The organism is Achromobacter sp. MYb9, assembly GCF_002975275.1.
Classification (GTDB): domain Bacteria; phylum Pseudomonadota; class Gammaproteobacteria; order Burkholderiales; family Burkholderiaceae_B; genus Achromobacter.
The window spans coordinates 1-111,606 of record NZ_PCOQ01000009.1; the positions used below are offsets into that span (position 1 = coordinate 1).

The window sequence follows — 111,606 nt, forward strand, 5'->3', positions numbered from 1 at the left end:
GCCCGCCGGCGACATGCTGCACGACCCCAAAGTGCGCGCGGCTTATCTGGGCGAGGTCGAGTAGGGCATCGAGCTTGCGGATGTCCGAGTTCTTTAGCCGCCGAGGCCTCCCCGCGTCATTCCGATGCTCGCCCCGGTGGGGCTGCGCTTCGGAAGACTCCGGGATCCTCGGCTGACGGCGGCCTCATGCGTTGGTTTTGGACCCCGTTCATGGGCAGATGCCGTGAGCCGGTGGCCGGGCGGAGGGATCCGAAGCGCAGCCCCACCGGGGCGAGCATCGGAATCCCGCAGTTCGGACGCTGGCGACTCAAGAACCCTGCCTCACAACCCACCGTCAGCCATCCAGCTAAGAACGTTCTAAGCCGGTGCGCGTTCACGGTCCACGGCCATGACGACTCCAGCTTCGACCAGTGCGTCGATTTCCTGCTGGCCGTAGCCGAACTCCCCCAGGATCGCGATGGTGTCTTCACCCAGCCTGGGCGCCGCGCGGTGGTATTGCGCAGGCGTGGCCGACAGCTTCACGGGCATGCCGACGGTGCGCACTTTGCCCGCGACCGGGTGGTCCTGTTCCACCACCATGCCGCGCGCCAGCGTCTGCGGATGCGACAGCGCCTGCGCGATCGAATGCACCGGTCCGGCGGGCACGCCGGCCTGGTCGAAAACGTCCAGCCATTCCTGCGCGCTGCGCGTCTCCAGGATGGCCGACATCTCCGCCACCAGTTCGTCGCGGTTATTCATGCGATCGCGGTTGCGCGCGAAGCGCGGATCGTCCGCCCATTCCGGCTTGCCCAGCGCTTGCGTGATGCGTTGCCAGTTCTTCTCGTTCGCGCCACCGATGATGATCCAGTCGGTGCCGGTGGGAAACGCCTGGTATGGCGCGCTGAGCACATGCGCCGATCCGGTGGGGCCGGGCGACACGCCGCTGCCGAAGTAGATCGCGGCGTGCCAATATAGCTGCTGCAAGCTGGCCTCCAGCAGCGAGGTCTCTACGATCTGGCCCTCGCCGGTGCGCTGCTTGTGCTGATACGCGGCCAATACGCCAAACGCCGCCAGCAGGCCCGCATTGATGTCGGCCACGGAGTTTCCCGTGCGCAACGGCGGGCCGCCGGGTTCGCCGGTAATGGCCATCAAGCCCGAAAATCCCTGCGCCACCAGATCGAATCCGCCCTTGTCGGCGTAGGGGCCGGTGGTGCCGTAGCCCGATACGGCGCAATAAATCAGGCCCGGGTTTTCCTTGCGCAGGGTGTCGTAGCCCAGGCCCAGCTTTTCCATCGTGCCTTTGCGGAAGTTCTCGGTCACGACGTCGGCGTCCCGGATCATGCGCAGCAAGACCTTCTTGCCCTCGGGATGTTTCAGGTCCAGCGCGATGGCGCGCTTGTTGCGGTTGAGCATCAGGTAGGGCGCCGAGATGCCGTTGATCTGCGGGTCGCGATATTGGCGGGAATCGTCGCCGCCATCTATTTTCTCGACCTTGATGACGTCGGCGCCAAGATCGGCCAGCATCATGCCGCAGGTCGGGCCGGCCATGATTTGCGACAACTCGATCACGCGCATGCCGGCCAGCGCGCCGGCGGGCGCATCGGCATTGGCGGTCAGCGGGCGGCCGGGGCCGCGGATATCGTTATGCATGCATGTTCCTTGATGTCTGTTCAACGGCCGCTGAATTGCGGTTTAGCCTTGGCCAGGAAAGCGCGGTAGCCAGCGCGAAAGTCCTCGGTATCGAAGCAGTCGAAGGCTTCGTCGCGGTCGGCGTCGGTCAAGGCTTTGCCCTGGACGAGGTTGCGCACGAACTTCTTGTGCCAGCGCGCCACCAGAGGCGCCCCGTCGGCAATGCGGCGCGCGGCGGCCTGTGCCTGTTCGGCCACCTGATCGTCCGGCACGACACGGGTGACGACGCCCAGCCGCAAGGCTTCGGTGGCGTCGAATATCGTGCCTTCCAGCAGCACTTGCAGCGCGGTCGTCGGCCCGACCAGGCGCACCAGCGGCGCCAGTTCCGAGTACGACATCACCAGTCCCAGGTTCTTGATCGGGACGCCAAACCGCGAGCTTTCACCGCATATGCGCAGATCGGCCAAGCTGGCGATTTCCAACCCGCCGCCGACGCAGATGCCGTGGATTTGCGCGACAACGGGGTGGCGGCAGCCGCCGATGGCCTCGATCGTGCGGCGCATGACGGCGCCGTACTCCACCGCCTGCCGTTTGTTGCTGCGCGCCGTTTCGAATTCGCTGATGTCGTTGCCGGGCGAGAACGCCTTCTCGCCCGCGCCCCGCAGCACCACGCAGCGCACGCCGTCGTCGCGGTCCAGTTCCAGGAAGATGTCGCCAAGCAGACGCCAGCCGTCGATCGTGAATGCGTTGAGTTTTGCCGGGCGGTTCAGCACCACGGTCGCGATGTCGCCGTCGCGTTGCAGCAGAATGGGCGAGGAGTCGGGGGTAGAGGTAGCGCTCATGGTGTTCCTTTCGTCAGACGCGGGGGCGAACCCCGCAGGGATCATTGTTTCGTCAGGCCAAGGCTGCTGGTGAGCTTGCCGTACTTGGTCCATTCGTCCTGCACATAGGTCGCGAATGCCGCGGGCGTCTGCGGCCCGCCGCGCAGGTCCATCCCCTGGTCGGCCAGCTTGGCCACAATCTCGGGGTCTGCCAGGGTCTGCGCCAGCGCGCGGTCCAGCTTGTCCAGGATCGGGCGGGGCAACTTGGCGGGCGCCAGCACCGCGTACCACTGCACGATGTCCAGGCCCTTGATGCCGGATTCGGCAAGCGTCGGCACGTCGGGCAGCCGCTTGCTGCGTTCCGCGCTGGTCACCGCCAGCGGGCGCAGCTTGCCAGCCTGGATCTGGTTGATCGCGCCAGGCAGGGTGTCGAAGTTCATGTCCACGCTGCCGCCCAGCAGGTCGGTCATTGCCTGGCCGCTGCCCTTGTAGGGGACGTGCTCCATCGACACGCCGGCGATCTGCGAGAAACGCGCGGCGCTCAGATGTTGGGGGCTGCCCATCCCGGACGAGGCGTATAGCAGTTGCTTGGGCTTGGCGCGGGCGTCGTCAACCAGATTCTGGACGGTGGCGTAGCCGTGTTTGGCCGGATTCACGACCAGCACGTTGGGCACCGATCCGATGTAGCGCACCGCGGTGAAGTCGCGGATGGGATCGATGCTGGATTGCACGACATAGGGGGCGGCGACCGTGGATTGCATGTTGGCCAGCAGCAGCGTGTAGCCATCCGGGTCGGCCTTGGCGACGTAGTCGGCCGCGATCAATCCGGACGCGCCCGGTTTGTTTTCGACCACGATCTGCTGGCCCAGCAACGTGGACAGGCGCGCGGAAACGATGCGGGCCGACACGTCGGTGCCGCCGCCCGGTACAAAGCCGACGACCAGCCGGATGGGGCGTTCCGGCCACTTCGCCGGGTCTTGCGCCAGGGCAGGGGCAACGGCGGCCAGACTGGCTGTCAGCGTCAATGCGCGTGTCCAGCCGCGAACATGCTTGTTCATAGTGAGTCTCCTTGGTGGATGAGGCCTGCCCGGGTGTTGCTTGATTTATGATGGGGTCAGGTTGGTATGCCTTTGGTGTCTGGTATACCAGATACAAAAATAATCGATGTTGCGAGCGTGAACAACTCATGGCTAACCCTGAAACCCTGATTCCGGACGTGTCCGTCCCGGATTTGGCCATCCACCATCCCACCTTGCCGGCGGTCGTTGCCGAGCGGCTACGGCAAATGATCATCGACGGCACGCTCAAGCCGGGCACCTGGCTCAACGAGCGGGACCTGTGCGAACAACTGAAGATTTCGCGCACGCCATTGCGCGAGGCCTACCGGATGCTGGCCTCGGACGGACTGGTGGCGTTGCAGCCCAAGCGCGGGGCCATGGTGATCGAGCTGTCAGCCGACGACATCGAGAACATCTTCGATGTGCTGTCCGTGCTGGAGGGGTTGGCGGTGCGTAGCGCCGCCGAGCGCGCATCGGACGCGGAGCTTGCGCAGATCGCAGGCTTGCATGCGCAGATGCTTGAAAATTATGAGAAGCGGGATATCCGGGCGTATTTCGCGGCCAGCATGGGCACGCACATCGCCATCAATCGCGCCGCCCACAATCCGGCGCTGACCCAGTCCTATGACCGCCTGAACCTGCAGGTTCAGGCGTTGCGCTACAAGTCCAATTTCGATCTTGACGAATGGACGACCGCAGTGGCGGACCACGAGGCGTTTGTTCAGGCCCTGATGGCGCGCGACGGTAAACGCGCCGAAACGCTGATCCGCAAGCATGTGGGCGGCAAGAAGGCCTACAACCTTCGTGGCCGCCCGGGCGCCGCGGTCAAAGCCTGAACGGGGCGAGCCGGCTCAGGCCGGCTGCGCCGCCAGCTGCTTTCTGCCGATCCGCAGCGCGATCACGGCGGCGATCAGCCCCGTGAAGCCCGAGATCACGAAGGCCATCATGTAGCTGCCTTGCGCTTCGCGGATGGCCCCGGCCATCCAGGCGGCGCTTGCCGCGCCCAATTGGTGGCCCGCGACGATCCAGCCGAACACGATTGCGGCGTCACGCTCGCCGAAGGCTTCCGTCGTCAGCCGCAGCGTGGGCGGCACCGTGGCGATCCAGTCCAGACCGAAAAAGATCGCGAAGATCGACAGGCTGTAGAACGAGAAGTCGGAATAGGGCAGGTAGATCAGCGACAGGCCGCGCAGGGCGTAGTAGACGAACAGCAGTTTGCGCGGGTCGTAGCGGTCGGTCAGCCATCCCGATGCCGTCGTGCCCACCAAGTCGAAAATGCCCATGATCGCGAGCAGACCGGCGGCCTGCACTTCCAACATGCCGTGGTCGCCGCACAGCGCGATCAAGTGCGTGCCAACCAGGCCGTTGGTGGTGAAGCCGCAGATGAAGAATGTGGCGAACAGGAACCAGAAGGTGGGCGTCCTGGCAGCGCGGGCCAGGGCGCCGAAAGTGGCCGCCACCATGCCGGTGCGCGGCGCGACGGGAGCCGGCGCCGCATCCGGGTCGCTGCCGAACGGCACCAGGCCGACGCTGGAGGGGCGGTCGGGCACCAGCCACCAGGCCAGCGGCACCAGCGCCGCAGCGGCGGCCGCCACGGTCCAGACCACCCGGGTCCAATCGCCGGACGAGGCCAGCGTGGCCAGCACGGGCAAAAAGACCAGCGTGCCGCTGGCGGTGCTGGCCGTCAACAGGCCCATGACCAGGCCGCGGTGCTTGGTGAACCAGCGATTGACGATCGTCGCGCCCAATACCGACGCCACTGCACCGGAACTGATGCCCGAGAACACGCCCCAGGTCATCATCAGGTGCCACGGTTCGGTCATGTACGCGCTGACGGCGCTGGAGGCTGACATCAGGAGCAGGGCGCCAATCAGGATGCGGCGCAGGCCGAAGCGTTCCATCGCCGCGGCGGCGAAGGGACCGATCAGCCCATAAAGGAAGATGCCGACTGCGGCAGCGAACGAAATCGAGCTGCGGCTCCAGCCAAAGGCTTCTTCCAGCGGCACCAGCAGGACGCTGGGCGACGAGCGTAGGCCGGCCGACACCAGCAATGACAGGAAAATGACCGCGACCACGACAAACGCGTACTTCTGGCCGGCACGCCGGAACGGGATAGGGGGCTGGGCTATACTCATGTTACTGACCGGTACGTATTAAGGTTTGCGAATGGTACGTACCGGTCAGTAACATCGTCAAGCACTATTTGATGGAGACCCGAATGGCCAGCAAACCCCCCGCCCCGTCCGTGACGCCAGGCATCCCGGCACCCAAACCCCTGCTGGCGGCCGACCGCATCCGCAAGACCGCGCGCGAAATGTTCTATCGCGACGGAATCCGCGCGGTCGGGGTAGACGCCATCGTGACCCAGGCGGGCGTGACCAAGCCCAGCCTGTACCGCAGCTTTTCGTCCAAGGACGAGCTGGCGGCCACCTATCTGCGCGACTACGACGCCGAATTCTGGGCGCGTTTCGATGCCGCCTGCGCCGCCCATCCGGGTGACCCCCGGGCGCAATTGCTGGATTACCTGTCCGGGCTGGGCAAGCGCGCCGTGCAAAACGGTTATCGAGGCTGCGGCCTGACCAACGCGGCGGTCGAGTATCCCGAATCCGAGCACCCGGCCCGGGCAGTCGCCGTCGAACACAAGCTGATGTTGCGGCGCCGTTTGAACGAGATGGCGGCGGGCATGGGCGCGGCCGATCCCCAGGCGCTGGCCGATGGTTTGCTGCTGTTGATCGAGGGCGCGTTCGTTTCCAGCCAGCTATTCGGCGCGGGCGGGCCGGCGGGACGGGTTGCCGAAATGGCCGATAAGCTGATCCAGGCCCATGTGCCTGGCTGAACGGTTTATTGCACTGCACAACAACGGTGCTTAATGTGGTGCCGAATGCACCGTAATGGTGGTGTTTGTACCCATTGCGCAACGAACAAAATAATGGTTGAAATTTACGTTGCAACGCAGCAAACGCGGATCTAACATGAATTTGTGTTGTTCCACATCGCGCTTTCTCAAGGAGAGAATCATGAGCGATACCGCGTTGAAAAATGCCCGTATGTCGGATGCGCTGGAGCGGTCCTTGATCCGCGAGGCCGTCAAAGCGGAAACCCTGTCCAGCCCCTTCGCCCGTGGCAGCTGGCTGCGCTTGAAAGCGCGCCTGGCCTTGTGGGGTGGCGCCGTCGGCGAAGTGCTGCACGACATGGACGCCGGCCGGCAGCAGCATCCGGTCATCTCCGCCCGCCACTGAGCGCAAGCGGTCAGCCAAAAAAACGCCAGCAGATGCTGGCGTTTTTTTTCATGGCCTCGGGCTCTGTGGGACGGCAGGCGGCGAAGGCCTAGACCGCCATGTCGACCAGCAGGTACCCGTCCAACACCACGATGCCGACCGTGGCGCTGATGGCGGCCCACGCCCAGGCGCCGCGTAGCGCGTATTGGCCCATCACGCCCTTGCGGCAAGCAAGCACCACCAGCGGTCCCAACGCGAAAGGCAGCGCCAGGCTAAGGATGACCTGGCTTAGCACCAGCAGTTCGTCGGGATCCTTGCCGCCGGTGAAGACCAGCAGGCCAACCGCGGCGGCGCCCGCGACCAGGCGGGTCATCAGGGCGCGGCGGCGGTCGGACCAGTTGCTGCGCAGTTGGAAGCCCTTGGACAGGATGCGGCCAGCCAGCACGCCCGTAATGGTCGAGCTTTGGCCCGCGGCATAGAGCGCCACGGCGAAGACGATGGCGGCGCCGACGCCCAGCGTCTGGCCGATCACCGCGTGGGCGTCGTCCAGGCTGGAGACGATCAGCCCCGATCCCGACAGCGAAGCCGCCGCCACGATCATGATGGCCGAATTGATCAGCATGGCCACGCCGAGCGACACGATGGTGTCGTTGCGGGCCAGGCGCATCGCCATGTCGCGGGCGGTCGAGGGTAGCGCTTGCGCGCGTTGCGCCAGCGAGCCGGAATGCAGATAGAGGTTGTGCGGCATCAGGGTCGCGCCCAGGATGCCCAGGGCGATCAGGAAGCCCTGCGGATCGCGCAGGGCGCGGCCGGTCTGCGTCACGCCATGCCCGACTTCCGTCCACGCCGGATTGGCCTTGAACAGCAGGAACACGAACGATGCGGCCACGACCGCCAGCAGCATCGCGATGACGCGTTCATGGCGGTCGGCGTTGCCGCGGGTCAGCGCCAGCACGGCGAAGGTGCCGACACCGGTCACGGCCACGCCGGCGATCAGGGGCAGGCCGAACAACAGGCGCAACGCGATCGCGCCGCCGATCAGTTCGGCCAGCGCAGTGGCCAGGATGGCGGCCTCGCCGGCCAGCCAGGCGGCTTTGGACCAACCGTGCGGCAGGTGCCGGGCCGTCAGGGTGGCCAAGTCTTGTCCGGTGGCCAAGGCCAGGCGCGATACCAGAATCTGGAAGCCCAGCGCCAGGAAGGCCGAGGTGATGACAACCATCAACAGCCCGTAGCCGAAGCCGCTGCCGCCCGCGATGTCGGTGGCCCAGTTGCCCGGATCGATGTAGCCGACGGCCACCAGGATGCCCGATCCGACCATGCGCCGCAGATTCGCCGATAGCTGGGCGTCTTGCGCAAGGGCGGCTCTGCCGCCTGATATCGCGTAGATGAATCCGGTCATGCGACACTCCTGAGAATGGTTCTCATTTTCTAGAAGTGCGCGTCGGCCGTCAAATTGATTTTGGGCAAGACGGGGATAGGGGTGCCCAATGGCGCGCCGCCCGCGCGCGCCATTTCAGAAAGATCAGGACTTGAGCTTGGCGTCCATGGTGATCTTGGCCTTCAACACCTTCGATACCGGGCAGCCGGTTTCGGCCTTGCGCGCGGCTTCCTCGAAAGCTTGCGCGGTGGCGCCGGGGATGACGGCTTCCACGGTCAGGTGGACGGCGGTGATGGAGAACCCGTCGTCCACTTTGTCCAGCGTCACTTCAGCCTTCGTGTCCAGGCTGGTGGCGACCAGGCCGGATTCGGACAGGATGTTGGACAGAGCCATGGTGAAGCAGCCAGCATGGGCGGCGCCCAGCAATTCTTCGGGGTTGGTGCCAGGGGTGTCTCCGAAGCGCGTATTGAAGCCGTAGGGTTGGCTCTTGAGCGCGCCGCTTTGCGTGGAGATCGTGCCCTTGCCAGTCTTCAGATCGCCCGACCAGGCGGCGGATGCGGTTTTCTTCATGGTGACTCCTGTTGAGGGGGCGCGCCCATTGCGGGCGCGTCGGGTGCAGGGATGCGATCCGCCGTGGCGGGCGGCGCATGTTGCCGAAGGCGGCATCGTCGATGATACGGCGAGCGCGCAGGGCGGGGGCGGAATCGACCCGTGCGCAACGGCAAGCCGATGTAACGCAAGCCGATGTAACGGCGGGCCCGAGCGGGCGAGTCGCATCAGGCAAAATAGCGGCATCGCTTCCATTTCACCCGAGAGCCGTTGTCATGCCCCGCCATTTCCTACGCTACGCCTGCGCCGCCGCGCTGGTCTTTCCCGTTTTGTCCGCCCAAGCTGAAGTCGTGATTGGCGTGGACGTATCCACCACGGGCCCCGCTGCCGCCATCGGCATTCAGACCAACAACGCGATCCGCCTGTGGCCGAACACCTTGGGCGGCGAACCGGCGCGCTACGTGGTGCTGGACGATGGCACCGACGTCAGCCGCGCGGTGAAGAACCTGCGCAAACTGACCTCGGAAGACAAGGTCGACGCCATCGTCGGCCCCAACACCACGGCCGCCGCGCTGGCCGGGCTGGACGTGCTGGCCGAAACGAAGACGCCGATGATCGCGCTGGCCGCCTCCAGCGTCATCGTGGAACCCTTGTCCGACCCCAAGCGCGCCTGGGCGTTCAAGATGCCGCAGAACGACTCGCTGATGGCGGCCGTGCTGGTCGAAGACATGAAGAAGAAGGGGCTGAAGAACGTGGCTTTCATCGGCTTCGCGGATTCGTACGGCGACAGCTGGTGGAAGGAATTCACCGCCGCCGCCGGCAACGACCTGAACATCGTGGCGCAGGAGCGTTTTCAGCGCACGGATGCGTCGGTGGTGGGCCAGGCGTTGAAGGTCATCGCCGCCAAGCCGGACGCGGTGCTGATCGCGGGCGCGGGCACGCCGTCCGCCTTGCCGCAGAAGACGCTGCTGGAACGCGGCTACACCGGCGCCATCTACCAGACCCATGGCATCGGCACGCTGGAATTCCTGCAAGTCGGCGGCAAGGACGTCGAGGGCACCTTGTTCCCGACCGGCCCGGGAGTGGTGGCGCGTGAGCTGCCCGACAGCAACCCGGTCAAGAAAGTGGCCGTGGCGTTTGCCGACAAATACGAGGGCCAGTACGGCGCCAACACCCTGACGCAGTTCGCGGGGGACGCCTATGGCGCCTGGATGTTGCTGGATTCCGCGGTGGCCCGGGCGCTGAAGACGGGCGCCAAGCCCGGCACGCCGGAATTCCGCGTCGCCCTGCGCGATGCCCTGGAGAACACGCGCGATTTGGTCGTGCCCAACGGCGTGCTCAATATTTCGAAGGACAACCATCAGGGGTTCGACGAACGGGCGCGCGTGATGGGCGTCGTCAAGAACGGCCGGTTTTCCTACGCGCAGTGATACACCCGGCCGCAGACCCGGGGGCAGACCCGGGGGGCAGGCCCGTCGGGGGCGTTGGTATAAATATCTACGTCTTGTAGCATTTACTGACGTTCCATAGGGCATCGGTCCCTAAAAGCAGGCCTACGCCTGCTTTTTTACGCCCACATCATTCGTATCGAAATCATTTAATAGCGTATTATTTTTAGTGAAGCCATGCACCTAGAAATAGATTTGGGAGAAAAAATCCATGACCTTGTTTCGATCCAGACGCCTGTTGTTGGCCCTGAGCCTTAGCGTATTGGCCGCGTGTTCCGACTCGGGCGGCGATAAAGCCGCTCCGGCGGCGGGCGGCGCGGCGGCGGGCGCCGCGAACACGCTGGAAGCCGCCAAGGCCGCCGGCAAGATCCGCATCGGCTATGCCAACGAGGCGCCATTCGCGTACATGGATCGCAAGGACGCCAAGATCACGGGCGAATCCGTTGAGATTGCACGCGTGGTGCTCAAGCGCATGGGCATCAACGAAGTGGAAGGCGTGCTGACCGAATTCGGTTCGCTCATTCCCGGCCTGGCCGCCAAGCGTTTCGACATCATCGCCGCCGGCATGTATGTGACGCCGGAACGTTGCCAGCAAGTGGCGTTCTCCGATCCGACGTACGGGGTGGGGCAGGCATTCCTGGTGAAAAAGGGCAACCCCAAGAACCTGCACAGCTATGAAGACGTGGTGAAGAACCCCGACGCCAAGCTGGGCGTGGTGGTCGGGGCGATCGAAGGCGAGTACGCCCAGAAAGTGAAAATTCCAGCGGGCCAGGTCGTGGTGTTTCCGGACGCCGTCAGCGCGCTGTCCGGCGTGCAGGCCGGCCGGGCCGACGCCTATGCCGCCACCGGGCTGACCGTCAACGACCTGATGGGCAAGACGCAGGCCGGCAGCGACTTGGAGAAGGCCGAACCGTTCACGGACCCGGTGATCGACGGCAAGGACGTGCGCGGCTACGGCGCCTATGCGTTCCGCACCGACGACAAGGCGTTCGCCGATGCCTTCAATGCGGAACTGGCCAAGTACCTTGGCACCGACGAGCACAAAAAACTGGTGGCGCCGTTCGGCTTCACCGACCAGGAGCTACCCCAGGGCATGACGGCTGCGAAGCTCTGCGCCGGAAAGTAAGGGGGCGCGAATGTCACTTGTTTCAGAGCCCATCGCGGAGCTGCTGCCCCCGTTGCTTGAAGGGCTGACCGTCACGCTCCAGGTCATGGCGGGCGCCGTGGTACTTGCGGTGCCCCTTGCCTTGGTGGCGGGCATCGGGCGGCTGTCGCCGTTGCGGCCGGTGCGCTGGCTGGCGTCGACGTATGTCGAGGTCTTCCGGGGAACCTCGGCCCTGGTGCAGCTGTTCTGGTTCTATTTCGTGCTGCCGTTGTTCGGCGTCCAGTTGCCGGCCATGTTGGTGGGCATCGTGGTGCTGGCGTTGAACGCCGGCGCGTACGGGGCCGAAGTGGTGCGCGGCGCCATCCGCGCCGTGCCGCCCGGCCAGCGCGAAGCCGGGGTCGCGTTGAATCTGACGCGCGCGCAGATCCTGCGCCGCATCGTGGTGCCCCAGGCGGTGCCCGCCATGCTGCCACCCGCCGGCAACCTGCTGATCGAACTGATGAAGAACACGGCGCTGGTGTCGCTGATCACCATTGCCGACCTGACCTTCCGCGGCCAGTTGCTGCGCAGTGAAACGCTGCGCACGACCGAGATCTTCGGCTTGATGTTGCTGCTGTACTTCGCGGTGGCCTTGCTGATCACGGCGGGCGTTCGCCTGCTTGAGCGGAGGGTCCGCATCCGATGACACCGATATTCGACTGGTCTTTCGCGCTGGAGATCCTGCCCACGCTGGCCTCCGCGCTGGTCATCACCATTCAGGCGACGGTGCTGGGCATGCTGGTGGCGGTCACGCTGGGCCTGGTGCTGGCGATGCTGCGGCGCTCGCGGCTGCATATTGTGTCGCTGCCTGCGGCGTTCGTGATCGAGTTCGTGCGCAGCACGCCACTGCTGGTGCAGATGTACTTCCTTTTCTACGTGCTGCCGTTGACGGGGGTGCAGATGTCGCCGCTGATGACGGGCATCGTGGCCCTGGGCGTGCACTACGCGACGTACTGCGCCGAGGTCTACCGCGCCGGCATCGAGGCCGTTCCGCGCGGGCAATGGGAGGCGGCTACCGCCTTGAACATGTCGCGCTGGCGCACGGCGGTGGGCGTGGTGCTGCCGCAGGCGATCCCGCCCGTGGTGCCGGCGCTGGGCAACTACCTGGTGGCGATGTTCAAGGACACGCCGCTGCTGTCGGCCATTACCGTGGTGGAACTGTTGCAGCAAAGCAAGATGATCGGGTCGGCGACGTTCCGGTACACCGAACCCCTGACGCTGGTGGGCCTGCTGTTTCTGGCCCTGAGCCTGATGGCGGCGTGGGGCGTGCGCGGCCTGGAGGCCCGCCTGCAACGATATGGAGGAAAACGATGAGCGCCAGCTTGAACATCAAGAACCTGCACAAGCGCTACGGGGAGCTGGAGGTGCTGCGTGGCATCAACCTGGAGATTCCGGCGGGCCAGACGGTGGCGGTGATCGGCCCGTCGGGCTCGGGCAAGTCCACCTTGCTGCGCGTGCTGATGACGTTGGACCGGCCCACCAGCGGAGATATCGAGGTCGATGGGCAATCGATGTGGAAGGACGAGCAGGGCCGTCCCGTGGGACCCAACTCCGAACACCTGCGCCGCGTGCGCGGCAAGATCGGCATGGTGTTCCAGCACTTCAACCTGTTCCCGCACATGACGGCGCTGGGCAACGCCATGGAAGCGCCGGTGCATGTGATGGGCCTGCCGAAAGACCAGGCGCGGGAACGCGCCGTGGAGTACCTGGACATGGTCGGGCTGGGCGACAAGCTGGATGTCTACCCCGCCCAATTGTCCGGCGGGCAGAAGCAGCGCGTGGGCATCGCCCGTGCCCTGGCCATGTGCCCCGAGATCATGCTGTTCGACGAGGTGACATCCGCGCTTGACCCCGAGCTGGTGGGTGGCATCCTGCAGATCCTGCGGGACTTGTCGGCCCGCCGCAGCATGACCATGATCATCGTGACCCACCAGATGAAGTTCGCCGAGCGCAGTTCCGACCGCACGCTGTTCTTCGATGAAGGCAATATCGTCGAGGACGCCGAATCCTCCGTGCTGTTCAGCCAGCCGAAAGAGGCGCGCACGCGGCAGTTCCTGGAATGCGTGATCGAAGGCCAGTAGCCGCGCCGCTTAACCCTGACGGGGGCGTTGGGATTGGGATGGACGCTGGCGGCGGACGCTATGCTGTGGCGTCCAATGGCCCGGAGGCCCCAGCATGAGTCACCTGTTCAGTCCCACGGCGGTCGGCAACGTTCCGCTTGCCAACCGCATTGTTATCGCGCCCATGTGCGAGTATTCGGCCGAAGACGGCTGTGCCACCGACTGGCACATGATCCATCTGGGCCATCTTGCCTTGTCGGGCGCCGCGCTGTTGTTCACCGAAGCCACCGCCGTCGAACCCGACGGCCGCATCTCTCCGGGGGACTTGGGCCTCTGGTCCGACGAGACAGAGGCCGCGTTGGGCCGTGTGGTGGCCGCGATACGCCGCTATTCCCCCATCAAGCTGGGCATCCAGCTAGGCCATGCGGGCCGCAAGGCGTCCAGCGATGCGCCCTGGAACGGCGGCCAGCTGGTGCCGCCCGCCGATGGCGGCTGGCAGGGCTGGGCGCCGTCGGCCATCGCCCACAATGCGTCCGAACCACCGCCCCACGCGCTTGACGAGGCCGGCCTGGCGCGCGTGCGCGACGCCTTCGTGGACAGCGCGCGCCGCGCCATTCGCCTGGGCTTCGACGCCATCGAATTGCACGCCGCGCACGGTTATCTGCTGCATCAATTCCTGTCGCCCTTGTCGAACCAGCGTCAGGACGTTTACGGCGGTTCACTGGAAAACCGTATGCGGTTTCCGCTGGAAGTGTTCGACGCATTGCGTAAGGCCACGCCGTCGGGCGTGGCGCTTGGCGTGCGCGTGTCGGCCACCGACTGGGTCGAAGGCGGTTGGGACCTGGAACAGACGTTGGTCTTCGCGCAGGCGCTGAAAGCGCGCGGCTGCGAGTTCATCGATGTATCCAGCGGCGGCGTGTCGTCGCGGCAGAAGATCCCGGTGGGACCCAACTACCAGGTCCCGTTCGCGGAAGCGATCAAACGCAAGGTCGGCATGCCCACGATCACCGTCGGGCTGATCACCGAGGCGCAGCAGGCCGAAGACATCCTGGCGCAAGGGCAGGCCGATATGGTCGCGCTGGCCCGCGGCATGCTCTACGACCCCCGTTGGCCATGGCACGCCGCGGCGCAACTGGGTGGCCAGGTGGCTGCCCCACACCAATATTGGCGTTCGCAGCCGCGCGAGCTGAAGGAACTGTTCGGCGAGACCCGCTTCGGCCAACGTTGAATGAAAAACGCCGCGTCGACGCGGCGTTTTTCATTCAGTTCAACGTGCGGCCTACAGGCGCGAATACGCCTGTTCCAGCTCGCGGTTCAGCTCGTCGGCGAAATCCGCGCGGGTCGGGTCCAGCTGCGACAGCAGGCGCGCCAGCACGACGTTGTCTTCTTCGCCGTTCCAGATCTTGATGTAGGTGCCTTCCTTGTAGCCGTGCTGCTGGCGGAAGATGTTAAGCACGTTCTTCGACACGTATTGCGTGTAGGCGTCGTTCCAGGTCATTTCGCACGCCGTCATGCTCTGTTCCAGCACTTTGTAGCTGGCGCGGCCGCAGACGGCCAGGCCGCCGATGAGTTCCAGCAGTTCCGGCACGGGCAGGCCGTTCAGCGGATGGGTCTTGCCGTCCAGCACGACCGTGGGCGGCGTGGCCAGGTCGGCCATCAACGCCGCGGCGGCGTCATCCAGCTGGCCGCGGGCCTCGACGATCGTGTGGGACAGGTAGAAGTGCAGGATGTCGACCAGTTCCATCTGCACCTGGGGCAGGTCGATGGTCTGCTTCTTCCACCACTTCCAGCCGTAGTGCTCCAGGGCTTCGGCGGACTCGACGAACGCGGCGCGCAGGAAACGGGCTCCGCCGTTGACCCAGTCGGGATTGATCATGCTGTTCAAGTGGTCTTGCAGCTTCAGCATCGTGGCCGCTTGGGCCTGGTTCAATCCGACAACGTTATTCACTTTCACTCCGGGGTTCTATAAGGGCTATTCAATCGCGGCGGAAATGTTAGCACTTGGCCACGCCGTCGTCGGTGCGCGCGGTGTCAGTCGCCATCCTTGCGGTAGGACGATTTCAGCGGGGGCAATTTGCCCAGCAGCGCTTTACCCGGTTTGCGCGCGGCGCCTGCCGCCTTGACCAGCATGAACGCGAAGAATCCCAGGAAGATCGCGGGCACCAGCGCGTCCAGATCGAACTGCGGGCTGCGAAGCACGCGGAACCCGATGGTGACGGCGGCCCAGCCCGCCAGGATGCCGGCGACGGTCAGGATGGCGCCTATCTTGCGTTGCCGAGCCTGCCGGGCCATCGACACCGTGCCTTCATCATTCTGGACCGGCGCCGTGGAGCCAGGGGAGGCCGCGTCGCGCCGGGACTGCAAGGGCGGCGGCGCCGGCTTGCCCCAAGGCGCGGTGGACAGGGGCTCGGAAGTGGGCGCGGGCACAGGCACGGCTGCGGGCGAGGCCGCTTGCCGGGCGGCTTCGCGCTTATCGGGGACCCGGCCGGGGGTGATGCCGCCGGCGTTGGTCAGATTCTCGATATAGCGCGCGAAATCGCCGTTCTTCGGCTCCAGGTCTATCGCCATGACTCCCTCTTTCGGTTCAGTTGCCGCGCCGGACCCTGGCCGGTTGACGGCGCTTGCGGACCATGGCGAGCAGAAGTCCGCATCCTAGCAGTACGGAGAGGCCTGCGCCGATCATCATGGCGATCTGTTGGGCGTTTTCCGCGGTGCCCAGGCTGCGCGCGGTGATGTAGCCAGGCGCCAGCATCAGCGGCATCCACAGCAACGCGGACAGCACATTGGCCAGCTGGAAGCGGCTTTGCGCCATGCCCATCACGCCGGCGACCGTGGGGATGGTGGACCGGATCGGGCCCAGGAAGCGGCCGATCAGCACCGATGCGAAGCCGTAGCGGTAAAAGAACAGGCGCGCCCGCGCCACGCCGGTGCGCTGCTGCTTGAGCGGCCAGCGGCGCAAGACGCCGGGCCCGGCCCAGCGCCCTAGCCAATATGACAGTGCGTCGCCGACGATGGCCCCCGCGATGCCCCAGGCGATGACGCTCCAGGGCTCGAGCGTGCCGGCGCCGATCAGGCCGCCGGTCAGCAACATCAGCGCCGTCGCGGGGATGAACAGGCCCAGCAGGACCATGGATTCGCCCAGGGTCAGCAGGAAGGTGATCGGGCCCGCCCACACCTGGTTGGCCTCGATGAAGAGGCCGATCTTGTCAATGTATTGGTCCATGAAGGCGAAATCTGAAAAGTAGCTGAAAGCAATCGAGTATCTTAACGCCTGCTTCGGTGGCCAAATGTTATCTAGGGCTTTTTAGTGTTAACAGGCTCGAGGCTATCTGAAATGATGCGACGTATCGGGGAATTATGGATTCAGTGACACAAGCCGTGCTGGGCGCGGGCATACAAGGCGTCATGCTGGGGCGCTTCCAAGGGCGCCGGGCGCTGATCTACGGGGCGGCGCTGGCCACGGTGCCCGACCTGGACGTGCTGATGCACTATCCGGACCCGGTTTCGCTCATGACCTATCACCGGGGCTTTTCCCATTCGCTGTTCGTGCTGACCGGCCTGGCGCTGCTGCTGACGTGGCTGATGCGCAAATACTGGCCGCAGGCACCCTACAGCGGCCGAAGGCTGTTCCTGACCTTATGGCTGGTGCTGGTGACGCACCCGGTGCTGGACGCCTTCACGGTCTACGGCACACAGCTGTTCTGGCCGTTCACGCCCATCCCCGAAAGTTGGTCCGCCATCTTCATCATCGATCCGGTCTATACGGTGCCCTTGCTGGCGGCCGTGCTGTTCGCCATCGCGGTCGGCATGACGGACCGCGCGCGCCGCCTGCTGGCGGCTGCCTTGATCTTCAGCACCGCCTATCTGGGTTTCGGCCTGGCTGGCCGGATCATGGCCGAAGACCGGGTACGCGACGCGATGCGCCAGCAAGGCATCGCCGTCACGGAACTGCGGGCCGTGTCGATGCCGTTCAACACGCTGGTGTGGCGCGTCATCGCCAAGACGGCCGACGGGGATTACTACGAATCGGTCAGCAGCCTGTTCGACCGCGCTCCACCGGAGTGGCTGCGCCAGCCGCTGAACCTGGATCTTTCCCGCACGCTGGCCGACGTGCCCCTGCACCAGCGCCTGCGCTGGTTCACGGACGGGTGGCTGCGCTATGACGCGATCGGCGACGCGCTGGTGGTGTCCGATCTGCGCATGGGCATGGCGGGGCATTACACCTTCCGCTTCAAGATGGCCGAGCGCGCGGCGAACGGCGAGTGGAAGCCGGTGACGCCAGCCGTCTGGCCCAGCGAACGGGGCGGGTGGGCGGAATTGAAACTTGTGCTGGCACGCATCCTGCATTCGCAGCCGCCGCTGCCTTTGGCGGAATGGTCGGAGCTGACGACGAAGTAAGCGCGCCGCCGGTCTTCCCGCCATTCAAATGAACTAAGCCATTTGCAGCTGACTGTTCGGTGTTGACCGTCTTTGCTTGCGTGCATTATTCTGTTCCCAATTAAGGAACTTAAGTTCCGTTTTATGGAACAAGAATGAGCATTCTAGACGGAGTTCAACGCGTTCTGGCGCTATACGCCGAAGGCGCGGTGGAACTGAGCTTCACCGACGTCGCGGCGCGCCTGGCCATGCCCAAGAGCACGGCCTCGCGGCTGCTGAACCAGATGCAGCACTACGGCATGCTGGACCAGGACGCGGCCACGCGCCGCTATCGTCCGGGCGCCTTGCTGGCGCAGGCCGTGCGCGCCGGCATGGCCGCCACGCCGCTGGACGAAGCCTGCCGCGCGGTGCTTGCCCGCTTGTCGGACGACAGCGGACTGACGGCCTATCTCTCCACGCTTAACCAGCGCGAAACCGTGGTGTTGCAGCGGTTGAACGGGTCGCATCCGGTGCAAGTGCTGTCGCCGCCCGGATCCCGCCGCAACGCCTCGGGCACCGCCATGGGCCGGGCATTGCTGTCGCGCCTGACCGATGCCGAATTCCAGGCCTTGTATGGCACCGATCCGGCGCTGCCCCTGCCGATGGAAGGCCGTGACTGCCCGGCGACTGTCGGCGACCTGGCCCGCTTGGTCGCGCAGACGCGCGCGGACCATTGCGGCGTGGCCATCGATCAAGCCATGCCCGGCATCGGCGCGGTGGCGGCGGCGGTGCGCGACCCCGCAACGGGCGAATTGCGCGGACTCTGCCTGTCGTTCGTGTCGTTCCAGGCCGACGCCGCCCGGGTGGCGCGCTTGCGTGAATCGGTGCTGCAGCAGGTGGCCGCGCTGGGCCGCGAACTGAACGACCCTTATTGGCTGGCCTGACCCGACGTTTGCCCTTTCGCGCTGCGTCCGCGTGGCGCAATCCAGAACACCCCGGAATTCTTCAGAACCCTTAACGGAACCTTCCTCCATGAACCTCTTGCTACTCAGCAATTCCAGCAGCGATGCCGGTTATCTGGCCCACGCCATGCCGGACATCCGCGAACTGATCGCGTCCCTGCCGGCAGGCGCGCCGGCCGTCTTCGTGCCGTTCGCGGGCGTTACGCGCGACTGGGACGACTACACGGCGCTGGTGGTTTCGGCGCTGGCCGATACCGGCCTGGCCATCCAGGGCCTGCATCGCGCGGCAGATCCGGTGGCCGCGCTGGACAGTGCTGCGGTCATCATCGTGGGGGGCGGCAACACCTTCAATCTGCTGGGCCAGTTGCGCCGCCAAGGCCTGCTGGACGTCGTCGCGCGTCGCGTGCGGGCCGGTGCCGCCTATCTGGGCTGGAGCGCGGGCTCGAACCTGACTTGCCCCAGCATCTGCACCACCAACGACATGCCCATCACGGACCCGGGCGGCTTCGACGCGCTGGGTCTGCTGCCGTTCCAGATCAACCCGCACTACACCAACGCCCATCCGCCCGGGCACCGTGGCGAAACGCGCGCCCAGCGCCTGGCCGAATTCTGCACGCTCAATCCGACGATGCCGGTGCTGGGTTTGCCCGAAGGCGCCGCACTGCGCGTGCGCGGCGGCAAGGTCGCGCTGATCGGGCCGCATGATGCGCCGCTGTTCCTGGGCCAGGCCGAGCCGCGCGTATTCCGCCCGGGCCCCTTGGAGATCTCGGCATGAAGCAAGTGATCGACGCCATTGAACTGCTGTCATCCGCCCACATCACGGGCGACGCCGTGGCGCAAGCGCTGCGCGCAGCCGGTAAGTGCGAGGTGGACGTCACGCGCCTTGAGCGCGACGGCGCGGCGACGGATTTCCTGTCCATCGTGATCCCCGGCGCGGATGACGCCGCGCCGCAGCTGGGCATCGTGGGCCGCCTGGGCGGCATCGGCGCGCGCCCGGCGGTCACGGGGCTGGTGTCCGACAGCGACGGCGCGGTGGTCGCCATCGCCGCGGCCCTCAAGCTGATGGCGATGGCGCGCCAGGGCGACGTCATGCCCGGCACCGTGCGCATCCGCACCCATATCTGTCCGCGCGCCGGCACGCGCCCGCACCACCCGGTACCGATGATGCGTTCGCCGTTTCCCATGCGCGAAATGATGTCGCACGAGGTGGATCCGCGCATGGACGCGATCCTGTCGGTGGATACGACGCGCGGCAACCGGCTGGTCAACAAGCGCGGCGTGGCGCTGACGCCGGTCGCCAAGCAAGGCTATCTACTGCGCATCCCGGAAACGATGCTGGACGTGATGGGCTGGGTCAGTGGCGAACTGCCCGTGACCTTGCCGCTGACCACGCAAGACATCACGCCGTATGAGAACGGCCTGTGGCACGTCAACTCGCTGATGCAGCCCGCCATCGTGACGGATGCGCCGGTGGTGGGCGTGGCGCTGACCGCGCAGACCACCGTGCCCGGTTGCGCGACGGGCGTCACGAACGCCGTCGACGCCGACGTCGCGATGCGTTTCTGCATCGAGATCGCCAAGCTGTTTGGCCAGCGCACGATGACGTTCTTCGACGACGCGGAATGGGGCGCGCTGCAAGCCCGCTACGGTTCGATGGCGCATCTGCAGACCGTGGGCCGCGTAGACGGCGGTGCGGCATGAGCGCGCCGCAATCGCGCCGCGTGGCCTTCTTCACCATCGGCGAATCGCCGCGCAGCGATGTCGTGCCCGAGATGGCGCGGCTGCTGGGCGATACCGTGCGAATTGACGAGTTCGGCGCGCTGGATGGACTGGATGCCGCGGCGCTTGCCGCCATGGCCCCCCGGGATGGCGAGTACCGTTTCGCGACGCGCCTGCGCGACGGCGCTCAGATTCAACTGGATGCCGCGGCGGCCGAAGCGCGTTTGGCGCAGGTCATGCAAGAGGCAGACGGCGCGGGCTACGACGTGCTGGTGCCGCTGTGCACGGGCACGGCCATTGCGCCGATGCGCACGCTGGTTGTTGAACCGCAGCAGGTGGTCGACCATCTGGTCGCCGGTTTGTCGCAGCACTGCCGCAAGGTAGGGCTGGTGGTGCCGTTGGCCGAGCAGGTCGATTTCTTTCATATGGCCGTGCCGCTGTCCTGCGAGACGCAGGTGGTGCACGCCTCGCCTTACGAGGCTGACGCCGAACAAGCGGCGCGCAATTTCGCGCAAGCGGGCCAGGCTTTGGCGTCGTGCGACCTGATCGTCATGCATTGCATGGGCTATGCCGCCCGCATGCGCGAACGGGTCGCGCAAGCATCGGGCCGGCCGGTCCTGCTGTCCAATCGCCTGGTCGCCCAGGCGCTGTCGCAATTATTGGAATAACGGAGAGTGTCTTTTCATGTTTAGCCTTACTCTGCACCGCGCCGTTGGCGCGCTATTCGCCGTCACCGCTCTGGCGGCGGCCCCCACGACAATGGCCGCCGAGGCGTGGAAACCCACCAAGCCCGTGCGGCTGCTGGTGGGCTTCGCGCCCGGCGGCTCCGCGGACACGCTGGCGCGCCTGCTGGCCGAACCGCTGTCGCAGCGGTTGGGCCAGGCCGTTGTTGTTGAAAACCTGGCTGGCGCCGGCGGCAACATCATGGCGTATCGGCTGTCGCAGTCGCCCGCCGACGGCTACACCATCGGCATCGCCGCGGCCGGTTCCATGGCCATCACGCACGTCCTGAACCCCAAGGGCACGAACTACAAGCCCACGGACTTCACGCCCATCACGCTGGCGGCGGTGCAGCCCAACGTGGTCATCGTGAACAAGGACGTCCCGGCCAATAACCTGGCCGAACTCAAGGACTATTTCCAGAAGACGCCGACGGCCACGTACGGCACGGCAGGCGTGGGCATTTCCAACCATCTGATCGCCGAGACCATGCTGTACAAGATGGGCGTGAAGGTCCCGCACGCCGCCTATCGCGGCGCGGCGCCGGTCATCACCGACCTGCTGGGCGGCCATATCGCGATGACGATGGACAACATCTCCACGGCTGCGCCGTTGGCCTCGCAAGGCAAGGTAAAGGCGATTGCCGTCGCGTCGATCAAGCGCGCGCCCCAATTGCCCAACGTGCCCACGCTGGACGAACAAGGCCTGAAGGGGTTCGACATGCCGACGTGGCAAGGCGTATTCGCGCCGGCAGGCTTGCCCGCTGACGTTCTGGCGGCCTACTACGACGCGTTGCAAGACGTATTGAAGCAGCCTGGCCTGATCGAGAAAATGGCGGGCCTGGGTTCGGAGCCGGTAACGGGCATGACGCCCGAGAAGACCAGCGCGTTCCTGGAAAACGACCGCAAGCAGTGGGCCGATATCGTCAAGGCGGCGAATATCAGCCTGGAGCAGTAAGCAGGGAGGGTGGGGCGGTGCCGGGACACGCCGGCGGATAATTCCGGCATCCCCGCTGCCCCACGCGTACCCTATGCCGGATACCTTGCCGCGATTTCGGCGATCAACCGGCGTGCCGCATCCAGCTTGTCGCCTGCCGGCAACGGATGCGCGCCTTGCTCATCGAACAGCACCAGTTCGGTGGTGTCCGCGTCCATGACCTTGTGCGCAAGGTTGCCCACCAGCAGCGGAATGCCCTTGCGCGCGCGCTTGGCCTCGGCATGCTCGGCAAGCTTTTCGGTTTCAGCGGCAAAGCCGACGCACCACGGGCCGTTTTCCAGCTTGGCCACTTCGGCCAGGATGTCCGGATTGGGTTCGAATTCCATCAGCGGCGCGCCGCCGCCTTCGCTGGTTTTCTTCAGCTTTTGCGTGCTGACGTTCTTCACGCGCCAATCGGCCACGGCGGCCACGGCGATAAAGATGTCGGCATCGGCCGCGCTGGCCATCACGGCGTCGTGCATCTGGCGCGCGGTCATGACCGATAGCGCCGTCACGCCGCGCGGCACGGGCAGGAACGTGGCGCCCGTAATCAGCGTGACGCGAGCGCCGGCTTCGCGGGCGGCGCGGGCCAGCGCATAGCCGGTCTTGCCCGACGAGCGGTTGCTCAGCACGCGCACGGGGTCCACGGGTTCGGACGTGGGGCCTGCCGTCAGCAGCACATGGCGGCCGGCCAGCAGCTTGGGCTGGAAGAAGGCGATCAGGTCGGTCAGCAGCTCATGCGCTTCCAGCATGCGGCCATCGCCGGTTTCGCCGCAGGCCTGCTCGCCGGCCGACGGGCCCAGCACGCTGATGCCGTCGGCGCGCAACTGTTCCACATTGCGCTGCGTGGCCGGATTAGCCCACATCTCGCGGTTCATCGCGGGCGCCACCAGAAGGGGACAGGCGCGCGCCAGACACAGCGTCGACAACAGGTCGTCGGCCATGCCGTGCGCCAGCTTCGCCATGAAGTCGGCGCTGGCGGGCGCGATCAGCACGGCGTCCGCGCCGCGCGTCAGATCGATGTGCGCCATGTTGTTGGGCACGCGCGCATCCCAGGCGTCCACGAAGACCGGCCGGCCCGACAAGGCCTGCATGGTGACGGGGGTGATGAAGTGCGTGGCGGCTTCGGTCATTACCACATCGACCGTGGCGCCTTGTTCGGTCATGCGCCGCACCAGCTCGGCGATTTTGTAGCAGGCGATGCCCCCGGTCAGACCGAGGACGATGCGTTTGCGGGCGAGATCGAGCATGAGGGCGTGGCGGCGGGTTCAGCGCCGTGAAAACGAGGAATGGAGGGTGATTTTATTCTGCATTGCGGCATTGCGCCGTTCGCGATGTGTTCAGGGGGGATCAAATGGGACAAAACGCCGTGTGAAAGGGGCGGCCGGGGCGGTGCGCCCCGGCGGCAGTCTTCAGGCTTGCGGCTTCTTGCGGGCCCGCAGCAGTTCGTCCAGCACCAGCAGCACGGCGCCGCAGGTGATCCCCACGTCCGCCAGATTGAACGCGGGGAAGTAGGAGTCGTTCCAGTAGAACAGCAGAAAGTCCACCACGTGGCCGTACACCACGCGGTCGATCACGTTGCCGATGGCGCCGCCCAGGATCAACGTCAGCGCCAGGCTGAAGCGCGGCTGGCCATGGGTGCGGCGCAGGATGATCGTGATCACCACGGCCGCCACGATACCCAGGGCGGTGAACAGCCAGCGCTGCCAGCCTTCCTCGGACGCCAGGAAGCTGAACGCAGCCCCGCGGTTGAACAGCAGCGTGAAGTCAAAGACCGGCAAGACGTTGATCCGCTCGCCGTACTGGAACGAGGTGTTGAAGTACACCTTCGTCAACTGGTCCAGCACGATGATCAACAGCGCCAGGGCCAGCCAGCCGCCCACGCGCGCCGGAACGGCGCGGGCGGGTGACGTGCCCGTCACTCCCGAATCGGAGGGGCGGGCCATGCTCAAGCCTTATCCCGGGCTTCGCCCGAGCCGAACAGGTTCGACACGCAGCGGCCGCAGATCTCGGGGTGCTCGGCGTCCTGACCCACGTCCAGGCGCCAGTGCCAGCAGCGCTCGCACTTCTTGTGGGTCGACGGCGTGACCTCGATGCGGGTCTCGCCTTCGCTTGCGTGCACGGTGGCGCGCGAGACGATCAGCACGAAGCGCAGGTCGTCGCCCAGGCTGGCCAGCAATTGCTGGTCGTCGCCATTGGCGTACAGGTCCACTTCCGCTTGCAGCGACGAACCGATGTCGCCCGCCGTGCGCACTTCCTCCAGCTTGCGCTGGACGTCGGCGCGGATGGCGCGCAGGCGCGACCACTTGGCGGTCAGCACGTCGGCGTCGGCAAACGGCGGCAGCGCGTGATAGACCTCGGTGAAGATCGTCGTGCGGGCGGCATCCGCCTGGTGCTTCAGCGCCGAGCCAACCAGTTCCTTCCAGGCTTCTTCGGCCGTGAAGGACAGGATGGGCGCCATCAGCTTCAGCAGCGTCTGCGTGATATCAAGCAGGGCCGTCTGCGCCGAGCGGCGCGCCACGCTGCCGGGAGCCGACGTGTACAGGCGGTCTTTCAGAATATCCAGGTAGAACGCACCCAGGTCTTCCGAGCAGAACGTCTGCAAGCGCGAGACGGCCGGATGGAAGTCGTAGCGTTCGTAGTTGGCCTGGACTTCGGACTGCATCTGCGCGGTCATCGCCAGCGCATAGCGGTCGATCTCGAAGAGGTCGCCGTAAGGCACGGATTGCGACACTGCGTCGAAGTCGGCCACGTTGGCCAGCAGGAAGCGCAGCGTGTTGCGAATGCGGCGGTAGCCTTCCACCACGCGCTTCAGGATCTCGTCCGAGATGGACAGTTCACCCGAGTAATCGGTGGACGCCACCCACAGGCGCAGGATTTCCGCGCCCAGCGAGTCCGACACCTTTTGCGGGGCGATCACGTTGCCCACCGACTTGCTCATCTTGCGGCCCTGGCCGTCCACCACGAAGCCGTGCGTCAGCAGCGCCTTGTAGGGAGGCTGGCCGTACAGCATGCAGCCGGTCAAGAGCGACGAATGGAACCAGCCGCGATGCTGGTCCGATCCTTCCAGGTACAGGTCGGCGGGCCAACCCAGTTCGGCGCCGTGCGAGCCGGCGAACTCGCCGTCCTTGCCGCCCAACACCGTGGCGTGCGTGCTGCCCGAATCGAACCACACGTCCAGCGTGTCGCGGTTCTTTTCGTATTGATCGGCCTCATCGCCCAGCAGGTCGCGGGGTTCGATCGCTTGCCAGGCCTCGATGCCGCCTTGCTCGACACGCTGCGCCACCTGTTCAAGCAGTTCGGACGTGCGCGGGTGCAGTTCGCCGGTTTCCTTGTGCACGAAGAAGGCCATCGGCACGCCCCACTGGCGCTGCCGCGACAGGGTCCAGTCCGGGCGGTTGGCGATCATGGCGTGCAGGCGGGCGCGACCCCAGGCCGGGTAGAAGGCCGTGGCGTCGATGCCGGCCAGCGCCGATTCGCGCAGGGTCGGGCCGCCGTCTTTCGGGGCCACGTCCATGCCGGCGAACCATTGGCTGGTGGCGCGGTAGATGATCGGCGTCTTGTGGCGCCAGCAGTGCATGTAGCTGTGCTTGTGCTTTTCGACGTGCATCAGCGCGCCGGCTTCGGTCAGCGCCTCGACGATCTTGGGGTTGGCATCCCAGATGGACAGGCCGCCGAACAGCGCCAGGCTGTCCACGTACTTGCCGTCGCCCATGACGGGGCTGATGAAATCGGTGTCCTTCATGCCGTGCGCCTTGCACGACACAAAGTCTTCAATGCCGTAGGCGGGGGCCGAGTGCACGACGCCCGTGCCCGAGTCAGCCGTGACGTAGTCGCCCAGGTAGATGGGGGCGCGGCGGTCGTAGGCCGGGTTGAATTGCGCCAGCGGATGGCGGAATTCGATTTCGGACAGCGCCTCGCCGGGCGCGGTGGCGATGATCTCGCCTTCCAGGTTCCACGACTTCAGGCAGGCTTCAACGCGGTCTTTCGCCACCAGCAGCAGCGGGCCGAACTTGGGCGCGGGCGAAACGCGTACCAGCGCGTATTCGATTTCCGGGTGTACGTTCAGCGCCTGGTTGGACGGGATGGTCCAGGGCGTGGTCGTCCAGATGACGATGGCGCCGTCATCCACCGATGCCAGCTTGAAAGCCGCGGCCAGCTTGGCAGGTTCGGCGAACGGGAACGCGACGTCAACGGCGGGGTCGACGCGGTCGGCGTATTCGACTTCGGCTTCGGCCAGTGCCGAACCGCAGTCAAAACACCAGTTCACGGGCTTCAGGCCACGGAACACATAGCCCTTGTCCAGGATGCGGCCCAGCCCGCGGATCTCGTCGGCTTCATTGCTGAAGTTCATCGTCATGTACGGGCGATCCCATTCGCCCAGCACGCCCAGACGCTTGAAGTCCTTGCGCTGGCGGTCGATCTGCTCAAGCGCGTAAGCGCGAGCCTTCGACTGCACTTCCGCCACGGGCAGGTGCTTGCCGTACTTCTTTTCGATCTGGATTTCGATCGGCATGCCGTGGCAATCCCAGCCGGGCACGTAGTGCGCGTCGTAGCCGGCCATGTTGCGGCTCTTGACGATGATGTCCTTCAGGATCTTGTTGACCGCGTGGCCGATGTGGATGTCGCCGTTCGCATAGGGCGGGCCGTCGTGCAGCACGAAGCGGGGCCGGCCGCGGCTGGCCGCACGGATCGCCTGGTAGACGTGGTTTTCCTCCCACTGCGAAATCCAGGCGGGCTCGCGCTTGGCAAGGTCGCCCCGCATGGGGAAGGGGGTATCGGGCAGGTTGAGGGTCTTTTTATAGTCCATGAACGGCAAAATAGGCGCGCGCGTTTCGCGCGTCTTCGGCGATGGCGGCAGTCAGGGAAGGGAGGTCAGGAAATTTTTCTTCGTCCCGCAGCTTGTGCAGGAATTCGACGCGTACGAGTTTACCGTAAGCGTCGACGGTATCGTCCAGCAGGTGCGACTCAAGCAGCACGCGGCCGCGGTCTTCGACCGTCGGGCGCACGCCCAGGCTGGCCACGGCGGGCAGCGGGCGCTCGGCCAGGCCATAGACCTGCACCACATAAATGCCCGAGCGGGCGGCGCAGCGCTCGGCCACGCGCAGGTTCATCGTCGGAAAACCAAGGGTCCGGCCCAGCTTTTGGCCGTGGATCACGTGGCCGCTGATGTGGTACGGGTGCCCCAGCAGGTGGCGGGCGCGGTCAAGGTCGCCCACGGCCAGCGCCGTGCGGACCTCGGAACTGGATATCCGGTGGCCTTGCTGGTCGGTCACGTCCGCCAGCGTCTGCACCTCGAAACCGTGGCGCATGCCGGCTTCGCGCAGCAGATCGATGTCGCCGCTGCGCTTGTGGCCGAAGCGGAAGTCCTCGCCCACCAGCAGCCATTTGGCTTGCAGCCCCTGCACCAGCAGGTTCTCGATGAAAGCGTTGGCCGACATCTCGGCCAGCCGGGCGTTGAAGCGCTCCACCACGACCTGGGACACGCCGTAGCGTGCCAGCGCCGCCAGCTTGTCGCGCAGCCCGGATATCCGGGTCGGCGCCAGCTCGGGGCGTTGATTCAAGGTGGCGAAATACTCCCGCGGATGCGGCTCGAAGGTCATGACGGCAGGCGTCAGGCTGCGTTCACGGGCGACTTGGCAGACGCGCGCCAGCATGGCCTGGTGTCCGCGATGGACGCCGTCGAAGTTGCCGATCGTCAGCGCGCAAGGCGCGCGGCGGTCGGGCGGAGGCAGGGATCGGTAGATGCGCAGCGATGGTTTCACGAGCGAGAGTTTACAATTTTGGATTCGGGGTTTGTTCTAATCCCCCAACCATTTATTCGCGCACGGTATTTCCGGCGCGGGAAATGGCGGTGGACAAGCCTTTTTGCGTCAAGCAACGCCTGCCCCGGCGGGCGCCCTGGGGGCTATATTTTTGGATTCTTCTATCTTGCCGGAAACACAAATGTCTAAACGCCGCCTCGTCATCCTGATTTCGGGGCGGGGCAGCAACATGCAGGCGCTGGCCGAAGCGTGCCGCAACGAAGGCTGGCCGGCGGACATCGCCGCCGTCATCGCCAGCCGGCCAGACGCCGGCGGCCTGGAATGGGCGGCCGCCCAGGGCATTCCCACCGCGGCCCTGTACCATAAGGACTATGCCAGCCGCGAAGCCTTCGACGCCGCGCTGGCCTCGGAGATCGACCGCTACGCGCCCGACTACGTCATCCTGGCCGGCTTCATGCGCGTCCTGACGCCGGGCTTCGTCAACCACTATGCAGGCAGGCTGGTCAATATCCACCCCTCGTTGCTGCCGGCCTTTCCCGGCTTGCACACGCATGCCCAGGCCTTGGCCACGGGCGTTCGGGTGCATGGCTGCACGGTGCATTTCGTCACGCCGGTGCTGGACCACGGCCCCATCATCGCCCAGGGCTGCGTGCCGGTCCTGGCCGGCGATACGCCGGAACTGCTGGCTAATCGCGTCCTGGCAGTGGAACATCAGGCTTTTCCAGCCGCCGTGCGCTGGTTGGCCGAAGGCCGGGTTACGCTGACAAGCGACCACCGGGTGGACGTGCAGGGCGACCCCGCGCGTTTGTTCAACTGGTCGCCGGCCGCCTGAGCGGCCCCGGATCGCACCGAATCGCTTGCATTGAATCGCTCGCACTGAATCGCTTTTACCGGGCGGAACTCCTCCGCCCCACTGGAACACACCATGACTAAACCCCAATCTCCGCGTTCTCGTCCGGCAGGCACCCCGAGGGCCGCCTCCGAAGGGCGCGACGGTCGGTCCTTCTTCTCGCGTCCCAAGGGCGATGCCCGCGAAGCGCCCCAGCGTGACCGCAACGACCGCGCGCGCGACGAGCGTCCCGGCCGCGACGCCGGTCGTCCGGCGCCACGTCCGTCGTTCGACGCGCCGCGTGGCGAAAACCGCGGGGAAAACCGCGGCGAGCGCGGTTCCTTCGGCGGCGACCGCCGCGCGGACCAAGGCCGGCCGACGCCGCGTCCGTCCTACGACGCGCCTCGCGGCGAGAACCGCAGCGGCGGCCCGCGTGGCGACAGCCGTGGCGGCGAGCGCGCTTCCTATGGTTCGGAGCGCCGGGAATACCAAGGGCAGGGGCAAGGCCAAGGCCGGCCGGATTCGCGCCCCTCTTACGGCAATGGCCCGCGCGGCGACAGCCGTGGCGGCGAGCGCGCTTCCTATGGTTCGGAGCGCCGGGAATACCAAGGGCAGGGGCAAGGCCAAGGCCGGCCGGATTCGCGCCCCTCTTACGGCAATGGCCCGCGCGGCGACAGCCGTGGCGGCGAGCGCGCTTCCTATGGTTCGGAGCGCCGGGAATACCAAGGGCAGGGGCAAGGCCAAGGCCGGCCGGATTCGCGCCCCTCTTACGGCAATGGCCCGCGCGGCGACAGCCGTGGCGGCGAGCGCGCTTCCTATGGTTCGGAGCGCCGGGAATACCAAGGGCAGGGGCAAGGCCAGGGTCGTCCGGATTCGCGTCCGTCATACGGAAATGGCCCGCGTGGCGATAGCCGCGGCGGCGAACGCGCGTCCTACGGGTCGGAACGCCGGGAATACCAAGGGCAGGGGCAAGGCCAGGGTCGTCCGGATTCGCGTCCGTCATACGGAAATGGCCCGCGTGGCGATAGCCGCGGCGGCGAACGCGCGTCCTACGGGTCGGAACGCCGGGAATACCAAGGGCAGGGGCAAGGCCAGGGTCGTCCGGATTCGCGTCCGTCGTACGGCAATGGCCCGCGCGGCGATAGCCGTGGCGGCGAACGTTCTTCCTATGGTTCAGAGCGCCGGGAATTCCAGGGCCAAGGCCAGGGCCGTCCTTCCTATGACGGCCCGCGCGGCGATGCGTCGTCGAACGGCAATCGCGAAACGGCGTCGCAGAAGCCGCAATTCAACCGTCCGCGCCAGTCGTACGCGGCGATCCGCATCGATCAGGTGCAGCGCGTGCTGGGCGAAATCCTGCAATGGACCTATCCGGCCGACTCCGCGCTGTCGCACTGGCTGCGTCATCATCCGAACCTGGGTGCGCGTGACCGTTCCGAGGTTGCCGAGGCCGTCTACGACGTGCTGCGCCACCTGCGCCGGTATCGCCAATTCGGCGAAAGCGGCGTGGGGCCTGCCTCGCGTCGCCTGGCTATCCTGGGCCTGAACGCCACGCTTGGCGCTGAAGCGCTGGAAGAGGGCATGGACGCCGCTGAAGCCGAATGGCTCAAGCGCGTGTCGCAGATTGATCTGTCCACCTTGCCCCGCGCGGTGCGCGGCAGCATCCCGGACTGGCTGGACGAACGCCTGAGCCTGATGGACAGCCCGGAAACCCTGGTCGAAGCGCTGAACCGCCAGGCCAGCCTGGATTTGCGCGTCAATCCGCTGAAGGCCGAGCGCGATGCCATGCTGACGGAATTGCAGCAAAGCGCTGGCCGCTACGAACCGGTCGCCATGCCGTTTTCGCCTTGGGGCATCCGCATGGAAGGCCGCCCGGCCATCAACCGCTGGCCGCAGTTTGAAAATGGCAGCATCGAAGTGCAGGACGAAGGCAGCCAGTTGCTGGCGCTGCTGGTTGCACCGCGCCGTGGCGAAATGATCATCGACTTTTGCGCCGGCGCCGGCGGCAAGACATTGCTGCTGGGGGCGTTGATGCGTTCCACCGGCCGTTTGTACGCCTTCGACGTGTCCGCGGCGCGCCTGGCGCGCGCCAAGCCGCGCTTTGCGCGCAGCGGCCTGTCGAACGTGGTGCCCGTCGTCATCGACAGCGAGAACGACGCCCGCGTCAAGCGCCTGGCTGGCAAGGCGCAGCGCGTGCTGGTCGACGCCCCTTGCAGCGGCATCGGCACTTTGCGCCGCAATCCCGACCTGAAGTGGCGCCAGCACCCGGAGGCCCTGGCCGAATTGGGCCGGCTGCAGGAACGCATCCTGAACAGCGCCGCGCGTTGCGTGGCGCCCGGTGGCCGCCTGGTGTATGCCACGTGCAGCCTGCTGGCGGAAGAAAACGAGGTTCAGGCCGAGCGTTTCCTGGCCAGCCATCCCGATTTCGAACGCGTGGATGCCGCCGAGATCCTGGCGGCGCGTTGTGAAACCCTGAAGCTGGAAGGCCCCTACGTGCAGTTGCGCCCCGACGTGCATGGCACCGACGGCTTCTTTGCCGCGGTGTTCGAGCGCAAAAAGAAGGGCGCGGCTGACGCGACGGCGGAAACCGCAGAGGCGGCGGACGCCGGTGACGACATGGTGGATGCCGGCCTCGTCCCCGAGGCCGAACCGGCCAAGGAAGACAAGCCGGCCTGATTCCGGCTTGGCGCGCGCCGGCTCAGGGAGCCGGCGTGACGCCCACCGTCGCGCTGAACCGGCGCGTGCCCAGGGTCTTGTTCTGGTACTTCACTTCCCAGGCCAGGGTGTCCGACCCGGGGCGGTCCGCCTGGTAGACCACCTGCGAAACCGCCACCGGCCGATAGGCGCAACGACCGGAATCGCTGGACTGGCCTCGCGTCTGCATGACGCTGGCCTTGCCCAGGGTCGGGTTCTGGGTGATCTGCACGCGCGGAGCGCGCAGCGCCAGGCAATCCGACCCTCGAATCTCGTAGTACGACGCCAGCACGACGACGTCGCCCGACTTCATCGTCTGCGCGAACGTGGGCGCACACAACGCGATTCCCAGCGTCGACAGGGCTGAAAATAAAAAGGGTCGGATTGTTTTCGGCAACATCAGTGGGGCAAAAGAGACAATTTGGTCAGCGGGAAGGGCGGCAAGTGTGCGCCGCCAACGTGGCGCATTCAAGACGAAATCCCCTTGCTGGCAGGAACTTTCGTAGCGAAATGTAGCCAAAACCTGGTGCCATTGTGAATACCCCCCACCTTCATGGGGTAGCCGGCCCAGGCGCCGGATGTCCGCAAGGCTCGGCCTCGCGCTCTACCCGAAAAGGGCTGCGAGAGTGGGTTTTTTGTCCCGAAACCGGGGCTTAGTCCTTGATTTCGCTCAAAAACTATTTTGAAACTCCCTTGTCATAAGAAGACAAAGGTAAGCTAAACTTCAGGTACTTCTCAAGCGAGGCTCATAACAGCTTTATGGATTACATCCTCTCCTTCATTGCCGGCGGTCTGACCCAAGCCACTTGGTGGCAGGTCGTCGTATTCACCCTTGTCGTGACGCACATCACGATTGTTGCGGTCACGGTTTTTCTCCATCGCAGCCAAGCGCACCGCGGTCTGGATTTGCATCCGGCTGTCATGCACTTCTTCCGTTTCTGGCTCTGGATGACGACCGGCATGGTCACCAAGGAATGGGTCGCCATTCACCGCAAGCATCACGCCAAGTGCGAAAAGGAAGGCGATCCTCACTCGCCCATGCTGTTCGGCATCTGGAAGGTGCTGTTCCGCGGCGCGGAGCTGTATCGCGAAGAATCGAACAACAAGGAAACCATGGCCAAGTTCGGCCACGGCACGCCTGACGACTGGCTCGAGCGCAACGTCTACAGCAAGCACAGCCTGTGGGGCGTGCTGTCCATGCTGGCTATCGACGTCGCCTTGTTCGGCGCGATGGGCGTGACGGTGTGGGCGGTGCAGATGGCCTGGATCCCCTTCTGGGCGGCCGGCGTCGTCAACGGTATCGGCCACTACTGGGGCTACCGCAACTACAACAGCCCGGACACCAGCACCAACGTGTTCCCGTGGGGCATCGTGATCGGCGGCGAAGAGCTGCACAACAACCACCACGCTCACGGCACGTCTGCCAAGTTCTCGGCCAAGTGGTACGAATTCGACATCGGCTGGTGCTACATCAACATCCTGAAGTTCTTCGGCCTGGCCAAGATCAAGAAGGTTGCCCCCAAGCTGAAGCTGGACGACACCCGCACGGGCATCGACCTGCGCACGCTGCAAGGCGTGATCACGCACCGCTACGAAGTCATGGCCCGCTATGCGGACGTGATCAAGAGCGCCGCTCGCGAAGAACTGAGCAAGCTGAAGGCCTCGCGCCAGGAAGGCAATGCTGAATGCGGTTATACCAAGCTGCATCAGGTGCGCCGCGCCATCCACCGCAACGAGGACATCCTCCAGCCTGAACAGCTTGCCGCCGTGGACAAGGCCATCGCCCAGAACAAGTCGCTGTCGACCCTGGTGCAGATGCGCCGTGAACTTGGCCGCATCTGGGAAAGCTCCAGCGCTAGCAGCGAACAGCTCCTCCATGACTTGCAGGCCTGGTGCCAGCGCGCCCAGCAAAGCGGCATCGCCGGGCTCGAGCAATTTGCTCAACATCTGCGCCGCTACGCGGCATGATGCTAGAGAAGCTCAACCCTGAACAACGCGCCGCAGTAACGTTAGAACCGCAGCACGCCCTGGTCTTGGCCGGGGCGGGCAGCGGGAAGACCCGGGTACTTACTACCCGCATGGCCTGGCTGATTCAAACCGGCCAGGCTTCGCCTTTTGGGCTTCTGGCGGTCACGTTCACCAATAAGGCTGCCCGCGAAATGCTGGCGCGCATGTCGGCGATTCTGCCGATCGATACGCGCGGCCTCTGGATCGGGACCTTCCACGGCCTGTGCAATCGCATGCTGCGCGCGCATCACCGCGATGCCGGCCTGCCGCAAAGCTTCCAGATCCTGGACGTCACTGATCAGCTTGCCGCCATCAAACGCCTGATGAAGGCGAACGGCGTCGACGACGAAAAGTACCCGCCGCGTGATGTGCAACGCTTCATCAACGGCGCCAAGGAAGAGGGCCTGCGCCCGCAGGACGTCGAAGCCTATGACGCCCATCGCCGCCGCCTGATCGAGATCTACCAGCTTTACGAAGCCCAATGCCAGCGCGAAGGCGTGGTCGACTTCGCCGAGCTGCTGCTGCGCGCCTACGAACTGCTGTCGCGCAATGCGCCGGTGCGCGAGCACTATCAGCGCCGGTTCCGTCACATTCTGGTCGACGAGTTCCAGGACACCAATACGCTGCAGTACAAGTGGCTGCGCTTGTTGGCCGGCGGCGGAGCGGCTATTTTCGCCGTGGGCGACGACGACCAATCCATTTACGCTTTCCGGGGCGCGAACGTCGGCAATATGTCCGACTTCGAGCGCGACTATGCGCATGGCACCGTGATCCGGCTGGAACAGAACTACCGTTCGTTCGGCCACATCCTGGATTCCGCCAATGCGCTGATCGGCCATAACAGCGGCCGGCTCGGCAAGAATTTGTGGACGGACCAGGGCGAAGGCGAGCCGGTTCGCGTCATCGAGCAACCGTCGGACGGCATGGAAGCCCAATGGATCGTGGACGAAATCCGTTCGCTGATCCATGACGGCAGCCTGCGTCGCGAGATCGCCGTGCTCTATCGCAGCAACGCGCAATCGCGCGTGCTGGAACACGCCATTTTCTCGGCCGGTATTCCCTACAAGGTCTACGGCGGCCTGCGCTTTTTCGAGCGCCAGGAAATCAAGCACGCGCTGGCGTACCTGCGGTTGATGGCCAACCCCAACGACGACACATCGTGGATGCGCGTCGTCAACTTCCCGACGCGCGGCATCGGTGCGCGCACGCTGGAACAATTGGCCGACGCGGCCCGCGCGCACGACACCAGCCTGTATGCGGCGGTGGCGCTGGTGGGCGGCAAGGGGGGCTCCAACCTGGCCCAGTTCGCCCAATTGATCCATCGCCTGATCGAAGAAACGCGCGACCTGCCGCTGCCGGAAATGGTCGAGCACATGCTCGAAGCCAGTGGCTTGAACGCCCATTACAAAGCCGAGCGCGAGGGCGCCGAGCGCCTCGAGAACTTGAACGAGTTAATCACGGCCGCGGCCGTGTTTGCTTCCGAAGAGAACTACGACGGCATGCCTGCTGGCGTGGTGCCTGAACAGGCCACCTCGTCCACGTTGATGCCGGGAGTGGTCGACGCGCCCATCGTGGCCTCTGACGGCCTGACGCCGCTGGCGGGCTTCCTGTCGCATGCAGCGCTGGAAGCCGGCGACAACCAGGCCCAGCAAGGCCAGGACGCCGTCCAGCTGATGACGGTTCATGCCGCCAAGGGGCTGGAATTCGACGCCGTCTTCATTACCGGCCTGGAAGAGGGCCTGTTCCCGCACGAGAACAGCATCCTGGAACAGTCCGGGCTGGAAGAAGAGCGCCGCCTGATGTATGTGGCGATCACGCGTGCGCGGCAACGGCTGTACATCAGTCTTGCCCAAAGCCGAATGCTGCATGGCCAGACCCGCTATGCCATGCGGTCGCGATTCCTGGACGAGATCCCGGAAGAACACCTGAAATGGTTGTCGCCCAAGGCTGGCCTGGCGCCGGTCAGCAGCACGGGCGCCGGCTGGGGCGGGGGCAACCGCGGCGACGCCTTTGGACGCAAGGCCACCAACACCATTGCGCCGCGTCAACCGCGCGGCATCGCAAGCGGTGTGACGGTGGGCGACAAGCAGTATCGTGTGGGTCAGGGCGTGCATCACGCGCGGTTTGGCGATGGCACGATTATTGGCTTGAGCGGGGCAGGACAGGACGCCCAGGCAGAAATCCAGTTCCGCGACGTCGGTGCCAAGACCTTGGCGCTGGGTATCGCCAAACTCGATATTGTTCAAGGTTAAACATGGCCCACAACGATTCTCCGAAAGCCGAGTTGGCGTCCCTGCGCGCCGAGGTCGATGAAATCGACCAGCAGATCATGCTGCTGCTGGGCGTGCGCTTCCGTTGCACGGACATGATCGGCGAACTGAAGACCAACCACGGCATGGACCTGGTGGACCCCGATCGGGAATCCCAGCAGGTGGAACGCATTCGCCGGTTGGCTGAAGAGGCGGGCGTGCCGCCCGCGTTGGCTGAAACCATCCTGCGCGAAGTGATCGACACCGTGGTCGACCACCATACCCGCCTGCGCGAGCGTCCGTACTCGTAATGCCAGGCTGGCGGCGCCCAGGGGCGCCGCCTTCCCTTTCCCTACAAGACCTTCATGAACGCCAATAAGGCGCCGATGTCGTCCGCGCTGAGATTCAGCGGCCGGATGTGCCTGGACTTGGGTGGCGCATAAGGATCCGGCGGATCGGCGGGCGCAGCGTCCCGGCCCATGCCCGCGTTGTACATCCGCAGCAACCCCTTCAGATCGGCAAACAGGCCGTTGTGCATCCACGGCCCTCCCTGCGAGACGTTGCGCAGGCTGGGCGTGCGAAATTTGCCCAGGTCGGCCGGGTCGCGGGTGATTTCGAAGCGTCCCAGATCCTGATTGCGCCGGCCATAAAACGACAGGCCGATGTTGTGGAACTGGTGGTCCGTCAACATCGCGCCGCTATGGCAGTTCATGCAGCGTGCTTGCGTGCGGAACAGATGCATGCCCTGGAGTTCCCTATCGTTCAGGGCCCTCTGGTCTCCCCGGAGGAAGGCGTCGAAGCGCGAGGCTTGCGGACGAAGGGTGGCGACATAGGCCGCCAGGGCGCGCGCCAACCGGTCGCTGTCGACGACGCTTCGGTTGGACATGGATGCGGGGGCCGACTCCGACGCCGTGTCTTCCGCTGCGGGTCCGAACGCCTTCAAGAACTGCGTGGGATAGGGCGGCAAGCCCTGCAGGCGCGCGATGGCGCTCGCCAAGTCGTGATTCATCTCGCGGCTATCCTGTACCGGGCCCAGCACCTGCGCTTTCAGCGTGTCGGCGCGTCCGTCCCAGAACAGGCGGGGCGCGAAGGGTGATGCCAGCAAGGAGGGCGACCGCCGCCTGCCCATCAGCCGGTCCTCTCCCAGCGCCAACGGACGGCCGTCGCTGAACGCGCGCTGTGGCATGTGGCAGGACGCGCAAGACACTTGCCCCTTGCGGGACAAGTGCGCATCGAAGAACAGCATCTGCCCGAGCGCCACGATCTCGGGTTTCCGGACATCGCGCGCCAGTTCATCGCGTCCGGCATTCGCCGCCATCCAGGACTGCGGCGACGCGTCCACGGGCGGCACCGTGGTCCATTCCGTCCACGTGATACCCGGATCGATGGTCGGGGCCGGCCACCGAGCCGTGGGGCCGGCATAGCGCTCGCGCAGACAAACCATGTCCCAGGTATCGCCATCGCGGCATGCTGGGGCCGGGGCGCTATCGGCGGATGCCACGGAAATTGTGCCGGTGGCCAGCACGATAGCGGTGGCCGCCCCGGCCAGGCAGCGGCGCAGGAAGGCGCGGCGCATCAGAAGCGATAGCTGGCTTGCACCCAGATCTCGCGGCCCACCTGGTAGGTGCTTCGGTTGGTCGTCAGGTTCGGGTTGGTGGCGGTGATGGCCGGCGTCTTGTTCAACACGTTCAAGACGTCCAGGGTGAAGGCGACGTTGCGTGCGAAGGTGGGCTCCCAGATCAGGCGCGTGTCCCACGTCCAGTACGAGGCAAGGCGGGCGCTGCGGTAGCTTTGCAGCGATTCGGGGCGCGGACCGTAACCCACATAGACGGAGGTCATGCGCGAGCTGCGCCACTGGAGGCTGTTGTCCCACGTCAGTCCGGCTCTGGGCCAGATGCCCGTCAAGGAAAGCGAGGCCTTCCTGGGCTGATGGAACGACGTAGGCGGAAGATCGATGGCACGCATGCGCTCGCCGTCGTAAAGAATGTATTCATCCGGGTCGCGGGCCGCGCCCTCATAGCCTTCGACCAAGTCCGCGTTGACCTTGCGCTTTTGATAGCTCCAGTCGGCGCGCGCGGTCCAACGGGTCTCCATCAGATGCCAAGGTTCCAGCGTCCGCAACGTCAGGCTGAGGGTGTCCGTAGTGGATTGGCCATCGTTGAGATAGCGATAACCCTGGACGCTGTTCCCCGCCTTGCTGACCTGATCGCGCCCATTGCGATGCACGTATGCCGCCGTCCCTTCGACGCTGCCCATTCGCTGCCTGACCGACAGGGCCCATTCGTCGTCGTAAGGGGTGCGCAACCCTTCGTAGGACACGTAGTAGGGCTTGGATCCGTCCGCCACCGGATTGCCGTTGCGGTCCAATACCTGGCGCCTGAGGGTGTTGATGCGTTCTTCCAGGGCGATGTTCAGCACGTCCGAGCCGTAGTAACGCGCCCAACCGCCGCTGATCACGGTATTGCCGTTGCCGAACGCGTCCCAGTCCAGGCGGGTGCGCGGCGACAGGTTGGCGTTGCCCAGGAAGGTCTCACGGTCATAGCGCAGCGCGCCGGTAAAGGCCACCCGGCCCAGCTCCACGCGGTCCGACACGTAGAAGGACGCGGTGTTGTACTTCGTTGCGACGGTGCCGCGCAGGTTATGCACTTTGCTGCTTTGGCGTTCGGAGCCATCCGCGGCGTGTGTGGCGATGTACGAATAGGAATCGCTGAAGCGCTCGAAATTCACGCCCACGCGTTGTAGATCGACGCCGGCATACGGTGTGTGGGTGAAGGGCCCCGTGCGTATCGGGTCCAGGTCGACGCGGCTTTTCAGCGTCCAGGTATCCTGTTCCTTCTGCTCTTTTCCGTAGCCGCCCGTCACGTACTGCGGTATTGATGGAAATTTGTGCGTGACCAGCGATGTGGCGTCGGATGAGCGGTTGCTGAGCGCGTTGTCCCAGCCGGCCTGCAGGGAAGCCCGGCCGCCCTGGAACGCGTGGTCCAGATTCCAGCCCACGCCGCGCGCCGCATGGGTGTTGTCCCATTGCGTGTCGCGGAAGGTGTCGCTTGAGAGGGTTTCCCGGCGGTCGCTGTACTTCAGCGTCAGGTCCGAGATGGTGTCCGCCGTCGCCCGTACCGTGAACTTGCCCAGAAAGTTGTCGATGCGGTCGTTGTAGTTGTCTTCACCTTGCGTGGGCTGATCGCCGTCCACCCCCATGTTCCAGCGCCGGATGCTGGATTCGCGCCGCGACATGCTCAGCACTGCGCCCGTCTTGTCATTGATCGCGATGTCGCCGATGGCCGTGTAGAAGCGCTTCTTCCATTCCGGAGAGAATCCCGGCTTGCCCTGGCCCCATCCCGTTTCGTCGCCCTCGGCGATCTTTTGCTGCGTCATCTTCGACGTGTTCCAGCGATAGTCCAACTGCAAGTGATTTTCGCCTGATGGCCGGCGCAGGCGCGCGTCCACCACGCCTCCCGTGAAGCGTCCATATTCAACGGGCACAAAGCTGTCCATCACGCGCACTTCACCCAAAAGATTCGTGTCGACGAAATAGGACTGCGTGTTGCTGGGAATATTGGCGATCTGCAGATTCAGGTTCTTGCTGGCGGGGTCGACCCGGTTGGTCGCGTCCATGCCGTCGATCTGGAACAGGTTTTGATAAGGGCTGGAACCGTGGAAGGAAATGTCCTCGACATTCATCGAGCCGCGGTTCGTCGAGCCGTTGGCCGGCGTATTTGTGCGCACGGCGGGATGGGTCGCCACCAGTGACGTCAGGTCCTGGTTGCCGGTCGGCTTGGTTGCGATTTCCTCCTGGCTGTAGACCCGTTCGTCGTTGTGTTCGCCGTACACCTTCACCGCTTCCAGGCGCAACGCGGAGAATTGGTTCGTCTTGTCGACGAAGATGATGTAGCGGCCAGGACCGTCGCCGCGCAGCGCCAAGCCGGAGCCGCGCAGCAACTGGTCCAGCGCATCCAGTGGCGACAAGGTGCCCCGTAGCGCAGGCGCTGATTTGCCGGCGACGGCCGCTGGCACGAACGACACTTCCAGATTCGCCTGCTGGCCCAGGGCCAGCAAGGCAGGGCCCAATGGCTGGGCCGGAATGTCGAAGGCTACAGGCGTGGCGCGGGTCTGGGCCTGTGCCGGGTGAGCCAGTGTCAGCGCGGCGCAGAAGGCGACGGCGGCAACGGGAAGTCGGCGCGGGGGAAAGCGGGAAGACATGCGTAAGTCCTAAGCAGTAATGTCAGCCGTAGGACGTTGGCATCGCCCAAACCCCTCACCGATTTCTCGATGAATAATTTATATCGATTCTCATTTACCGATTGGTTGCGGGGCGTGTCCCTGTCCGCGCAACGGTCAGCGCAACAGTCAGCGCAAGATCAGCAGGCCAGGCAGTTCGGTCACCCGGACCGGCGTCTGCGCCAGCAGCAGGTCCAGCGCCCGCAGCGGGTCGGCGACCAGCGCGGTGCCCGATACGCGCTGAGCCTTGGCTGCCTGACCCAGCACCAGGATGTGTTTGGCGCTGTAACGCGCCAACGCGTCCGCCGCCGTTTGCAGCGGCACGTCATTGAAGCTGACCAGGCCGCGGGTCCAGGAGGGCTGCGCCGCGCCGGTCTCGGCATCGCGTTTGACGCCAGCGGCGGACACTTCCGCCGCTTCGCCTGCAGACAAGGTCAGCCCTTGTTCGTCCACGCACGGCAGGCAGCGCACGGCGACCTGGTGCGCTTGCACCGCGACCCGCGTGCCGCCGTTCGCGAGGTCGACCGTGAAGCGCGTGCCCAACGCGGTGGTGGAGGCATCGCGGGTGATGACTGAAAACGGCGCCATGCCGGGCTGCCGGGGCGTGGGTTCGAACTGCGCGCGTCCGCGCAGCAAGCGGACCTGGCGGCGGCCATCCGCATAGTCCAGCGCCAGCGCGCTGTGCGCATCCAGCACGACCGTGGAGCCGTCTGGCAGCGTAATGTGGCGCAGGCCTACATCGGCGGTGTAGTCGGCCTGCGCCCAGGGATCGGTGGACCCGAACCAACCGGCGAACGCGGCCGTCAGCATCGCCAGCATGGCGACGGCGCGCAACTTGCGAGGCGGCTGCTTGGCGAGCTTGCCGCGGTCGATCTCGCCCATGCGGCGCCATAGGCGCGACAGGCGGTCGTAGGCCGCGGCGTGCCGGGCGTCGGCGCGGTACCAGGCTTCGAACGCGGCATGCGATTCGTCGTCCAGTCGCTGCCCGCTTTGCCGGATCACCCAGCGCGAGGCTTCTTCCACGGGGTCGAGCGGGCGCGCGCGCGTGGCCATCAGTCGGCCAGCGCCAGATCGCAGGCCAGCAGGATGCGCATCATGTGTTTTTCAACCGCGCTGACGGAGATCGCGAAGCGCTCGGCGATGGCGCGGTAGGTCAGGCCTTCATGACGATGCAGCACGAAGACGTCCAGGCTGCGGCGCGGCTGAGCGAGCAGGGCGGATTCCAGGCGGCGCAGGGTTTGATGGGCGGACGCCACGTCGTAGGTGTCGGGGGCATGAGCGACAGGCTGCGCGGCAGCGTAATCCGCGGTGGCGGACAGCTCGCGAGTGCGACGGCGGTGCCAGTCCGTTGCGATGTTGGCGGCGACCCGGAACACATACGCCCGGTCATTGTCCGGACGGGTGCGGTCGTTGAATTCCGCCAGCTTGATCCACGTGTCCTGCGCGCAATCCTGCGCCACGTCGCGTGAGCCGGTGCGCATCGAAAGAAAGCCAAGCAGTTCGCGGTAGTGGCGAAGGAATACGTCCGAAAGCGTAGACATGTCGCTGGCGCCCGGCGCCAGATGGAGTCAATTTCGCGACGAAGTATAAATGATAATGGTTATTATTAATAGGTAGACCGAGGCGGGCAGCGGGGCAGGCCCGCCGCCCGGGCAACGCTCGTCCTAGGCTTCGCTTTGATCGATTTCTTCCAGCGATCCCTGGATCTCGAGCCATTGCTCTTCCAGCTCGTCGATGCGCTTGCCGTGTTCGCCGTGCTCGGCCATGACCTTCTGGCGTTCCACGCGGCGTGCATCCGAATACAGGTCCGGATCAGCGATTACGGCGTCCAGCGCGTGCAGCTTGGTCCGCAGCTTTTCCATCTCGGACTCGACCTTGGCCAGCCTGGATTCCAGGGGTTTGCGCAAGGCGGACAGGCGTTGCCGCTGTTCGGCGTCGGCACGGCGCTGCGCCTTGCGGTCCACGACGGGTTCGCTGCCTTCGGCGTTTTCACGCGCGGCTTCCGCGCGTTCCCCGGCGTTGCGGGCGGCCAGCCAGTCGCGGTAATCCTCAAGGTCGCCATCGAACTCGCGAACCGCGCCGTCCGCCACGATCCAGAAGCTGTCCACGGTGGTGCGCAGCAAGTGCCGATCGTGCGAGACCAGCAGCATGCTGCCTCCGAAGTCGGCCAGCGCGGCGGCCAGGGCTTCGCGGGTTTCCACGTCCAAGTGGTTGCTGGGCTCGTCCAGCAGCAGCAGGTTGGGCTTTTGCCAGACGATCAAAGACAGCGCCAGCCGCGCCTTTTCGCCGCCCGACATGGGCCCGACTTTGCTGGTGACGGTATCGCCCGAAAAACCGAAACCGCCCAGGTAGTTGCGCAGTTCCTGTTCGCGGGTTTCCGGCGCCAGGCGCGCCAGGTGCGCGATCGGCGTGCTGTCGACGTCCAGCATGTCCAACTGGTGCTGATGGAAATAGCCGATGGCCAGGCCGCGCGAGGCGCGCCGTTCACCGGCCTGGACCGGGATCTCTTCGGCCAGCGTCTTGATCAGCGTGCTCTTGCCCGCGCCGTTGGCGCCCAGCACGCCGACGCGGCTGCCCGCGCGCACCATCAAGGTGACATCGCGCAGGATGGGAACGGCATTGCCCGCCGCATCGGTGTAGCCGGCGGACAGGTGCTCCAGCGTCAGCAACGGGTCGGGCACCTGATCGGGCGAGGGGATGCGGATATCGATGCCGGCTTCAGCATGCAGGGGCGCCAGCACCTGCATGCGGGCCAGTGCCTTGACGCGGCTTTGCGCCTGTTTGGCTTTGGTTGCCTTGGCCTTGAAGCGGTCGATGAAGCCTTGCAGGCGGGCCGCTTCGCGGGTCTGCCGTTCGTAGGCGACGTTGGTCTGCCGCAGGCGCTCGGCGCGTTGCGTCAGAAAATCGCCATAGCCGCCGCGGTAGCGCACGAGTTTGGCGTGATCGAAATGCAGGATGGACTTGGCCACCGCATCCAGGAATTCGGTGTCGTGGGAGATCAGCATGACGGTGCCCGGATAGGCGCCCAGCCATTTCTCCAGCCACAACATCGCGTCCAGATCCAAGTGGTTGGTGGGTTCGTCCAGCAGCAGCAGTTCGGACGGCGCCATCAGCGCGCTTGCCAGCGCCAGGCGCATGCGCCAGCCTCCGGAAAAGCTCTCTACCGGCAACATCCATTCGTTGGGTTTGAAGCCCAGGCCGGCCAGCAGCTGTTCCGCGCGCGAGGCCGCGCTCCAGGCGCCGGCTTCCACCAACGCGGCTTCCACTTCCGCGATCTGCGTGCCTTGCTCGTCGGTCAGCGCGGCTCGGCGCGCCTGCAGTTCGCGCAGGTGTGTGTCGCCGTCGATGACGAATTCGCGGGCAGGGCGGTCGTCGGCGTCGAGCTCTTGCTTGACACTGGCGATGCGCCAGCCGGCGGGCAGGTTCACGGTGCCGGCGTCCAGGTCCAGGGCGCCGGTCAGCAGGGCGAACAGCGAGGACTTGCCTGCGCCGTTCTTGCCCACGATGCCCACGCGTTCACCCGGATGAACGACGAATTCAGCGCCGTCCAGCAGCACTTTCGTACCGCGGCGCAGGGTCAATCCAGTAGCGCGTATCACAGGGTCAGTTGGTCTCGGGTAAGCAGCAGGAGCTGGTCCGACGCCTCTTCCGTATCCAGCCACACGGGGGATAACTGCGGGAAGGCGGCTTCGAAGAAGTCGCGTTCGTGACCGATTTCAAGCACGATCACGCCGTCTTGCGTCAGGTACCGGGGAGCCGCGGCCAGGATGCGGCGCACCAGGTCCATGCCGTCTTCGCCGCCAGCCAGCGCCAGCTGCGGTTCATGCCGGTATTCCTGGGGCAGCACATCCATGGAGCCGCTGTTCACGTAAGGCGGATTGCAGATGATGACGTCGTATTGGCGGGCCGGCAGGCTGTCGAACAGATTGCTTTCGTGCAGGTCCAGCCGGTCTTGCAAGCCGTAGTCGTCCACGTTGCGGCGGGCAACTTCCAGCGCATCGGCCGACACGTCCACCGCGTCCACATGGGCGTAGGGGAAGGCCAGGGCGGACAAGATGGCCAGGCAACCGGATCCGGTGCACATGTCCAGCACGTTTTCCACCGCCGTCGCGTCCTGCACCCAGGGCGCCAAGCCCTGGTCCAGCAGTTCCGAGATGGGCGAGCGCGGCACGATGACACGCTGGTCCACGTAGAAGCGATGACCGCGCAGCCAGGCCTCGTTGGTGAGGTAAGCGGCGGGTACGCGCTCGGTCACGCGGCGCTCCAGCAGGTCCAGCACGCGGTCGCGCTCTTCGCGGACCACGCGCGCGTCCAGGAACGGCTCCAGCGTGTCCAGCGGCAAGTGCAGGGCGTGCAGCGTCAGGTAGACCGCCTCGTCCCAGGCGTTGTCGCTGCCATGCCCCAGCGCCACCTGGGCGCCGTTCAACCGCGACACCCCATAACGGATGAGGTCGCGCAGGGTCAGCAATTCTTGGCGGGCGGATTGATACATAGTTAGACCTTTTCCCTCTGGGTTACCCCAAGGGGAAAACGCCCCCTTTGGAGGGGGCAGTTTCGTTTCCCCACGCGCCGTCGCGATTCGACGAAGCGCGAGGCAGTTTCACTTATCCAGCAGGAGGTTTTCCAACGTGCGCCGATAGATGTTCTTAAGCGGATCCAGCGAGGCCACTTCGACACGCTCGTTGACCTTGTGGATCGTGGCGTTGCCCGGCCCGAACTCGATCACCTGCGGACAGATCTTGGCAATGAACCGGCCGTCGGACGTGCCGCCGGTGGTGGACAATTCCGCGGTGACGCCGGTTTCAGCGTGAATCGCCTGCACCAGCGCATCGGTCAGCGAACCACGCGGGGTCAGGAAAGGCTCGCCGCCCAATTCCCAGTCCAGGTCGTATTCCAGGCCGTGCTTGTCCAGCACCGCATGCACGCGGGCCTTGAGGCTTTCCGGCGTGCTGGCCGTCGAGAAACGGAAGTTGAACAGCGCCACGGCTTCGCCCGGCACCACGTTGGTTGCACCCGTGCCCGAGTTCAGGTTCGACACCTGGAACGTCGTGGGCGGGAAATACTCGTTGCCCTGGTCCCATTCGATGCCGACGATGTCAGCCAGCGCCGGCGCCAGTTGGTGCACCGGGTTGCGCGCCAGATGTGGGTAGGCTACGTGACCCTGGATGCCCTTGACCGTCAGCCTGCCCGACAACGAGCCACGGCGACCATTCTTGCAGGTGTCGCCCAGCACGTCGCCGGAGGTCGGCTCGCCGACGATGCAGTAATCCAGCTTTTCGCCGCGCGCTTTCAACGCGTCGCAGACGATGGCGGTGCCGTCGATGGACGGGCCTTCTTCGTCGGACGTGATCAGCAGTGCGATGGAACCGCCATGCTGCGGGTGGGCCGCCACGAATTCCTCGGCCGCCACCACGAAGGCGGCAATCGAGCTCTTCATGTCGGCCGCGCCGCGACCGTACAGCCAGCCATCGCGTTCGGTGGGCACGAACGGATCGCTGTCCCACTTTTCGCGCGGACCCGGAGGCACCACATCGGTGTGACCGGCGAACACGGTCAGCGGCGCGGCGCTTCCGCGCCGAGCCCACAGATTGGTGACGCCGCCCTGTGCGATGGTTTCGCACGTGAAGCCGATGCGCTCGAGCCGGGCGGCCAACGCCGCCTGGCAGTCTTCGTCCGCCGGCGTGACCGACGGGCGGGCGATCAGGTCCTTGACCAGATCCAGAACGGCTCCGGATGGTTGGCCCTCCTGCCGCGTTGCGGCTGCCTCCCCAGGGGAGGGTGCACGCCCTTCGGGCGGCCGTGCGGTCGTGCTGCTCATCACGCCCTCAGCAGATCATTGATGCTGGTCTTGGCACGCGTTTGCGCGTCGACACGCTTGACGATGACGGCGCAAGCCAGGCTGTGCGAACCATCGGCCGACGGCAGCGAGCCGGGCACCACGACCGAACCCGACGGCACGCGGCCGTAGGTGATCTTGCCGGTGGCACGGTCAAAAATCTTCGTGCTTTGCGACAGAAACACGCCCATGGCCAGCACCGAGTTTTCTTCCACGACCACGCCTTCGACGACTTCCGAACGGGCGCCGATGAAGCAGTTGTCTTCGATGATGGTGGGGTTGGCCTGCAGGGGTTCCAGCACGCCGCCGATGCCCACGCCGCCCGACAGATGAACGTTCTTGCCGATCTGCGCGCACGAACCGACGGTGGCCCAGGTGTCGACCATGGTGCCTTCGTCAACGTAGGCGCCGATGTTCACGTAGGAGGGCATCAGCACGACGTTGCGACCGATGAACGCGCCACGGCGGGCGACGGCGGGCGGCACCACGCGGTAGCCGCCTTGCTTGAAGGCGTTGTCGCCATATTCCGAGAACTTGAGCGGCACCTTGTCGTAGAACTGCAGCGGAGCCTGGCCCATGATGGCGTTTTCGCTCAGGCGGAACGACAGCAGCACGGCCTTCTTGATCCACTGGTGGACCACCCAGTCGTCATTGATTTTCTCGGCCACGCGCAAGCGGCCCAGATCCAGGCCGTCGATGGTGTGTTCCACCGCTTCGCGCACTTCGGCGCTGGCGTCGGCGGGCGTCAGGTTGGCCCGGTCTTCCCAGGCTTGTTCGATGGTGGTCTGCAGGTCGAGAGTCATAGCGGCTCAGCTTTTAAAGGTTGATCAAACAGAAGTATGTACAAAATGGGCGATGCGTTCGGCTGCCTGCACGCAGTCAGCCAAAGGCGCCACCAACGCAATACGGATGCGGCCGTGGCCGGGATTCACGCCATGCGCTTCCCGCGCCAGGAAACTGCCCGGCAGAACGGTAACACCGGTGCGGCCGTAAAGGTCACGCACAAAGGCCGTATCCGACCCCGGCGTGGCCGCCCACAGATAGAAAGACGCCTGCGGGCGCGACACGTCCAGTACGCTTTCAAGAATAGGCACGACCGCGTCGAATTTCTCGCGGTAGAGGCGCCGGTTGTCCTTCACGTGCGCTTCGTCGGACCAGGCCGCGACGCTCGCCGCGGACACCAGGGGGCTCATCGCACTGCCATGATACGTGCGATACAGCAGGAAGCGGCCAATCAGGGCGGCATCGCCGGCGACGAAGCCCGAGCGCAGGCCGGGTACGTTGGAGCGCTTGGACAGGCTTGAGAACGCCACCAGGTTACGGTAGTCGTCCCGGCCCAGGCGGCGTGCCGCCTGCAGACCGCCCAGGGGCGGGTTGCCTTCATCCAGATAAATCTCGGAATAGCACTCGTCCGACGCGATGACGAAGCCATGGCAGTCGGAGAGCTTGAACAGCGTTTCCCACTCGTCCAGCGACATGACGTTGCCCGCCGGATTCCCGGGGGAACACACGAACACCAGCCGCGTCTTCTTCCAGACATCCTCCGGCACTTGTTGCCAGTCGCTGGAAAAATTGCGCAAGGGATCGGCGTTGACGAAGTAGGGCGTGGCGCCCGCCAGCAGCGTGGCGCCTTCATAGATCTGATAGAACGGGTTGGGGCAGATGACCACCGACCCCGCCGACGGGTCGATCACCGTCTGCGTGAACGCGAACAGCGCTTCGCGCGAGCCCAGGGCCGGCAGCACCTGCGTGTCCGCGTCGGGGGCGGGAATGCTGTAGCGGCGCGCCAGCCAGCCAGAGATCGCCTGGCGCAGCGCCGGGTCGCCCTTGGTGGAGGGGTACACGGACAACCCGCCCATGTGGTCACGGATCGCTTGTTCGATACGTTCCGGCGCGGCGTGCTTGGGCTCGCCGATCGACAGATTGATGGGCGTCAGGCCGTCCGGCTGCGCGTTGGCGGAAGCCAACAACGCGCGCAGTTTTTCGAACGGGTAGGGGTGTAAAGCATCGAGGCGCGGATTCATGACGCAAGATTTTAACAAGCAAGCTACAATAGCGGGCTTGACCTTTAGCGAAGGTGGCGAAATTGGTAGACGCACCAGGTTTAGGTCCTGACGCCGTAACAGGTGTAGGGGTTCGAGTCCCCTCCTTCGCACCATATATTGCCTGACGTTGTTCGGCCGCTGTTTGGCCGTTGGTTGGTGTTGCGCCGACAATGTCATAAACCCCCGAGCGCTCGAATGCGCCGGGGGTTTTCTTTTGCCTCCAATTCAGGCATCCCCCATTCAGGCACCTCCCATGAAGCGCCACGTCCCTACGCCAAATCCACGCCAGGATCTACGCCAAAGGGGGACGAATCGGGTACTTTCCGCAAGCGCGGGGACCGATGGTGCGGCAACGTCAGCAAGGGCGGCGCCGGGGAAACCAGGCCTCAGGGCTTGGGAGACCCGGCAGGCTGGGGCGGGGGATAGGCTTGATTCAGGTACTGCACGATCAGCGGCACTTGTTCGGCCGGAATGGGCGCGCCGTAGGTGCCGACCATCTTTTTGACTTCGGCATCCCAGAAACCCAATGGCATCGGCGGCTGCGACGACAGGTAATCGACCGAGTGGCACATCAGGCATAGGGCCGCGCTTTGGGCACCGGCGCCGGTGCCGGGGTGCAGCGTTGCGGTTTCCGGGGGGAGCTGGATGTCCAGGGCGGCGGCGGATGCGCAGGCAGAAATAGCGGCCAGGGCGACGGCCAGCCTGACCAGGCGGCCGTGAGGATGACGACGGGCGGGGCGGGTCATGGGGGGCTCCTTACACAGCGTCGACGCGCACGGTTTCGACCACGTTGCGCATGTACCCGGATGGGTTCCACAGCGGGTCCAAGGGTTGGGTTTCGCCCGCCGTATTGGTGGCGCGGACCTTCAGGGCGTAGGCGCCGGCCTGCTCGGGCGTGAAGTCGGCGTGCCACTCGCGGAAGGAATAGCGGCCCAGGTCCTCGCCCAGAGAGGCGGCGCGCCAGGTCTTGCCGCCGTCGGCCGAAAATTGCACGTCGCGAATGCCGCGGCCGCCGTCGAAGGCAATGCCGCGCACCGGCACGCGTTGGGCTTTGGCCACGCGGGCGCCGTCGGTCAGGCTGGTGATGAAGCTGCGTACGTTGTAGCGGCCGATGGGGCGGGTTTTTTCTGGCGCTTTGCCCACCGGAGTGCAGGCGCAGTCGTTATCGGGAATGCGGTAGGCCTTCTGCATCCAGAAGCCGTCGAACTCGGTGTTCAGCACCTTGATGTCGGCCAGGTGCTTGACCCAGTAGGTGCCGTAATAACCGGGCACCACCAGCCGCACGGGATAGCCATTGAGCATGGGCAGGTCTTCGCCGTTCATGGCGTAGGCCAGCATGACTTCGCCGTCCAGGGCGTGGGCCGCGTCCAGCGCCTTGACGAATTCCGGGGTGGCAGGCAGCACGGGCCGGTCCAGGCCTTCGAAGGTGATTTGGCGGGCGCCGGCCTGGATGCCAGCCTTTTCCAGGACGCGCTTGAGCGGAATGCCCACCCAGCGGGCGTTGCCCATCGCGCCATTGCCCAGCTGGCCTCCACCCACACGCGGTTCAAAAAAACCCCGGCTGTTGCCGGAGCATTGGGTGACGGCCACCAGCTCGACGGGGGCACCGAACTGCTGCTTCAGGTCGGTCAGCGACAAGTTCAGTGGCGTGCCGACCAGCCCGCCGACGCGCAGCCGGTAGGTAGCGGGGTCGATGGCTGTGGGAATGTTGCCCAGGTGGTAGCGCACGAAGAACGCATCGTTGGGCGTGATGACGCTGTCGTTGAACACCTCGAACGGCGTTTCCAGCTGCGGCGGCCGTGAGGTCTGGCGGATCAGAGGGCGCTTCTGCGGGTAGGCGATCAAGTCGCGCTCGCCGTTTGCGAAAGGTAGTGTGACGGTGGCCGGGGCGGCCAAGCTGACCAGGGCATGGCCGGCCAGCGTGCCGGCCGCGCCCACGGTACAGGCTTGGCGCAGGAAGCGCCGGCGCCCATCCGGATCGAATGTGCTCATGCTTGTCTCCTCGTTGTTTTCCAGTGCCCGGCGACTCGCGGTGCCGTCGAATCAGGCTACGCCGGGCTAGCTGACGGCCACGTTAATTGTTGCGGCGCCACGCAACGGCCGTTCCAGAAATCGCGTTATCCGTACAGTCCGCGCACGTCTTCCGACGAGGCTGACGTTCAAGCAGCGGCTCCGCGTCCTTCGATCCCGGGTAATAGTCAAGCCTGGAAAGCACTGAACCAACGCAACACGACGCTCAAGTTTTCCGCTCCGGTTGCCGTTAATGCCGATACAGCTTCCATAGGCCAAGGGAAAACAGTGCCATGTTTGATTTAATCTCCATCGTCGTAACCATCGTTGCTCTGATCGCCTGGGCAATCCACCGTCAACAAAAGCGGCATAAAGCGTTGCTGGCGAAGTTTCGCGAACACAACCAGCGACTCGGCACGTCTTTCCCCGAAACCAATGTCGACAGCGAACTGATTCTTAGCGACAAGGCCAAGAAAGTTGTCATTGCGTTTGATCCCGAAACTCGGAAACTCTGCATGGTGTCGGGGGCGAAGGATCCGGGCGAGGTCCTCGACTTTTCATACATCAGGCAATGGCAGTTGAAATGGACCGAGGTTTCCGGCAATGGCGGACTGGCGTTCAGGAATGTCCATTTCGCCTTTTCCACCAACGATCTTAAAAGGCCGTTGATTCACATTCCCGTCATCGGTAAAGCGTATGGCGATACCTGGAATAGCCGCCTCGGCATTCTGATGGGCGCCTGACCCGAGATAATCGGCGCGCCGCAAGGGCGGCCAACACGGCTGCCCGGTTTGCCTCTTGCATACCTTGATACCGCTTTCTACAGGGCCATCAGCTGCCCGTCTGGCGCACCCGGAAAACCCATCGGGACAGGGTTTGTCCTGATGCCCAATCTGCTTGACACCCCCTCGCGCAGCCCATAAAGTCACCGCACAGATTTAGATAAAAGACCATCTGTAAGGTGGTCTTTTATCGCGTGCAGATTGCGTCGACCTCTTACAGAAATAATTCCAAGAGGAGACGACTGTGCAATCATCGACCGTGAAAATACGTGGCATCGACGATGTCATCGCTTTTATCGATTCCCGCCCCGGCATTGCCGGCCGCGCTGGCCTGATTTGGTGGCTGGCCCTAGGCGGATTGTTCCTGGATGCGTTTGCAAACTCGGCATTGAGCGCGGGCTTGGGGCCGATGACCCGAGATCTGGGCCTGAAGGCGGGCCAGGTCGCGTTGATGACCTCGTTCGCCTCCTGGGTGGCCATTGCGTTCAACCCGATCGGCGGGTGGATGGCAGACCGCTGGGGGCGCATCCGTCCCTTGATCATCGCCAAGTTCCTGGCGGTGATCGGCGCCGGGCTGGTGATGTTCGCGCCCAATTTCGAAGTCATCCTGGCGGGCCGCTTCTTTGTGGGCGCGGCGTATGGCATCGACTTCGCCATCGCCATGGCGGTGCTGGCCGAGTTCACTCCCGTCAAGTTCAAGAGCCGCCTGAATACCTGGCAGGGCATGTGGTACACGGCCGTGTGCACGAACCTGCTGCTGGCGATGCTGTTCTTTTCATGGGACGTGGGCGACTCGATCTGGCGCTATTCGGTCGGTGCGACCGCAGTTTTCGCCATGGTCATTTTGGTGCTGCAGCTTAGCTACATGGTCGAAAGCCCCATCTGGCTGGCGCGCAAGGAACGGGTCGCGCAGGCGGCGCAGGCGATGACGCGGATCTACGGACAGGCGTTTGCCGCCGCGCCGCTGGCGGAGCGGGTGCCGGTTACCAACCAGGCCAAGCGCGGACTGGCCAATGTGCTGCTGATCTTTCGCGGGGTGTACTTGCCGCGCACGATCCTGGCGGCCACGGTGCAGATCGGCCAGTCGATCCAGTACTTTGCCGTCGGCTGGTATCTGCCGTTGATCAGCGCGGCGCTGTTCGGCAAGGACTTCATCTACGCGACGATCGGCGCGCTGGTGTTCAACATCTTCGGCATCTTCGGCGGCTTCCTGTCACCCTACATCGGCCGCAAACTGGGCCTGCGGCGCGCATCGGCGTTCGGTTTCGCGATGGTGTTCGTGATCTTGCTCGTGCTGGGCACGTTCCATGGGCAAATGCCGCTGTGGCTGGCGGTCGCGTTGCCGTCGCTCTTCATCCTGTTCCACTCCGGTGGCCCGGGCGCCAACGGCAAGAGCCTGTCGTCGCTGTCGTTTCGCAGCGAGTTGCGGGCCGGCGCCAACGGCATCATCGGGGCGCTGGGGTCCACCGGCGCGGCGATCGGCTTGCTGGTGTTTCCGATTTTCCGCGAGAACTACGGCCTAGAAAGGACTTTCCTGATCCTGTCGGTCGTGCCCTTGATCGCCAGCATCATCTGCTTTGTGATCAAGTGGGACCCCACCCGAACCACCATCAATCCCGACACGGAAGCCGGCGCGCCGCAGTTCAAGGACGATGTCGCGCTGGCCTCCCTGGACCCTGCCATTGGGAAAGCTGCGCGATGACAAACAACGATGTGATTCTGGCCATCGACGAGGGCACGTCCGGCACGCGGGCGGCCACCGTGTCCGCCGACGGGCATGTGTCCTGCCTGGCGTATCTGACGCTGCACGTCGAGACGCCCCGGCCTGGCGTCGTCGAACAGGACGCCAACGAGATCCTGGAAAAGACCATCAGCGTCTGCCGCGCCACCATTGCGGAAGCGGAACGGGCAGGGCAGCGCATCGCCGCGCTGGCGTTGGCGACGCAGCGCGCCACGGCCGTCTTGTGGGACACGCAGACGGGCGCCGCGCTGGTGCCCGCCATGGTCTGGCAGGACACGCGTTTCGTGGACGAGCTGGACCAATTGGCGCCCGAGTGGGATGTGCGCCTGCGGGATCGCGTGGGCCGTCCTGTGGGCGTGCGGTCGCTCTATCTTTGGGCGGCGCGCCATCTGCGGGACACGCCGCAAGTGGCGCAGGCCTGGCGCGAGAAACGCCTGGCGTTCGGTACGGTGGACAGCTGGCTGCTGTGGCATTTCTCGCAGCGGCGGGAGGTCGTGACCACGCCGACCAACGCCACGTCGGCCGGGGCCTATGTGCTGGCGGATCACCGCTACTACCTGGAGTGGACGCAGGCGCTGGACTTTCCGTTCGAGCTCTTGCCCGCCTTGCGGCAGGATGCGGACGACTTCGGGCGGACGCGGCCAGACGTGCTGGGCATCGACGTGCCGATCCTGGCGTCGGCGGGCGACCAGCATGCGGGCGCTATCGGCCTGGGGTGCCTGGAACGCGGGCAGGCGATGTGCGTGCATGGCACGGGCAGCTTCGTGGACCTGATCATCGGACCCGAGCCGCCTGTGAATTCCGGCCTGTCCGAGGGGTCGTTGACGATGACCGCGCGACGCCAGCACGGGGTGTCGCATTTTGCCGTCGAGACGTTTGTGGCCACAACCGGCTCGGCCCTGAATTGGGTGTGCGAAAAGCTGAAGTGGTTCGCGGATGCGCGCGAGATCAGTGCGCTGGCCGCCACGGTGAGCTCCTCGCAAGGGGTGACGTTCGTGCCGGCGCTGACGGGGCTGCGCGTTCCGCAGATGGAGGCAGCCGCGCGCGCGTCGCTTACCGGCGTATCCATGGCGACGACGCAGGCCGACGTTGCCTACGCCATTCTGGAAGGCATCGCGCATTCCGTGGCCAGCTGCATCGAGGCGGATGAAGCCGTGTCGGGGGTGCGGGTGTCCGAATTGGTGGTGGGCGGCGGTTTGTCGTGCAGCGATCCCTTGCTGCAGATTCAGGCGGACCTGATCGGCATCCCCATCCGCCGCATGCAGGAATCGGACCGGGCCAGCCTGCGCGGCATTGCGTATCTGGCGGGCTCCTCCGGACTGTTGTGGCCCTCGCTGCGCGAGGCTTGCCAGACCATCGCGACCGACGCGGTATTCGAACCGACCATCGACGCGAATGAGCGTGCGCGGCGACGGGCCTTGTGGCACGCGCGGGTGGGATCTGAATTGGGTCACGTCAGACAGTTCAAGCAGGAAAAAGAGGAGGCGTTGCACAAATGATCGGTTGGCTATCCAGAAAGCCCAGGAAGGACCGGGCCGATATGACGAACACCGAGCCATTACGTCTGATGCGGCAAGAGCAATTGGACAGGTTGGGCAGTGAGCAGTACGACATGCTGATCGTGGGTGGCGGCATTACCGGCGTGTATGCGGCCTTGGACGCCAGTCTGCGCGGCTACCGCGTGGCAGTGATCGAGAAGGACGATTTCGCGTCGGGCACATCGTCCAAATCATCGAAGATGGTGCATGGCGGGTTGCGCTACATCGAACAGGGCAACCTGGGCCTGGTGCGCCATTCCCTGCACGAACGCCAGCGGCTGCGCCGAAACGCCCGGCATTTGGTGCAGCGTCTGCCGTTCCTGTTTCCGATCCTGGAGCGGGACGGGGTGTTCGACAAGCGCCTGGCCAAGGCCTTTGAAAGTTTGCTGTGGACCTACGACATGGCGGGCGGGTGGCGCGAAGGCATCCTGCATCAGAAATTGACCGCCGCGGAAGTGCTGTCGCATTGCCCGAGCTTCAAGGAAGAGGGGCTGTTAGGCGGGTTCCTGTACTTCGATGCGCGAGTGGACGACGCACGCCTGACCCTGGCCGTGGCGCGCACGGCTGCCTTTCACGGCGCGACGGTCATCAATCACGCGAAGGCGATCGAGGTGACGCGCAACGCGCAGGGCAAGGTGGACGGCGTGATCGTCCAGGCCGGTCAGCAAGAGATTCGCGCGCGCGCTGGCGTGGTCATCATGGCGACCGGTGTGTGGTTGCGCGATTGGAGCGGAGCGAAGCGGGGCGATGCCCCCGCGTTGCAGGTTCGCCCTGCCAAAGGCGTGCACGTGGCCGTGCCCTGGCTGAAGGTGCGCAACGATTGCACGGTCACCATTCCGGTGCCCGGCCGCAGCCGCCGCGCGACCATCACGCGCTGGGGCAACGTGTCCTATCTGGGCACCACGGACGAAGACTATGAAGGCGATCTGGACGATGTCTATTGCACGCGCCGCGAACTGGACTTCCTGCTGGAAGGCGCGCGTTCCGCATTGAAGACGGACCTGCAGCCCGACGACGTCGTGGGCAGCATCGCCGGCTGCCGCCCGCTGGTCGGCCCGCCCGGCGGCAAGACGCTGGAGATGAAGCGTAACCACGAAATTCGCGTGGGCGCGGATGGCCTGGTCACGATCGTGGGCGGCAAGCTGACCACGTCGCGGCACATGGCCGAGCAGACGATCGACGCCGCGCAGCAGGTCATTGGCCAGCGCAACCCTTGCCAGACGAAGAAGGCCTATTTGTTGGGGGCGGCGGGGTATGACCCGCAGGCCATCGTGGCCTCAGGTGGCATGTCGGCGCATCTGGGCGAACGTTATGGCACCGAGGCGCGCTTCGTCAGTGACTTGATGCAAGCGTCGCCAGCGCTGCAGGCGCCCATTGTGCAGGGCCTGCCCTATACCGAGGCCGAAGTCCTCTACGCCGTGCGCCATGAGCTGGCCGCGACGGTCGAGGACGTGCTGTCCCGCCGGATGCGCGCCCGCCTGATGGCGCGCGACGCATCGGCGCTGGCCGCGGCGCGGGTGGGGCAGATCCTGCAAGCCGAACTGGGTCTTGCGCCCGAACACATCACGCAGCAGGTCAATGACTACCTGGCTGCCGTCAAACACGAAAAATCCGTACTCATGGGAGACAAGGAATGATCAGCAAAGAAGCCATCAAGCGCGGTTACAACCGCGGTAATTACGTCGTGGGCGCGCACACGCCGCCCGCCTATGCGGCGGCACTCAGCGCGACCGGTTCCGAGCCCGGAATGCAGCGCGATCCGGTACGCGTGCCGCAGGCGCGGATCGACGCCTTGCGGCATGTGGCGGACGAAGTCCTGACCGATACCGCCCACGTCGTGGCCTGGACCCGCGACTGGTGGGCGGCATCGATGGTGTCGGAAACGGGCGGAAAACCCGCCACGCCGCAGGCAGTGATCGTCAAGGTGTCGACGGTAGAGCAGGTGCAGGCCGTGATGCGCATCGCCAACGCGGACGCCATTCCTGTCACCGTGTCCGCGGGCCGCAGCAACGTCACGGGCGCCGCCTTGCCCGTGCGCGGCGGCATCGTGCTGGACGTTTGCCAATTGAACAAACTGATCGGCGTGGACCGTGAAAGCCAGATCGTCGAGGTCGAGGCCGGCATGTTCGGCGATGTGTTCGAAGAAACGATCCAGAAAGAGCATGGCCTGACGATGGGCCATTGGCCGTCGTCGTTCGGCATCAGCACCGTCGGCGGCTGGGCGGCGTGCCGCGGCGCGGGCCAATTGTCCACGCGCTACGGCAAGATCGAAGACATGGTCTTCGGCATGGACGTCGTGCTGGCCGATGGCAGCCTGATCACCGTGGGCGGGTACTCGCGCGCGGCGGTGGGGTCCGACCTGCAACAGGTCTTCATCGGCTCGGAAGGCACGCTGGGCGTGATCGTGCGGCTGCGCCTGAAGCTGCATCGCCTGCCGGACTACGGCCGCGCCATCGCCTATGGCTTCAAGACGTTCGCCATCGGTCTCGACGCGTGCCGCGAAATCATGCAGCGAGGCGCCAATCCGGCGGCGCTGCGGCTGTACGACGAACTGGAAAGCGGCGTGCAGTTCAACCGCCCGGACTTGAATGTGCTGCTGGTGGCCGACGAAGGGGCGCGGCAGATCGTGGACGCGGTGATGGAGATCAGCGAGGGCGTGTGCGAGGAGCTAGGCGAAAAATTGGATGGCGAGGCGGTCTTCGAACGCTGGCTGGAAACCCGCTACCTGACCGGCAAGAGCGCCGAAGGGTTCAAGCGCAGCCCGGGGTTCGTCGCCGACACGCTGGAAATGGCAGGCCGCTGGAGCGACCTGCCTGCCATCTACGCAGAGGTGGTGGCGGCGGTCAACGCGGTGCCCGGCACGCTGGCCGGTTCCGCGCATCAATCGCACGCCTATGTCGACGGTGCCTGCCTGTACTTTTCATTGCGCGGCGAAGTCCAGGTGGAGCGGCGTGCCCAGTGGTATCGCGCGGCCTGGGATGCGGCCAACGCCGTGCTGATTAAATATAATGCCGCGCTCAGCCACCATCACGGGGTGGGTCTGTTGCGCGCGCCGTACATGCAGGAATCGTTGGGCGGCGCGTTCGAGGTGCTGCGCACGATCAAGCGCACACTGGATCCGCAGAACATCCTTAACCCCGGCAAGCTGGGGCTAAGCGATCAGCGCTTTTACGGTCAGGAAGATCGATAACCATGGATAGGTCATTCGGGGCATGTCTGGCGCGTCATCCCGTCATCGCGACGATGTACGGCCTTGAGCAGATCAATACCTTCGTGAGCAGCGTGGCCGAAATCGGCATCGTTGCCAACGTGGAACTGCGCAAGCTGGCGCCCGTGATCGCGGCTTTGAATCGGGCGGGCAAGTTCGCGATCGTCAACATAGACAGCTGCGAAGGCCTGTCGCAAGACAAGGGCGGCGTGGAATACCTGGCGGACATCGGCGTGGCCAGCCTGGTGTCCACGCGGGTAGCCACCATCCAGCGCGCCAACCGGGCGGGCATGGTCACGATGCAGAAGGTGTTCGTGACCGACCGTTCCACCTGGCCGCGCAGCGTCAAGGCCCTTGAGCAAAGCGACCCCAACCTGGTTCAACTGATGCCGGCGCCGATGCTGACGCACATGGCGGAGCAGGACCTGAAGGCGCTGCCGCCCATCGTGGCCTCGGGATTCGTCTGCAACCAGACGGATATCGGCATCGCGATGAAGCACGGCGCGGTGGGCGTATCGACCAGCGACCACGCCCTGTGGAGCCTGGACCCGCGTCAGCTCAAGGGCTGACTCAGTCCAGGCGGGCGCCGGATTTGCGCACCAGTTCTTGCCACACTGCGTACTCGCCCCGGTAGTTCGCCAGGAAGACCTCGGGCGTGTTGCCCAGCGCGATGAAGCCCATCGCGCTCAGGCGCTCTTGCATGTCGGGCGTGCGCGTCATGGTCTGCATCAGGCTGGCCAGGCGCGCCACGACGGGCTTGGGCGTCTGGATGGGCGCCGCTATCGCCACCCACCCGACCACCCGGTAGGCATCGTCCGTCAGGCCTTGCTCGGCCAGGGTCGGCGAGTCGGGCAGCACTTGCATGCGCTGTTCGCCGGTGACGCCGATCAGCGCCAGCCTGCCGTTGTCGACATAGGGTTTGGCACCCAGCGCACTGGCGAACGCCATCTGGATCCGCCCGCCGATCAGGTCTTGCAGCATTGGCGATTCGCCCTTGTAGGCGATGTGCGTCATATCGCCCCGTTGCGTTTCGCTCAGATAGGCGCCTCCCAGATGCGCGTAGGAGCCCACGCCCCAAGAGCCGTAAGCCAGCTTGCCCGGGTTGCGGCGCACGTAGTCGACCAGTTCCGGGCCATTGCGGGCGGGCACGCTGGGATGAACGACGAGGGTCACGGGCGCCATCGCAATTTGCGAGATCAGCACCAGGTCGCGGCCGGTATCGTAGGGCAGGCTCTTGTACAGGAACTGGTTCAACAACAGCGATGAACTTAGCGACACGGTCAGGGCATAGCCGTCCGGGGCCGCCTTGGCGACCGCGTCAGTGCCCATGATGCCGGACGCGCCGCCGCGGTTCTCGACCAGAACCGGTTGTCCGACCGCGGCGGATAGCCGTTCCGCCACCAGCCTGGCCACGATATCGGTGGCGCCGCCGGCGTTATAGGGCACCACGATTTTGATGGGTTTGGCCGGCCAGGCGTCTTGCGAGAAACAGACACCGGGCAGGCCAAGCGCGGCCAGGCTCCCGATGCTTTGTTTCAACCACTGGCGGCGCGGCAGGCAAGGGGCGTGCGCGGTCATGGGCTTGTCTCCGGAAGTTGCGCGTTTGTCCGCTCGGGAGAGGCCCGGACGCCATCGCGCTTATCCGGCGATTCTTGCCTTGCTACGTTTCTTTGACAATGCTGTCTGTGGTTGACATGGTGTCAAAAATAATTTGACGGCTGCGGTCGGCCCATTGTGGAATAACTGGATATATATCCAGTTATTTGATTCAATGCCGTGTCGGACTCCCACCCCGCGATGTCGCGGGGCCCGTTGACTCACTGAAAGGCAGATCAATGAAATTTGGATACACCATCGTCTATGTGCCGGACGTTGCGGCATCACTGGCGTTTTTCGAACGCGCCTTCGGATTTCCGCGCCGGTTTCTGCACGAATCCCAGACTTACGGCGAACTCGACACGGGCGACACCACGTTGTCGTTCGCCGCGCATGAATTGGGCGCGATGAACTTCAGCACCGGGCACGTCGAAGCCTCGTCCTCCGCCAAACCGTTGGGCATGGAAGTGGCGTTCGTGACGGACGACGTTGCCGCCGCGCACGCCCGTGCGGTGTCGCTGGGCGCCACTGAACTCAACGCGCCGACGGCAAAGCCCTGGGGCCAGGTGGTATCGTATCTGCGCTGCCCCGACGGCACGCTCGTGGAGCTGTGCACACCCATGCACGGCTAATTCGGGATTAGCGCGAAAAGCCCGGCTTTTCGGCATCGTCCGTCTGCACGATCCCCGGATCCAAACCGGGGCGTTACCGTCAGGAATGCCAGAGCGCGGACGCCGGTCCGGACAAGAACTGTCAAGATTTTCAGTTCTTTAAAGTCATGATCTTCGCTGTGCGATACCTTGGACTTTTCTATTCGGAGAGTTGACATGTATTCGCTTTCGAAGCGTTGCGGCGCGGAATTTTTCGGCACGTTCTGGCTCGTGTTGGGAGGGTGCGGCGCCGCCGTGCTGGCGGCCGGATTTCCGGAGTTGGGTATCGGTTTCGCGGGCGTGGCGCTGGCGTTCGGCCTGACCGTGTTGACGATGGCGTTCGCGGTGGGACACATTTCCGGCGGGCATTTCAACCCGGCGGTCACCGTCGGTCTGGTGGCGGGGGGACGTTTCCCCGCCAAGGAAATCCTGCCCTACGTGATCGCTCAGGTCTTGGGGGCGATCGTTGCGGCCGCGGTGCTGGCTTGCATAGCCAGCGGCAAGCTGGGCTTCGATCTCAAGGGCAGTCATTTTGCGGCTAACGGCTACGACGCCTATTCGCCCGGCAAGTACTCGCTGCTGTCCGCACTGGTAACCGAAGTGGTGATGACGGCCGGCTTTCTGTTCGTGATCCTTGGCGCCACGTCCAAGCGCGCGCCAGCCGGCTTTGCGGCCATTCCGATTGGCCTGGCGCTGACGTTGATCCACCTGATCAGCATTCCTGTCACCAACACGTCGGTGAATCCGGCGCGTTCGACCGGGCCGGCGTTGTTCGTGGGCGGATGGGCGATCGAGCAGCTGTGGCTGTTCTGGGTCGCGCCGATCGCCGGCGCCATCATCGGCGCCATCGCCTATCGCCTGGTCCGCGATCCGGCGGCGGAAAAGGGCTAGCCTGCGGTGCGCTAGGGCATCTCGTCCAGTTGCGCCAACTGCGCGTCAGCCGGAAAGCCGCGCGTGCGGTACCTGACCGGATAGCCGGCTTCCTGGGAAAGCAGGGGTTCCAGCAGATGCGCGGCCTGTTCCCACGACACCACCCGGACTTCGCCGATCTCGTCTTCGGCGTCCGGGCGCACGAGCGCCAGCCTGTCGACCTTGGGCAAGGACGTGTCCACGCCTCGGGTCCATGACGCCAGCGAGAACGACGTGGCGGGATCGTCGTCTTGCGTGAAGAGGTTGTAGTTGGCCACGAAGATATCCATGCCTTGTTCTTCATGGATATGGTCCAACGCTTCTTTCTGGGCGTCGTATTCCGACTTGTCCAGCAAGCGCGCCAGGTGCGCCAGACGATGCGCCAGGGCCGGGCTGGCGGGCCGATAGCGCACGGGGCCGCGGTCGTCATAGTGGTACATGTGCGCGCTGACGACTCGCCCCTGGTGCAATGCCTGCAGGCTGAATTCCACCATGGCGATCAGCCCGTCGTCATCGTTGTCTCCGGTAACAAGCAGCACGTCGCGGGTCGGCATCATGAACACGGGACGGCCACGCACCGGCACGCGTTCAAGCATGTCGGGAAGCAGGGCGCGGCTGATGTCGTAGCCGTCCGCCCAACCGCCGCGAAAGACGCCAGGCGTTAACTCGGAAAAGTGGTCGGGTGCGTCGCGCAGGTTGTCGATCGAGATTGCCAGCGCCTGCTCGAACGTCAACGCCCATGCGGCCTCGGGGCCATTGGTCAGCGTGGAGATGGCGTCGGGATGGTCCAGCGCCAGCAGCACGACGCAATCGTCGCCAAAGGGACGGAAGGCGGGATGGAATGCCGAATCGTTGCCTTCCGTGCGGACGTGGTGCAAACGCACGTCTTCCAGCGCGCTGCGGCCGCGGATCACGGGTCTGAGCATCGGCCGCGCGACCGAAGCCTGTTGCGGCGTGCCCTGCGTACTGCTGGACAGCGCCGATACGAAGCCCCGCAGCGCACGCGTCTGTTCGGCTCCCCGGGTGTTGCAATAGGCGTGGTAGGCATTGTGCAGATTGAAGTACGAGCCTTCGCCCAGCAGCAGCCGGAATTCATCCGCTTTGTAGGTCAGTGCGTCCGTGAAGCCTTCGTGCCGCGCCGCGGCGACGAACAGCTTGGCGAACTGGTCCGGCGAGGGCTTGCGCCGGAAGAGAAAGTCCAAAAAACCCATGAAACCCGCCTTTGATTCAAGTGCCGGACAGCGCGACGGCGGCCCGCGACGGGTCATTGTGGCCAGTGAACCCCACGGCGTCCAGCGATAACGCCCCAGCCAGGGAATCCTTCAGTTTGAAATGCTTGCGCTTCCCCGCCTATTGCGGGCCCGACCGTATAGCAAGGGCGGGGAATACGCGGAGGAAGGTGAAAAGCGGGCGGGGCAGGTTGTACATTACGCACTGTCACCTGCTTTATCACTACAGGATTCCTTCACCATGACCGCCCCAGAAGTCGTTATTTCCCCGTCGATCCCTTGCGCCAATGATCGCCCCTTTGTGCTGTTTGGCGGCATCAATGTGCTGGAATCGCTGGATCTGGCCCTGCGCGCCTGCGAGGAATACCAGCGCGTAACTCGCAAGCTGGGCATTCCGTACGTATTCAAGGCGTCGTTCGACAAAGCCAACCGCTCGTCCATCCACTCTTACCGTGGCCCGGGTCTGGAAGAGGGCATGAAGATCTTCGAGGCGGTCAAGAAAGAGTTTGGCGTGCCGGTCATCACCGACGTGCATGAGCCCTGGCAGGCCGCGCCGGTGGCCGAAGTGGCCGACATCCTGCAACTGCCCGCGTTTTTGGCGCGGCAGACGGACCTGGTGGTGGCCCTGGCGCAAACGCAGCGCGTGGTCAACATCAAGAAACCCCAGTTTCTTAGCCCGACCCAGATGCTGAATATCGTCGAGAAATTCACCGAGGCCGGCAACGACAAGTTGATCCTCTGCGACCGCGGCACCAGCTTCGGTTACGACAACCTGGTCGTGGACATGCTGGGTTTCGGCGTGATGAAAAAGGTGACGGGCAACCGCCCGCTGATTTTCGACGTGACGCACGCGTTGCAGCAGCGCTCGGCGTTGGACGCCGCGTCGGGAGGGCGCCGCGAGCAGGTGGCCGAACTGGCGCGCGCCGGCATGGCAGTGGGCCTGGCCGGCCTGTTCCTGGAAGCGCATCCCGACCCCAAGAATGCCAAGTGCGACGGCCCCAGCGCCTTGCCGCTGGACAAGCTGGAGCCGTTCCTGACCCAGCTCAAGCAGCTGGATGACCTGGTGAAATCCTTTGCCCCCATCGACATCGAGCCGTGACGTCGTCTGTCATCCCGACTACGTCAACTTGTTATACGATCCAGGCCACACTTTAGGGAGGCCTGGATGTCTTTGCATGTGATCGTCGCCGTTCGAAAAGAACCCGTCAGCGGGCATATCGCCTACGTGCGTTGGGGCCAGGCCGAGCGCGGCGTACCCGGCTGGGTCACGGAACCCGTGACCGCAGCGGCATCCGAAGTCATTGAAGTCATCAAGGACGGCGGGGATGTGGAAACCGCCTTCAGCGTGGAAGGCACCCGCGTGGCATTGCGCCCGGTGCGGGTGCTTGTCGACGACGGCGGACGTGAGCATCTCGCGTCCGTGCCCGTGCCCAGTTCCACGCTGCATACACTGTTCGATCTGCCCGAGTTCTAGGCGGCGGCGCGGCGGCCTTCGGCAAAGGCGCGCAGCGCATCGTCGGTCAGGCGGTAGCGCACCCATTCATCCATCGGCAACGCGCCGATCGACCGGTAGAAGTCGATGGCCGGCTTGTTCCAGTCCAGCACGCTCCATTCCAGCCGTCCGCAATCGTTGGCGACGGCTTCCTGCGCCAAATGGCGTAGCAGATCGCGCCCGGCGCCGATGCCGCGATGGTCGGGCGTGATGTACAAATCTTCCAGATAGATACCGTTCTTGCCCAGCCAGGTCGAATAGCTGTAGAAATAGACGGCGTAGCCGATGGCCTTGCCGTCCGCCAGGCACATCAACGCCTTGGCCGGAGCTTGGTGGGCGAATAAGGTGCGGGCGACGTCATCGGCGCTGGCGATCACTTCGTGCGCGGCGCGCTCGTAAACGGCCAGTTCGGTGATGAAAGCGTAGATTTGGGCCGCATCCGAGAGTGTGGCGGGACGGATGGTGATATTCACGTTGACTTCCTCCAAATGGGACGGCCATGCTACCCGCTAATGCGCGGGTTTGCAGGCACCCGCGGGTTGGGTCACCGGGAATCCCCCCACTTGCGCCGGGTGGAGCGCGGCGCGACCCTGGCGGAGGAATCCGCCCTCGCGTCCGGACGTGTACACAATGGGGATGTCCTCTATGGCTGAGTCTGGTTCTGCCGCTGGTGAAACGCTATCGCCCGTGCCGCCCAAGCGGCGGCGACTCTCCTGGATCTGGCTCGTGCCCATCGTCGCGGCGCTGGGCGGATTGCTGCTGGTGCTGCAGGTCTGGCTGAACGCGGGACCCACGGCCGTCATCCATTTCCAGACTGCCGAAGGGCTGGAGGCCGGCAAGACGCAGGTGCGCTACAAGGAACTTGCCGTCGGGCTCGTCGAACGCCTGGCCCTGAATCCGGAGCGTTCAGGCGTGGACGTGACGGTGCGCCTTGAAAAAGACGCCGGCAGCATGTTGCAGGAGGGCACGGTGTTCTGGGTCGTCAGGCCGCGCCTGACGCTAAGCGGGGTGTCCGGCTTGGGCACGCTGCTGTCGGGTTCCTATATCGGCCTGGACCCGGCGGGACACCATGGCAAGGACGCTCCGCGCGCGAAGAGCCAGTACGAATTCACCGGCTTGGAAGTACCGCCCGAGGTCGCTCAGGACCGCGCCGGCAAACGCTTCACGCTGCATGCCCGCGACCTTGGGTCGCTGGATATCGGGTCGCCCGTTTACTACCGCCGCATCGCCGTGGGCCAGGTGGTGGGGTACCGGTTGTCCAAGGGCGGCGAAGGCGTGGATGTGCAGGTTTTCGTCGACGCCCCTAACGATGCCTATGTCAACGCGGGCACGCGCTTCTGGAATGCCAGCGGCGTGGATTTCAGCGTCGATGCACGCGGCCTGCGGATGAGGTCGCAGTCGTTGCTGTCGGTGATCGTCGGCGGGGTGGCGTTCGATACGCAGGAACAACGCAGCCATCCGGCGGCAGCGGCTGATGCGACGTTTGTCATCTATCCCAACGAAGAGGCGGCGCGCGCCGAGCCCGATGGCGTGCCGCTGCGCATCCGGATGCGCTTCGACCAGTCGGTGCGCGGCCTGGTGGCGGGCGCGCCCATCGATGCCTATGGCGTGACGATCGGCAAGGTGGACGGGATCAGACTGGATTTCGACCGGACCATCCAGCAGTTCTATGCGGTGGTTTCGGCCACGCTCTATCCCGAACGCCTGGGTGGCGAGACGGTCCGCGAGATCAAGGAATACGCCGGCACCGATCTGCACCATCCCAGCGGCAAGCTGCTGGCGGCGCTGGTCAAGCGCGGCACGCGCGCGCAGCTGCGCATCGGCAACCTGCTGACCGGCCAGTTGTATGTGGCAATGGTCGAATTCCCGAACGCCAAGCCGGTGACGTTCAAGATGGAGGACGAGCCCTTCATCCCGACCGTGCCGAACAACCTGGATCAATTGCAGCAGCAGCTCAGCAACATCGTGACCAAACTCGACCGCGTGCCCTTCGACGCGATCGGGGCCGAGCTGAGCGGGGCGCTACGCGCGGCATCGCGTCTGGTCAAGCGGATGGACACGCAGTTAGCGCCCGAGGCACAGGCCTTGCTGCGGCAGGCCAACCGATCGCTGGCGGCGGTTGGCGGTCTGGTGGCGCCGGATTCCTCCTTGCCCCAGAACACAGACACCGCATTGCGTGAATTGGCCAGGGCCGCCCGATCGCTGCGTGAGCTGGCCGATTACCTGCAGGTGAATCCGGAAGCGTTGCTCAAGGGCCGGGCGCGCGATGCGCCGCCCAGCCGGTAGCCTGTGCGTGCGGTATTTTCTTCATTCGAAGTAGAACGCTTGCCGCAATGTCGGCCGTGGGCCCGCGGGCATGCTGGGACGGGCCCGGGTACGTTACTTGCTGCAAGCGCACGACGACCGGCCGCTGGATGATGGGCGCCGGCGGGGTATCGGAGTGGGGACAATTGCATGGACCATAACGAAATGATGGTGCGCATGATCTCGCAGCCCGTTGCGCCGGGCAAGATCGACGGTTGGGACGGCATACTCTCGGCCTATGCGGATTGCCTGTTGCAAGTGCAGGCCAAACTCTCGGATGCGGATGTCAGACGTTTCCTGGAAGTTGGCGCACTGGTCTTTCGCACCTGCTGTCAGGAAGAGGCGCGGCAGCGCTGGACGGCCGAGGAATTGGCCGCATTCCACCGCAAGCGCGGATTCGGCGTCTAGCGGGACGTCAATACAAACACTGGCTAAGGGTGAATTTGCGACCGAACGCTCGCACTTCGTCACCATCCACCGAAGCCCCCACGTCCCAGTGGTTGCCGCGCGTCACTAAAAACGACTGACCCAGCAGGGCATGGCGCAGCGCGAATTGCCAGAAGGCGGATTCGGTACCGACAGGCTCCAATTCGTGCGGCCCGATCATCAGGCGCGAGGGCCGTGGCGTGGCGCCGATCGACCATCTGAAGGCGATCGCGATGAAGGCGAAACGCGCCGAAAGCGAGGAAGGTTGAACGCAAAGCAGTCGGATCTTGGTGCTCATGGACGTCACCCTGTTCAGGTGTCGTCAGCGTAGCAAAGACCTGCTTGACGTTCCATACCGCGTTTGGCGGATTCCAGCCCGCATGTTCGAAGATTCGCCAGTACCGGGCGGGTTCAGGCTTTGCCTGCGGCGCCGTGCGTGACGCGGGCAAGCAGCAGCAACGCCAAGGCGGGCGCGAGGGCGAAGGCTGCGAATAGCCATCGCGCCGCGTGCTGTGCGCCCTCGATGCCCCCGGGGTCCGCCAAGCCCGCGCTATTGGTGACGACCCCTGCCAAGGCGGCGGTCACGGCCGACGCGTAGAGCTGCACGGTGGTGATCGATGACGATGTCAGCGTTTCTTCGCCTTTGGGCGCAGCGTTGAATATCCGGGTCAGCAGATGCGGCCACGCCAGCCCGATGCCGAAACCCACGCCCGCCAGCGCGACGATGTACGCCGCCAGGCCCCACGGCGACGACAACATGCCGGTCTGCGGCGTCATGATGGCCAGGGCGATCAGCGACGCCAGAATTACGGCGGGGCTTGCGCGCACCAGGCGATCGGCGGCCGTGCCCGTGCGCGTGGAACTGGGCATGGCGGCCAACGTCCAGCCTGCCGCCATCGCCGCCGTCATATAGCCCGCGGCCAGCGGCGACAACCGGTGGATCACTTGAAGGAAGTACGGCACGAAGATTTCGGTCGTGATGGCGGCCACCACCAGGCACATCAGGGCATACAACGCGCCCAGCGGCGCGCGCATTGAATAGGCGCCCGTGGGTAGCAGGCGCCGCTTGGCGCGCGAGTCTACCCGGGCGATCAGCATGGCAAGGGCCAGGCCCCCCGCGATCCCGGCCAGGTTCCAGCCCAGGTTCGTCGACAGGCTGGCCAACGTCACGGCCGCCACGGAAGCCACCAGCAGCGCGAGCGTGCCCAGCGGCAACGTCGAGCGCGGGGCAGGGGGCACCGAAGACCGGCCGCCAACCTTGAACGCCACGATCAACGCCAGCGCCGCGGCAACGGGCAGCAAGGCCCAGAACGCCAGCCGCCAGTGGCCGGCCTGGGCGAAGATGCCGCCGATCGCGGGTCCGCACAGCGTGGCCACGCCCCACATGCCCGACACTAGCGCCATGGCGCGCGACCAGAGTGGCGCGTCGAACACCAATCGGATCAGCGCATAGCTCAAGGCGAACAGGATGCCGCCGCCCAAGCCCTGGATGCTGCGGCCGGCCAGCAGCATCGGCATGGTCGGCGCCAGGGCGCAGGTCACCGCGCCGCCGGTGAAAATCGCCACGGCCAGCAGATAGGCGGCGCGCGGGCCGAAGGTTTCGATCAATTTGGCCGACAGGGCCGACCCGATGATGGACGTCACGACGAACAGGGTCGTGTTCCAGGCGTAGTACTCCAGGCCGCCGATGTCCCGGATGACGCTGGGCAGAATGGTGGTGACGATATAGACGTTGATGGCATGCAGCGCCACACCGCCGGCCAGCGCAATCGAGCGCAGCGCGTTGGCGCCATGCAGCAGGTCGGCCCAGGAAGCGCTCGAATCAGGGGTTGTGCTGATGGCCACCACGGGCTCCAAAGTTATTTAAACAAGTTATGGCTTTGATAATACGCACATCGCACGGTATCCACAACCGAACGTGGGCGACCCGTGAGGTCTTATTGGCGTAGCAGGCCGCGCAGCAACAACTCCAATGCCTGCAAGGCTTGCTCCAGGCGCGGCGTGTCATCGGGGGCGTCGGCGATCCAGAACGCGCTGTCGGTCAGGCTGCCGTTGACCAGCCGGGCAAGGGCGTGCGGGTCCGCGTCGTCGATGATCCGCCCCGCCATCAAGCGCTGCAGCAACGCGGCAAGTGACGTGATGCACTGCTGTTGCGCCGCCTCGGACGCCGGCCCCAACACTGCGCGCCCGTCCTGGAGCACGATGCGGCGGATTTCGGGCTCCGTCGCCATCTGCAGGTAAGAACGGCAGCGCCCTCGAAACGCGTCCCACGGGTCCGCCGCGTGCGCTGAAATGGCATTGAGTCGCTGGTCCACCTCACCATCGATTTGTTCAACGACCGCGGCCAACAAGCCCTTTTTGTGACCGAAATGGTGATACAAAGCCCCTCGCGTCAGCCCTGCGGAAGCGGTCAGATCGTCCATGGACGTGGCGGCGTACCCTGTGTGCTGAAAGGCGCGGCGGGCGGTCGCCAGCAGTTTGGCCCGGGTGGCTTCGATCATCTCGGCGCGCGAACGCGGCATGCGGTTCTCCAGTGACATACGGCGCGTATGTTAATTGACATACGCAATGTATGTGAATACGATCTCGCCGTCTAGCAGATTCAAAAGGTTATCGGTGTCCAATCCGTATCGTGAGTTGTTCAAGGCGCCCGGCGCCACGGGTTTCGTGTTGGCCGGCGCGATCGCGCGCCTGCCCTTGCCGATGATCGGCATCGGCATCATCACGATGCTGTCCGAGGTGCGCGGCGCGTACGCATTGGCGGGCGGGGTCGCCGCCACGTTTGCCTTGGCCACGGCGTTGCTTGCCCCGCGCATTTCGCGCTTGGTGGACCGGCATGGACAGGGGCGGGTGCTCCCGGTGGCGGCGGGCATTTGCGTGCTGGCGCTGATCGGCCTGGCGGCCTGCGTGCAGTGGGGCGCGCCGGATTGGGCGCTGTTCGTCTTCGCCGCGTTGGCAGGCGCCTTGCCCAGCATGCCCGCGATGATTCGCGCGCGCTGGACGGAAATCTACCGCGACCAACCCCAGTTGCGCACCGCTTATGCGTTGGAATCCGTCGCCGATGAACTTAGCTTCATCGTCGGGCCGCCCATTGCGGTGGGCCTCAGCGTGGCGCTGTTTCCGCAGGCGGCCCCGTTGACTGCGGCGTTGCTGTTGGCGGTGGGGGTGACGGCGTTCGTCCTGCAGCGAGCCACCGCGCCTGCCGTGGAAGTCAGGCAAGCCGGTCGCGAGGCCTCGGTCCTGCGCATGCCTCCCATGCGTTCGCTGGTCGCCATGATGTCGGCCATGGGCGTGATCGTCGGCACGATCGATGTGCTTAGTGTCGCCTTCGCCCGCGCGCAGGGCGTGCCAGCGGCCGCCAGCTTGATCCTGTCCGCCTATGCCTTGGGTTCTTGCGTGGCGGGGCTGGTGTTTGGTGTGCTGAAATTCCAGATGCCGCTTGCGCGGATGCTCTCCATCGCCGCGGCAGTCACGGCCTTCACGACCCTGCCGTTGCTGCTGGTGAACGACCTGCTCACGCTTTCGCTGGGCGTGCTGTTGGCCGGACTGTCCTTTGCTCCCACCATGATCATCGCCATGGCGCTGGTCGAAAGCAGTGTCCCGGGGCGGCGCTTGACCGAAGGGCTGACCTGGCTGGTGACGGGCTTGGGCGCGGGCGTGGCTGCCGGTGCCGCGATGGCGGGTTGGGTGGTCGATCACTACGGCGTGAGGGCGGGATTCTGGACGGCGGTCGTCGCGGGCGCGATTGTGCTGCTCGTCTCCTTGCAGGGCGCGCGGGCAGGCGTGCAAGAGCGCATCCCGTCCTGACAAGGGCGGCTCGATAGAATGGCGGTTCCGGCGCGCTGCGGGGCGCGCCGCCTACAGGAGCATTTCATGTCTAGAACCGTCGTCAATCCCGACACCGTTTTCAACACCGTCCAATACGGATTCAGCCAGGCCGTCATCGTGACGGGGCAGCGCAGGATGCTGCTGTCGGGCCAGGTTGGCGTCGATATCAACGAACGCACGGTGGGGCCGGGCCTGCAAGAGCAGACCGAGGCCGCGCTGGACAACATCCAGCGCGTCCTGGCCGCGGCGGGCGGCACGCTGGCGCAAGTGATCATGCTGCGCATCTACATCTGCGAGACGGCGCGCGAAGATCAGGAATTGATCGCGCAGGCCCTGCGCGACCGTTTTCCGGTAGACCCTCCGCCGTCCTCGTGGATCATCGTCAGCGGGCTGTCTCTGCCTGAATGGCTGGTCGAGATCGAAGCGGAAGCGATGCTGGACTAAGCAAGGCGATTCAGTTTTTGTCGCGCCAGGGCGTGGTGGCGAACGCTTCGCGCAGATGAGCCAAAAAGCCCGAGGTGCGGGCGGATAGGTCCTGGCGCGACTTCACCAGCGCCACCACATTGGCGTCGGGCAGGTTCCAGCTGGCCAGCACCGGCACCAGCGACCGGGCCTTCACGTATTCGGCCACATCCCATTCCGACCGCGCGACGATGCCGTGCCCGGCCAGCGCCCACGCCACCGCGGCCGCGCCCGTGTTGCTGGATAGCACGGGCGCGATGCGCACGCCGACCGCCGGTCCGCGGCCGCGCTTGAAACGCCACAAGGTCACGTCCTCGTCGTTTTCGCGCAAGGCAATGCAGTCATGGTCGCGCAGGTCTTCCGGCTTGGCGGGCGCGCCGCGCCGGGCCAGGTAGGCGGGCGACGCGCACAGAATGCGGCGGTTGGGCGCCAGCGGGTAGGCCACCAGCGTGGAATCGCGCAATTCGCCGATATGCACCATCACATCCCAGTTGTCGGTGGCCAGCCGCGGCGGTCCGTCGGACAGCGTCAGGCTGGCGGTGATGTCTTCGCTGCTTTTTCGGAAACCCGCCACCAGCGCGGCCACATAGCGCTGGCCGAAACCCAGCGGCGCGACCACGCGCAGATGGCCGGCCACGACGCCGCGCCGTCCGGCCAGCTCATCGGCCAGATCGCCCAGTTCTCCGCAGATCTGTCCGGCTCGCAAGGCAAGCAGCCGGCCTTCGTCGGTCAGTACAGTGCCGCGCCCCGACCGGTTGACCAGCCTGACGCCCAGACGCTTTTCCAGTGCGTTCAGCCGCTGCGTGACGGCAGGGGGCGTCACATCCAGGGCGCGTGCGGCCTGCGCCAACGAGGGCGTGGCCGCCAGGCTCATGAAAAAGCGCAGGTCGTCGGTGGTGATCATTTAGATATGTATTAATTGAAGGTTAAGTTCGTATTAAACACGCAAGGGCCTCGGCGCGCCATACTGCTTGCAACGGGACGCGGGGCTCGCCTGGCGTCCATCCGATCCGACCTGCCGAGACCGCCCCGATGACTATTCCCCGCCCATCCACGCCCATGGATTCTCTGGATACCCCTTGCTTGTTGCTGGACGAAACCCGCATGACGCGCAACATCCAGCGCCTCAATGCGCTGATGGCCGGCCATGGCGTGCAGTTGCGGCCGCATTTGAAGACGCCTAAATCCATCGACGTGGCGCGCCGGGTGATGACCAGCCCGCAGGGGCCGGCTGCCGTTTCCACCCTGCAAGAGGCCGAGCAATTTGCCGCGGCAGGGGTCACCGATCTGCTCTATGCCGTCGGCGTGTCGCCCTCGAAGCTCGACCGCGTGCTGGCCCTGCGCGAGAAAGGCGTGGACCTGACCGTGGTGGTGGACAGCGTCGAGGCCGCCCAGGCCGTCGCCGCCAAGGCCGCGGGCCGCCCCGTGCCCACGCTGATCGAGATTGATTGCGACGGGCATCGCGCCGGGGTGCAGCCTGGCGATCATGGGCATCTGCTGTCGATCGCGCGCGTGCTGCATGCCGCAGGCTGCCTGCGCGGGGTCATGACGCACGCCGGCGAGTCCTACGGCTGCCGCAGCGCCGAGGCGATCGCCGACATGGCCGAACAAGAGCGTTGGGCCGCCGTCAGCTGCGCCGACGCAATCCGCCAGGCAGGCCTGCCGTGCCCCGTCGTCAGTGTCGGCTCGACGCCCACCGCCCACTTCGCCCGTCACCTCGATGGCGTGACCGAAGTGCGCGCGGGCGTCTACGTCTTCTTCGACCTGGTGATGGCGGGGTTGGGCGTATGCTCGGTCGACGACATCGCCGTCTCCGTGCTGACGACTGTCATCGGCCACCAGGCTGACAAGGGCTGGATCCTCGTCGACGCCGGCTGGATGGCCATGTCGCGCGACCGAGGCACCGCCAAGCAACCGGTGGACCAACTGTACGGCCTGGTTTGCGACGTCGACGGCAAGGTCTATCCCGACCTGTTGCTGGCTGAAACCAACCAGGAGCAGGGCATCATCACGGTGCGCGCCGGAAGCGGCGCGCGTCTGCCCGATCTTCCGCTGGGGACAAAGTTGCGTATCGTGCCGAACCACGCGTGCGCCACTTGCGCGCAGCACGACGCCTATCAAGTCGTGCGGCCGGGCGAGCCTGGCGTGGCGGCCCGCTGGGAACGCTTCCGCGGCTGGTAAGCCTTCGCCATCCTCTCCGTATCAACAGGAAATCGACCATGGAATTGATCAATACCGCCGACGCCACGCCGCCCGCCGGGCACTACTCGCAGGCCGTTCGAGCGAACGGCTTTGTCTTCGTATCCGGTCAACTGGGCTTCCTGGCGCCCGCGCAGGCCAGCGCCAAGCCGCAGTTGGCGGCTGGGGCCTCCGCCCAGACCGAAGAGGCCTTGCGCAGCGTGAAGGCCATCCTGACGGCTGCCGGCGCATCGCTGTCCACGGTTGCCAGCGTCACGGTGTATATCCCGGACATCGGGTTGTGGGACGAGGTCAACCGGGTCTACGAACGCGTCTTTGGTGATCATCGGCCGGCGCGAGCAGTGGTGCCCACGCGCGGACTGCATTACGGCGCGCTGGTCGAAATCAGCGTGGTCGCGGTGGCCGCCCCGAGCTGATCCGGCGCCTATAATGCGGACGCCTCAATGCCTTCGGGGGAGAACGTTCGCATGCAGTACGAATATCTGTTCTGGTCCATGGCCGCGATGGTGGCGGCCGCGCTGGTTGGCGGCTCGCTTTGTGGCCGTCTGCGTTCGGTCAAACAGGTGCTGGCAGGGGTCGTCGCGTTGGCCGCAGCGGTCTTCGTGGCCGTTTTCCTGCTGTCGCGCCACGGTGGCTTCAGTGACTTGTCGGCGATGCTGTCGATCGCCGCTTTCATGTTCAGCCTGGTGATCGGCACCGCGGCATCCTTGCTCACGCGGCGCATCCTGCAGCGCCGCTGAGCCTGCCGCGTTGCTGCTTACTCTTCGGCGTCGAATTCTTCGGCGTCTTCTTCGTCGTCCTCGTCCTGCTCCAGGGCGTCGTAACCCTTCCAGGTAATGCGCCAACGGGTCGCGGCGGCGCTGGCTGCCGTTTCGCTCACTTGCTTGACCAGGCCGGCATCAGACAGCAGGTCCAGATGATGCGCGATGGTCTGCAAACCCTGTTCTTCGGGATGCGGGGCCAGCGCGGCGTTCTTGATGTCGTGCGTGCTCAAGTTGGGGCCAGGCGCGTCGCGCAGGGCGCCCAGAATCGTGACGACCAGATCGAAATCGCGTTGCATGATGTTCACCGTATTGAAAATGGGTAGGCCGACAATAGCAGAGTTCCGTGGCGTCGATGCGACAGTGCGCAAGCCCGGGTTACAGTCCAGGGTTCTCGATAACGAAACACACAGAACGCTATGAAGAAACCCGCTGAACGCGATTGCCTCGCGCTGATCCCCGGCTACTCGGGCCAGGCCGCCAAGCTCTTTCTTTCGCGCGGCGAAGACGACCAGATCGCCGGCGTGACGGTCTATGACCTGCTGGGGCATGTCAAGCAGCAGGGCGACGCCGAGGCCGCCGCCGCCTGGATCGGCTCGTGGCTGGCCGAAGAAGCCGGCAACCGACGCGCGCGCCGCACCCAGCTGCTGGCCCAGATGTTCATCTGCAAGCTGACCGGCGACGAGAAGGATGCCTTCCTGGCGGCCCAGAAGCCGCTGATCCGCGTCCTGGCCGAAGCCGGGGTGCGTTGCCGTAGCGTCGCCGCCACGTCCGGCGCTGCCCGGCAGTCCCTGGGACCGAATGTCAAGAAGCATTAGCATAAGGCTGTTATAGTCGCGCCTGAGCGTGAGATTGCACCTTGACGGTGCGTGCGCTCAAGCGGGCCCCGCCCGCTGATCAAGGAAGATTGAACATGGAAATAGTAAGTCGGCACCTTGCCGACGTGACGGGCGGCGTCGAGCTGCTCACGACGATTGATGGCGAGTCCATCAGCGTCTATGTCGTGGTGGGCGTAACCGATCTCAATGCGATCGCGGACATCGTTCCCATCCAAAAAGTCGAGGCTGGAGCGGATATACACGCTTCAAATGTCGACAATGTTGATAATGCGCAAGAACAAATCGACCAAGTCCTGGAAAATATGAATCCCGGCGACGTGGCGGTTTTCCTTTGCTCGGGTTCCGATGCTTTCGGCGCGGCACTCGATTTGTTGGGTTTACCTATCGACGAGTAAGCCTGACGGCAAACCAAAGTGCCTATCTGAACGGCGTATGAAGGGTGTACGGGTTTAGACGGCATTTATATAAGCCTTGATTGTTTTTTTATGATGTATGGGTGTTTACACCTATGCAGGGACAAGTTTTGCCTATGAAAACGTGCAAATTTTCAACGCAGTTTCTCTTTGTTGCATTATTGGCACGTATTTTTTAGGATTATGTTGACTTGTGAGGGGAACATAACGATAGTGTCGGCACACGATCACAAGCGTTGCGATTTTCGTTCAGTGCCGTGCCTTTTCCGGCTCAGCGTTATTGTTCTACTGTCCCCTCCTTGATTGATTCGTGACCTCCGGGCATTTGCCCATTATCTCTAGGAAATACAGTATGGAAACCGGCGTCGTTAAGTGGTTCAATTCGGAAAAAGGCTATGGCTTCATCACCCCGGAAGCGGGTGGTAAGGATCTGTTCGCTCACTTCTCCGAAATCCAGGGTTCTGGCTTCAAGTCTCTGGAAGAGAACCAGCGCGTCAGCTTTGTGACGGCCAATGGCCCCAAGGGCCCGCAAGCCACGAAGATTCAGGTCCTGTAAAGGTCTGAGTTTTCAAAAAAGCCCCTTCGGGGGCTTTTTTTGTTTTCGCGCGGTATCCTTGGAGGCGGCCGCAGGTGCGTTGCCGCTTCTCCATCCCTCAGGATCCCGCCATGACTTCCCCCTCCCAGAAACCACTCGCCGTGCAGCCGCAAGACGTGGTCGCGTTCTGGAGGGATGCGGGGCCGCAGGCGTGGTTCAGCAAGAGCGAGACGTTCGACGCTGACTTCCGCCAGCGTTTTGAAGCTGCGCATTGGGCTGCTGCCTCGCGCCAGCTCGACGACTGGCTGGAAGACGCGGACGGTGCCTTGGCGCTGATGATCCTGCTGGATCAGTTCCCCCGGAATGCGTTCCGAGGCACGGCGCACATGTTCGCCACCGATGCCTTGGCCCAGTACTTCGCGGAACGCGCAATCGCTTCCGGCCACGACCTTGCCGTCGATCCGCGGCTGCGCCAATTTTTCTACCTGCCGTTCGAGCATGCGGAAAGCCTAGTGACGCAGAACCGCGGCGTTTCGCTGATGGAACACCTGGACGCGGATTCGCTGCGCTGGGCGGTGCTGCACCGCGACATCATCAAGCGTTTCGGCCGCTTCCCGCATCGCAACGCAGCGCTGGGCCGCCAGACGACGCAAGCCGAGCAGGAGTTCCTGGAGGCCGGCGGCTTTTCGGGCTAAGGCGTCCAGCAGGGGAGGACGCGGCCAGTACCACCCCTCGCGTGGCCAATGCCGGGATGTATCCGTTTATAGCAAGGTGAAAATCTTCTTTGGCATGACGCGTTTGGGGTGTCGGCATCGCTGTGTCTTCGACACCCGTTCTTCGGCACCGGTTCGTGCCGGCATACCGCGTCCACCATTCGCATATTTGACGTTTTTCGGGGTTCGCCAATACACTGGGTTCAGCGAGATTTTCAAGCGACGCGGTCTGCGTTAACTTGTCGCCGTCAGTGGTGCTGCGGTTGCTTCCTCTCCCATCCTTGATGATCTGGCGCCCCGCGAGCAATCGCACTTTCTAGGTTCAAGGACACTCCATGGCAACCGGCATCGTTAAGTGGTTCAACGCCGAAAAGGGTTATGGCTTCATCATGCCCGACGACGGCAGCAAAGACCTTTTCGCCCATTACTCCGAAATCCGCAGCGAAGGGTATAAGTCGCTGCAGGAAAACCAGCGCGTCACCTTCGAGGTCGGTACCGGCCCCAAGGGCCCGAGCGCCAAGAACATCAAGGTCGCGGCCTGATGTTTTCCGGGTAGCGCGCCGGGCAAGTCCCCGGTGTTCGGCCCATAAAAAAGCCCCCATGCGCAATGCATGGGGGCTTTTTTTGCGGAATTTTTAGTGCTTTTGCGGAGCGGTCGTCGACAACTTGTCCACCAGCGCGATCCCCAGCGCCGACAGGATGAACAACGCGTGGATGATCGTCTGCCACATGACGCCCGCTTCGGTGAAGCGCGCGTTGGGCGTACCGATCGTGCCGGCCTCGATGAAGGTGCGCAGCAGATGGATCGACGAGATGCCGATGATGGCCATCGCCAGTTTCACCTTGAGCACGCTGGCGTTCACGTGGCTTAGCCATTCAGGCTGGTCCGGATGGTTCTGCAGGCGCAGACGGGACACGAAGGTCTCGTAGCCGCCCACGATCACCATGACCAGCAGGTTCGAGATCATGACGACGTCGATCAGCCCCAGCACCAGCAACATGATTTCCATTTCGCCAAAGCTGTTGGCGTGCGTCACCAGGTGCCACAACTCTTTCAGGAAGAGCATGACGTAGACGCCTTGCGCGACGATCAGCCCAAGGTACAGGGGCAGTTGCAGCCAGCGCGAGCTGAAGATCAGGCTGGGCAGCAGGCCTAGGCGGGGAGGGGGAGTGTTATTCATGTTGGGTGCGAGCCATGTGTGGTGGGGCAATGAAAAGTGCGGCGGCAATTCTATCAATGCCCGGCCACGCCAGGCATCAGTTTTTTATGACCTCTGGATGACAGTGAAGGCACCGCGTTACCACGCTTGCGCGCGGTTTGCTGGGCAATTGTGTAAGCGAAACTGCCATTTGCGAAACTCTGTGGCGAAACGCTTTGTGCGCTTTCGGCATGGATAGAATTGCCGCCTCACTCGCATAGAGCCAGTCAAGAGGAGTTTGTTCCATGAAGATCCGCTACACCGTTGCCGCGTTGACCGTTGCGCTTGCCCCTTATTCCGCATCGCATGCCTTCGATATCGGCGGCCTGGTGGGCGCCGGCAGCAAGGTCGTGCAAGCTGCCACCCTGAGCGACGCTGAAATCAAGACCCTGTCGGACAAGGCTTGCGCGCAAAGCGATTCGCAGGAAAAAATCGCCGCGCCAGGCAGCAAGTACGACGCCCGCCTGCAGAAGATCGCCAAGTCCCTGGGCGGCACGGTCAATGGCCAAAAGGCCAACTACAAGGTCTACATCACCAAGGACGTCAACGCCTGGGCGATGGCCAACGGCTGCATCCGCGTCTACAGCGGCCTGATGGACATGATGACCGACGACGAAGTGCTGGGCGTGGTGGGCCACGAAATCGGCCACGTGGCGCTTGGCCACACCAAGAAGGCCATGCAGACGGCCTACACGGTGTCGGCGGCGCGTGACGCGGCGGGCGCCGCTGGCGGCGCCACGGTCGCAGCCCTGAATTCCTCGCAACTGGGCGACCTGACCGAGAAGTTCATCAATGCGCAATTCTCGCAATCGCAGGAAAGCGACGCCGACGACTACTCGTTCGACCAATTGCAGGCCAAGAAGCTCAATACCCGTGGTCTGGTGACGGCATTCCAGAAGCTGGCCGAGCTGGATGGCGGCAAGAGCGATATGATGAGCTCGCACCCGTCCTCGGCCAAGCGCGCTCAGCACATCGAAGATCGCATCGCCAAGGCTAAATAAAGACGTCGAAAAGGCGTTCTCCCTCCCTTTTCGGGTGGAAAACGGGGCGCGAGCATCCGGGCAAATCCGGGGCTCGCGCCCCTTTGCGTCAGGGTTCCGGAAGTTTCCGGTAAAATGGCGCGTTTATCCGCCCGTAATCTCATCTCTCGGAAAATAGGTCTTTTAATGCAGCCTGTGGTTGAAACCCTCTCCGGCCTGGAGCGCCGTGTTGATCTGGCCGTCTCGGTGGCCGACGTCGAAAAGGAAGTCCAGGCGCAATTGAAGCGCGTGGCTCGCACCGCCAAGGTCCCCGGCTTCCGCCCGGGTAAAGCTCCGCTCGCCATGCTCGAGCGCAGCCATGGCCCCGGCATCCGCTACGACGTGATCAATAGCCAAGTTGGCCGTGCGTTCGAACAAGCCATCGACGGCGCCAAGCTGCGCGTCGCTGGTGCCCCGAACCTGGAACCCAAGACCGAAGGCGTCACCGACGACACGCTGGCGTTCACCGCCACGTTCGAGGTCTACCCTGAAGTCGTCGTGCCGGACCTGTCGTCCTTGGCCGTCACCCGTTTCGACACCGCCGTCACCGACGCCGAAGTCCAACAAACCCTGGACGTCCTGCGCAAGCAGCGCGCCACGTTCGAAGCCCGTGAAGGCCGCGCCTCGCAAGACGGCGACCGCGTCACGCTGGACTTCGCCGGCACCATCGACGGCGTGCCGTTCGAAGGCGGCAAGGCCGAAGACTTCCCGTTCGTGCTCGGCCAAGGCCGCATGCTGCCGGAATTCGAAGAAGCCGCCCGCGGCCTGAAGGCTGGCGAAACCAAGGTCTTCGAACTGAAGTTCCCTGACGACTACCAAGGCGTCGAAGTCGCCGGCAAGACCGCCGAATTCACCATTACCGTCAAGGAAGTGGCTGAAGGCGTGCTGCCCGAACTGAACGGCGAATTCGCCAAGTCGCTCGGCCAGGCCGAAGGCGACATCGAAAAGCTGAAGGCCGACATCCGCAGCAACATCGAGCGCGAAGTCAAGGTCCGTTCGGCTGGCCGCACCAAGTCCAGCGTCATGGACGCCCTGGTCGAAGCGGGCAAGTTCGACGTGCCGAAGGCCCTGGTCGACAACGACGTTCAAGGCCGTGTCGCCGCTGCTCGCGAAGAGCTCAAGCAGCGTGGCATCCCCAACGCCGAGTCCGTGCCGATCCCGGCTGAAGCTTTCTCGACCGAATCCGAACGCCGTGTCCGCCTGGGCCTGCTGGTGTCGGAACTGGTCAAGCAAGCCCAGTTGCAAGCCAAGCCCGAGCAAGTTCGTGCGCGCATTGAAGAATTCGCGGAAAACTACGAACAACCCGCTCAGGTTGTCAGCTATTACCTGGCAGACCGCCAGCGTCGTGCTGAAATCGAGGCTATCGTGCTCGAAGACAACGTTGTCGCGCACGTGCTGGAAAAGGCTAAGGTCACCGACGAAAAGGTGCCTTTCGATCAGTTGATGGGGATGGCGTAACACTATGCAGAGATTCACCGATTTCTATGCGGCAATGAATGGCGGGTCTTCGGTGACCCCCACCGGCCTGGGCTACATTCCCATGGTTATCGAGCAGTCGGGGCGCGGCGAACGCGCCTACGACATCTATTCGCGTCTGCTCCGCGAACGGCTCATTTTCCTGGTGGGTCCGGTCAACGACGCAACGGCCAATCTGGTTGTGGCGCAGTTGCTGTTCCTGGAATCGGAGAATCCTGACAAGGACATTTCCCTGTACATCAACTCGCCCGGCGGGTCGGTGTATGCGGGAATGGCCATTTTTGACACCATGCAGTTCATCAAGCCGGACGTATCGACGCTGTGCACCGGCCTGGCGGCCAGCATGGGCGCGTTCCTTCTGGCGGCTGGCAAGAAGGGCAAGCGTTTCACGCTGCCCAACTCGCGGATCATGATCCATCAGCCGTCGGGCGGCGCCCAGGGCCAGGCATCGGACATCCAGATCCAGGCTCGCGAGATCCTGGACCTGCGCGAACGCCTGAACCGGATCCTGGCCGACAACACCGGCCAGTCGATTGAACGCATCGGCCTGGACACGGAACGTGACAACTTCATGTCCGCCGAAGATGCGGTATCGTATGGATTGGTGGACAAGGTGATGACCTCCCGCTCGGAAGGCTGACTTCCCGGTTGATCCGAACCCGCTGCCATCAAGTTTGAGTAAGCGCATGCGCTGGACCCTTATCCGGTCTGGCGCATCTTTACCTGAGATACGAAACAAATATGCCTGAAAAAAAGGGATCGGCAGACGCAAAAGTGCTGCATTGCTCGTTTTGCAATAAAAGCCAGCATGAAGTCCGCAAGCTGATCGCGGGTCCGTCGGTATTCATCTGCGATGAATGCATAGACCTGTGCAACGACATCATCCGCGAGGAAGCGCAAGCGACCGCGCGCGCGGCTATTCGTTCCGAACTGCCTACTCCGGCCGAGATCAAGACGTTCCTGGACCAGTACGTGATCGGGCAAAATTCGCCCAAGCGCATGCTGGCAGTGGCGGTCTACAACCATTACAAGCGCATTCGTCACGGCGAGATCAAGGGTGACGAAGTCGAGCTCTCCAAGAGCAACATCATGCTGATCGGCCCCACCGGGTCGGGCAAGACGCTTTTGGCCCAGACGCTGGCGCGCATGCTGAATGTGCCCTTCGTCATGGCTGACGCCACCACGTTGACCGAAGCCGGCTACGTGGGCGAAGACGTCGAGAACATCATTCAAAAGTTGCTGCAGAACTGCAACTACGAAGTCGAGAAGGCGCAACGCGCCATTATCTACATCGACGAAATCGACAAGATTTCCCGCAAGTCCGATAACCCGTCCATTACCCGCGACGTGTCGGGCGAGGGCGTGCAGCAGGCCTTGCTGAAGCTGATCGAAGGCACGGTTGCCTCGGTGCCCCCGCAAGGCGGGCGCAAGCATCCCAACCAGGACTTTGTCCAGGTCGACACGACGAACATCCTGTTCATCGTCGGCGGCGCTTTCGATGGGCTGGAGAAGGTCATCCGCGACCGTACCGAGAAATCGGGCATCGGTTTCTCGGCGTCCGTGCGCGCCAAGTCCGAACGCGGCGTGGGCGAACTGTTCTCGGAAGTCGAGCCTGAAGATCTGATCAAGTTCGGCCTGATTCCTGAACTGGTCGGCCGCCTGCCCGTCGTCGCCACGCTGGACGAACTGGACGAAGCGGCCCTGGTGCAGATTCTGACCGAGCCCAAGAACGCCTTGCTCAAGCAATTCCAGAAGCTGTTCGCCATGGAAGGTGCCGAGCTGGACCTGCGGCCTGCCGCATTGAAGGCTATCGCTCGCAAGGCGCTCAAGCGCAAGACCGGCGCCCGTGGCCTGCGTTCGATCATCGAACAGACGCTGCTCGACACCATGTACGAGTTGCCTTCCCAAGGCAACGTCAAACGTGTCGTGGTTGACGAAGGCGCCATCGAAGGTGAAGGCAAGCCCCTGCTGATCTACGCCGACGAAGCCGGCGAAACGGAAAAGCCGGATCGCGGAGAAGTCCGCGACGCTGCAGCCTGATATTTCAAAAAAACCCGTTCCTGTAACGGGTTTTTTTCCTTCCTGGCGGCCCTCAGGGGCATTTTTTTTTGCCTTTCGTTTATCAGGCCGCCGGGATCTTGAATTTTCGGCTATTGTTCCCATAACAGACGTAACTGACGTGGATAGCTCGGGGTATACCCGGGCCTCCTGTCCCCGATACGCCGAGTCATACCGAGGAACCTCCTATGTCTGCCAGCCAGACCCTGCCTTCCGACCCGATCGACCTGCCCCTGCTCCCACTTCGCGATGTCGTGGTGTTTCCGCACATGGTCATCCCGCTGTTCGTCGGCCGTCCGCGCTCTATTCGCGCGCTCGAGGTTGCGATGGAAGCGGGCAAAAGCATCATGCTCGTGGCCCAAAAGTCCGCCGGCAAGGATGACCCCACCCCTGAAGACGTCTACGAGATCGGCTGCGTAGCCGGCATCCTGCAGATGCTCAAGCTGCCCGACGGCACTGTCAAAGTGCTGGTCGAAGGCACCCAGCGTGCCCGCATCAACAGCATCGAAGACGCCGATTCGCACTTCACCTGCCAGGTGACGCCGATCGAGCCGGACGCCATGCAAGGTTCCGAAACCGAGGCCCTGCGCCGCGCGATCGTTGCCCAGTTCGAACAGTACGTAAAGCTCAACAAGAAGATCCCCCCGGAGATCCTGACCTCGCTGGCTGGCATCGATGATGCCGGACGCCTGGCCGACACGATCGCCGCGCATCTTCCGCTGAAGCTCGAGCAAAAGCAGAAGATGCTCGAGATCGTCGGCACCTCCGAGCGCCTTGAAGGTCTGCTTACCCAGCTTGAAACCGAAATCGACATCCTCCAGGTCGAGAAGCGGATTCGTGGCCGTGTGAAGAAGCAGATGGAAAAAAGCCAACGCGACTACTACCTGAATGAGCAGGTCAAGGCCATTCAGAAGGAGTTGGGCGAAGGCGAAGAGGGCGCGGACATCGAAGAGCTTGAAAAGAAGATCATCGCTGCCCACATGCCCAAAGAGGCGCGTAAGAAGGCCGATGCCGAGCTCAAGAAGCTCAAGCTCATGTCGCCCATGTCGGCCGAAGCCACCGTGGTGCGCAATTACATCGACACGCTCATCAACCTCCCCTGGAGAAAGAAGAGCAAGATCAACAACTCGATCGCCAACGCCGAGACGGTGCTGGACAACGACCACTACGGTCTGGAAAAGGTCAAGGAACGCATCCTGGAATATCTTGCCGTGCAACAGCGCGTGGACAAGGTAAAGGCCCCGATCCTGTGCCTGGTTGGACCTCCGGGCGTGGGTAAGACCTCGCTGGGCCAGTCCATCGCCAAGGCGACGAACCGCAAGTTCGTGCGCATGGCGCTGGGCGGCGTCCGCGACGAGGCCGAGATCCGTGGCCATCGCCGGACCTACATCGGCTCGATGCCGGGCAAGATCGTCCAGAACATGTCGAAGGTCGGCGTGCGCAATCCGTTGTTCCTGCTTGATGAAATCGACAAGCTGGGCATGGATTTCCGTGGCGATCCCTCGTCGGCGTTGCTTGAAGTGCTGGATCCGGAACAGAACCATACGTTCCAGGACCACTACATCGAAGTCGACTTCGACTTGTCCGACGTCATGTTCGTGGCCACCAGCAATACGCTGAATATTCCGCCGGCGCTGCTCGACCGCATGGAAGTCATCCGCCTGTCCGGTTACACGGAAGAGGAAAAGATCCATATCGGCCGCGACCATCTGCTGCCCAAGCTGATGAAGAACAACGGCGTGAAGGACAGCGAACTGACGGTGGACGATTCCGCGCTGCGCGACATCGTGCGCTACTACACCCGCGAAGCTGGTGTGCGTGCGCTCGAACGCGAAGTGGGCAAGATCTGCCGCAAGGTCATCAAGCAATTGCTGACGCAGACCGACCGCGCCAAGGCTGAAGGCAAGACCTTTGAGGTCAAGCCGGTCAATGTCACGGGTGAAAACCTGAGCGACTACCTGGGCGTGCGCCGCTACACCTTCGGCATGGCCGAAAAGGAAAACCAGATCGGTCAGGTGACGGGTCTGGCCTGGACCGAAGTCGGCGGCGATCTGCTGACGATCGAAGTCGCGGACATGCCCGGCAAGGGCGTCATCCAGCGCACGGGTTCGCTCGGCGATGTGATGAAGGAGTCGGTCGAAGCGGCACGTACGGTGGTGCGTTCGCGTGCTCGCCGTCTGGGTTTTGCCGACAGCGTTTTTGAAAAGCACGACATGCACGTGCACGTGCCGGAAGGCGCGACGCCCAAGGACGGTCCGTCCGCAGGTATCGCGATCACCACGGCCATGGTGTCGGCGTTGTCTCGCATCCCGGTGCGCGCCGATGTCGCCATGACCGGCGAGATCACGCTGCGCGGCGAAGTGCTGCCGATCGGCGGTCTGAAGGAAAAGCTGCTGGCCGCACACCGTGGCGGCATCAAGACGGTCTTGATCCCGGAAGAAAACGTCAAGGACTTGGCGGAAATCCCGGATAACGTCAAGAACCACCTTGAGATCGTGCCGGTCCGCTGGATCGACAAGGTGCTGGAACTGGCCTTGGAGCGTTTGCCTGAGCCTCTGGCTGAGGAAGAGGCCGTCAAGGAACCGCTGGTGGCCAAGCCGGCCGAGCCGGGTTCGACTGATCCGGTGCTGAAGCACTGATCACGACAGCCCTGGCGCCCTTGAAAGAGGGCGCCCATGAAAAACCCCGCTGAAGCGGGGTTTTTCTTTGGGATTTGGCGTTCAACGAGGGTTGAACGCCAGGCCGCGGAGGCCTTGCGGCTTGGTCAGTGCAAGGCGTGCGGGCGAATCAGGCCGACCGCGATGCCTTCCAGCGCGAATTCCTGGTCTGCTTCAACTACGATGGTCTGGAAGTCCGGGTTTTCGGGCAGAAGCTCGATATGCCCGTTGGTGCGCTGAAGGCGCTTCACGGTGACGTCGTCGCCCAGGCGGGCCACGACGATCTGGCCGTTGCGGGCTTCAGAGGCTTTCTTCACGGCCAGCAGGTCGCCTTCGAGGATGCCGGCGTCGCGCATGCTCATGCCGCGAACTTTCAGCAGGTAGTCGGGGGCTTGTGCGAACAGGTGAGGGTCGACGCCGACTTCGCGTTCCACGTGTTCCGCCGCCAGGATAGGGCTGCCGGCGGCGACACGCCCCACCAGCGGCAGCAGCAGGTGCGTCAGCGAAGGCAGGGTCAGGGAAGTGGGCGTGGAAGCAGTGGCGCCGTCTTTCAGGCGGATGCCCCGCGAGGCGCCGGCGGTAAGCTCGATGGCGCCCTTGCGCGCCAATGCCTTGAGGTGGTCTTCCGCCGCGTTGGGCGAGCGGAAACCCAGGGCCTGGGCGATTTCGGCACGCGTCGGCGGGAAGCCGGTGCGCATGACGGTTTGCCGGATGAGGTCCAGGATTTGTTGCTGGCGATCGGTTAGTTTGCTGGCCATGGCGATGATCCGGTGCGAGCGGACTGTACATATATACAGCGCCATTCTGGGGGACATACCGCAAAAAAGCAAGCCAGTCGCCACCTGCAAAAGCAAAACGGAGCCCGAAGGCTCCGTCTTTCAGCAGCCGGGCCCGAGGGCCCGCGTCTGGCGTAAGGTTACAGCACGGCGGCGATGCCGGCGGCGACCTTGTCGATGTTGCCGCTGTTCAGCGCAGCGACGCAGATACGGCCGCTGGAAACGGCGTAGACGCCGTGCTCTTCACGCAGGCGATCCACTTGCGCTGCGTTCAGGCCCGAATACGAGAACATGCCGCGTTGCTGCAGGACGAAGCTGAAGTCCTGCTTGCCGCCGTGTTCCTTGATTTTCTCGACCAGCTGCTTGCGCATCAGGCGGATGCGATCGCGCATGCCGGCGAGCTCTTCTTCCCACATGGCGAAGAGTTCAGGCGTGTTCAGTACCGTCGAGACGACCGTGCCGCCATGGGTGGGCGGGTTGGAATAGTTGGTGCGGATCACGCGCTTCAGCTGGCTCAGCACGCGGGTGGCTTCTTCCTTGCTGCCGGCCACGACCGTCAGGGCGCCCACGCGCTCGCCATACAGCGAGAACGACTTCGAGAAAGAAGAGCTGATGAACATGGTCATGTCCAGGTCGGCGAACATGCGCACGACCGAGGCGTCTTCCGTCAGGCCGTCGCCAAAGCCTTGATAAGCGATGTCGAGGAACGGCACCAGCTGGTTTTCCTTCACGACGGCGGCGATCTGCTTCCACTGGTCGGCGGTGGGGTCCACGCCGGTGGGGTTATGGCAGCACGCGTGCAGCACGACGACCGTCTTGGCCGGCGCGGCCTTCAGGTCCGCCAGCATGGCGTCGAAATTCAGGCCGCGAGTGGCGGCGTCGTAGTACGAATACGTGCCGACCTCGAAACCGGCGCGCTCGAACAGGGCGCGGTGGTTTTCCCAGCTGGGATTGCTGATCAGGACCTTGGAGGTCGGCAGCAATTGACGCAGGAAGTCGGCGCCGATCTTCAGCGCGCCCGTGCCGCCCAGCGCCTGGGTGGTCAGAACGCGGCCAGCGGCGGCCAACGGGGATTCCTTGCCCAGCAGCAGCGCCTGGGCGCCCTGGTTGTAGCCGGCAATGCCTTCGATCGGCAGGTAGCCGCGTGCGGCGGCGGCCTCGATGCGGGCGGTTTCGGCCTTGCGTACGGCGCCCAGCAGGGGGATCCGTCCCTGATCGTCGTAGTACACGCCCACGCCCAGGTTGACTTTACCGGGACGCGTATCCGCGTTGAATTGTTCGTTCAGACCAAGAATGGGGTCGCGCGGCGCGAGTTCGACGGAATCGAAAAGGTTGCTCATGGGACTCTGATGAGGATGGGTGGACGCAGTACGGTGTGCTGTGGATAATGGGGGGTTTACCCTGGAACAGTCTAGCATGCCCAAGAGCCCAATAGACCCGAGCAGCGCGGGAGATCTGAATGATGATCTCGCTGCGGATCTGACGGCGGCGCCGGCATCGGCTGCCTCCGTGGTGGGGCTGGAAGCCAAGCCCAGATTCGTCGAGTATCCGGACAGCCCGTTTCAGCTTTATCAGCCTTATCCGCCAGCGGGCGACCAGCCCGCCGCCATCGATGGCCTGACGCAGGGGGTCGAAGATGGCCTCATGTTCCAGACGCTGCTGGGCGTGACGGGGTCGGGCAAGACCTTCACCATGGCCAACGTGATCGCCCGGATGGGGCGCCCCGCGCTGGTGTTGGCTCCCAACAAGACGCTGGCCGCGCAGCTCTATGCCGAAATGCGGGAGTTTTTTCCGAAGAACGCGGTCGAGTACTTCGTCTCGTACTACGATTACTACCAGCCCGAGGCCTACGTGCCGACGCGCGACCTGTTCATTGAAAAGGACTCGTCCATCAATGAGCACATCGAGCAGATGCGCCTGTCGGCCACCAAGAGCTTGCTCGAACGGCGCGACACGATCATCGTGGGCACGGTCTCGTGCATCTACGGTATCGGTAATCCGGGCGACTACCACGCGATGGTGCTCATCCTGCGCACCGGCGACCAGATCTCCCGGCGCGAGATCCTGGCGCGCCTGGTGGCCATGCAGTACACGCGTAACGACGCCGAGTTCACCCGGGGGGTATTCCGGGTGCGCGGCGAGAGCATCGACATCTTCCCGGCGGAAAGCGCCGAATTGGCGTTGCGCCTGACGCTGTTCGACGACGAGATCGAAAGCCTGGAGCTATTCGACCCGCTGACGGGCCGCATCCGCCAGAAGCTGCCGCGGTTCACCGTCTATCCCGGATCGCACTACGTGACCCCGCGCGACACGGTATTGCGCGCCATCGAGACCATCAAGGAAGAGCTGCGCGAGCGCGTCAAGCGTTTCGTCGACGACGGCCACCTTGTCGAGGCGCAACGGCTTGAGCAGCGCACCCGGTTCGACCTGGAAATGCTGCAGGAACTGGGTTTCTGCAAGGGCATCGAGAACTACTCCCGGCACCTGTCCGGCGCGGCGCCGGGGGATCCTCCGCCCACGCTGATCGACTACCTGCCGTCCGATGCGCTGATGTTCATCGACGAAAGCCACGTCACCATCGGGCAACTGAGCGGCATGTACCGGGGTGACCGTTCGCGCAAGGAAACCCTGGTGCAGTACGGCTTTCGCTTGCCGTCGGCGCTGGACAACCGGCCGCTCAAGCTCGAGGAATTCGAGACGCGGATGCGTCAATGCGTGTTCGTGTCGGCCACGCCGGCCGCTTATGAGAAAGAGCACGCCGATAACGTCGTGGAACAGGTGGTGCGGCCAACCGGCCTGGTCGACCCGCTGGTCGAGGTGTTGCCGGCCCGTACGCAGGTGGACGACCTGCTTGGCCAGATCAAGACGCGCGTGTCGGTGGGCGAGCGCGTGCTGGTCACGACGCTGACCAAGCGCATGGCGGAAGACCTGACCGACTTCCTGAGCGAACACGGGGTCAAGGTGCGCTACCTGCACTCCGACATCGACACCGTGGAACGCGTGGAAATCCTGCGCGACCTGCGCCTGGGCACGTTCGACGTGCTGGTGGGGATCAACCTGCTGCGCGAAGGGCTGGACATCCCCGAGGTGTCGCTGGTGGCCATCCTGGATGCCGATAAAGAGGGCTTCCTGCGGTCTGAGCGCAGTCTGATTCAGACGATCGGCCGCGCGGCGCGCAACCTGAATGGGCACGCGATCCTGTACGCGGACCGCATTACGGATTCGATGCAGCGCGCCATGGAGGAAACCAGCCGCCGCCGCGCCAAGCAGTTGCAATTCAACATCGACAACGGCATCACGGCCCGAGGGGTCCAGAAGGCGGTGCGCGAACTGATCGACGGCATTGTGGCGCCCGTCCAGCACGATGCGCTTGAAGCCGCGGTTCCGGCGGAATTCCTGAAGGACGAAAAGGCCTTGGCGCGCGAGTTGAAGCGCCTGGAAAAGCTGATGATGGACCATGCGCGAAATCTGGAATTCGAGCAGGCCGCCGCTGCCCGGGATGCCCTGACGGCATTGAAGCAGCGGGTGCTTCTGGATGGGGCGGTGTAGGTGCGAAAGTATCTAAACGTTTCATTATCCTGACAGTATGCTGAAAATGTGTAAAACCCGCGCTGTTGCAATTGCCGCTTAACAATCTTCTCGAAACTTGCGAAACCAAGCTCAATTCTTGCGTTCGGATATTTCCGTAAGCCATTGAATACGTTGGGAAAAATATGCGCTTTGCAGCGCCTTGGTCCATTCGTGCAACTGCAAAAAAAGCTTGCCTTATCTCGGGTTTTCCCGCACACTTACTTCCATGATGACCAAGGTACTTTTCGTTTGCATGGGCAATATCTGTCGCTCGCCGAGCGCAGAGGGCGTGTTTCGCCATTTGGTGAACGACGCGGGTTTGGGCGACGTTGTTCGCATCGACTCCGCGGGCACGCACGCGTTTCATATCGGCGAGGCGCCTGATGCCCGGGCGCAGGCTGCGGCGCGTAAGCGCGGCTACGAGATCACGCACTGTGAGGCGCGTCAGGTCACCGCGGAGGATTTCCGCGATTTCGATCTTATCCTCGCCATGGACTGGGACAATCTGTCCGCCATGCAGCAGCAGTGCCCCAAAACTTATCAGCACAAGTTGATGCTGTTGATGCGCTTTGCCAATGAGTTCGAGGAGGCCACCGTGCCCGATCCGTACTATGGCGGCGCCGACGGTTTCGGCAAGGTGCTTGATTACCTGGAGGACGCCTGTCAGGGTGTCCTGGAGCTGGTCCGCAAGCGCGCTACCCAGTACCAGGCGGCTTGATCACCTTTTTCGTAGAGCCGCCCACTGTGCGGCTCTCGGGGTGTTTGGCAGTGAAAAAAACCGCGCAAATGCGCGGTTTTTTCTAGCCGGGAGCCATACCAAATTAGTCGGGAATAGGCTATACTTGAGCCAATTACTCGGGTATTGACCGCTGGATTCGCTGGCGGCCATTGCCGAATCACAGGGAACCCACCATGCGGCTAACTACCAAAGGGCGTTTCGCCGTGACTGCCATGATCGATCTGGCTATGCGGCAGCATAGCGGCCCGGTCACTCTTGCGGCCATCAGCCAGCGTCAGAATATTTCGCTTTCCTATCTGGAACAGCTCTTCGGGAAACTGCGCCGCCACGAACTCGTGGACAGCGTGCGGGGCCCGGGTGGCGGTTATTCGCTTGCGCGCCTTGCGCGCAATGTGACCGTTGCCGACATCATCTTCGCGGTCGATGAACCGCTGGACGCCACCAGTTGTGGCGGCAAACGGGACTGTACGAGCGGCAACGACGGCAAGCCGGGCAAGTGCATGACGCACGAGCTCTGGGCCACGTTGAATCGCAAGATGGTCGATTACCTGGATTCGGTGTCCCTGCAAGATCTGGTTGATCAGCAGCGCGTGCGCCAATTGCAGGAAGCCAACAATCAAGCGCAGGCCTGCGCGGTGCGTGTGAATCGGGTAGGGGGCACCAATGCCGCCGCCAATGCCCCGACCACCACTGTCGCCGCCAATGCCACCGTATAAGCAGTATCAGGAGCTGTAGAAATGACCACCCGCCCGATTTATTTTGACTATTCGGCCACGACGCCCGTCGATCCCCGTGTCGTGGACAAGATGGTGCCCTGGTTGTACGAGAACTTCGGCAACCCGGCATCGCGCAGCCACTCGTTCGGCTGGGATTCGGAAGAAGCCGTCGAACGCGCTCGCGAGGAAGTCGCCAAGTTGGTCAACGCCGACCCGCGCGAGATCGTCTGGACGTCCGGCGCGACCGAATCCGACAACCTAGCCATCAAGGGCGCCGCGAACTTCTACGCGGAACGCGGCAAGCACATCATCACCGTCAAGACCGAGCACAAGGCAGTGCTGGATACCTGTCGCGAGCTTGAGCGCCAAGGCTTCGATGTCACGTATCTGAATGTGAAAGATGATGGCCTGATTGATCTGGACACCTTCAAGGCTGCGCTGCGCCCGGATACCGTGCTGGTGTCCGTGATGATGGTGAACAACGAAATCGGCGTGGTCCAGGACATTGAAACGCTGGGCGAGATCTGCCGTGAAAAGGGCATCATCTTCCACGTGGACGCTGCTCAGGCGACCGGCAAGGTGCAAATCGATCTGCAAAAGCTGAAAGTCGACCTGATGTCGTTCTCGGCGCACAAGACGTACGGCCCGAAGGGCATTGGCGCCTTGTATGTGCGCCGCAAGCCGCGCATCCGCATCGAAGCGCAAATGCACGGCGGTGGCCACGAACGCGGTTTCCGCTCGGGCACGCTGGCCACGCATCAAATCGTCGGCATGGGTGAAGCGTTCCGTCTGGCCCGCGAAGAAATGGGCACCGAGAACGAACGCATCCGCATGCTGCGCGACCGCCTGTGGAATGGCCTGTCGCAGATCGAAGAGGTCTACCTCAACGGCGACATGGACCAGCGCGTTCCGCACAACCTGAATGTCAGCTTCAACTATGTCGAAGGCGAGTCCCTGATCATGGCGATCAAGGAACTGGCCGTATCCAGCGGTTCGGCCTGCACCTCGGCCAGCCTGGAGCCGTCCTACGTGCTGCGCGCGCTGGGCCGCAACGACGAGTTGGCGCACAGTTCCATCCGTTTCACCCTGGGCCGCTTCACGACCGAAAAGGAAGTGGACTTCGCCATTGAATTGCTCAAGAGCCGAGTCGGCAAGCTGCGCGATATGTCGCCGCTTTGGGAAATGGCCAAGGAAGGCATTGACTTGAACACCGTGCAGTGGGCCGCGCACTAAGCGCCTGCACCAAGAAATACGTGGAGAAATAACATGTCTTACAGCACTAAAGTCCTGGATCACTACGAAAACCCGCGTAACGTCGGTTCGTTCGACAAGTCGGACGAGTCGGTGGGTACCGGCATGGTCGGCGCACCGGCCTGTGGCGACGTCATGAAGCTGCAGATCAAGGTGAATGAAGCTGGCGTGATCGAAGATGCGCGCTTCAAGACCTACGGCTGCGGTTCGGCCATCGCTTCCAGCTCGCTCGTGACCGAATGGGTCAAGGGCAAGACGCTGGATCAGGCGATGAACATCCGCAACACGCAGATCGCCGAAGAACTGGCGTTGCCGCCCGTGAAGGTCCATTGTTCCATCCTGGCCGAAGACGCGATCAAGGCCGCGGTGCAGAACTACAAAGAAAAGCATTCGGTTCCGGCCGAAGCGGTGGCAGGCTGATCATGTCCGTTACCCTGACCCAACAGGCTGCCACCCATATCGGGCGCTACTTGCAGAAGCGCGGAAAGGGTATTGGCTTGCGGCTCGGCGTTAGGACGACGGGCTGTTCCGGCATGGCCTACAAGTTGGAATACGTGGACGACTCGGCGCCGGAAGACGCCGTGTTCGAGAGCTTTGGCGTCAAGGTCTTCATCGACCCGAAGAGCCTGGCTTACCTGGACGGCACCGAGCTGGATTACGCCCGCGAAGGCCTGAACGAAGGTTTCAAGTTCCGCAACCCCAACGAAAAGGCGACCTGCGGCTGCGGCGAGTCGTTCACGGTGTAAGTCTTGGCCGGAGACGACCACTTCAGCCTGTTCGGCTTGCCCGCATGCTTCGACCTGGACGCGCAAGCGTTGGAAAGCGCGTGGCGCGCAGTCGCCGCGCAAGTGCATCCCGATCGTTACGCCACGGCTAGCCCCGCGGAGCGCCGTGTGGCCATGCAGTGGGCCGCGCGCGCCAACGAGGCATACCGCGTGTTGCGGGATCCCTTGCTTCGCGCGCGCTATCTGTGCGAACAGGCGGGCATCGACTTGCAGACCGAGAGCAACACGTCCATGGACACGGCTTTCCTGATGCAGCAGATGACCTGGCGCGAGATGCTGGACGATGCGCGCGACGACGCCGATGCCCTGACCGCCTTGCAGACGGAGTTGGAAGCGGCGCGCGTAGACATGCGTGCCACGCTGACGCGTCTGCTGGATAACGAGCGCGACTACGCGACTGCCGGGTTGAAGGTCCGGGAATGGATGTTCGTGGAAAAGCTGGCAGAAGAGCTGGCGCACGCGCAACCCGCCGGATAGCCCCGGCCGCGTTGGGGCGCCCGTGAGGCGGGGCCCCGGATTTCGCCGCCTACTGAGCAGAAAAATACAATCATGGCCTTATTGCAGATATCCGAGCCCGGCGAGTCGCCCGCGCCGCACCAGCGCAAGCTGGCGGTCGGGATTGATCTGGGCACTACCAATTCCCTGGTTGCGGCGGTGCGCAGCAGCGTCGCGGAAGTGCTGCCTGATGCAGAAGGCCTTGCCTTGCTGCCGTCGGCGGTGCGCTATTTTCCCGGCGGTAAAGTCACGACGGGCCGCGAGCCCCTGGCCCAGCAGGCCGAAGATCCGCTGAATACCGTCGTGTCCGTGAAGCGTTTCATGGGCCGTTCGCTGGACGAGGCCCGCGCCACGCGCGCGCCCTATGAATTCGTGGATGCGCCCGGCATGGTGCGCATTCGCACGGTGCAAGGCGATCTGAGCCCGGTTGAAGTGTCGGCGCAGATCCTGGCTGTGCTGCGCCAGCGCGCCGAAGACGTCCTGGGCGACGACCTGGTAGGCGCGGTCATCACCGTACCGGCGTACTTCGACGACGCGCAACGCCAGGCGACGCGAGACGCCGCTCGCCTGGCCGGCCTGAACGTGTTGCGCTTGCTGAACGAGCCCACGGCCGCGGCGATTGCCTATGGCCTGGATCACGCATCGGAAGGCGTGTATGCCGTGTATGACCTGGGCGGCGGCACGTTCGATATTTCCATTCTGCGACTGACCCAAGGCGTGTTCGAAGTGATTTCCACCGGCGGCGACACCGCGCTGGGTGGGGACGACTTCGACGCGCTGATCGCGGACCATGCCGTGGCCAAGCTGGCCGCCGGCGAGTTCTCGCCGGCCGACCGCCGCGGGCTGTTGATGGCGGCGCGCGCGGCGCGTGAAGCGCTGTCGGATACCGAATCCGCCCACCTGAAGCTGGCGCTGTCGGATGGGCGCGACGTGGACCTGGTCCTGACGCGCACTGAATTTGAAACGCTGGCGCAGCCGCTGGTGGAACGCACGCTGGATTGCGCGCGCCGCGCGCTGCGCGATGCGTCGCTGAAGCCCGCCGATGTGCGTGGCGTGGTGATGGTGGGCGGCGCGACGCGCATGCCCGTCGTGCGCGCCGCCGTCGGTCGCGTGTTCGGCACGGAGCCGTTGATTGACCTGGACCCGGATCAGGTCGTGGCGCTGGGCGCCGCGCTGCAAGCCAATTTGCTGGCGGGCAACCGCGCCCCGGGCGAAGACTGGCTGCTGCTGGACGTGATCCCCTTGTCGCTGGGGCTGGAAACGATGGGCGGGCTGGTCGAGCGCGTGATTCCGCGCAACAGCACCATTCCCGTGGCCCGCGCCCAGGAATTCACGACATTCAAGGATGGCCAGACCGCCATGAGCATCCATGTGGTGCAGGGCGAGCGCGACCTGGTGGCGGATTCACGTTCGTTGGCCCGGTTCGAGCTGCGTGGCATTCCCCCGATGGTGGCGGGCGCAGCGCGCATCCGCGTGACTTTCCAGGTGGATGCGGACGGCCTGCTGAGCGTCACGGCGCGTGAACAGAGCACGGGCATCGAGGCCGCCGTATCGGTCAAGCCGTCGTACGGGCTGACCGACGATGAAATCGCGCAGATGCTGGCAGACAGCGTGGCGCAGGCCGACACGGACGCACGCGCCCGCATGCTGCGTGAGCAGCAAGTGGACGCGCGCCAGTTGGTGGAGTCCGTGCAAGCGGCCCTGGCCGCCGACGGCGACCTGCTGGACGCGGAAGAACGCAAGCACGTCGACGAATGCCTGCAAGCCGCCATCGCCGCGCAATCGGCGCAAGACACGGATACCGTGAAAGACGCGGTGCAAGCGCTGTCGGCCGCGACGGACGACTTTGCCGCGCGTCGAATGGACCGCAGCATTCGTGCCGCGCTGGCGGGCCGCAAACTTGATGAGATCGCCTGATTAAGACGTTATGCCGAAACTGACTGTATTGCCTCATCCCGATTACTGCCCCGAAGGCGCCGTGATCGAAGACGCGCCGAAGGGCGTGTCGATCTGTCGTGTGCTGCTGGACAACCATATCGACATCGAACACGCGTGCGAGCTGTCGTGCGCCTGCACGACCTGTCACGTGGTGATCAAGCAGGGCTATTCCGCGCTGGAAGACGCGACGGATGACGAAGAAGACCTGCTGGACAAGGCCTGGGGCCTGACCCCGACGTCGCGCCTGTCATGCCAGGCGCTGGTGACGGATACCGACCTGACGGTCGAGATCCCGAAGTACACCATCAACCATGCGAAAGAGGGCCATTGATGAAGTGGACCGATACCTACGAGGTTGCCGCGGCCCTGGTCGACGCGCATCCTGATGTGGACCCCAAGACGCTGCGCTTCACGCAGCTACGTGAATGGGTCATGGCTTTGCCTGGATTCAACGACGACCCCGCCCACTGTGGCGAGAAGATCCTGGAGGCCATCCAGATGGCCTGGATAGACGAAGCGGACTGACCACCGCCATGAAGACGCTCCCGGATGGGGGCGTTTTTGTTTGCGCGGCCGTCGTGCCGCCGTCAAGCGGCCACGTTATCATCAGGGATCCGTACGTTGTGATCCACCTTGCCCGAGTCTACTGATGCCCGCTGCTCCCTTGCGCTTTGGCCTGGCCGCCAACCGGCTGCACCACGAAACCCCCGATGCCGCCTTGTTCACCTGGTTGCGCGCGTGCTCGTCCACGATACGCGAGCTGGGTGTCCAACTGCACACCGTCGGCCGCACGCATGACGCCATCGTGCGCGAGGGGATGTTGCAGGGGTACAGCGGCCTGATCCGGTATCCCTACGGGCGCGAAGGCGGCCTCATGAAACTGGTGGCCCGCGTCACCGAAGGGCGCGACGGGCAGGCGCCGTTTGACGGCGCCATCTATTTGATTGATCCGGTGGATCCGTCGTCGATTTTCCCGGAAGCGTTGGCGTTGAAGCGGCAATGCATCACGCATGGCCGACCGTTCATTTCCACGGTGGCCGGCGCCATCGAATGGATGGAAGTGGAACGCGTGCATGCCGGTTTGGCGCCCGACGCGTCGGTGTCGCGTCTGTTCAACTTTACCGGGCAGACGCTGGCTATGATCGCGCACGATGCGCTCAAGGACGAGATGGTCGCGTTTGCCAGCGAACACTTCGACCTGTTGTCGCGGTTTGCCCGCCGCGTCGCGACGGGCACCACGGGCGGCCGGCTGAACGAATTGGCGTGGTCGCGCGGGTGGCCCAAGGATACGCCGTGGGTGCATCGCTACCTGAGTGGGCCGCTGGGCGGCGATGCGCAGATTGCCGAACTGGTGCTTGAACATCAGTGCCAACGCGTGATCTTCTTTGAAGACCCGCATGTCGCGCGCCAGCACGAGGCCGATATCCAGTTGCTTGAGCGCGCTGTGCGCGTGGTGACCGAATCCGCCACTTGCGCGACGTCGCCCACGGTGGCGCGGCGCTGGGCGCAGGCGGTGGAAAAGCGCGTGATCTGATGTGAAGGCGCGATGGGGCTGCCGCGTTTGGTTGGCGCGTTGCCAGCCTTGCCTGGCGCTGGCCTCTTGTTGCTTCCTTAGTGGCCTTTGAATTGGGGCACCCGTTTTTCGCGGAACGCCTGCACGCCTTCCGTGAAATCAGCGCGGGTTGCCGAATCGAGGAACCGCGCCGTTTCTTCCGCCAGCTGCGTCTCCAGCGAGGCGTGCGTGGCGGAGCGCAGTAAGTCCTTTGCGCCCGCGATGCCGTGGGGGGCATGGCAAGCGAGCGCTTCAGCATAGGCATGCGCGGCGCCGGCGAGTTCGCCGGGTGGCGCGATGCGGTTGAGGATTCCCCAAGTCAACGCATCGCTGGCAGTGAATGCATCGTGGCGCAGCAGCAGATCAAGGGCACGCCTGACACCCAGCACGCGCGTCAGCCCGTGCGTCATGCCTGCATCGGGCGTGGCGCCGAGTTTGAGATAGGCCGTCATGAATCGCGTGCCCGCGTCGGCAATCGCCAGGTCGCAGGCCAGCACCAGCGACAAGCCGGCGCCCGCCGCCACGCCGTGGACTTCCGCCAGCCAGATCTTGTCCATGCGGGCGATGCGCGCGATGAAATCGTTGAGCGGGGTGAAGAGATCGAGGAGCGTGTGGCGCACTTGGTCGGGTTCGCCCGTGAACATGCTGATGTCGCCGCCGGCGCAAAAAGCCTTGCCTGCGGCGCGCAGGCGCACCACTCGGATTTCCTTGCGCGTTTCCAGCCACTGGGCCGCTTGCTGGAGGTCGCGGGCCATGGCGACATCGATGGCGTTGAGCGCGTCGGGGCGGTTCAGCGTAAGGGTGGCGATGGCGCCTTGGGCCTCGAGCTGGACGGTGGCGAAGGTGGAAAATCCTGCGGTCATGTCGTGTCTCCGATATCGGGTAAATACCAGCTGTCGATCCAAAAACCGCGATGCTATGGTCTGAACCGAGCGCTTGCTTGGTTTTGTTTTAAGCACGCTTAGCGTACTGCATGAAAGCACTGCATGGAACTGCCGCATTGAACGATTTTCCGGCGCTGGTCTGGCGTAGGTAAAGACAGGTTCGTTGCATCTCCTGCCTCGCGGGTCGCCTGATTCATCGCCTTAAAAAATGTCCGCCCGAAGGCGGCTAGAACTTCGCGATCAAAAAAGCGAGGAGACAAATGGTGGATCAGTCCGAGCAGCCTCCCTTGCTGGAGGTGGATGGGGTGACCTTGGCTTTCGGCGGGGTCAAGGCATTGACTGGCGTAGGTTTTCGCGTGGCGCCGGGTTCCATCACGACGGTCATCGGCCCGAACGGCGCCGGCAAGACCTCGCTGTTCAATACCATTTCCGGGTTCTACAAGCCGGCCGCCGGACAGATCCGGTTCGAAGGCCGCGACATCACGCGCGTGGCCGCGCCCGAGCGCGCCAAGCTGGGGCTGGCGCGCAGTTTCCAGAACATCGCGCTGTTCCGCGGCATGACGGTGCTGGACAATATCAAGCTGGGCCGTCATGCGCACTTGCGCACCAACGTGCTGGACGCCTTGTTCTATCTGGGCCGGGCACGGCGCGAAGAGATGGCGCTACGTGCTGACATTGAAGAACGCATCATCGACTTCCTGGAGATCGATCACATTCGCCATGCGCCGGTGTCGGCCTTGTCCTATGGCCTGCAAAAACGTGTGGAGCTGGCACGCGCGCTGGCCATGAATCCCAAGGTGCTGATGCTGGACGAACCCGTGGCGGGCATGAACCGCGAAGAGACGGACGACATGGCGCGTTTCATCCTGGATGCCCGGTCCGAGTGGGGCGTGACGGTGCTGATGGTCGAGCACGACATGGGCATGGTGATGGATTTGTCGGACCATGTGGTGGTGCTGAACTTCGGGCAGGTGATTGCCGACGGCACACCGGGCGAGGTGCAGGCGAATCCCGACGTCATCAAGGCCTATCTGGGGGCGGGCGATGTGGGCGACCTGCGTCGCCGCCTGAGGGAGGCAGCCTGATGGACCTACTGTTCTTCCTGGAGGTGACGCTGGCCGGGCTGGGCAGTGGCGGGCTATATGCGCTGGCGGCGCTGGCCTTTGTGATCGTCTACAAGGCGACGCGCGTCGTGAACATCGCCATCGGCGAATTTCTGATGCTGGGCGCCTATGTGTTCTACGCATTTGCAACCGGCATGGAATGGCCGATATGGCTGGCGATCGTCGGCGCGGTGGTGGTGTCGGGGGCCTTGGGCGCGCTGGTGGAACGGCTGACGATACGGCCCATGCTGGGCGAAGCGCCGATCTCGGTGTTCATGGTGACGGTAGGGCTGGCGTCGATATTGGTGGGCGCGGTGGAATTGATCTGGACCGCGGACCAGCGGCGGTTGCCGGAGTTCATGCCGCGCGCGCCGGTGATGGTGGGCGAGGCGTTCGTGGCGCCCAAGGTGTTCTACGGATTCTGGGTGGCCGTGGTGTTGGCCCTGTTGGTGCTGGTGGTGTTCCGCTATTGGCGTGGCGGTGTCGCGTTGCGCGCGACCGCGTCGGATCAGGGCGCCGCCTATGCGATGGGCATCAACGTGCCCCGCGTTTTTTCGCTGGCCTGGGTGGCGGCAGGGGCGTTGGCGGCGGTGTCGGGCGTGATCGTGGGCGCCATCGGCGGCATTTCATCGTCGATGGGCGTTTTCGGCCTGTCGGTGCTCGTAGTGGTGATCGTGGGCGGACTGGACAGCGTGGCGGGCGCCCTGGTGGGCGGGGTGTTCATCGGTTTGCTGGAGGCCTGGGCGGGCGCCTACCTGGGGGGCGAGTACAAGTTGCTGGCCACTTTCATCGTGCTGGTCGTGGTGTTGATGGTCAGGCCCTACGGCCTGTTCGGCACCCGTGAAATCGAGAGGCTCTGACTCATGCGCATCGCGACTGCGAAGCAGACCTACCTGGCGGACGAAGCGCTATTCGACACGCGCACCCAGCATGTATGGCTGGCGTTGCTGGCGGCGTCGCTCGCGCTGTTTCCGTTCGTGGCCGACGCGTATTGGCTGTACCTGGCGTGCCTGGTCGCCATCAATATCGCCAGCGCGACGGGGCTGAACATCTTGACGGGCTATACCGGGTTGGTCAGCCTGGGGCAGGCGGCCTTCATGGGGTTGGGCGCCTACACGGTGGCCGTCATGGAACTGAGACTGGGCACGCCGGTGTTGGTCAATCTGCTGGGGGGCGGCGTGGTGGCGATGCTGGGCGGCCTGCTGGTGGGCATCCCGTCGTTGCGGGTGAAGGGGTTGTACCTGGCCATCGCCACGATCGCGGCGTCGTTCATCGCGCATTTCATTTTCGCGAACTGGCAGTTCACGGGCGGGACCAGCGGGCTGCAGGTGCCGCCCGCGCGATTGCTTGGCGTGGATCTGGATACGTCGTTCAAGATCTATTGGCTGATCGTGCCGGTGACCGTGCTGATGGTGCTGGGCGCGGCCAACCTGTTTCGCACGCGCATTGGCCGGGCCTTCATCGCCATTCGCGACCGCGATATCTCGGCGGAAGTCCTGGGCATCCGGCTGCTTCGCTACAAGCTCCTGTCGTTCGGCCTGTCGTCCTTCTATGCGGGCGTGGCGGGCGGGTTATGGGCGTACTTCTTTCGGGTGGTGACGCCCGAGAGCTTCCCGCTGATCATGTCGATATTCTTCCTGGCCGCGATCATCGTAGGCGGCATGGGGTCGATCCTGGGTTCCATTCTGGGCGCCATTTTCATGACGATGGTGCCTGAGTTGCTCAAGCTGATCGTGGGCTGGCTGCCGGTGGGCGGCGACGCGTTGCGGCTGGTGTCGCCCGTGCGAACGATCGTTTTCGGCCTGCTGATCGTGGGCTTCCTGATCTTCGAGCCTCACGGGCTCGCGGAAATCTGGCGGCGCGTCCGCCGCTTCTTCCACCTGTGGCCATTCCGGACCTGAGCGCGGTTTGGCTGTTCGCAAGACCCATAAGACCCAAGGAGACACACCATGAAGCGCATCCGGATAGGCAGCGGTTTATCGAGGTTGTTGGCCCCGTTGGGCCTGGCGGCGGCATTGGCGGCGCCGATGGCGCAGGCGGCGGACGATCTGGTGCTGGGCGGATCCATCCCGCTGAGCGGCGTGTTCGCCTTTGCCGGGCAGGGCATCCATGCGGGCATCACCGATTACGTGAAGATCGTCAACGAGCAGGGCGGCGTGAAGGGGCGCAAGTTGCGCTACGTGCCCGAAGATACGGCGTATAAGGTGGATGCGTCGGTCGCGGCGTTCAAGAAGATCACCAGCCAGAACAAGGTGAACTTCTACTACGGTGATTCGACGGGCTTTTCCAAGACCATCAATGCCGAGTTGAACCGTACCGGCGACATCCTGATGACGGGAGCGTCGTTTGCGACCGAGCTGAACGATCCCGCCAAGTATCCGGCGCAGTTCATGCTGGGGCCCGACTACACCGAGATGTTCGGCATTCTGCTGCGCTATATCGCCAAGGAGCAGCCCGGCGCGAAAGTGGCGTTCGTATATTCCGATACCGAATTCGGCCGTGACCCGATTGCCGGTTCGCGCGCCGTGGCCGAAAAGCTGGGCCTGAAGGTGGCAACCGAGATCATGACGCCGCCGGGCAGCGTGGACGTGTCAACCGAGGTGATCAAGCTGCGCCGCGCGGACCCGGACTTTACGATTTTCCATGGTTACGTGCTGGCGCCGATTCCGGAATTCGTGGGGCAGGGAAAGCGCATGGGGCTCAAGACGCGCTACATGGGCACGTTCTGGACCATGGACAACTCCACCGTGATGCAGATGGGCGAGGATGCCGACGGCTTCATGGGTGTGATGCCGTACCGGTATTACTACGATACCGAGGGCGACGCGCCGATGCTGAAGAAGATTCGCGAAATGCGTCCGCAGTACCAGAGCACGGGCTACATGCAGGGCTTTCTGGCCGCCATGCTGTTCACCGAGGTAGCCAAACGCACGTTGGACGCTGGCAAGGAGCTGACCAGCGCGAACATGAAAGCGGCGCTGGACGGCATCAAGGACTTCGATACGGGCGGCCTGATCGGCGTGCCGATTTCGATCAAGGGCAATTCCATCCCGGTGGGCCGGATCTATCGCGCCGATGTGAAGCAGAAGCAGATGGTGCCCGCGTCCGATTGGATCGTGCTGAAGTGAGGCGACTGTGAGCCAGGGACTTGACGCGCACACCGTGACGACGGCGCCGCCCGCAGCGGTGCTGGACATCAACAATATCGAAGTCGTCTACAACAAGGCGGTGCAGGTGTTGCGCGGCCTGTCCCTGTCCGTGCCTGCGGGCAGCATCGTGGCTCTGCTGGGCAGCAACGGCGCAGGCAAGTCCACCACGTTGAAGGCGGTATCCGGGCTGCTGGATCTGGAAGATGGCGCGTTGGTGCGCGGGCATATCGTCTTCAACGGCGACGATACCGCGGGCGCCAAACCGCAGAATCTGGTCCGTTCGGGGTTGGCCCACGTGATGGAAGGGCGACGGGTGTTCGAAGACCTGACCGTGGAAGAAAACCTGGTGGCCGCAACCTATGCGCTGACCGGCCGGCCTGGCGCGAAAGTGGATTTTGACCTGGTCTACGGGTACTTTCCGCGCCTGTTCGAACGCCGTCGGGGCCTGGCGGGTTACCTCTCGGGCGGTGAGCAGCAGATGCTGGCCATTGGCCGGGCATTGATCGCCCAGCCCCGGCTGATGCTGCTGGACGAACCGTCGCTGGGCTTGTCGCCGATGCTGGTGGAGAGCATCTTTTCCATCATCGCCCGTATCAACGCCGAGCAAGGGGTGTCCATGCTGCTGGTGGAACAGAACGCGTCCGTGGCGCTGGCCGTGGCGCATTACGGCTACATCATGGAGACGGGCAAGGTGGTGATCGACGGCACCGCCGACAAGCTGGCGTCGGATCCGGATGTGCGCGAGTTCTACCTGGGCGTTGGCGGCACGGGCGAGGCCCGCGGGTTTCGCGATATCAAGCATTACAAGCGCCGCAAGCGCTGGCTGTCATGAAGGACAAGACCGTGATCGCCTCTACCGGTATGCCCGCCTGGCCCGAACTGACATTGCCCCAGATGCTGCGCGAGCAGGCGCGGCGGCAGCCGTCGGCGATCGCCATCCGGCAAAAGGACTTCGGCATCTGGAAGCCGCTGACGTGGGCGGACTACTGGCAACGCGCCTGCCGGGTGGGGCTGGGCCTGCGAGCCCTGGGTTTGAGCCGGGGCGGGCGCGTGGCTATCGTGTCCGAGAACCGCGTGGAATGGCTGCTGACGCAGTTGGGCGCGGGCACCGTCGGCGGCGTGGCGGTGGGAGTCTATCCCACCAGCCCGGCCGAAGAAATGGGCTACGTGCTGGAACATGCGGACGTGGAACTGGTGGTATGCGAGGACCAGGAGCAGACCGACAAGGTGTTGCAGGTGGCCAGCCGCTTGCCGTTGCTGCGGCGTATCGTGATCGTGGAAACCAAGGGTCTGCGCTCGTATGCGCCGGCGGACCGTCAGCGTATTGCGACCTTCGCCGAGACCGAGGCCGACGGTGCCGGCCGGGAAGCGGCGGAGCTGCCCGCCCTGAACGCGGCGCTGGACGCGCAGGGGCTGGACGACACCGGCCTGATGATCTACACGTCGGGTTCCACGGGCAAACCCAAAGGGGCGATGCTGAGCTACCGCAACATGCGTGGCGTGGCGCCGGGCATCGCGGACCGGCTGTCGATGGATGCGGATAGCGTGCATCTGTCGTACTTGCCGCTGTGCCACGTGGCCGAGCAGATGCTGTCGACGTTCGTGCCGCTGTATGTGGGCTCGCAAGTGAATTTCGGCGAATCCATTCGCACGGTGCAGGAAGACCTGCGCGAAGTGGCCCCGACCATCTTCCTGGGGGTCCCGCGCATCTGGGAAAAACTCCACGCGTCGATATCCATCAAAATGCAGGAAACCGGCCGCTTGCAGCGCTGGCTCTACCAGCGCGCGCTGGCGGCGTGCGCGCCGTTCCTGGAGAAGTCTCCGGCGCAATACACCACGGCCGAGCGCTTGACGCATGCGCTGTGGTACTGGCTGGTGCTGCGGGCCTTGCAGAACTTCGTCGGCTTGCGCCGGGCGCGCGTGGCGATGACCGGGGCGGCGCCGATCCCGCCGGACGTGGTGCGCTACTTTCGCAATTTGGGCGTGCCGCTGCTGGAGGTCTATGGGCTGACGGAATCGGCGGGCATGATTTTCGGGCAGCATCCCGACCGCGTGAAGGTTGGCACGGTGGGCGAGCCCATCCTGGGCGTGGAATGGAAGATGGGCGAGGCCGGCGAATTGCTGGTTCGCGGCGACATGGTGTTCCAGGGCTACTACAAGCACGCCGAGGCGACGGCCGACACGGTGCGCGACGGCTGGCTGCATACGGGCGACGTGGTGGCGGAACAGGATGGCCGCGTCCGGATCGTTGACCGCTTGAAAGACATCATGATTACGGCTGGCGGCAAGAACCTGACCCCGTCAGAGATCGAAAACGCCGTTAAGGGCAGCCCTTACGTGAAGGAGTGCATCGTCATCGCCGACGGGCGCAAGTACGTGTCGGCGCTGATCCAGCTGGAGTTCGAGACGGTGGCCAAGTGGGCGGAGTCGCGCCGCATCGCGTTTACGCACTTCCGGTCGTTGGCCGAGTGCGCGCAAGTGCGCGAGCTGGTCCAGCAGGAAGTGTCGCGTGCCAACGGGGGCCTGGCTCCGGTGGCGCAGATCAAGCGCTTCCATCTGCTGACCAAGGAATTGGACCACGACGATGGCGAGGTGACGGCGACGATGAAAGTCAGGCGCGCCAGCATCTATCGCACCTACGCAAACGAAATCGAAACGCTGTACGTTGAGGAGACGCTGGCATGAACGAAGCCGTGATCGTGGAAGCGGTGCGCACGCCGTTCGGCCGCCGCGGCGGATGGTGGGCGGACACTCGGCCCGATACGCTGCTGGCCCAGACGGTGCAGGGACTGCTTGCGCGCGCCGGACTGCCGGGCGGCAAGGTCGAAGACCTGATCGCCGGCTGCGTGAGCCAGGCGGGCGAGCAGGGCGCCAACATCGGACGCCTGGCCGCGATGCTCTCGGGCCTGCCGGAAAGCGTGCCGGGCGTGGCCTTGAACCGCATGTGCGGCTCCAGCCAGCAGGCGGTGCATTTTGGCGCGCAGGCCATTGCCGCGGGCGACATGCGGTATGTGGTGGCGGGCGGCGTCGAAAGCATGAGCCGCGTGCCGATGTTCCTGGACGTGACGTTGGGGCAGAGCGAATTTCGCGGCTTCGAATCCCTGAACCCGGCGCTGCTTGAGCGCTATCCGTTGATCCACCAGATTGAAAGCGCGGAACGCATCGCCGACCATTGGCAACTATCGCAGGCCGCGATGGACGAGTGGGCGCGCGAAAGCCATGCGCGTGCCTGGGCCGCCGCCCGCGCGGGTCTGCATGCGGAACTGCTGCCGGGCCCGCAAGAGGCCGCGCATCGGGACGAAGGCATACGCGAGGCGACCGACCCGGCGCGGATGGCGGCGATGGCGCCCGCGATGCGTCCGGCCGGACAAGGCGGCGTGACGGCCGCCAATGCCAGCCAGCTGGCTGACGGCGCGGCGGCGGTCTTGCTGGCCGACCGCGACATCGCGCTGTCCGACGGGCTGCGGCCGCGTGCGCGCTTCCTGGCGCGGGTGGTGGTGGGGTCGGATCCCGTGATGCAGTTGACGGGCGTGATCCCGGCCACGCGGCTGGCGCTTGAGCGGGCCGGCCTGACGCTGGCCGACATAGACTGGGTCGAGATCAATGAAGCCTTCGCCAGCGTGGTGCTGGCCTGGCAGCGCGAACTGGGCGCCAAGCCGGCGCGGATCAACCCGTGGGGCGGCGCAATCGCGCATGGGCATCCGCTGGGGGCGACGGGCGCGGGGCTGATGGCGAAGATGCTGGCCGGCCTGGAAGCGACGGAAGGCGAATTCGGGATGCAGCTGATGTGCATCGGCCACGGCATGGCGACGGCGACCATCATCCAGAGGCTGTGATCGCACATGGAAAAGACAGCAGCCGCGCCGCGCGAGGAAAGCGGGGAGTCCGAACGCCGCCGCGAACTGGTGCTGACGGCGGCCCGTTTGTTCTGCAAGCACGGATACGAACGCACGACGGTGCGTGAGCTGGCTCGGGCCGTCGGCCTGCAATCAGGCAGCCTGTTCCATCACTTTCGCAGCAAGGAGGCGATCCTGGTGGCGGTGATGAACAACGGTATCCAGGAGGTGATCGACGACGGCGAACGGGCGCTGGCGCATTACGACGCGCCGGCGGACCGCCTGGGGGCCCTGTTCCGCGTCCATATGTGGAGCATGCTGCATGGCGCCGGGGGCGATGCGATGAATGCGCTGGTGTACGAGTGGCGCAGCCTGTCGGCGCCCAGCCAGTCGGCCGTGAAAGCGTTAAGCGACCGTTACGAGGCCATGTGGCAATCGGTGGTGGCGGAGGCCGTGGCGGCCGGGTTGATCAAGGGCGACGCGCGCGTCATCAAACGCTGCGTGCTGGGGGCGATGAACCTGACCGTGCAGTGGTACAAGCCGGGCGGGCGGCTGGCGCCCGCCGAGTTCATCGACGCGATGCTGCTGGCCGCCTTGCCCGGCTTGCCCGCAGGGGCCGGGACGTGGCCGGTTGAGGTCAGCCCCGGCGCTTGAGGAACGCGCCGACGGCGCAGGCCGTGCCCAGCGCCAGCAGCGAACCGGATACGGGAAGCAGGAAGTCCGCTTCGCCGTGGTAGCCGCCGCCGGTGACGCCGCCCGCCACGCCACCCATCCAGAACAGGGCGGTCAGCAGCGATGCCACGACCGAGATCGCCGCAGCGATGCATAGGGCGATGAATATCGGCCGGCGTGGCCGGACGGGCGCGTAGGGGGCGCCCGGCTGGATCCGGCGGGGTTGTTTGATCCAGTAGACCAGCCCCGCCACCACCAGCAGCAGCATCAGGATCTTGAAGATCATGACGCGGCCGATGCCTTAGTCTTCACGGCGCAGGTGCGGGAAGAGGATGACGTCGCGGATGCTGGGACTGTCAGTCAGCAGCATGACCAGGCGGTCGATGCCGATGCCGCAGCCGCCCGTCGGAGGCATGCCGTATTCCAGGGCGCGGATGTAGTCCGCATCGTAGAACATGGCTTCTTCGTCGCCGGCGTCCTTGGCTTCGACTTGCGAGCGGAAGCGTTCGGCCTGGTCTTCGGGGTCGTTCAATTCCGAGAAGCCGTTGGCGATTTCGCGGCCCGTCATGAAGAGCTCGAAGCGTTCGGTGATGCCTTCGCGCGTGTCGGAGGCGCGGGCCAGCGGCGACACTTCGACCGGGTAGTCGATGATGTACGTCGGGTTCCAGAGCTTGGCTTCGGCGGTTTCTTCGAACAGCGCCAGTTGCAGCGCGCCCAGGCCGGCGCGCGACAGCACGGGGCCGTCGGCGTCCGCGCCCAGCTTCTTCAGTTCGGCGCGCACGAAAGCGGCGTCGTCCAGTTGCGCCTGGGTGTAGCCCGGCGCGTACTTCAGGATGGCTTCGCAGATCGTCAGGCGGTCGAACGGCTTGGACAAGTCCAGTTCGCGTTCGCCATAGGTCAGGACGGCGCTGCCGGTAGCCGAGATGGCGGCCTGGCGGATCAGTTCTTCCGTGAAGTCCATGAGCCAGCGGTATTCCGCGAAGGCTGCATAGAACTCCATCATCGTGAATTCAGGATTGTGACGCGGGCTGACGCCTTCGTTGCGGAAGTTGCGGTTGACTTCGAACACGCGTTCGAAGCCGCCGACAATCAGGCGCTTCAGGTAGAGCTCGGGCGCGATGCGCAGGTACATTTCCATGTCCAGCGCATTGTGGTGCGTCACGAAGGGCTTGGCCGCCGCGCCGCCCGGGATCGGGTGCAGCATGGGCGTTTCCACTTCAAGGAAACCGGCGTTCAGCATGAACTGGCGGATGCTGCCCACGGCCTTGCTGCGCGCTTCGAACGTGCGGCGCGTGGCGTCCGTCATGATGAGGTCGACGTAGCGCTGGCGGTAACGCAGTTCCTGGTCGGCCACGCCGTGGAACTTGTCCGGCAGCGGGCGCAGCGACTTCGACAGCAGGCGGGCGGTGGCGGCGTGGACCGACAGTTCGCCCTTGTTGGTCTTGAAGACCGACCCTTCGATGGCGATGATGTCGCCGATGTCCCATTGCTTGAACGCGGCGTAGTTGTCTTCGCCCAGCGTGCCACGGTCCAGGTAGATCTGGATGCGGCCGGTGCTGTCTTGCAGCGTGGCGAAGCTGGCCTTGCCCATGACGCGCTTGAGCATCATGCGGCCGGCGACCTTGACGGTGACGGCGGCGGCGGCCAGCGCTTCCTGCTCTTGGCCGTCGTACTTGTCATGCAGGGCGGCGGCGCGGGCGTCCGGAACGAAATCGTTGGGATACGCGACCCCGGTTTCGCGCAGTTTGGCCAGCTTGGCGCGCCGTTCGGCGATCAAGCGGTTTTCATCCTGGGCGGGGGCCGGAGTGGTCGAGTGGTCGGTCATGGTCGGGGGATCAGTCGTAATTGCGGATGTCGTCGATTTCGGTCGTGCCGAAATCTTCGCGATCCAGATAGGCAAGAATGCGGGAGGCCACGTTGGCGGGCGAAGAGAGCTTGCCCGTGGCGTGAAAGTCCTGGAATTTGGCCAGCGCCGGGAAGCTTTCCGGGCTGCTGGAACGAATGGCCGCCTGCATGTCGGTGTCGACGATGCCGGGGGCAAGCGCGACGATGCGCGCGCCGTCGGCGCCTTGTTCCTGCTTGACCACGCGCGAGTACATGTCCAGCGCGGCTTTGGTGGCGCAGTACACGCCCCAGCCGGCGTTCGGGTTGCGGCCCGCGCCGGAGGAGATGTTCAGCACGCGGCGGTCGGCGGCAATGTCTTCGACGGCGGCCAGGAAGCGCGCGGTCAGGAGCATGACGGCGGTGACGTTCAGATTGAAAGCCGCCGTGATGGCCGCGCTGTCGATCAGCGCGTCGGTGCCGGCGACGGGGTGGACCGTGCCCGCGTTGTTGATCAACAGATAGCGGCGGGCATCGCGCGGGAGGGTCGAGCAGATGCGTTCGGCCGCGGCTTCGGCCGCCTTCAGGTCCGAGAGGTCCACGGACAACTGTTCCAGCTGCACGTCTTGCGAGCGCGCGTAGGCGGCAAGTTCGGGGTCTTCGCGGCGGGCCAGCGTGATCAGGCGAGTGCCCGGTTTGGCCAGGCCGCGCGCCATGGCGGCGCCGATGCCGCGCGATGCGCCGGTCAGAATTGCGATGGTGTCAGACATTCGTGGACCTCTGGAGTGCGGTTAGCGGAAGTATCGCGACGGACTTAGACGCCTTGCTTCAGGCTGGCCTGGATGAAGGGATCCAGGTCGCCATCCAGCACTTTCTGCGTGTTGGAGATTTCGACGTTCGTGCGCAGGTCCTTGATGCGGCTTTGATCCAGGACGTAGGAACGGATCTGATGGCCCCAGCCCACATCGGTCTTGGAGTCTTCCAGCTTCTGCTGTTCAGCCATGCGGTTGCGCATTTCCAGTTCGTAGAGCTTGGACTTCAGCATCTGCATCGCTTCGGCGCGGTTGCGGTGCTGCGATCGGTCGTTCTGGCACTGCACCACGATCCCGGTGGGGATGTGGGTCAGGCGCACGGCGGAATCGGTCTTGTTGATGTGCTGGCCGCCGGCGCCGGACGCGCGGTAGGTATCCACGCGCAGGTCGGCGGGATTGACATCGACTTCGAACGAATCATCGACTTCGGGGTAGACGAACACGCTGGCGAACGACGTGTGGCGGCCGCCCGAAGAATCGAACGGACTCTTGCGGACCAGGCGGTGCACGCCGGTTTCGGTGCGCAGATAGCCAAAGGCGTATTCGCCTTCGATCTTGATCGTGGCGGACTTCAGGCCTGCGACTTCACCTTCGGATTCTTCCAGGATTTCAGCCTTGAAGCCCTTGCGCTCGGCGTACTTAAGGTACTGGCGCAGCAGCATCGAGGCCCAGTCCTGCGCTTCCGTGCCGCCCGCGCCTGCCTGGATGTCCACGAAGCAGTTCAAGGGGTCGGCCGGATTGGAGAACATGCGGCGGAATTCCAGGTCTTCGAGCTTTTCCTGGTAGCCGTTGGCGTCGAGTTCGATGGATTCCAGCGTGGAATCGTCGTCATCGGCCTTGGCCATTTCAAACAGTTCGTTGGCGTCGGCCAGGCCCATGCCCAGACCCGTGAGCGTTTCCACCACGGTTTCCAGCGCTTTCTTTTCACGGCCCAGGTCTTGGGCGTGTTTGGGGTCGTTCCAGACGGCCGGGTCTTCGAGCTCGGCGTTTACGACTTGCAGGCGTTCAGCTTTGGCATCGTAGTCAAAGATACCTCCGTAGAGCCTGTTCGCGCTCCGCGTAATCGGCGAGGCGGGCTGCGAGCTGGTTCTGACGTTCGGCTTCCATGATGATCCTGTCCTGATGACTTTTGTGCGAAACCTGGCATTTTACCGTGGATGGCTCAACTGCGCGGGCGCGTGTTGCAAGAATGGGGACGGATGTGTTTCCAGGGGTGTTCGCTCCCCTGGGGTGTTCACTTCCCCAGCGGGGCACTTCCTTTACCCGCGAGGCCTAGCCCGCGTGTTCAATCACCAGTTGCACCGACACCATGCCGTTCCAGGTGTTTTGTTCCAGCCGGTAGGCGGCCTGGATGTGTTCGGGCAGCGACTGGTCGTGGCCGAACCAGATGGCGTCAAAGCGTTGGTGGCCGCGTTCCAGTGACAGCTTCAGGTGCTTTTCGCCGACCAGGCGCTGGTTGCGCACGGTGAACTCGTCCAGGAACAAGGGGGCGGCGAAGCCGGCGCCCCACACTTGCTGCTGCAGCATGCCCGCGACGTCGGCGTTGGCGTAGCCGGACTCCAGCGAGCCGTCGGTTTCGATGACGGGTTCGAAGGTGTCACGCCCGGTCAGTTCGCGCACGGCGGCGTCGAACGCGGGGGCGAAGGCCGGGAAGTCCTCGCGGCCCAGGGTCAAGCCCGCCGCCATCGCGTGGCCGCCGAACTTGCGGATCAGGTTGGGATGGCGCTTGGACACCAGGTCCAGGGCGTCGCGCAGGTGCACATCGGGGATTGAACGGCCGGAGCCGCGGATTTCGTCGTCGCCCGCTGGTGCGAAGGCCAGCGTGGGGCGCCAGAACTTTTCCTTCAGGCGCGAGGCCACGAGCCCCACCACGCCCTGGTGCCAGCCGGGGTCGAACACGCACACCGTGGCGCCCGACGCGGCATTGGGTTCTTCCATGGCGGCCAGCGCTTGTTCGCGCATTTCGGCTTCGATGGTGCGGCGCTCGCGGTTGATGTTGTCGAGTTCACGCGCCATTTCCAGCGCCTGGGCTTCGTCATCGGTGGTCAGGCAGGCGATGCCCAGGCTCATGTCGGCCAGGCGGCCCGCCGCGTTGATGCGGGGCCCCAGCGCGAAGCCCAGATCGAAGCCGTTGGCGCTGCGGGGTTCGCGGCCGGCCACGGCGAACAGCGCGCGCAGGCCCGGTTGAAGCCGGCCGCTGCGCATGCGCTGCAGGCCTTGCGTAACCAGCAGGCGATTGTTGGCATCCAGCTTGACCACGTCGGCCACCGTGCCTAGCGCGACCAGGTCGGACAGCGTGTCCAGGCGCGGGCCGCCGTCGGCCGCGTAGACGCCGCGGCGGCGCAGCTCGGCGCGCAATGCCAGCATCATGTAGAAAATGACGCCCACGCCGGCCAGGTTCTTGGACGGAAAACCGCAGCCTGGCTGGTTGGGATTCACGATGGCCAGCGCGTCGGGCAGGGTGTCGCCCGGCAGGTGGTGGTCGGTGATGACGACGCCGATGCCTGCCGCGTTGGCGGCGGCCACGCCGTCCACGCTGGCGATGCCGTTGTCGACCGTGATGATGATGTCGGGCTTGCCGCTGCGGTGGCGGACGGCCAGGTCGACCACGGCGGGCGACAGGCCATAGCCGGTTTCGAAGCGGTTGGGCACCAGGAAGTCGACGTCGGCGCCCATCGCGGACAAGGCGCGCAGGCCGACCGCGCAGGCGGTGGCGCCGTCGCAGTCATAGTCGGCCACGATCAGCATTTTCTTGCCGGATTGCAGGGCGTCGGCCAGCACGCCAGCGGCGTGCGCCGAGTGCGTCAGGCCCGCGGGCGGCAGCAGCGACGGCCAGGCCAGCTTGGTCTGGTCGGGGTGGCTGACGCCACGGGCGGCCCATAGACGGGCCAGCAGGGGATGGATGCCCGAGGCTTCCAGGACGCGGCAGGCATCCAGGTCAGCCGGGCGGATAGTCAAGCGGGGTGTGACCACCAGGCGCTCCAGTTTTTCTTGGGGGGGGGCAGCAAGCCAAGCAGGCCCCCGCGCGGTTTCAGGGTAAGGGCGACCTGGCGGTCGTCGCCCAACAACAGCAGTTCAGCGGGCGTGTCGGGCACGCCTTTCTTGCCGGCCAACGGGCGCAGGTGCTGGGTATCCAGCTTGGCCAGCGCGTCCAGCCAGGCGGACCAGTCGCCGGTGCGCTGCGGGGTGTCCAGCTCGGTCAGTACGCGTTCGGGGCCGGCGGGCGCGATGGGCCAGGACGTGCCGCCGCCATACAGCCACAAGGCGTTGACGGGTGCCAGGCCGCGGGCGGCGCGCGCATCGTTGACGGGATGCTCGTGCCACGCCATCTGTATTTCGTTCAGCAGCCGCCGCCAGGGGCGCGTTTCCGTATCCTGCCGCCACCATTCGTTCAGGCGTTGGCCGGCCACGACCAGCGGTGAAGCCGTGTGCGGACGCAAGCCGTCGGGCAGCCGCAGGCGCCACCGCTGCGGGGACAGGGCCTCTACGGAAAAACCGGTGCCTTCGAACAGCGGGCGCGCCGTGTCCAGCAGCGCGGCGGTTTCTTCGGGCAGCAGGTCCATCTGGGTGGGATCCAGCAGGTTGGCCTGGTCGGCGCCCAGCGCCAGATGGACCAATTCGGCCAGCCAGACGGCCTCGCCAGTGGGCGCGTGGCCGGCGGCCAGCAGCGGCCCCAGGCCGGCGCCTTGCAGCAGGCCGGGTTCGGGCGTGTAGCCCGCGCGGCGCAACTGCCAGGATTCGAAAGCGGTGCAGCCGTGGCCGCGCACGTCGAAGGCGGCGGGGCGCGCCGTGCCGGCCAGCAGCCAG

General features: G+C 64.5%; 109 protein-coding genes and 1 tRNA gene (1 of these 110 only partly in view). 67 read left to right on the forward strand and 43 right to left on the reverse strand.

The features are described 5' to 3' along the window. Positions 1–357: 357 nt before the first annotated feature. From CQ050_RS14850 to CQ050_RS14860, 3 genes are read right to left on the reverse strand one after another with little or no spacing between them, the layout of a single operon-like run. Complete coding sequence (locus CQ050_RS14850; RefSeq protein ID WP_105557607.1) at positions 358–1,629, reverse strand: CaiB/BaiF CoA-transferase family protein; 1,272 nt, start codon at positions 1,627–1,629, stop codon at positions 358–360. Positions 1,630–1,649: 20 nt separating this feature from the next. Next, positions 1,650–2,450 (reverse strand): enoyl-CoA hydratase-related protein, encoded by an 801-nt coding sequence (locus CQ050_RS14855; protein WP_105557608.1) that lies wholly within the window; start codon positions 2,448–2,450, stop codon positions 1,650–1,652. A gap of 41 nt (positions 2,451–2,491) precedes the next feature. Beyond that, positions 2,492–3,487, reverse strand: a complete 996-nt coding sequence (locus CQ050_RS14860) for a tripartite tricarboxylate transporter substrate binding protein (RefSeq protein ID WP_105557609.1) — start codon at positions 3,485–3,487, stop codon at positions 2,492–2,494. 128 nt (positions 3,488–3,615) lie between these two features. Between CQ050_RS14860 and CQ050_RS14865 the strand changes: the two genes are divergently transcribed. Further along, on the forward strand, positions 3,616–4,323 hold the full coding sequence (locus CQ050_RS14865) for a GntR family transcriptional regulator (protein ID WP_105557610.1): 708 nt from the start codon (positions 3,616–3,618) through the stop codon (positions 4,321–4,323). A gap of 15 nt (positions 4,324–4,338) precedes the next feature. Here CQ050_RS14865 and CQ050_RS14870 read toward each other — a convergent pair whose 3' ends face one another. Continuing rightward, positions 4,339–5,622, reverse strand: coding sequence for an MFS transporter (locus tag CQ050_RS14870; RefSeq protein WP_105557611.1), 1,284 nt, complete (start codon positions 5,620–5,622; stop codon positions 4,339–4,341). An 83-nt stretch (positions 5,623–5,705) separates the two neighbouring features. Here CQ050_RS14870 and CQ050_RS14875 point away from each other — a divergent pair, with 83 nt between their 5' ends. Together CQ050_RS14875 and CQ050_RS14880 are read left to right on the forward strand one after the other, a co-directional pair. Continuing rightward, on the forward strand, positions 5,706–6,323 hold the full coding sequence (locus CQ050_RS14875) for a TetR/AcrR family transcriptional regulator (protein WP_105557612.1): 618 nt from the start codon (positions 5,706–5,708) through the stop codon (positions 6,321–6,323). A 181-nt stretch (positions 6,324–6,504) separates the two neighbouring features. Then, complete coding sequence (locus CQ050_RS14880; RefSeq protein ID WP_105557613.1) at positions 6,505–6,726, forward strand: XRE family transcriptional regulator; 222 nt, start codon at positions 6,505–6,507, stop codon at positions 6,724–6,726. 88 nt (positions 6,727–6,814) lie between these two features. On the opposite strand, the gene CQ050_RS14885 is transcribed toward CQ050_RS14880, so the two are convergent. Both CQ050_RS14885 and CQ050_RS14890 read right to left on the reverse strand, forming a co-directional pair. After that, positions 6,815–8,104, reverse strand: coding sequence for an Nramp family divalent metal transporter (locus CQ050_RS14885; protein WP_105557614.1), 1,290 nt, complete (start codon positions 8,102–8,104; stop codon positions 6,815–6,817). Positions 8,105–8,227: 123 nt separating this feature from the next. Continuing rightward, positions 8,228–8,653, reverse strand: coding sequence for an OsmC family protein (locus tag CQ050_RS14890; protein ID WP_006227908.1), 426 nt, complete (start codon positions 8,651–8,653; stop codon positions 8,228–8,230). 254 nt (positions 8,654–8,907) lie between these two features. Here CQ050_RS14890 and CQ050_RS14895 point away from each other — a divergent pair, with 254 nt between their 5' ends. The 6 genes from CQ050_RS14895 (at position 8,908) to CQ050_RS14920 (ending at position 14,512) form a co-directional block, all read left to right on the forward strand. Continuing rightward, on the forward strand, positions 8,908–10,062 hold the full coding sequence (locus CQ050_RS14895; RefSeq protein WP_105557615.1) for an ABC transporter substrate-binding protein: 1,155 nt from the start codon (positions 8,908–8,910) through the stop codon (positions 10,060–10,062). Between the two features lie 229 nt (positions 10,063–10,291). Then, positions 10,292–11,206, forward strand: a complete 915-nt coding sequence (gene ehuB, locus CQ050_RS14900) for an ectoine/hydroxyectoine ABC transporter substrate-binding protein EhuB (RefSeq protein ID WP_105557616.1) — start codon at positions 10,292–10,294, stop codon at positions 11,204–11,206. Between the two features lie 10 nt (positions 11,207–11,216). Beyond that, the gene (gene ehuC / locus CQ050_RS14905; RefSeq protein WP_105557617.1) at positions 11,217–11,870 is read left to right on the forward strand and encodes an ectoine/hydroxyectoine ABC transporter permease subunit EhuC; all 654 of its coding nucleotides are present in this window, start codon (positions 11,217–11,219) and stop codon (positions 11,868–11,870) included. Beyond that, positions 11,867–12,538: an ectoine/hydroxyectoine ABC transporter permease subunit EhuD gene (gene ehuD / locus CQ050_RS14910; protein ID WP_105557618.1), complete on the forward strand. Its 672-nt coding sequence runs from the start codon at positions 11,867–11,869 to the stop codon at positions 12,536–12,538. Before ehuC ends, ehuD begins: the two co-directional genes overlap by 4 nt. Continuing rightward, complete coding sequence (ehuA, locus tag CQ050_RS14915; protein ID WP_105557619.1) at positions 12,535–13,305, forward strand: ectoine/hydroxyectoine ABC transporter ATP-binding protein EhuA; 771 nt, start codon at positions 12,535–12,537, stop codon at positions 13,303–13,305. Before ehuD ends, ehuA begins: the two co-directional genes overlap by 4 nt. Positions 13,306–13,399: 94 nt before the next feature. Next, positions 13,400–14,512 (forward strand): NADH:flavin oxidoreductase/NADH oxidase, encoded by a 1,113-nt coding sequence (locus CQ050_RS14920; protein WP_105557620.1) that lies wholly within the window; start codon positions 13,400–13,402, stop codon positions 14,510–14,512. A gap of 51 nt (positions 14,513–14,563) precedes the next feature. On the opposite strand, the gene CQ050_RS14925 is transcribed toward CQ050_RS14920, so the two are convergent. The 3 genes from CQ050_RS14925 to CQ050_RS14935 form a co-directional block, all read right to left on the reverse strand. Next, on the reverse strand, positions 14,564–15,214 hold the full coding sequence (locus CQ050_RS14925; protein WP_105557621.1) for a dUTPase: 651 nt from the start codon (positions 15,212–15,214) through the stop codon (positions 14,564–14,566). Between the two features lie 101 nt (positions 15,215–15,315). After that, positions 15,316–15,852 carry a hypothetical protein gene (locus tag CQ050_RS14930; protein ID WP_105557622.1) on the reverse strand — a complete coding sequence of 179 codons (537 nt, stop codon included), beginning with the start codon at positions 15,850–15,852 and terminating at the stop codon, positions 15,316–15,318. A gap of 16 nt (positions 15,853–15,868) precedes the next feature. Continuing rightward, a complete protein-coding gene (locus tag CQ050_RS14935) occupies positions 15,869–16,507 on the reverse strand; it encodes a DedA family protein (protein WP_105557623.1) in 639 nt (212 codons plus the stop codon). A gap of 134 nt (positions 16,508–16,641) precedes the next feature. Between CQ050_RS14935 and CQ050_RS14940 the strand changes: the two genes are divergently transcribed. The 6 genes from CQ050_RS14940 (at position 16,642) to CQ050_RS14965 (ending at position 21,998) form a co-directional block, all read left to right on the forward strand. Beyond that, positions 16,642–17,682: a metal-dependent hydrolase gene (locus CQ050_RS14940; RefSeq protein WP_105557624.1), complete on the forward strand. Its 1,041-nt coding sequence runs from the start codon at positions 16,642–16,644 to the stop codon at positions 17,680–17,682. A 134-nt stretch (positions 17,683–17,816) separates the two neighbouring features. Beyond that, positions 17,817–18,584: an IclR family transcriptional regulator gene (locus CQ050_RS14945; protein WP_105557625.1), complete on the forward strand. Its 768-nt coding sequence runs from the start codon at positions 17,817–17,819 to the stop codon at positions 18,582–18,584. A gap of 88 nt (positions 18,585–18,672) precedes the next feature. After that, complete coding sequence (gene pepE, locus CQ050_RS14950; protein ID WP_105557626.1) at positions 18,673–19,377, forward strand: dipeptidase PepE; 705 nt, start codon at positions 18,673–18,675, stop codon at positions 19,375–19,377. Then, positions 19,374–20,303, forward strand: a complete 930-nt coding sequence (locus CQ050_RS14955) for a DUF1177 domain-containing protein (RefSeq protein ID WP_105557627.1) — start codon at positions 19,374–19,376, stop codon at positions 20,301–20,303. The genes pepE and CQ050_RS14955 overlap by 4 nt, the downstream gene beginning before the upstream one ends. Next, positions 20,300–20,989, forward strand: coding sequence for an AroM family protein (locus tag CQ050_RS14960; protein ID WP_105557628.1), 690 nt, complete (start codon positions 20,300–20,302; stop codon positions 20,987–20,989). The genes CQ050_RS14955 and CQ050_RS14960 overlap by 4 nt, the downstream gene beginning before the upstream one ends. Positions 20,990–21,005: 16 nt before the next feature. Continuing rightward, positions 21,006–21,998 carry a tripartite tricarboxylate transporter substrate binding protein gene (locus CQ050_RS14965; protein ID WP_105557629.1) on the forward strand — a complete coding sequence of 331 codons (993 nt, stop codon included), beginning with the start codon at positions 21,006–21,008 and terminating at the stop codon, positions 21,996–21,998. A gap of 71 nt (positions 21,999–22,069) precedes the next feature. On the opposite strand, the gene coaBC is transcribed toward CQ050_RS14965, so the two are convergent. From coaBC to CQ050_RS14985, 4 genes are all read right to left on the reverse strand, one after another. After that, a complete protein-coding gene (gene coaBC / locus CQ050_RS14970) occupies positions 22,070–23,266 on the reverse strand; it encodes a bifunctional phosphopantothenoylcysteine decarboxylase/phosphopantothenate--cysteine ligase CoaBC (RefSeq protein WP_105557630.1) in 1,197 nt (398 codons plus the stop codon). 162 nt (positions 23,267–23,428) lie between these two features. Then, the gene (lspA, locus tag CQ050_RS14975; RefSeq protein ID WP_233214067.1) at positions 23,429–23,962 is read right to left on the reverse strand and encodes a signal peptidase II; all 534 of its coding nucleotides are present in this window, start codon (positions 23,960–23,962) and stop codon (positions 23,429–23,431) included. Positions 23,963–23,964: 2 nt separating this feature from the next. Continuing rightward, the gene (ileS, locus tag CQ050_RS14980) at positions 23,965–26,826 is read right to left on the reverse strand and encodes an isoleucine--tRNA ligase (RefSeq protein WP_105557631.1); all 2,862 of its coding nucleotides are present in this window, start codon (positions 26,824–26,826) and stop codon (positions 23,965–23,967) included. After that, entirely contained in the window at positions 26,816–27,781 is a 966-nt protein-coding gene (locus CQ050_RS14985) for a bifunctional riboflavin kinase/FAD synthetase (protein ID WP_105557632.1), read from the reverse strand. Before CQ050_RS14985 ends, ileS begins: the two co-directional genes overlap by 11 nt. 181 nt (positions 27,782–27,962) lie before the next feature. On the opposite strand from CQ050_RS14985, the gene purN reads away from it, so the two are divergent. After that, positions 27,963–28,613: a phosphoribosylglycinamide formyltransferase gene (gene purN, locus CQ050_RS14990; RefSeq protein WP_105557633.1), complete on the forward strand. Its 651-nt coding sequence runs from the start codon at positions 27,963–27,965 to the stop codon at positions 28,611–28,613. A gap of 1,335 nt (positions 28,614–29,948) precedes the next feature. Next, entirely contained in the window at positions 29,949–31,283 is a 1,335-nt protein-coding gene (locus tag CQ050_RS31265; protein WP_105557786.1) for an RsmB/NOP family class I SAM-dependent RNA methyltransferase, read from the forward strand. 22 nt (positions 31,284–31,305) lie between these two features. Here CQ050_RS31265 and CQ050_RS15000 read toward each other — a convergent pair whose 3' ends face one another. After that, positions 31,306–31,641 carry a hypothetical protein gene (locus tag CQ050_RS15000; RefSeq protein ID WP_369868336.1) on the reverse strand — a complete coding sequence of 112 codons (336 nt, stop codon included), beginning with the start codon at positions 31,639–31,641 and terminating at the stop codon, positions 31,306–31,308. Positions 31,642–32,060: 419 nt separating this feature from the next. Here CQ050_RS15000 and CQ050_RS15005 point away from each other — a divergent pair, with 419 nt between their 5' ends. Genes CQ050_RS15005 through CQ050_RS15015 form a run of 3 tightly spaced genes read left to right on the forward strand, consistent with a single transcriptional unit; the run spans position 32,061 to position 35,868 of the window. After that, entirely contained in the window at positions 32,061–33,269 is a 1,209-nt protein-coding gene (locus tag CQ050_RS15005; protein ID WP_105557635.1) for a fatty acid desaturase, read from the forward strand. Further along, entirely contained in the window at positions 33,266–35,560 is a 2,295-nt protein-coding gene (locus CQ050_RS15010) for a UvrD-helicase domain-containing protein (RefSeq protein WP_105557636.1), read from the forward strand. The genes CQ050_RS15005 and CQ050_RS15010 overlap by 4 nt, the downstream gene beginning before the upstream one ends. Positions 35,561–35,562: 2 nt before the next feature. Next, positions 35,563–35,868: a chorismate mutase gene (locus tag CQ050_RS15015; RefSeq protein WP_105557637.1), complete on the forward strand. Its 306-nt coding sequence runs from the start codon at positions 35,563–35,565 to the stop codon at positions 35,866–35,868. A gap of 41 nt (positions 35,869–35,909) precedes the next feature. Here CQ050_RS15015 and CQ050_RS15020 read toward each other — a convergent pair whose 3' ends face one another. From CQ050_RS15020 to dapC, 9 genes are all read right to left on the reverse strand, one after another. Beyond that, positions 35,910–37,133 (reverse strand): cytochrome-c peroxidase, encoded by a 1,224-nt coding sequence (locus CQ050_RS15020; protein ID WP_105557638.1) that lies wholly within the window; start codon positions 37,131–37,133, stop codon positions 35,910–35,912. Further along, positions 37,133–39,757: a TonB-dependent receptor gene (locus CQ050_RS15025; RefSeq protein WP_105557639.1), complete on the reverse strand. Its 2,625-nt coding sequence runs from the start codon at positions 39,755–39,757 to the stop codon at positions 37,133–37,135. Before CQ050_RS15025 ends, CQ050_RS15020 begins: the two co-directional genes overlap by 1 nt. 147 nt (positions 39,758–39,904) lie before the next feature. Beyond that, positions 39,905–40,828, reverse strand: a complete 924-nt coding sequence (locus tag CQ050_RS15030) for a FecR domain-containing protein (RefSeq protein WP_105557640.1) — start codon at positions 40,826–40,828, stop codon at positions 39,905–39,907. Next, positions 40,828–41,316, reverse strand: coding sequence for an RNA polymerase sigma factor (locus tag CQ050_RS15035; protein ID WP_105557641.1), 489 nt, complete (start codon positions 41,314–41,316; stop codon positions 40,828–40,830). The genes CQ050_RS15030 and CQ050_RS15035 overlap by 1 nt, the downstream gene beginning before the upstream one ends. A 123-nt stretch (positions 41,317–41,439) precedes the next feature. Then, on the reverse strand, positions 41,440–43,374 hold the full coding sequence (locus CQ050_RS15040) for an ABC-F family ATP-binding cassette domain-containing protein (RefSeq protein WP_105557642.1): 1,935 nt from the start codon (positions 43,372–43,374) through the stop codon (positions 41,440–41,442). Further along, the gene (prmB, locus tag CQ050_RS15045; RefSeq protein WP_105557643.1) at positions 43,371–44,267 is read right to left on the reverse strand and encodes a 50S ribosomal protein L3 N(5)-glutamine methyltransferase; all 897 of its coding nucleotides are present in this window, start codon (positions 44,265–44,267) and stop codon (positions 43,371–43,373) included. The genes CQ050_RS15040 and prmB overlap by 4 nt, the downstream gene beginning before the upstream one ends. 108 nt (positions 44,268–44,375) lie before the next feature. After that, entirely contained in the window at positions 44,376–45,593 is a 1,218-nt protein-coding gene (dapE, locus tag CQ050_RS15050) for a succinyl-diaminopimelate desuccinylase (protein ID WP_233214072.1), read from the reverse strand. After that, positions 45,593–46,414, reverse strand: coding sequence for a 2,3,4,5-tetrahydropyridine-2,6-dicarboxylate N-succinyltransferase (gene dapD / locus CQ050_RS15055; protein WP_105557644.1), 822 nt, complete (start codon positions 46,412–46,414; stop codon positions 45,593–45,595). Before dapD ends, dapE begins: the two co-directional genes overlap by 1 nt. A gap of 24 nt (positions 46,415–46,438) precedes the next feature. Then, positions 46,439–47,635: a succinyldiaminopimelate transaminase gene (dapC, locus tag CQ050_RS15060; RefSeq protein WP_199196822.1), complete on the reverse strand. Its 1,197-nt coding sequence runs from the start codon at positions 47,633–47,635 to the stop codon at positions 46,439–46,441. Positions 47,636–47,682: 47 nt separating this feature from the next. Between dapC and CQ050_RS15065 the strand changes: the two genes are divergently transcribed. Continuing rightward, a tRNA-Leu gene (locus CQ050_RS15065) sits at positions 47,683–47,769 on the forward strand. Between the two features lie 273 nt (positions 47,770–48,042). Here the strand turns inward: CQ050_RS15065 and CQ050_RS15070 are convergent. After that, positions 48,043–48,402 carry a sulfite:cytochrome C oxidoreductase subunit B gene (locus CQ050_RS15070; protein ID WP_105557646.1) on the reverse strand — a complete coding sequence of 120 codons (360 nt, stop codon included), beginning with the start codon at positions 48,400–48,402 and terminating at the stop codon, positions 48,043–48,045. Positions 48,403–48,412: 10 nt separating this feature from the next. Next, entirely contained in the window at positions 48,413–49,648 is a 1,236-nt protein-coding gene (locus CQ050_RS15075) for a molybdopterin-dependent oxidoreductase (protein WP_105557647.1), read from the reverse strand. A gap of 311 nt (positions 49,649–49,959) precedes the next feature. Between CQ050_RS15075 and CQ050_RS15080 the strand changes: the two genes are divergently transcribed. The 6 genes from CQ050_RS15080 to CQ050_RS15105 all read left to right on the forward strand — a co-directional run bounded on the left by CQ050_RS15080 (position 49,960) and on the right by CQ050_RS15105 (position 57,504). Continuing rightward, positions 49,960–50,409 (forward strand): hypothetical protein, encoded by a 450-nt coding sequence (locus tag CQ050_RS15080; protein ID WP_105557648.1) that lies wholly within the window; start codon positions 49,960–49,962, stop codon positions 50,407–50,409. A 283-nt stretch (positions 50,410–50,692) separates the two neighbouring features. Further along, positions 50,693–52,150, forward strand: a complete 1,458-nt coding sequence (locus CQ050_RS15085) for an MFS transporter (protein WP_105557649.1) — start codon at positions 50,693–50,695, stop codon at positions 52,148–52,150. Further along, the gene (locus tag CQ050_RS15090; protein WP_105557650.1) at positions 52,147–53,688 is read left to right on the forward strand and encodes an FGGY family carbohydrate kinase; all 1,542 of its coding nucleotides are present in this window, start codon (positions 52,147–52,149) and stop codon (positions 53,686–53,688) included. The genes CQ050_RS15085 and CQ050_RS15090 overlap by 4 nt, the downstream gene beginning before the upstream one ends. Then, complete coding sequence (locus CQ050_RS15095; RefSeq protein ID WP_105557651.1) at positions 53,685–55,364, forward strand: glycerol-3-phosphate dehydrogenase/oxidase; 1,680 nt, start codon at positions 53,685–53,687, stop codon at positions 55,362–55,364. Before CQ050_RS15090 ends, CQ050_RS15095 begins: the two co-directional genes overlap by 4 nt. Continuing rightward, positions 55,361–56,917 (forward strand): FAD-binding oxidoreductase, encoded by a 1,557-nt coding sequence (locus CQ050_RS15100; protein WP_105557652.1) that lies wholly within the window; start codon positions 55,361–55,363, stop codon positions 56,915–56,917. Before CQ050_RS15095 ends, CQ050_RS15100 begins: the two co-directional genes overlap by 4 nt. Positions 56,918–56,919: 2 nt before the next feature. Then, positions 56,920–57,504 (forward strand): glycerol-3-phosphate responsive antiterminator, encoded by a 585-nt coding sequence (locus CQ050_RS15105; protein WP_105557653.1) that lies wholly within the window; start codon positions 56,920–56,922, stop codon positions 57,502–57,504. Between the two features lies 1 nt (position 57,505). Here CQ050_RS15105 and CQ050_RS15110 read toward each other — a convergent pair whose 3' ends face one another. After that, complete coding sequence (locus tag CQ050_RS15110) at positions 57,506–58,513, reverse strand: tripartite tricarboxylate transporter substrate binding protein (protein WP_105557654.1); 1,008 nt, start codon at positions 58,511–58,513, stop codon at positions 57,506–57,508. A 257-nt stretch (positions 58,514–58,770) separates the two neighbouring features. Between CQ050_RS15110 and CQ050_RS15115 the strand changes: the two genes are divergently transcribed. Continuing rightward, positions 58,771–59,163, forward strand: coding sequence for a VOC family protein (locus CQ050_RS15115; RefSeq protein WP_105557655.1), 393 nt, complete (start codon positions 58,771–58,773; stop codon positions 59,161–59,163). Positions 59,164–59,358: 195 nt separating this feature from the next. Beyond that, on the forward strand, positions 59,359–60,072 hold the full coding sequence (gene aqpZ, locus CQ050_RS15120) for an aquaporin Z (RefSeq protein ID WP_105557656.1): 714 nt from the start codon (positions 59,359–59,361) through the stop codon (positions 60,070–60,072). Positions 60,073–60,083: 11 nt separating this feature from the next. Here the strand turns inward: aqpZ and CQ050_RS15125 are convergent, their stop codons facing one another. After that, complete coding sequence (locus tag CQ050_RS15125) at positions 60,084–61,301, reverse strand: hypothetical protein (RefSeq protein WP_105557657.1); 1,218 nt, start codon at positions 61,299–61,301, stop codon at positions 60,084–60,086. Between the two features lie 259 nt (positions 61,302–61,560). Here CQ050_RS15125 and kdsA point away from each other — a divergent pair, with 259 nt between their 5' ends. Both kdsA and CQ050_RS15135 read left to right on the forward strand, forming a co-directional pair. After that, a complete protein-coding gene (kdsA, locus tag CQ050_RS15130; RefSeq protein WP_105557658.1) occupies positions 61,561–62,418 on the forward strand; it encodes a 3-deoxy-8-phosphooctulonate synthase in 858 nt (285 codons plus the stop codon). A 66-nt stretch (positions 62,419–62,484) separates the two neighbouring features. Continuing rightward, complete coding sequence (locus tag CQ050_RS15135; RefSeq protein ID WP_105557659.1) at positions 62,485–62,793, forward strand: carbohydrate isomerase; 309 nt, start codon at positions 62,485–62,487, stop codon at positions 62,791–62,793. Here the strand turns inward: CQ050_RS15135 and CQ050_RS15140 are convergent. After that, a complete protein-coding gene (locus tag CQ050_RS15140) occupies positions 62,790–63,284 on the reverse strand; it encodes a GNAT family N-acetyltransferase (protein ID WP_105557788.1) in 495 nt (164 codons plus the stop codon). The genes CQ050_RS15135 and CQ050_RS15140 overlap by 4 nt on opposite strands. A gap of 172 nt (positions 63,285–63,456) precedes the next feature. On the opposite strand from CQ050_RS15140, the gene CQ050_RS15145 reads away from it, so the two are divergent. Beyond that, positions 63,457–65,097 carry an intermembrane transport protein PqiB gene (locus CQ050_RS15145; RefSeq protein ID WP_369868340.1) on the forward strand — a complete coding sequence of 547 codons (1,641 nt, stop codon included), beginning with the start codon at positions 63,457–63,459 and terminating at the stop codon, positions 65,095–65,097. A gap of 168 nt (positions 65,098–65,265) precedes the next feature. Beyond that, positions 65,266–65,523, forward strand: coding sequence for a hypothetical protein (locus CQ050_RS15150; RefSeq protein ID WP_105557661.1), 258 nt, complete (start codon positions 65,266–65,268; stop codon positions 65,521–65,523). A 7-nt stretch (positions 65,524–65,530) separates the two neighbouring features. Here the strand turns inward: CQ050_RS15150 and CQ050_RS15155 are convergent, their stop codons facing one another. From CQ050_RS15155 to CQ050_RS15165, 3 genes are all read right to left on the reverse strand, one after another. Beyond that, positions 65,531–65,839, reverse strand: coding sequence for a hypothetical protein (locus tag CQ050_RS15155; RefSeq protein WP_105557662.1), 309 nt, complete (start codon positions 65,837–65,839; stop codon positions 65,531–65,533). A 113-nt stretch (positions 65,840–65,952) separates the two neighbouring features. Then, on the reverse strand, positions 65,953–67,386 hold the full coding sequence (locus CQ050_RS15160; protein WP_105557663.1) for an MFS transporter: 1,434 nt from the start codon (positions 67,384–67,386) through the stop codon (positions 65,953–65,955). A 92-nt stretch (positions 67,387–67,478) separates the two neighbouring features. Then, positions 67,479–68,063 (reverse strand): TetR/AcrR family transcriptional regulator, encoded by a 585-nt coding sequence (locus CQ050_RS15165; RefSeq protein WP_105557664.1) that lies wholly within the window; start codon positions 68,061–68,063, stop codon positions 67,479–67,481. A 94-nt stretch (positions 68,064–68,157) separates the two neighbouring features. On the opposite strand from CQ050_RS15165, the gene CQ050_RS15170 reads away from it, so the two are divergent. Both CQ050_RS15170 and CQ050_RS15175 read left to right on the forward strand, forming a co-directional pair. After that, positions 68,158–69,348, forward strand: coding sequence for an MFS transporter (locus CQ050_RS15170; RefSeq protein ID WP_105557665.1), 1,191 nt, complete (start codon positions 68,158–68,160; stop codon positions 69,346–69,348). Positions 69,349–69,414: 66 nt separating this feature from the next. After that, complete coding sequence (locus CQ050_RS15175) at positions 69,415–69,813, forward strand: RidA family protein (RefSeq protein ID WP_105557666.1); 399 nt, start codon at positions 69,415–69,417, stop codon at positions 69,811–69,813. A gap of 10 nt (positions 69,814–69,823) precedes the next feature. Here the strand turns inward: CQ050_RS15175 and CQ050_RS15180 are convergent, their stop codons facing one another. After that, positions 69,824–70,735, reverse strand: coding sequence for a LysR family transcriptional regulator (locus CQ050_RS15180; protein WP_105557667.1), 912 nt, complete (start codon positions 70,733–70,735; stop codon positions 69,824–69,826). A 128-nt stretch (positions 70,736–70,863) separates the two neighbouring features. Between CQ050_RS15180 and CQ050_RS15185 the strand changes: the two genes are divergently transcribed. From CQ050_RS15185 to CQ050_RS15195, 3 genes are read left to right on the forward strand one after another with little or no spacing between them, the layout of a single operon-like run. Continuing rightward, positions 70,864–72,012, forward strand: a complete 1,149-nt coding sequence (locus CQ050_RS15185) for a DSD1 family PLP-dependent enzyme (RefSeq protein WP_233214075.1) — start codon at positions 70,864–70,866, stop codon at positions 72,010–72,012. Between the two features lie 38 nt (positions 72,013–72,050). Beyond that, positions 72,051–72,446 carry a RidA family protein gene (locus tag CQ050_RS15190; protein ID WP_105557669.1) on the forward strand — a complete coding sequence of 132 codons (396 nt, stop codon included), beginning with the start codon at positions 72,051–72,053 and terminating at the stop codon, positions 72,444–72,446. Between the two features lie 51 nt (positions 72,447–72,497). Then, positions 72,498–72,770 carry a hypothetical protein gene (locus CQ050_RS15195; RefSeq protein WP_105557670.1) on the forward strand — a complete coding sequence of 91 codons (273 nt, stop codon included), beginning with the start codon at positions 72,498–72,500 and terminating at the stop codon, positions 72,768–72,770. A gap of 17 nt (positions 72,771–72,787) precedes the next feature. On the opposite strand, the gene CQ050_RS15200 is transcribed toward CQ050_RS15195, so the two are convergent. After that, positions 72,788–73,090: a DUF2513 domain-containing protein gene (locus CQ050_RS15200; RefSeq protein ID WP_105557789.1), complete on the reverse strand. Its 303-nt coding sequence runs from the start codon at positions 73,088–73,090 to the stop codon at positions 72,788–72,790. A 120-nt stretch (positions 73,091–73,210) separates the two neighbouring features. Between CQ050_RS15200 and CQ050_RS15205 the strand changes: the two genes are divergently transcribed. The 5 genes from CQ050_RS15205 to CQ050_RS15230 all read left to right on the forward strand — a co-directional run bounded on the left by CQ050_RS15205 (position 73,211) and on the right by CQ050_RS15230 (position 75,833). Beyond that, the gene (locus tag CQ050_RS15205) at positions 73,211–73,609 is read left to right on the forward strand and encodes a hypothetical protein (protein WP_105557671.1); all 399 of its coding nucleotides are present in this window, start codon (positions 73,211–73,213) and stop codon (positions 73,607–73,609) included. 95 nt (positions 73,610–73,704) lie between these two features. After that, a complete protein-coding gene (locus CQ050_RS15210; RefSeq protein WP_105557672.1) occupies positions 73,705–74,025 on the forward strand; it encodes a hypothetical protein in 321 nt (106 codons plus the stop codon). A gap of 370 nt (positions 74,026–74,395) precedes the next feature. Then, entirely contained in the window at positions 74,396–74,599 is a 204-nt protein-coding gene (locus CQ050_RS15215; RefSeq protein ID WP_006220190.1) for a cold-shock protein, read from the forward strand. A 110-nt stretch (positions 74,600–74,709) separates the two neighbouring features. After that, positions 74,710–75,273 carry a DUF924 family protein gene (locus tag CQ050_RS15220; RefSeq protein WP_105557673.1) on the forward strand — a complete coding sequence of 188 codons (564 nt, stop codon included), beginning with the start codon at positions 74,710–74,712 and terminating at the stop codon, positions 75,271–75,273. A gap of 353 nt (positions 75,274–75,626) precedes the next feature. Then, positions 75,627–75,833, forward strand: a complete 207-nt coding sequence (locus CQ050_RS15230; RefSeq protein ID WP_006225311.1) for a cold-shock protein — start codon at positions 75,627–75,629, stop codon at positions 75,831–75,833. Between the two features lie 93 nt (positions 75,834–75,926). On the opposite strand, the gene CQ050_RS15235 is transcribed toward CQ050_RS15230, so the two are convergent. Further along, complete coding sequence (locus CQ050_RS15235; RefSeq protein ID WP_105557675.1) at positions 75,927–76,472, reverse strand: TIGR00645 family protein; 546 nt, start codon at positions 76,470–76,472, stop codon at positions 75,927–75,929. A 263-nt stretch (positions 76,473–76,735) separates the two neighbouring features. Here CQ050_RS15235 and CQ050_RS15240 point away from each other — a divergent pair, with 263 nt between their 5' ends. The 5 genes from CQ050_RS15240 to lon all read left to right on the forward strand — a co-directional run bounded on the left by CQ050_RS15240 (position 76,736) and on the right by lon (position 83,682). Next, entirely contained in the window at positions 76,736–77,491 is a 756-nt protein-coding gene (locus CQ050_RS15240; RefSeq protein ID WP_105557676.1) for a M48 family metalloprotease, read from the forward strand. Positions 77,492–77,656: 165 nt separating this feature from the next. Next, the gene (gene tig / locus CQ050_RS15245) at positions 77,657–78,967 is read left to right on the forward strand and encodes a trigger factor (RefSeq protein WP_105557677.1); all 1,311 of its coding nucleotides are present in this window, start codon (positions 77,657–77,659) and stop codon (positions 78,965–78,967) included. Positions 78,968–78,971: 4 nt separating this feature from the next. Then, positions 78,972–79,625, forward strand: coding sequence for an ATP-dependent Clp endopeptidase proteolytic subunit ClpP (gene clpP / locus CQ050_RS15250; RefSeq protein WP_105557678.1), 654 nt, complete (start codon positions 78,972–78,974; stop codon positions 79,623–79,625). A gap of 101 nt (positions 79,626–79,726) precedes the next feature. Continuing rightward, a complete protein-coding gene (clpX, locus tag CQ050_RS15255; protein ID WP_105557679.1) occupies positions 79,727–81,025 on the forward strand; it encodes an ATP-dependent Clp protease ATP-binding subunit ClpX in 1,299 nt (432 codons plus the stop codon). Positions 81,026–81,231: 206 nt separating this feature from the next. Beyond that, the gene (gene lon / locus CQ050_RS15260) at positions 81,232–83,682 is read left to right on the forward strand and encodes an endopeptidase La (RefSeq protein ID WP_006225305.1); all 2,451 of its coding nucleotides are present in this window, start codon (positions 81,232–81,234) and stop codon (positions 83,680–83,682) included. A 125-nt stretch (positions 83,683–83,807) separates the two neighbouring features. On the opposite strand, the gene lexA is transcribed toward lon, so the two are convergent. Next, the gene (gene lexA / locus CQ050_RS15265) at positions 83,808–84,458 is read right to left on the reverse strand and encodes a transcriptional repressor LexA (RefSeq protein ID WP_105557680.1); all 651 of its coding nucleotides are present in this window, start codon (positions 84,456–84,458) and stop codon (positions 83,808–83,810) included. A gap of 158 nt (positions 84,459–84,616) precedes the next feature. Beyond that, complete coding sequence (locus CQ050_RS15270; RefSeq protein ID WP_105557681.1) at positions 84,617–85,816, reverse strand: amino acid aminotransferase; 1,200 nt, start codon at positions 85,814–85,816, stop codon at positions 84,617–84,619. Between the two features lie 76 nt (positions 85,817–85,892). On the opposite strand from CQ050_RS15270, the gene uvrB reads away from it, so the two are divergent. From uvrB to CQ050_RS15325, 11 genes are all read left to right on the forward strand, one after another. After that, positions 85,893–88,025 (forward strand): excinuclease ABC subunit UvrB, encoded by a 2,133-nt coding sequence (uvrB, locus tag CQ050_RS15275; protein WP_233214077.1) that lies wholly within the window; start codon positions 85,893–85,895, stop codon positions 88,023–88,025. Between the two features lie 247 nt (positions 88,026–88,272). Next, a complete protein-coding gene (locus CQ050_RS15280) occupies positions 88,273–88,764 on the forward strand; it encodes a low molecular weight protein-tyrosine-phosphatase (protein ID WP_006225301.1) in 492 nt (163 codons plus the stop codon). A gap of 194 nt (positions 88,765–88,958) precedes the next feature. Next, on the forward strand, positions 88,959–89,501 hold the full coding sequence (gene iscR / locus CQ050_RS15285; RefSeq protein WP_035213312.1) for a Fe-S cluster assembly transcriptional regulator IscR: 543 nt from the start codon (positions 88,959–88,961) through the stop codon (positions 89,499–89,501). A 21-nt stretch (positions 89,502–89,522) separates the two neighbouring features. Then, positions 89,523–90,734 carry an IscS subfamily cysteine desulfurase gene (locus CQ050_RS15290; protein WP_105557682.1) on the forward strand — a complete coding sequence of 404 codons (1,212 nt, stop codon included), beginning with the start codon at positions 89,523–89,525 and terminating at the stop codon, positions 90,732–90,734. Between the two features lie 33 nt (positions 90,735–90,767). Then, on the forward strand, positions 90,768–91,172 hold the full coding sequence (gene iscU / locus CQ050_RS15295) for a Fe-S cluster assembly scaffold IscU (protein WP_006225297.1): 405 nt from the start codon (positions 90,768–90,770) through the stop codon (positions 91,170–91,172). A gap of 2 nt (positions 91,173–91,174) precedes the next feature. Then, positions 91,175–91,498, forward strand: coding sequence for an iron-sulfur cluster assembly protein IscA (iscA, locus tag CQ050_RS15300; RefSeq protein WP_006225296.1), 324 nt, complete (start codon positions 91,175–91,177; stop codon positions 91,496–91,498). Between the two features lie 3 nt (positions 91,499–91,501). Then, positions 91,502–92,014, forward strand: coding sequence for a Fe-S protein assembly co-chaperone HscB (gene hscB, locus CQ050_RS15305; protein ID WP_105557683.1), 513 nt, complete (start codon positions 91,502–91,504; stop codon positions 92,012–92,014). Positions 92,015–92,086: 72 nt separating this feature from the next. Then, positions 92,087–93,949, forward strand: a complete 1,863-nt coding sequence (gene hscA, locus CQ050_RS15310; protein WP_105557684.1) for a Fe-S protein assembly chaperone HscA — start codon at positions 92,087–92,089, stop codon at positions 93,947–93,949. Between the two features lie 10 nt (positions 93,950–93,959). Continuing rightward, positions 93,960–94,301 (forward strand): ISC system 2Fe-2S type ferredoxin, encoded by a 342-nt coding sequence (fdx, locus tag CQ050_RS15315; RefSeq protein ID WP_006225293.1) that lies wholly within the window; start codon positions 93,960–93,962, stop codon positions 94,299–94,301. Next, positions 94,301–94,495, forward strand: coding sequence for a Fe-S cluster assembly protein IscX (iscX, locus tag CQ050_RS15320; RefSeq protein WP_105557685.1), 195 nt, complete (start codon positions 94,301–94,303; stop codon positions 94,493–94,495). The genes fdx and iscX overlap by 1 nt, the downstream gene beginning before the upstream one ends. A gap of 124 nt (positions 94,496–94,619) precedes the next feature. Next, positions 94,620–95,504 (forward strand): methylglyoxal synthase, encoded by an 885-nt coding sequence (locus CQ050_RS15325; protein ID WP_105557686.1) that lies wholly within the window; start codon positions 94,620–94,622, stop codon positions 95,502–95,504. A 77-nt stretch (positions 95,505–95,581) separates the two neighbouring features. Here CQ050_RS15325 and CQ050_RS15330 read toward each other — a convergent pair whose 3' ends face one another. Beyond that, positions 95,582–96,385 (reverse strand): enoyl-CoA hydratase/isomerase family protein, encoded by an 804-nt coding sequence (locus CQ050_RS15330; RefSeq protein WP_105557687.1) that lies wholly within the window; start codon positions 96,383–96,385, stop codon positions 95,582–95,584. A 281-nt stretch (positions 96,386–96,666) separates the two neighbouring features. Between CQ050_RS15330 and CQ050_RS15335 the strand changes: the two genes are divergently transcribed. Genes CQ050_RS15335 through CQ050_RS15370 form a run of 8 tightly spaced genes read left to right on the forward strand, consistent with a single transcriptional unit; the run spans position 96,667 to position 105,148 of the window. Next, positions 96,667–97,491, forward strand: a complete 825-nt coding sequence (locus CQ050_RS15335) for an ABC transporter ATP-binding protein (protein ID WP_199196824.1) — start codon at positions 96,667–96,669, stop codon at positions 97,489–97,491. Then, complete coding sequence (locus CQ050_RS15340; RefSeq protein WP_105557688.1) at positions 97,491–98,369, forward strand: branched-chain amino acid ABC transporter permease; 879 nt, start codon at positions 97,491–97,493, stop codon at positions 98,367–98,369. Before CQ050_RS15335 ends, CQ050_RS15340 begins: the two co-directional genes overlap by 1 nt. A gap of 3 nt (positions 98,370–98,372) precedes the next feature. After that, positions 98,373–99,410 carry a branched-chain amino acid ABC transporter permease gene (locus CQ050_RS15345; RefSeq protein WP_105557689.1) on the forward strand — a complete coding sequence of 346 codons (1,038 nt, stop codon included), beginning with the start codon at positions 98,373–98,375 and terminating at the stop codon, positions 99,408–99,410. A gap of 48 nt (positions 99,411–99,458) precedes the next feature. Further along, positions 99,459–100,637, forward strand: coding sequence for an ABC transporter substrate-binding protein (locus CQ050_RS15350; protein ID WP_105557690.1), 1,179 nt, complete (start codon positions 99,459–99,461; stop codon positions 100,635–100,637). A gap of 58 nt (positions 100,638–100,695) precedes the next feature. Then, a complete protein-coding gene (locus CQ050_RS15355; protein ID WP_105557792.1) occupies positions 100,696–101,490 on the forward strand; it encodes an ABC transporter ATP-binding protein in 795 nt (264 codons plus the stop codon). Continuing rightward, on the forward strand, positions 101,487–103,343 hold the full coding sequence (locus tag CQ050_RS15360; protein WP_105557691.1) for a long-chain fatty acid--CoA ligase: 1,857 nt from the start codon (positions 101,487–101,489) through the stop codon (positions 103,341–103,343). The genes CQ050_RS15355 and CQ050_RS15360 overlap by 4 nt, the downstream gene beginning before the upstream one ends. Beyond that, positions 103,340–104,494: a thiolase family protein gene (locus CQ050_RS15365; RefSeq protein ID WP_105557692.1), complete on the forward strand. Its 1,155-nt coding sequence runs from the start codon at positions 103,340–103,342 to the stop codon at positions 104,492–104,494. The genes CQ050_RS15360 and CQ050_RS15365 overlap by 4 nt, the downstream gene beginning before the upstream one ends. Before the next feature lie 6 nt (positions 104,495–104,500). Beyond that, positions 104,501–105,148, forward strand: a complete 648-nt coding sequence (locus CQ050_RS15370; protein ID WP_105557693.1) for a TetR/AcrR family transcriptional regulator — start codon at positions 104,501–104,503, stop codon at positions 105,146–105,148. Here the strand turns inward: CQ050_RS15370 and CQ050_RS15375 are convergent. The 6 genes from CQ050_RS15375 to CQ050_RS15400 form a co-directional block, all read right to left on the reverse strand. Then, entirely contained in the window at positions 105,132–105,452 is a 321-nt protein-coding gene (locus CQ050_RS15375) for a preprotein translocase subunit TatB (protein WP_105557694.1), read from the reverse strand. The genes CQ050_RS15370 and CQ050_RS15375 overlap by 17 nt on opposite strands. Positions 105,453–105,467: 15 nt before the next feature. Next, complete coding sequence (gene lysS / locus CQ050_RS15380; RefSeq protein WP_105557695.1) at positions 105,468–106,991, reverse strand: lysine--tRNA ligase; 1,524 nt, start codon at positions 106,989–106,991, stop codon at positions 105,468–105,470. Positions 106,992–107,001: 10 nt separating this feature from the next. After that, positions 107,002–107,757, reverse strand: coding sequence for an SDR family oxidoreductase (locus CQ050_RS15385; RefSeq protein WP_105557696.1), 756 nt, complete (start codon positions 107,755–107,757; stop codon positions 107,002–107,004). A gap of 44 nt (positions 107,758–107,801) precedes the next feature. Next, a protein-coding gene (gene prfB / locus CQ050_RS15390) for a peptide chain release factor 2 (protein ID WP_105557697.1) occupies positions 107,802–108,906 on the reverse strand; the annotation gives its coding sequence in 2 pieces (ribosomal slippage) (positions 107,802–108,824 and positions 108,826–108,906; 1,104 coding nt in all). 165 nt (positions 108,907–109,071) lie between these two features. Beyond that, the gene (gene recJ / locus CQ050_RS15395) at positions 109,072–110,772 is read right to left on the reverse strand and encodes a single-stranded-DNA-specific exonuclease RecJ (RefSeq protein WP_105557698.1); all 1,701 of its coding nucleotides are present in this window, start codon (positions 110,770–110,772) and stop codon (positions 109,072–109,074) included. Continuing rightward, a protein-coding gene (locus tag CQ050_RS15400) for a hypothetical protein (RefSeq protein WP_105557793.1) crosses the window boundary here: on the reverse strand, positions 110,754–111,606 show its 3' portion. It continues 92 nt past the right edge of the window; only the last 853 of its 945 coding nucleotides appear in the window; its start codon lies beyond the right edge, outside the window — the gene reads right to left on this strand; the stop codon is at positions 110,754–110,756. Before CQ050_RS15400 ends, recJ begins: the two co-directional genes overlap by 19 nt.

What these genes read in the sequence shown, in the direction of transcription:
- CQ050_RS14850 (WP_105557607.1), bottom strand. Translation starts at nt 1,629, where the DNA reads ATGCATAACGATATCCGCGGCCCCGGCCGCCCGCTGACCGCCAATGCC.
- CQ050_RS14855 (WP_105557608.1), bottom strand. Translation starts at nt 2,450, where the DNA reads ATGAGCGCTACCTCTACCCCCGACTCCTCGCCCATTCTGCTGCAACGC.
- CQ050_RS14860 (WP_105557609.1), bottom strand. Translation starts at nt 3,487, where the DNA reads ATGAACAAGCATGTTCGCGGCTGGACACGCGCATTGACGCTGACAGCC.
- CQ050_RS14865 (WP_105557610.1), top strand. Translation starts at nt 3,616, where the DNA reads ATGGCTAACCCTGAAACCCTGATTCCGGACGTGTCCGTCCCGGATTTG.
- CQ050_RS14870 (WP_105557611.1), bottom strand. Translation starts at nt 5,622, where the DNA reads ATGAGTATAGCCCAGCCCCCTATCCCGTTCCGGCGTGCCGGCCAGAAG.
- CQ050_RS14875 (WP_105557612.1), top strand. Translation starts at nt 5,706, where the DNA reads ATGGCCAGCAAACCCCCCGCCCCGTCCGTGACGCCAGGCATCCCGGCA.
- CQ050_RS14880 (WP_105557613.1), top strand. Translation starts at nt 6,505, where the DNA reads ATGAGCGATACCGCGTTGAAAAATGCCCGTATGTCGGATGCGCTGGAG.
- CQ050_RS14885 (WP_105557614.1), bottom strand. Translation starts at nt 8,104, where the DNA reads ATGACCGGATTCATCTACGCGATATCAGGCGGCAGAGCCGCCCTTGCG.
- CQ050_RS14890 (WP_006227908.1), bottom strand. Translation starts at nt 8,653, where the DNA reads ATGAAGAAAACCGCATCCGCCGCCTGGTCGGGCGATCTGAAGACTGGC.
- CQ050_RS14895 (WP_105557615.1), top strand. Translation starts at nt 8,908, where the DNA reads ATGCCCCGCCATTTCCTACGCTACGCCTGCGCCGCCGCGCTGGTCTTT.
- ehuB (WP_105557616.1), top strand. Translation starts at nt 10,292, where the DNA reads ATGACCTTGTTTCGATCCAGACGCCTGTTGTTGGCCCTGAGCCTTAGC.
- ehuC (WP_105557617.1), top strand. Translation starts at nt 11,217, where the DNA reads ATGTCACTTGTTTCAGAGCCCATCGCGGAGCTGCTGCCCCCGTTGCTT.
- ehuD (WP_105557618.1), top strand. Translation starts at nt 11,867, where the DNA reads ATGACACCGATATTCGACTGGTCTTTCGCGCTGGAGATCCTGCCCACG.
- ehuA (WP_105557619.1), top strand. Translation starts at nt 12,535, where the DNA reads ATGAGCGCCAGCTTGAACATCAAGAACCTGCACAAGCGCTACGGGGAG.
- CQ050_RS14920 (WP_105557620.1), top strand. Translation starts at nt 13,400, where the DNA reads ATGAGTCACCTGTTCAGTCCCACGGCGGTCGGCAACGTTCCGCTTGCC.
- CQ050_RS14930 (WP_105557622.1), bottom strand. Translation starts at nt 15,852, where the DNA reads ATGGCGATAGACCTGGAGCCGAAGAACGGCGATTTCGCGCGCTATATC.
- CQ050_RS14935 (WP_105557623.1), bottom strand. Translation starts at nt 16,507, where the DNA reads ATGGACCAATACATTGACAAGATCGGCCTCTTCATCGAGGCCAACCAG.
- CQ050_RS14940 (WP_105557624.1), top strand. Translation starts at nt 16,642, where the DNA reads ATGGATTCAGTGACACAAGCCGTGCTGGGCGCGGGCATACAAGGCGTC.
- CQ050_RS14945 (WP_105557625.1), top strand. Translation starts at nt 17,817, where the DNA reads ATGAGCATTCTAGACGGAGTTCAACGCGTTCTGGCGCTATACGCCGAA.
- pepE (WP_105557626.1), top strand. Translation starts at nt 18,673, where the DNA reads ATGAACCTCTTGCTACTCAGCAATTCCAGCAGCGATGCCGGTTATCTG.
- CQ050_RS14955 (WP_105557627.1), top strand. Translation starts at nt 19,374, where the DNA reads ATGAAGCAAGTGATCGACGCCATTGAACTGCTGTCATCCGCCCACATC.
- CQ050_RS14960 (WP_105557628.1), top strand. Translation starts at nt 20,300, where the DNA reads ATGAGCGCGCCGCAATCGCGCCGCGTGGCCTTCTTCACCATCGGCGAA.
- CQ050_RS14965 (WP_105557629.1), top strand. Translation starts at nt 21,006, where the DNA reads ATGTTTAGCCTTACTCTGCACCGCGCCGTTGGCGCGCTATTCGCCGTC.
- coaBC (WP_105557630.1), bottom strand. Translation starts at nt 23,266, where the DNA reads ATGCTCGATCTCGCCCGCAAACGCATCGTCCTCGGTCTGACCGGGGGC.
- lspA (WP_233214067.1), bottom strand. Translation starts at nt 23,962, where the DNA reads ATGGCCCGCCCCTCCGATTCGGGAGTGACGGGCACGTCACCCGCCCGC.
- ileS (WP_105557631.1), bottom strand. Translation starts at nt 26,826, where the DNA reads ATGGACTATAAAAAGACCCTCAACCTGCCCGATACCCCCTTCCCCATG.
- purN (WP_105557633.1), top strand. Translation starts at nt 27,963, where the DNA reads ATGTCTAAACGCCGCCTCGTCATCCTGATTTCGGGGCGGGGCAGCAAC.
- CQ050_RS15005 (WP_105557635.1), top strand. Translation starts at nt 32,061, where the DNA reads ATGGATTACATCCTCTCCTTCATTGCCGGCGGTCTGACCCAAGCCACT.
- CQ050_RS15010 (WP_105557636.1), top strand. Translation starts at nt 33,266, where the DNA reads ATGATGCTAGAGAAGCTCAACCCTGAACAACGCGCCGCAGTAACGTTA.
- CQ050_RS15015 (WP_105557637.1), top strand. Translation starts at nt 35,563, where the DNA reads ATGGCCCACAACGATTCTCCGAAAGCCGAGTTGGCGTCCCTGCGCGCC.
- CQ050_RS15020 (WP_105557638.1), bottom strand. Translation starts at nt 37,133, where the DNA reads ATGCGCCGCGCCTTCCTGCGCCGCTGCCTGGCCGGGGCGGCCACCGCT.
- CQ050_RS15025 (WP_105557639.1), bottom strand. Translation starts at nt 39,757, where the DNA reads ATGTCTTCCCGCTTTCCCCCGCGCCGACTTCCCGTTGCCGCCGTCGCC.
- CQ050_RS15030 (WP_105557640.1), bottom strand. Translation starts at nt 40,828, where the DNA reads ATGGCCACGCGCGCGCGCCCGCTCGACCCCGTGGAAGAAGCCTCGCGC.
- CQ050_RS15035 (WP_105557641.1), bottom strand. Translation starts at nt 41,316, where the DNA reads ATGTCTACGCTTTCGGACGTATTCCTTCGCCACTACCGCGAACTGCTT.
- prmB (WP_105557643.1), bottom strand. Translation starts at nt 44,267, where the DNA reads ATGTATCAATCCGCCCGCCAAGAATTGCTGACCCTGCGCGACCTCATC.
- dapE (WP_233214072.1), bottom strand. Translation starts at nt 45,593, where the DNA reads ATGAGCAGCACGACCGCACGGCCGCCCGAAGGGCGTGCACCCTCCCCT.
- dapD (WP_105557644.1), bottom strand. Translation starts at nt 46,414, where the DNA reads ATGACTCTCGACCTGCAGACCACCATCGAACAAGCCTGGGAAGACCGG.
- dapC (WP_199196822.1), bottom strand. Translation starts at nt 47,635, where the DNA reads ATGAATCCGCGCCTCGATGCTTTACACCCCTACCCGTTCGAAAAACTG.
- CQ050_RS15070 (WP_105557646.1), bottom strand. Translation starts at nt 48,402, where the DNA reads ATGACCCGCCCCGCCCGTCGTCATCCTCACGGCCGCCTGGTCAGGCTG.
- CQ050_RS15075 (WP_105557647.1), bottom strand. Translation starts at nt 49,648, where the DNA reads ATGAGCACATTCGATCCGGATGGGCGCCGGCGCTTCCTGCGCCAAGCC.
- CQ050_RS15080 (WP_105557648.1), top strand. Translation starts at nt 49,960, where the DNA reads ATGTTTGATTTAATCTCCATCGTCGTAACCATCGTTGCTCTGATCGCC.
- CQ050_RS15090 (WP_105557650.1), top strand. Translation starts at nt 52,147, where the DNA reads ATGACAAACAACGATGTGATTCTGGCCATCGACGAGGGCACGTCCGGC.
- CQ050_RS15095 (WP_105557651.1), top strand. Translation starts at nt 53,685, where the DNA reads ATGATCGGTTGGCTATCCAGAAAGCCCAGGAAGGACCGGGCCGATATG.
- CQ050_RS15100 (WP_105557652.1), top strand. Translation starts at nt 55,361, where the DNA reads ATGATCAGCAAAGAAGCCATCAAGCGCGGTTACAACCGCGGTAATTAC.
- CQ050_RS15105 (WP_105557653.1), top strand. Translation starts at nt 56,920, where the DNA reads ATGGATAGGTCATTCGGGGCATGTCTGGCGCGTCATCCCGTCATCGCG.
- CQ050_RS15110 (WP_105557654.1), bottom strand. Translation starts at nt 58,513, where the DNA reads ATGACCGCGCACGCCCCTTGCCTGCCGCGCCGCCAGTGGTTGAAACAA.
- CQ050_RS15115 (WP_105557655.1), top strand. Translation starts at nt 58,771, where the DNA reads ATGAAATTTGGATACACCATCGTCTATGTGCCGGACGTTGCGGCATCA.
- aqpZ (WP_105557656.1), top strand. Translation starts at nt 59,359, where the DNA reads ATGTATTCGCTTTCGAAGCGTTGCGGCGCGGAATTTTTCGGCACGTTC.
- CQ050_RS15125 (WP_105557657.1), bottom strand. Translation starts at nt 61,301, where the DNA reads ATGGGTTTTTTGGACTTTCTCTTCCGGCGCAAGCCCTCGCCGGACCAG.
- kdsA (WP_105557658.1), top strand. Translation starts at nt 61,561, where the DNA reads ATGACCGCCCCAGAAGTCGTTATTTCCCCGTCGATCCCTTGCGCCAAT.
- CQ050_RS15135 (WP_105557659.1), top strand. Translation starts at nt 62,485, where the DNA reads ATGTCTTTGCATGTGATCGTCGCCGTTCGAAAAGAACCCGTCAGCGGG.
- CQ050_RS15145 (WP_369868340.1), top strand. Translation starts at nt 63,457, where the DNA reads ATGGCTGAGTCTGGTTCTGCCGCTGGTGAAACGCTATCGCCCGTGCCG.
- CQ050_RS15150 (WP_105557661.1), top strand. Translation starts at nt 65,266, where the DNA reads ATGGACCATAACGAAATGATGGTGCGCATGATCTCGCAGCCCGTTGCG.
- CQ050_RS15155 (WP_105557662.1), bottom strand. Translation starts at nt 65,839, where the DNA reads ATGAGCACCAAGATCCGACTGCTTTGCGTTCAACCTTCCTCGCTTTCG.
- CQ050_RS15165 (WP_105557664.1), bottom strand. Translation starts at nt 68,063, where the DNA reads ATGCCGCGTTCGCGCGCCGAGATGATCGAAGCCACCCGGGCCAAACTG.
- CQ050_RS15175 (WP_105557666.1), top strand. Translation starts at nt 69,415, where the DNA reads ATGTCTAGAACCGTCGTCAATCCCGACACCGTTTTCAACACCGTCCAA.
- CQ050_RS15180 (WP_105557667.1), bottom strand. Translation starts at nt 70,735, where the DNA reads ATGATCACCACCGACGACCTGCGCTTTTTCATGAGCCTGGCGGCCACG.
- CQ050_RS15185 (WP_233214075.1), top strand. Translation starts at nt 70,864, where the DNA reads ATGACTATTCCCCGCCCATCCACGCCCATGGATTCTCTGGATACCCCT.
- CQ050_RS15190 (WP_105557669.1), top strand. Translation starts at nt 72,051, where the DNA reads ATGGAATTGATCAATACCGCCGACGCCACGCCGCCCGCCGGGCACTAC.
- CQ050_RS15195 (WP_105557670.1), top strand. Translation starts at nt 72,498, where the DNA reads ATGCAGTACGAATATCTGTTCTGGTCCATGGCCGCGATGGTGGCGGCC.
- CQ050_RS15200 (WP_105557789.1), bottom strand. Translation starts at nt 73,090, where the DNA reads ATGCAACGCGATTTCGATCTGGTCGTCACGATTCTGGGCGCCCTGCGC.
- CQ050_RS15205 (WP_105557671.1), top strand. Translation starts at nt 73,211, where the DNA reads ATGAAGAAACCCGCTGAACGCGATTGCCTCGCGCTGATCCCCGGCTAC.
- CQ050_RS15210 (WP_105557672.1), top strand. Translation starts at nt 73,705, where the DNA reads ATGGAAATAGTAAGTCGGCACCTTGCCGACGTGACGGGCGGCGTCGAG.
- CQ050_RS15215 (WP_006220190.1), top strand. Translation starts at nt 74,396, where the DNA reads ATGGAAACCGGCGTCGTTAAGTGGTTCAATTCGGAAAAAGGCTATGGC.
- CQ050_RS15220 (WP_105557673.1), top strand. Translation starts at nt 74,710, where the DNA reads ATGACTTCCCCCTCCCAGAAACCACTCGCCGTGCAGCCGCAAGACGTG.
- CQ050_RS15230 (WP_006225311.1), top strand. Translation starts at nt 75,627, where the DNA reads ATGGCAACCGGCATCGTTAAGTGGTTCAACGCCGAAAAGGGTTATGGC.
- CQ050_RS15235 (WP_105557675.1), bottom strand. Translation starts at nt 76,472, where the DNA reads ATGAATAACACTCCCCCTCCCCGCCTAGGCCTGCTGCCCAGCCTGATC.
- CQ050_RS15240 (WP_105557676.1), top strand. Translation starts at nt 76,736, where the DNA reads ATGAAGATCCGCTACACCGTTGCCGCGTTGACCGTTGCGCTTGCCCCT.
- tig (WP_105557677.1), top strand. Translation starts at nt 77,657, where the DNA reads ATGCAGCCTGTGGTTGAAACCCTCTCCGGCCTGGAGCGCCGTGTTGAT.
- clpP (WP_105557678.1), top strand. Translation starts at nt 78,972, where the DNA reads ATGCAGAGATTCACCGATTTCTATGCGGCAATGAATGGCGGGTCTTCG.
- clpX (WP_105557679.1), top strand. Translation starts at nt 79,727, where the DNA reads ATGCCTGAAAAAAAGGGATCGGCAGACGCAAAAGTGCTGCATTGCTCG.
- lon (WP_006225305.1), top strand. Translation starts at nt 81,232, where the DNA reads ATGTCTGCCAGCCAGACCCTGCCTTCCGACCCGATCGACCTGCCCCTG.
- lexA (WP_105557680.1), bottom strand. Translation starts at nt 84,458, where the DNA reads ATGGCCAGCAAACTAACCGATCGCCAGCAACAAATCCTGGACCTCATC.
- CQ050_RS15270 (WP_105557681.1), bottom strand. Translation starts at nt 85,816, where the DNA reads ATGAGCAACCTTTTCGATTCCGTCGAACTCGCGCCGCGCGACCCCATT.
- uvrB (WP_233214077.1), top strand. Translation starts at nt 85,893, where the DNA reads ATGCCCAAGAGCCCAATAGACCCGAGCAGCGCGGGAGATCTGAATGAT.
- CQ050_RS15280 (WP_006225301.1), top strand. Translation starts at nt 88,273, where the DNA reads ATGATGACCAAGGTACTTTTCGTTTGCATGGGCAATATCTGTCGCTCG.
- iscR (WP_035213312.1), top strand. Translation starts at nt 88,959, where the DNA reads ATGCGGCTAACTACCAAAGGGCGTTTCGCCGTGACTGCCATGATCGAT.
- CQ050_RS15290 (WP_105557682.1), top strand. Translation starts at nt 89,523, where the DNA reads ATGACCACCCGCCCGATTTATTTTGACTATTCGGCCACGACGCCCGTC.
- iscU (WP_006225297.1), top strand. Translation starts at nt 90,768, where the DNA reads ATGTCTTACAGCACTAAAGTCCTGGATCACTACGAAAACCCGCGTAAC.
- iscA (WP_006225296.1), top strand. Translation starts at nt 91,175, where the DNA reads ATGTCCGTTACCCTGACCCAACAGGCTGCCACCCATATCGGGCGCTAC.
- hscA (WP_105557684.1), top strand. Translation starts at nt 92,087, where the DNA reads ATGGCCTTATTGCAGATATCCGAGCCCGGCGAGTCGCCCGCGCCGCAC.
- fdx (WP_006225293.1), top strand. Translation starts at nt 93,960, where the DNA reads ATGCCGAAACTGACTGTATTGCCTCATCCCGATTACTGCCCCGAAGGC.
- iscX (WP_105557685.1), top strand. Translation starts at nt 94,301, where the DNA reads ATGAAGTGGACCGATACCTACGAGGTTGCCGCGGCCCTGGTCGACGCG.
- CQ050_RS15325 (WP_105557686.1), top strand. Translation starts at nt 94,620, where the DNA reads ATGCCCGCTGCTCCCTTGCGCTTTGGCCTGGCCGCCAACCGGCTGCAC.
- CQ050_RS15330 (WP_105557687.1), bottom strand. Translation starts at nt 96,385, where the DNA reads ATGACCGCAGGATTTTCCACCTTCGCCACCGTCCAGCTCGAGGCCCAA.
- CQ050_RS15335 (WP_199196824.1), top strand. Translation starts at nt 96,667, where the DNA reads ATGGTGGATCAGTCCGAGCAGCCTCCCTTGCTGGAGGTGGATGGGGTG.
- CQ050_RS15340 (WP_105557688.1), top strand. Translation starts at nt 97,491, where the DNA reads ATGGACCTACTGTTCTTCCTGGAGGTGACGCTGGCCGGGCTGGGCAGT.
- CQ050_RS15345 (WP_105557689.1), top strand. Translation starts at nt 98,373, where the DNA reads ATGCGCATCGCGACTGCGAAGCAGACCTACCTGGCGGACGAAGCGCTA.
- CQ050_RS15350 (WP_105557690.1), top strand. Translation starts at nt 99,459, where the DNA reads ATGAAGCGCATCCGGATAGGCAGCGGTTTATCGAGGTTGTTGGCCCCG.
- CQ050_RS15360 (WP_105557691.1), top strand. Translation starts at nt 101,487, where the DNA reads ATGAAGGACAAGACCGTGATCGCCTCTACCGGTATGCCCGCCTGGCCC.
- CQ050_RS15365 (WP_105557692.1), top strand. Translation starts at nt 103,340, where the DNA reads ATGAACGAAGCCGTGATCGTGGAAGCGGTGCGCACGCCGTTCGGCCGC.
- CQ050_RS15370 (WP_105557693.1), top strand. Translation starts at nt 104,501, where the DNA reads ATGGAAAAGACAGCAGCCGCGCCGCGCGAGGAAAGCGGGGAGTCCGAA.
- CQ050_RS15375 (WP_105557694.1), bottom strand. Translation starts at nt 105,452, where the DNA reads ATGATCTTCAAGATCCTGATGCTGCTGCTGGTGGTGGCGGGGCTGGTC.
- lysS (WP_105557695.1), bottom strand. Translation starts at nt 106,991, where the DNA reads ATGACCGACCACTCGACCACTCCGGCCCCCGCCCAGGATGAAAACCGC.
- CQ050_RS15385 (WP_105557696.1), bottom strand. Translation starts at nt 107,757, where the DNA reads ATGTCTGACACCATCGCAATTCTGACCGGCGCATCGCGCGGCATCGGC.